This is a genomic window from Xylanivirga thermophila (genome assembly GCF_004138105.1).
GTDB lineage: Bacteria > Bacillota > Clostridia > Caldicoprobacterales > Xylanivirgaceae > Xylanivirga > Xylanivirga thermophila.
In genome coordinates this window covers 115344-220683 of sequence record NZ_RXHQ01000002.1, presented here as the reverse complement: position 1 = coordinate 220683, position 105340 = coordinate 115344, and the positions used below count along the sequence as shown (strand labels likewise).

The 105340-nt window shown below is 37.0% G+C and carries 116 protein-coding genes and 3 tRNA genes (1 of these 119 running past the window's edge); 105 read left to right on the top strand and 14 right to left on the bottom strand.

The window, feature by feature from the left end:
- The first annotated feature begins 273 nt into the window (after nucleotides 1-273).
- The 12 genes from EJN67_RS02240 (at nucleotide 274) to EJN67_RS02195 (ending at nucleotide 6814) form a co-directional block, all read left to right on the top strand.
- The gene (locus EJN67_RS02240; RefSeq protein ID WP_129721712.1) at nucleotides 274-474 is read left to right on the top strand and encodes a hypothetical protein; all 201 of its coding nucleotides are present in this window, start codon (nucleotides 274-276) and stop codon (nucleotides 472-474) included.
- Between the two features lie 483 nt (nucleotides 475-957).
- Entirely contained in the window at nucleotides 958-1227 is a 270-nt protein-coding gene (locus EJN67_RS02235) for a PF20097 family protein (RefSeq protein WP_129721710.1), read from the top strand.
- A 13-nt stretch (nucleotides 1228-1240) separates the two neighbouring features.
- Nucleotides 1241-1699 (top strand): 8-oxo-dGTP diphosphatase, encoded by a 459-nt coding sequence (locus EJN67_RS02230; protein ID WP_129721708.1) that lies wholly within the window; start codon nucleotides 1241-1243, stop codon nucleotides 1697-1699.
- 18 nt (nucleotides 1700-1717) lie between these two features.
- Nucleotides 1718-2023 (top strand): class I SAM-dependent methyltransferase, encoded by a 306-nt coding sequence (locus EJN67_RS02225; protein ID WP_129721706.1) that lies wholly within the window; start codon nucleotides 1718-1720, stop codon nucleotides 2021-2023.
- A gap of 12 nt (nucleotides 2024-2035) precedes the next feature.
- Nucleotides 2036-2140: a hypothetical protein gene (locus EJN67_RS14510; RefSeq protein ID WP_394347504.1), complete on the top strand. Its 105-nt coding sequence runs from the start codon at nucleotides 2036-2038 to the stop codon at nucleotides 2138-2140.
- Nucleotides 2141-2302: 162 nt separating this feature from the next.
- Nucleotides 2303-3076: an MBL fold metallo-hydrolase gene (locus tag EJN67_RS02220; RefSeq protein ID WP_129721704.1), complete on the top strand. Its 774-nt coding sequence runs from the start codon at nucleotides 2303-2305 to the stop codon at nucleotides 3074-3076.
- A 534-nt stretch (nucleotides 3077-3610) separates the two neighbouring features.
- A complete protein-coding gene (locus EJN67_RS02215) occupies nucleotides 3611-4234 on the top strand; it encodes a DUF3885 domain-containing protein (protein WP_129721702.1) in 624 nt (207 codons plus the stop codon).
- 100 nt (nucleotides 4235-4334) lie between these two features.
- A complete protein-coding gene (locus tag EJN67_RS02210) occupies nucleotides 4335-4679 on the top strand; it encodes a hypothetical protein (RefSeq protein ID WP_129721700.1) in 345 nt (114 codons plus the stop codon).
- A 142-nt stretch (nucleotides 4680-4821) separates the two neighbouring features.
- Nucleotides 4822-5406: a DUF6518 family protein gene (locus EJN67_RS02205; RefSeq protein ID WP_129721698.1), complete on the top strand. Its 585-nt coding sequence runs from the start codon at nucleotides 4822-4824 to the stop codon at nucleotides 5404-5406.
- Nucleotides 5407-5463: 57 nt separating this feature from the next.
- On the top strand, nucleotides 5464-5913 hold the full coding sequence (locus EJN67_RS02200; RefSeq protein WP_129721696.1) for a hypothetical protein: 450 nt from the start codon (nucleotides 5464-5466) through the stop codon (nucleotides 5911-5913).
- Complete coding sequence (locus EJN67_RS13975; protein ID WP_165000683.1) at nucleotides 5910-6056, top strand: hypothetical protein; 147 nt, start codon at nucleotides 5910-5912, stop codon at nucleotides 6054-6056. The genes EJN67_RS02200 and EJN67_RS13975 overlap by 4 nt, the downstream gene beginning before the upstream one ends.
- Nucleotides 6057-6586: 530 nt before the next feature.
- Nucleotides 6587-6814: a PF20097 family protein gene (locus tag EJN67_RS02195; RefSeq protein ID WP_129721694.1), complete on the top strand. Its 228-nt coding sequence runs from the start codon at nucleotides 6587-6589 to the stop codon at nucleotides 6812-6814.
- Between the two features lie 165 nt (nucleotides 6815-6979).
- Here the strand turns inward: EJN67_RS02195 and EJN67_RS02190 are convergent, their stop codons facing one another.
- From EJN67_RS02190 to EJN67_RS02180, 3 genes are all read right to left on the bottom strand, one after another.
- Nucleotides 6980-7483 (bottom strand): GNAT family N-acetyltransferase, encoded by a 504-nt coding sequence (locus EJN67_RS02190; protein ID WP_129721692.1) that lies wholly within the window; start codon nucleotides 7481-7483, stop codon nucleotides 6980-6982.
- Between the two features lie 59 nt (nucleotides 7484-7542).
- The gene (locus EJN67_RS02185; RefSeq protein WP_129721690.1) at nucleotides 7543-9732 is read right to left on the bottom strand and encodes an alpha-galactosidase; all 2190 of its coding nucleotides are present in this window, start codon (nucleotides 9730-9732) and stop codon (nucleotides 7543-7545) included.
- A gap of 191 nt (nucleotides 9733-9923) precedes the next feature.
- Complete coding sequence (locus EJN67_RS02180) at nucleotides 9924-10697, bottom strand: SDR family NAD(P)-dependent oxidoreductase (protein ID WP_129721688.1); 774 nt, start codon at nucleotides 10695-10697, stop codon at nucleotides 9924-9926.
- Between the two features lie 229 nt (nucleotides 10698-10926).
- Between EJN67_RS02180 and EJN67_RS02175 the strand changes: the two genes are divergently transcribed.
- From EJN67_RS02175 to EJN67_RS02090, 18 genes are all read left to right on the top strand, one after another.
- The gene (locus tag EJN67_RS02175; RefSeq protein WP_129721686.1) at nucleotides 10927-11337 is read left to right on the top strand and encodes an arsenate reductase ArsC; all 411 of its coding nucleotides are present in this window, start codon (nucleotides 10927-10929) and stop codon (nucleotides 11335-11337) included.
- A 100-nt stretch (nucleotides 11338-11437) separates the two neighbouring features.
- Nucleotides 11438-11779: an ArsR/SmtB family transcription factor gene (locus EJN67_RS02170; protein ID WP_129721684.1), complete on the top strand. Its 342-nt coding sequence runs from the start codon at nucleotides 11438-11440 to the stop codon at nucleotides 11777-11779.
- A 65-nt stretch (nucleotides 11780-11844) separates the two neighbouring features.
- Complete coding sequence (locus EJN67_RS02165; RefSeq protein WP_129721739.1) at nucleotides 11845-12810, top strand: permease; 966 nt, start codon at nucleotides 11845-11847, stop codon at nucleotides 12808-12810.
- A 17-nt stretch (nucleotides 12811-12827) separates the two neighbouring features.
- Nucleotides 12828-13058: a thioredoxin family protein gene (locus EJN67_RS02160; RefSeq protein ID WP_129721682.1), complete on the top strand. Its 231-nt coding sequence runs from the start codon at nucleotides 12828-12830 to the stop codon at nucleotides 13056-13058.
- Between the two features lie 260 nt (nucleotides 13059-13318).
- Nucleotides 13319-13702 carry a NifB/NifX family molybdenum-iron cluster-binding protein gene (locus tag EJN67_RS02155; protein WP_129721676.1) on the top strand — a complete coding sequence of 128 codons (384 nt, stop codon included), beginning with the start codon at nucleotides 13319-13321 and terminating at the stop codon, nucleotides 13700-13702.
- Between the two features lies 1 nt (nucleotide 13703).
- Nucleotides 13704-14534: an ATP-binding protein gene (locus EJN67_RS02150; protein ID WP_129721674.1), complete on the top strand. Its 831-nt coding sequence runs from the start codon at nucleotides 13704-13706 to the stop codon at nucleotides 14532-14534.
- Nucleotides 14525-15373 (top strand): ATP-binding protein, encoded by an 849-nt coding sequence (locus tag EJN67_RS02145; RefSeq protein WP_129721672.1) that lies wholly within the window; start codon nucleotides 14525-14527, stop codon nucleotides 15371-15373. Before EJN67_RS02150 ends, EJN67_RS02145 begins: the two co-directional genes overlap by 10 nt.
- 12 nt (nucleotides 15374-15385) lie before the next feature.
- Nucleotides 15386-15742, top strand: a complete 357-nt coding sequence (locus tag EJN67_RS02140) for a NifB/NifX family molybdenum-iron cluster-binding protein (protein WP_129721670.1) — start codon at nucleotides 15386-15388, stop codon at nucleotides 15740-15742.
- Nucleotides 15743-15876: 134 nt separating this feature from the next.
- Complete coding sequence (locus EJN67_RS02135; protein ID WP_129721668.1) at nucleotides 15877-16140, top strand: DUF5320 domain-containing protein; 264 nt, start codon at nucleotides 15877-15879, stop codon at nucleotides 16138-16140.
- A 145-nt stretch (nucleotides 16141-16285) separates the two neighbouring features.
- Nucleotides 16286-16648, top strand: coding sequence for a DUF134 domain-containing protein (locus tag EJN67_RS02130; protein WP_129721666.1), 363 nt, complete (start codon nucleotides 16286-16288; stop codon nucleotides 16646-16648).
- Nucleotides 16649-16666: 18 nt separating this feature from the next.
- Entirely contained in the window at nucleotides 16667-17533 is an 867-nt protein-coding gene (locus EJN67_RS02125) for a damage-control phosphatase ARMT1 family protein (RefSeq protein WP_129721664.1), read from the top strand.
- An 87-nt stretch (nucleotides 17534-17620) separates the two neighbouring features.
- On the top strand, nucleotides 17621-17911 hold the full coding sequence (locus EJN67_RS02120; RefSeq protein WP_129721662.1) for a YaaL family protein: 291 nt from the start codon (nucleotides 17621-17623) through the stop codon (nucleotides 17909-17911).
- Nucleotides 17912-18001: 90 nt separating this feature from the next.
- Nucleotides 18002-18277, top strand: coding sequence for a pro-sigmaK processing inhibitor BofA family protein (locus EJN67_RS02115; RefSeq protein WP_129721660.1), 276 nt, complete (start codon nucleotides 18002-18004; stop codon nucleotides 18275-18277).
- Between the two features lie 215 nt (nucleotides 18278-18492).
- Nucleotides 18493-22011 (top strand): pyruvate:ferredoxin (flavodoxin) oxidoreductase, encoded by a 3519-nt coding sequence (nifJ, locus tag EJN67_RS02110; RefSeq protein WP_129721658.1) that lies wholly within the window; start codon nucleotides 18493-18495, stop codon nucleotides 22009-22011.
- Between the two features lie 125 nt (nucleotides 22012-22136).
- On the top strand, nucleotides 22137-22706 hold the full coding sequence (locus tag EJN67_RS02105; RefSeq protein WP_129721656.1) for a 2-oxoacid:acceptor oxidoreductase family protein: 570 nt from the start codon (nucleotides 22137-22139) through the stop codon (nucleotides 22704-22706).
- Entirely contained in the window at nucleotides 22703-22984 is a 282-nt protein-coding gene (locus EJN67_RS02100; RefSeq protein WP_129721654.1) for a 4Fe-4S binding protein, read from the top strand. The genes EJN67_RS02105 and EJN67_RS02100 overlap by 4 nt, the downstream gene beginning before the upstream one ends.
- Nucleotides 22981-24213: a pyruvate ferredoxin oxidoreductase gene (porA, locus tag EJN67_RS02095; RefSeq protein WP_129721653.1), complete on the top strand. Its 1233-nt coding sequence runs from the start codon at nucleotides 22981-22983 to the stop codon at nucleotides 24211-24213. Before EJN67_RS02100 ends, porA begins: the two co-directional genes overlap by 4 nt.
- The gene (locus EJN67_RS02090; RefSeq protein WP_129721651.1) at nucleotides 24176-25111 is read left to right on the top strand and encodes a thiamine pyrophosphate-dependent enzyme; all 936 of its coding nucleotides are present in this window, start codon (nucleotides 24176-24178) and stop codon (nucleotides 25109-25111) included. The genes porA and EJN67_RS02090 overlap by 38 nt, the downstream gene beginning before the upstream one ends.
- Here EJN67_RS02090 and EJN67_RS02085 read toward each other — a convergent pair.
- Nucleotides 25108-25404, bottom strand: coding sequence for a DUF6951 family protein (locus EJN67_RS02085; protein WP_129721649.1), 297 nt, complete (start codon nucleotides 25402-25404; stop codon nucleotides 25108-25110). The genes EJN67_RS02090 and EJN67_RS02085 overlap by 4 nt on opposite strands.
- Nucleotides 25405-25691: 287 nt before the next feature.
- Here EJN67_RS02085 and EJN67_RS02080 point away from each other — a divergent pair, with 287 nt between their 5' ends.
- The 11 genes from EJN67_RS02080 (at nucleotide 25692) to EJN67_RS02030 (ending at nucleotide 34779) form a co-directional block, all read left to right on the top strand.
- Complete coding sequence (locus EJN67_RS02080; protein WP_129721647.1) at nucleotides 25692-26267, top strand: uracil-DNA glycosylase; 576 nt, start codon at nucleotides 25692-25694, stop codon at nucleotides 26265-26267.
- A gap of 11 nt (nucleotides 26268-26278) precedes the next feature.
- Complete coding sequence (locus EJN67_RS02075; RefSeq protein ID WP_243641203.1) at nucleotides 26279-26890, top strand: uracil-DNA glycosylase; 612 nt, start codon at nucleotides 26279-26281, stop codon at nucleotides 26888-26890.
- A 126-nt stretch (nucleotides 26891-27016) separates the two neighbouring features.
- The gene (gene trpS / locus EJN67_RS02070; protein ID WP_129721643.1) at nucleotides 27017-28015 is read left to right on the top strand and encodes a tryptophan--tRNA ligase; all 999 of its coding nucleotides are present in this window, start codon (nucleotides 27017-27019) and stop codon (nucleotides 28013-28015) included.
- A gap of 1 nt (nucleotide 28016) precedes the next feature.
- Nucleotides 28017-29120 (top strand): epoxyqueuosine reductase, encoded by a 1104-nt coding sequence (locus EJN67_RS02065; RefSeq protein ID WP_129721641.1) that lies wholly within the window; start codon nucleotides 28017-28019, stop codon nucleotides 29118-29120.
- An 85-nt stretch (nucleotides 29121-29205) separates the two neighbouring features.
- Nucleotides 29206-29370: a rubredoxin gene (gene rd / locus EJN67_RS02060; protein WP_129721639.1), complete on the top strand. Its 165-nt coding sequence runs from the start codon at nucleotides 29206-29208 to the stop codon at nucleotides 29368-29370.
- 116 nt (nucleotides 29371-29486) lie between these two features.
- A complete protein-coding gene (locus tag EJN67_RS02055; RefSeq protein WP_129721637.1) occupies nucleotides 29487-30701 on the top strand; it encodes an FprA family A-type flavoprotein in 1215 nt (404 codons plus the stop codon).
- A 60-nt stretch (nucleotides 30702-30761) separates the two neighbouring features.
- Nucleotides 30762-31325, top strand: a complete 564-nt coding sequence (locus EJN67_RS02050) for a peptidoglycan amidohydrolase family protein (RefSeq protein WP_129721635.1) — start codon at nucleotides 30762-30764, stop codon at nucleotides 31323-31325.
- A gap of 141 nt (nucleotides 31326-31466) precedes the next feature.
- Nucleotides 31467-31967 carry a ferritin family protein gene (locus EJN67_RS02045; RefSeq protein WP_129721633.1) on the top strand — a complete coding sequence of 167 codons (501 nt, stop codon included), beginning with the start codon at nucleotides 31467-31469 and terminating at the stop codon, nucleotides 31965-31967.
- Between the two features lie 292 nt (nucleotides 31968-32259).
- The gene (locus EJN67_RS02040; RefSeq protein WP_129721631.1) at nucleotides 32260-32643 is read left to right on the top strand and encodes a hypothetical protein; all 384 of its coding nucleotides are present in this window, start codon (nucleotides 32260-32262) and stop codon (nucleotides 32641-32643) included.
- Between the two features lie 223 nt (nucleotides 32644-32866).
- On the top strand, nucleotides 32867-33124 hold the full coding sequence (locus tag EJN67_RS02035) for a Veg family protein (protein WP_129721629.1): 258 nt from the start codon (nucleotides 32867-32869) through the stop codon (nucleotides 33122-33124).
- Nucleotides 33125-33201: 77 nt separating this feature from the next.
- Complete coding sequence (locus tag EJN67_RS02030; protein ID WP_129721627.1) at nucleotides 33202-34779, top strand: DUF3794 and LysM peptidoglycan-binding domain-containing protein; 1578 nt, start codon at nucleotides 33202-33204, stop codon at nucleotides 34777-34779.
- A gap of 39 nt (nucleotides 34780-34818) precedes the next feature.
- On the opposite strand, the gene EJN67_RS13970 is transcribed toward EJN67_RS02030, so the two are convergent.
- The 4 genes from EJN67_RS13970 to EJN67_RS02015 are packed head-to-tail and all read right to left on the bottom strand — an operon-like array spanning nucleotide 34819 to nucleotide 37725.
- A complete protein-coding gene (locus EJN67_RS13970) occupies nucleotides 34819-34968 on the bottom strand; it encodes a hypothetical protein (protein WP_165000682.1) in 150 nt (49 codons plus the stop codon).
- Nucleotides 34969-35001: 33 nt separating this feature from the next.
- A complete protein-coding gene (feoB, locus tag EJN67_RS02025) occupies nucleotides 35002-37017 on the bottom strand; it encodes a ferrous iron transport protein B (protein ID WP_129721625.1) in 2016 nt (671 codons plus the stop codon).
- A 22-nt stretch (nucleotides 37018-37039) separates the two neighbouring features.
- On the bottom strand, nucleotides 37040-37300 hold the full coding sequence (locus EJN67_RS02020) for a FeoA family protein (protein ID WP_129721623.1): 261 nt from the start codon (nucleotides 37298-37300) through the stop codon (nucleotides 37040-37042).
- A 35-nt stretch (nucleotides 37301-37335) separates the two neighbouring features.
- The gene (locus EJN67_RS02015; protein WP_129721621.1) at nucleotides 37336-37725 is read right to left on the bottom strand and encodes a metal-dependent transcriptional regulator; all 390 of its coding nucleotides are present in this window, start codon (nucleotides 37723-37725) and stop codon (nucleotides 37336-37338) included.
- Nucleotides 37726-37880: 155 nt separating this feature from the next.
- Between EJN67_RS02015 and ispE the strand changes: the two genes are divergently transcribed.
- The 5 genes from ispE (at nucleotide 37881) to EJN67_RS01990 (ending at nucleotide 41978) form a co-directional block, all read left to right on the top strand.
- Nucleotides 37881-38783, top strand: coding sequence for a 4-(cytidine 5'-diphospho)-2-C-methyl-D-erythritol kinase (gene ispE, locus EJN67_RS02010; protein WP_243641202.1), 903 nt, complete (start codon nucleotides 37881-37883; stop codon nucleotides 38781-38783).
- A gap of 110 nt (nucleotides 38784-38893) precedes the next feature.
- Nucleotides 38894-39565, top strand: a complete 672-nt coding sequence (spoIIR, locus tag EJN67_RS02005; RefSeq protein WP_129721619.1) for a stage II sporulation protein R — start codon at nucleotides 38894-38896, stop codon at nucleotides 39563-39565.
- 57 nt (nucleotides 39566-39622) lie between these two features.
- Nucleotides 39623-40336, top strand: a complete 714-nt coding sequence (sleB, locus tag EJN67_RS02000; protein ID WP_129721617.1) for a spore cortex-lytic enzyme — start codon at nucleotides 39623-39625, stop codon at nucleotides 40334-40336.
- 17 nt (nucleotides 40337-40353) lie between these two features.
- Nucleotides 40354-41694, top strand: a complete 1341-nt coding sequence (gene ypeB, locus EJN67_RS01995) for a germination protein YpeB (protein WP_129721616.1) — start codon at nucleotides 40354-40356, stop codon at nucleotides 41692-41694.
- Between the two features lie 101 nt (nucleotides 41695-41795).
- Nucleotides 41796-41978, top strand: a complete 183-nt coding sequence (locus tag EJN67_RS01990) for a small, acid-soluble spore protein, alpha/beta type (protein ID WP_129721615.1) — start codon at nucleotides 41796-41798, stop codon at nucleotides 41976-41978.
- 83 nt (nucleotides 41979-42061) lie between these two features.
- Here EJN67_RS01990 and EJN67_RS01985 read toward each other — a convergent pair whose 3' ends face one another.
- From EJN67_RS01985 to EJN67_RS01970, 4 genes are all read right to left on the bottom strand, one after another.
- Nucleotides 42062-43675 carry a CTP synthase gene (locus tag EJN67_RS01985; RefSeq protein ID WP_129721614.1) on the bottom strand — a complete coding sequence of 538 codons (1614 nt, stop codon included), beginning with the start codon at nucleotides 43673-43675 and terminating at the stop codon, nucleotides 42062-42064.
- A gap of 202 nt (nucleotides 43676-43877) precedes the next feature.
- Nucleotides 43878-44303 (bottom strand): DUF1934 domain-containing protein, encoded by a 426-nt coding sequence (locus EJN67_RS01980; RefSeq protein ID WP_129721613.1) that lies wholly within the window; start codon nucleotides 44301-44303, stop codon nucleotides 43878-43880.
- Nucleotides 44304-44325: 22 nt separating this feature from the next.
- Nucleotides 44326-45135, bottom strand: coding sequence for a glutamate racemase (murI, locus tag EJN67_RS01975; protein ID WP_129721612.1), 810 nt, complete (start codon nucleotides 45133-45135; stop codon nucleotides 44326-44328).
- A gap of 32 nt (nucleotides 45136-45167) precedes the next feature.
- Nucleotides 45168-46253, bottom strand: a complete 1086-nt coding sequence (locus EJN67_RS01970) for a D-alanine--D-alanine ligase family protein (RefSeq protein ID WP_129721611.1) — start codon at nucleotides 46251-46253, stop codon at nucleotides 45168-45170.
- 512 nt (nucleotides 46254-46765) lie between these two features.
- Here EJN67_RS01970 and rho point away from each other — a divergent pair.
- From rho to fabZ, 28 genes are all read left to right on the top strand, one after another.
- Nucleotides 46766-48553 carry a transcription termination factor Rho gene (gene rho / locus EJN67_RS01965; protein ID WP_394347502.1) on the top strand — a complete coding sequence of 596 codons (1788 nt, stop codon included), beginning with the start codon at nucleotides 46766-46768 and terminating at the stop codon, nucleotides 48551-48553.
- Nucleotides 48554-48580: 27 nt separating this feature from the next.
- Complete coding sequence (gene ytvI, locus EJN67_RS01960) at nucleotides 48581-49636, top strand: sporulation integral membrane protein YtvI (protein WP_129721610.1); 1056 nt, start codon at nucleotides 48581-48583, stop codon at nucleotides 49634-49636.
- A 98-nt stretch (nucleotides 49637-49734) separates the two neighbouring features.
- The gene (gene rpmE / locus EJN67_RS01955; RefSeq protein WP_129721609.1) at nucleotides 49735-49953 is read left to right on the top strand and encodes a 50S ribosomal protein L31; all 219 of its coding nucleotides are present in this window, start codon (nucleotides 49735-49737) and stop codon (nucleotides 49951-49953) included.
- A gap of 75 nt (nucleotides 49954-50028) precedes the next feature.
- A complete protein-coding gene (locus EJN67_RS01950; RefSeq protein ID WP_129721608.1) occupies nucleotides 50029-51003 on the top strand; it encodes a DUF1385 domain-containing protein in 975 nt (324 codons plus the stop codon).
- A 10-nt stretch (nucleotides 51004-51013) separates the two neighbouring features.
- On the top strand, nucleotides 51014-51820 hold the full coding sequence (gene prmC / locus EJN67_RS01945) for a peptide chain release factor N(5)-glutamine methyltransferase (protein ID WP_243641205.1): 807 nt from the start codon (nucleotides 51014-51016) through the stop codon (nucleotides 51818-51820).
- A gap of 18 nt (nucleotides 51821-51838) precedes the next feature.
- Nucleotides 51839-52915, top strand: coding sequence for a peptide chain release factor 1 (gene prfA / locus EJN67_RS01940; protein WP_129721606.1), 1077 nt, complete (start codon nucleotides 51839-51841; stop codon nucleotides 52913-52915).
- 66 nt (nucleotides 52916-52981) lie between these two features.
- Nucleotides 52982-53713, top strand: coding sequence for a ZIP family metal transporter (locus EJN67_RS01935; protein WP_207207944.1), 732 nt, complete (start codon nucleotides 52982-52984; stop codon nucleotides 53711-53713).
- 8 nt (nucleotides 53714-53721) lie between these two features.
- Nucleotides 53722-54786, top strand: a complete 1065-nt coding sequence (locus EJN67_RS01930) for an L-threonylcarbamoyladenylate synthase (RefSeq protein WP_129721605.1) — start codon at nucleotides 53722-53724, stop codon at nucleotides 54784-54786.
- 24 nt (nucleotides 54787-54810) lie between these two features.
- On the top strand, nucleotides 54811-55269 hold the full coding sequence (locus EJN67_RS01925) for a low molecular weight protein arginine phosphatase (RefSeq protein WP_129721604.1): 459 nt from the start codon (nucleotides 54811-54813) through the stop codon (nucleotides 55267-55269).
- Between the two features lie 98 nt (nucleotides 55270-55367).
- Entirely contained in the window at nucleotides 55368-55997 is a 630-nt protein-coding gene (upp, locus tag EJN67_RS01920; RefSeq protein WP_129721603.1) for a uracil phosphoribosyltransferase, read from the top strand.
- A complete protein-coding gene (locus EJN67_RS01915) occupies nucleotides 55984-56343 on the top strand; it encodes a hypothetical protein (RefSeq protein WP_165000681.1) in 360 nt (119 codons plus the stop codon). The genes upp and EJN67_RS01915 overlap by 14 nt, the downstream gene beginning before the upstream one ends.
- Complete coding sequence (locus EJN67_RS01910; protein WP_129721601.1) at nucleotides 56330-58288, top strand: V-type ATP synthase subunit I; 1959 nt, start codon at nucleotides 56330-56332, stop codon at nucleotides 58286-58288. Before EJN67_RS01915 ends, EJN67_RS01910 begins: the two co-directional genes overlap by 14 nt.
- Nucleotides 58289-58290: 2 nt before the next feature.
- On the top strand, nucleotides 58291-58761 hold the full coding sequence (locus tag EJN67_RS01905; RefSeq protein WP_129721600.1) for a V-type ATP synthase subunit K: 471 nt from the start codon (nucleotides 58291-58293) through the stop codon (nucleotides 58759-58761).
- Between the two features lie 13 nt (nucleotides 58762-58774).
- Complete coding sequence (locus EJN67_RS01900) at nucleotides 58775-59383, top strand: V-type ATP synthase subunit E (RefSeq protein ID WP_129721599.1); 609 nt, start codon at nucleotides 58775-58777, stop codon at nucleotides 59381-59383.
- 6 nt (nucleotides 59384-59389) lie between these two features.
- Nucleotides 59390-60391: a V-type ATP synthase subunit C gene (locus EJN67_RS01895; RefSeq protein ID WP_129721598.1), complete on the top strand. Its 1002-nt coding sequence runs from the start codon at nucleotides 59390-59392 to the stop codon at nucleotides 60389-60391.
- Entirely contained in the window at nucleotides 60384-60713 is a 330-nt protein-coding gene (locus tag EJN67_RS01890) for a V-type ATP synthase subunit F (protein WP_129721597.1), read from the top strand. The genes EJN67_RS01895 and EJN67_RS01890 overlap by 8 nt, the downstream gene beginning before the upstream one ends.
- Before the next feature lie 3 nt (nucleotides 60714-60716).
- Nucleotides 60717-62489, top strand: a complete 1773-nt coding sequence (locus EJN67_RS01885; protein WP_129721596.1) for a V-type ATP synthase subunit A — start codon at nucleotides 60717-60719, stop codon at nucleotides 62487-62489.
- Nucleotides 62482-63864 (top strand): V-type ATP synthase subunit B, encoded by a 1383-nt coding sequence (locus EJN67_RS01880; protein ID WP_129721595.1) that lies wholly within the window; start codon nucleotides 62482-62484, stop codon nucleotides 63862-63864. The genes EJN67_RS01885 and EJN67_RS01880 overlap by 8 nt, the downstream gene beginning before the upstream one ends.
- A gap of 3 nt (nucleotides 63865-63867) precedes the next feature.
- Nucleotides 63868-64509 (top strand): V-type ATP synthase subunit D, encoded by a 642-nt coding sequence (locus EJN67_RS01875; RefSeq protein ID WP_129721594.1) that lies wholly within the window; start codon nucleotides 63868-63870, stop codon nucleotides 64507-64509.
- An 83-nt stretch (nucleotides 64510-64592) separates the two neighbouring features.
- A complete protein-coding gene (locus EJN67_RS01870) occupies nucleotides 64593-65363 on the top strand; it encodes a YwmB family TATA-box binding protein (protein WP_129721593.1) in 771 nt (256 codons plus the stop codon).
- A gap of 50 nt (nucleotides 65364-65413) precedes the next feature.
- Nucleotides 65414-66664, top strand: coding sequence for a UDP-N-acetylglucosamine 1-carboxyvinyltransferase (gene murA, locus EJN67_RS01865; RefSeq protein WP_129721592.1), 1251 nt, complete (start codon nucleotides 65414-65416; stop codon nucleotides 66662-66664).
- A gap of 85 nt (nucleotides 66665-66749) precedes the next feature.
- Nucleotides 66750-67772 carry a stage II sporulation protein D gene (spoIID, locus tag EJN67_RS01860; RefSeq protein ID WP_129721591.1) on the top strand — a complete coding sequence of 341 codons (1023 nt, stop codon included), beginning with the start codon at nucleotides 66750-66752 and terminating at the stop codon, nucleotides 67770-67772.
- Between the two features lie 79 nt (nucleotides 67773-67851).
- A complete protein-coding gene (locus tag EJN67_RS01855; RefSeq protein WP_129721590.1) occupies nucleotides 67852-68754 on the top strand; it encodes a M23 family metallopeptidase in 903 nt (300 codons plus the stop codon).
- A gap of 263 nt (nucleotides 68755-69017) precedes the next feature.
- Nucleotides 69018-69269: a sporulation transcriptional regulator SpoIIID gene (spoIIID, locus tag EJN67_RS01850; RefSeq protein WP_129721589.1), complete on the top strand. Its 252-nt coding sequence runs from the start codon at nucleotides 69018-69020 to the stop codon at nucleotides 69267-69269.
- A 180-nt stretch (nucleotides 69270-69449) separates the two neighbouring features.
- On the top strand, nucleotides 69450-70490 hold the full coding sequence (gene mreB, locus EJN67_RS01845; RefSeq protein WP_129721732.1) for a rod shape-determining protein MreB: 1041 nt from the start codon (nucleotides 69450-69452) through the stop codon (nucleotides 70488-70490).
- A 25-nt stretch (nucleotides 70491-70515) separates the two neighbouring features.
- The gene (flgF, locus tag EJN67_RS01840) at nucleotides 70516-71265 is read left to right on the top strand and encodes a flagellar basal-body rod protein FlgF (protein ID WP_129721588.1); all 750 of its coding nucleotides are present in this window, start codon (nucleotides 70516-70518) and stop codon (nucleotides 71263-71265) included.
- Between the two features lie 13 nt (nucleotides 71266-71278).
- The gene (locus tag EJN67_RS01835; protein ID WP_129721587.1) at nucleotides 71279-72085 is read left to right on the top strand and encodes a flagellar hook-basal body protein; all 807 of its coding nucleotides are present in this window, start codon (nucleotides 71279-71281) and stop codon (nucleotides 72083-72085) included.
- A 45-nt stretch (nucleotides 72086-72130) separates the two neighbouring features.
- Nucleotides 72131-72571 carry a 3-hydroxyacyl-ACP dehydratase FabZ gene (fabZ, locus tag EJN67_RS01830; RefSeq protein ID WP_207207943.1) on the top strand — a complete coding sequence of 147 codons (441 nt, stop codon included), beginning with the start codon at nucleotides 72131-72133 and terminating at the stop codon, nucleotides 72569-72571.
- A gap of 8 nt (nucleotides 72572-72579) precedes the next feature.
- Here the strand turns inward: fabZ and EJN67_RS01825 are convergent, their stop codons facing one another.
- Nucleotides 72580-73296: an ATP-binding protein gene (locus EJN67_RS01825; protein ID WP_129721586.1), complete on the bottom strand. Its 717-nt coding sequence runs from the start codon at nucleotides 73294-73296 to the stop codon at nucleotides 72580-72582.
- Nucleotides 73297-73433: 137 nt separating this feature from the next.
- Between EJN67_RS01825 and purR the strand changes: the two genes are divergently transcribed.
- The 9 genes from purR (at nucleotide 73434) to EJN67_RS01780 (ending at nucleotide 84879) form a co-directional block, all read left to right on the top strand.
- Complete coding sequence (gene purR / locus EJN67_RS01820) at nucleotides 73434-74249, top strand: pur operon repressor (protein WP_129721585.1); 816 nt, start codon at nucleotides 73434-73436, stop codon at nucleotides 74247-74249.
- Between the two features lie 119 nt (nucleotides 74250-74368).
- Entirely contained in the window at nucleotides 74369-74632 is a 264-nt protein-coding gene (gene spoVG / locus EJN67_RS01815) for a septation regulator SpoVG (protein ID WP_129721584.1), read from the top strand.
- 112 nt (nucleotides 74633-74744) lie between these two features.
- Nucleotides 74745-76118, top strand: coding sequence for a bifunctional UDP-N-acetylglucosamine diphosphorylase/glucosamine-1-phosphate N-acetyltransferase GlmU (gene glmU, locus EJN67_RS01810; RefSeq protein ID WP_129721583.1), 1374 nt, complete (start codon nucleotides 74745-74747; stop codon nucleotides 76116-76118).
- On the top strand, nucleotides 76115-77068 hold the full coding sequence (locus tag EJN67_RS01805) for a ribose-phosphate diphosphokinase (RefSeq protein WP_129721582.1): 954 nt from the start codon (nucleotides 76115-76117) through the stop codon (nucleotides 77066-77068). Before glmU ends, EJN67_RS01805 begins: the two co-directional genes overlap by 4 nt.
- A 29-nt stretch (nucleotides 77069-77097) precedes the next feature.
- Nucleotides 77098-77658 carry an aminoacyl-tRNA hydrolase gene (gene pth, locus EJN67_RS01800; RefSeq protein WP_129721581.1) on the top strand — a complete coding sequence of 187 codons (561 nt, stop codon included), beginning with the start codon at nucleotides 77098-77100 and terminating at the stop codon, nucleotides 77656-77658.
- A gap of 11 nt (nucleotides 77659-77669) precedes the next feature.
- Complete coding sequence (gene mfd, locus EJN67_RS01795) at nucleotides 77670-81128, top strand: transcription-repair coupling factor (protein WP_207207942.1); 3459 nt, start codon at nucleotides 77670-77672, stop codon at nucleotides 81126-81128.
- A gap of 52 nt (nucleotides 81129-81180) precedes the next feature.
- Nucleotides 81181-82356: a peptidylprolyl isomerase gene (locus EJN67_RS01790; RefSeq protein WP_165000680.1), complete on the top strand. Its 1176-nt coding sequence runs from the start codon at nucleotides 81181-81183 to the stop codon at nucleotides 82354-82356.
- Nucleotides 82357-82472: 116 nt separating this feature from the next.
- Nucleotides 82473-83030 carry a stage V sporulation protein T gene (gene spoVT / locus EJN67_RS01785; protein ID WP_129721579.1) on the top strand — a complete coding sequence of 186 codons (558 nt, stop codon included), beginning with the start codon at nucleotides 82473-82475 and terminating at the stop codon, nucleotides 83028-83030.
- A 229-nt stretch (nucleotides 83031-83259) separates the two neighbouring features.
- Nucleotides 83260-84879, top strand: a complete 1620-nt coding sequence (locus EJN67_RS01780) for a putative polysaccharide biosynthesis protein (RefSeq protein ID WP_129721578.1) — start codon at nucleotides 83260-83262, stop codon at nucleotides 84877-84879.
- Nucleotides 84880-84946: 67 nt separating this feature from the next.
- Here EJN67_RS01780 and EJN67_RS01775 read toward each other — a convergent pair whose 3' ends face one another.
- On the bottom strand, nucleotides 84947-85894 hold the full coding sequence (locus tag EJN67_RS01775; protein WP_129721577.1) for a LacI family DNA-binding transcriptional regulator: 948 nt from the start codon (nucleotides 85892-85894) through the stop codon (nucleotides 84947-84949).
- 40 nt (nucleotides 85895-85934) lie between these two features.
- Here EJN67_RS01775 and EJN67_RS01770 point away from each other — a divergent pair, with 40 nt between their 5' ends.
- The 22 genes from EJN67_RS01770 to EJN67_RS01665 form a co-directional block, all read left to right on the top strand.
- Nucleotides 85935-87320, top strand: a complete 1386-nt coding sequence (locus EJN67_RS01770; RefSeq protein WP_129721576.1) for an ABC transporter substrate-binding protein — start codon at nucleotides 85935-85937, stop codon at nucleotides 87318-87320.
- An 87-nt stretch (nucleotides 87321-87407) separates the two neighbouring features.
- Nucleotides 87408-88289 carry a carbohydrate ABC transporter permease gene (locus EJN67_RS01765; RefSeq protein WP_129721575.1) on the top strand — a complete coding sequence of 294 codons (882 nt, stop codon included), beginning with the start codon at nucleotides 87408-87410 and terminating at the stop codon, nucleotides 88287-88289.
- A 14-nt stretch (nucleotides 88290-88303) separates the two neighbouring features.
- A complete protein-coding gene (locus EJN67_RS01760; protein WP_129721574.1) occupies nucleotides 88304-89125 on the top strand; it encodes a carbohydrate ABC transporter permease in 822 nt (273 codons plus the stop codon).
- A gap of 86 nt (nucleotides 89126-89211) precedes the next feature.
- Nucleotides 89212-91491, top strand: coding sequence for a glycoside hydrolase family 31 protein (locus EJN67_RS01755; RefSeq protein WP_129721573.1), 2280 nt, complete (start codon nucleotides 89212-89214; stop codon nucleotides 91489-91491).
- Nucleotides 91492-91769: 278 nt separating this feature from the next.
- Complete coding sequence (locus EJN67_RS01750) at nucleotides 91770-93239, top strand: bifunctional methyltransferase/pyrophosphohydrolase YabN (RefSeq protein WP_165000679.1); 1470 nt, start codon at nucleotides 91770-91772, stop codon at nucleotides 93237-93239.
- 224 nt (nucleotides 93240-93463) lie between these two features.
- Complete coding sequence (locus tag EJN67_RS01745) at nucleotides 93464-93736, top strand: HU family DNA-binding protein (protein WP_129721571.1); 273 nt, start codon at nucleotides 93464-93466, stop codon at nucleotides 93734-93736.
- A gap of 60 nt (nucleotides 93737-93796) precedes the next feature.
- Complete coding sequence (locus tag EJN67_RS01740) at nucleotides 93797-94036, top strand: RNA-binding S4 domain-containing protein (protein WP_129721570.1); 240 nt, start codon at nucleotides 93797-93799, stop codon at nucleotides 94034-94036.
- A gap of 106 nt (nucleotides 94037-94142) precedes the next feature.
- Nucleotides 94143-95141 carry a SpoIID/LytB domain-containing protein gene (locus EJN67_RS01735; RefSeq protein ID WP_129721569.1) on the top strand — a complete coding sequence of 333 codons (999 nt, stop codon included), beginning with the start codon at nucleotides 94143-94145 and terminating at the stop codon, nucleotides 95139-95141.
- A gap of 109 nt (nucleotides 95142-95250) precedes the next feature.
- Complete coding sequence (gene yabP, locus EJN67_RS01730; protein ID WP_129721568.1) at nucleotides 95251-95556, top strand: sporulation protein YabP; 306 nt, start codon at nucleotides 95251-95253, stop codon at nucleotides 95554-95556.
- Between the two features lie 18 nt (nucleotides 95557-95574).
- Nucleotides 95575-95958, top strand: coding sequence for a spore cortex biosynthesis protein YabQ (gene yabQ / locus EJN67_RS01725; RefSeq protein WP_207207941.1), 384 nt, complete (start codon nucleotides 95575-95577; stop codon nucleotides 95956-95958).
- A gap of 82 nt (nucleotides 95959-96040) precedes the next feature.
- Nucleotides 96041-96328: an FtsB family cell division protein gene (locus EJN67_RS01720; protein ID WP_129721566.1), complete on the top strand. Its 288-nt coding sequence runs from the start codon at nucleotides 96041-96043 to the stop codon at nucleotides 96326-96328.
- A gap of 21 nt (nucleotides 96329-96349) precedes the next feature.
- A complete protein-coding gene (locus tag EJN67_RS01715; RefSeq protein ID WP_129721565.1) occupies nucleotides 96350-96700 on the top strand; it encodes a S1 RNA-binding domain-containing protein in 351 nt (116 codons plus the stop codon).
- Nucleotides 96701-96769: 69 nt separating this feature from the next.
- Nucleotides 96770-97669, top strand: coding sequence for a Ppx/GppA phosphatase family protein (locus tag EJN67_RS01710; protein WP_129721564.1), 900 nt, complete (start codon nucleotides 96770-96772; stop codon nucleotides 97667-97669).
- Between the two features lie 70 nt (nucleotides 97670-97739).
- A tRNA-Met gene (locus tag EJN67_RS01705) sits at nucleotides 97740-97816 on the top strand.
- Between the two features lie 3 nt (nucleotides 97817-97819).
- Nucleotides 97820-97896: transfer RNA gene (locus tag EJN67_RS01700), tRNA-Met, on the top strand.
- A gap of 11 nt (nucleotides 97897-97907) precedes the next feature.
- Nucleotides 97908-97983: transfer RNA gene (locus tag EJN67_RS01695), tRNA-Val, on the top strand.
- Nucleotides 97984-98124: 141 nt separating this feature from the next.
- A complete protein-coding gene (locus EJN67_RS01690; protein ID WP_129721563.1) occupies nucleotides 98125-98298 on the top strand; it encodes an aspartyl-phosphate phosphatase Spo0E family protein in 174 nt (57 codons plus the stop codon).
- Between the two features lie 157 nt (nucleotides 98299-98455).
- Entirely contained in the window at nucleotides 98456-100849 is a 2394-nt protein-coding gene (gene spoIIE, locus EJN67_RS01685; protein ID WP_129721562.1) for a stage II sporulation protein E, read from the top strand.
- A 91-nt stretch (nucleotides 100850-100940) separates the two neighbouring features.
- On the top strand, nucleotides 100941-102350 hold the full coding sequence (gene tilS / locus EJN67_RS01680) for a tRNA lysidine(34) synthetase TilS (RefSeq protein WP_129721561.1): 1410 nt from the start codon (nucleotides 100941-100943) through the stop codon (nucleotides 102348-102350).
- 19 nt (nucleotides 102351-102369) lie between these two features.
- Entirely contained in the window at nucleotides 102370-102906 is a 537-nt protein-coding gene (gene hpt / locus EJN67_RS01675; RefSeq protein ID WP_394347500.1) for a hypoxanthine phosphoribosyltransferase, read from the top strand.
- 78 nt (nucleotides 102907-102984) lie between these two features.
- The gene (gene ftsH / locus EJN67_RS01670) at nucleotides 102985-104865 is read left to right on the top strand and encodes an ATP-dependent zinc metalloprotease FtsH (RefSeq protein WP_207207940.1); all 1881 of its coding nucleotides are present in this window, start codon (nucleotides 102985-102987) and stop codon (nucleotides 104863-104865) included.
- 55 nt (nucleotides 104866-104920) lie between these two features.
- On the top strand, nucleotides 104921-105340 hold the 5' portion of the coding sequence (locus tag EJN67_RS01665; RefSeq protein ID WP_129721559.1) for an LURP-one-related/scramblase family protein. 78 nt of this gene lie beyond the right edge of the window; 420 of the gene's 498 nt are visible here — the first part of the coding sequence; its start codon is at nucleotides 104921-104923; its stop codon lies beyond the right edge, outside the window.

Sequence of the window (105340 nt, the reverse complement as noted above, 5' to 3'; positions counted from 1 at the left end):
CGTTGTCAAGGTTGGGTAGTATTTTCTCGTATACACTCGAAAATCTCCACCCTCCCCTTGACAAGAGGAAGTAAATGGATAAGTATGATTTTCTCAAAAAGTGTTGCATTTAATATTGCAATTTAGAAATGAAAAATATCACAGAAATTTAGTTTATGTCCTTGACAAATCTCCCAAAAGCAATGGTAATAGGATACATATTTAAGGTCGCTTTTGTAGTATGTTGTGCAGTAAAGATTATATATAAAATAGAAAGATGAGGAAATTGAAATCATGGATGAAAAGGATAAGGAAAATAAAAATATAGAGATTGAGGATGAAAACAACGGCAATTCTGAAGAGAACGAAGAAGGTAATTATTTGGCAGTAGGAATGTGCCTAGGTATATGTTTTGGAATGATAGTAAGTTGTTTGTTTTTTAAAAACATAGGTATGGGTATGTTTTTTAGGATCGGCGATTGGTTCAAGCCTTAAAAAGGAAAGTATTGAGGGATGGAAATATTGTCTAAAATCAAATTACAGAATTTGATAAAGGTTTTAGATGCAGATTTAGTAAAGTATAATTTCCGTATTGAAATGAATTTTTTGCATTGATAATGATATAGTGTATGATGATTGCTGGCTGGGGAAAATGCCAGATAGAGATAACTCTAGAAAAGCAGTATATTGGTATGGGCTGGTTCTAGATGGTTCATAAGCATATAAATATACTGAAATAGAAGATTTTATAGATGCGAAGGTCTTTAATGTTAAAAGTATGCGTGATATTATTGAAAAAGTAACATGGTATTCCCTAGATAGTTGTAGTATAGAGGAAAGGTTACCTGATTATCTTAATGGGTATACAAAAGCTCCAAAGAGGTCTACACCTATAAATATTAATAAGTAATGATGTAATTAAATGCAACATGTCATATTTAATTACAAAGAAACTCGAATGGAGATGAAATCTATGAAATGTCCTATTGTAATGGTGAAATGGAAGTAGGCATTTTAGAAGGAGGAAGGTATCTTTTATGGGTGAAACAACCATATAAAGTATCTTACCATCCTAAAGCAGGTGAGGTATTGCTAGGAGAAAAAGCGGTAATGTTTGTCGTAGTGAATTCTTATATTTGTAAGCAGTGTAAAAAGATTATCATAGATTATGCTAATCTTAATGGTGTAAAAGAAGAGATAGTGTGCATTGGTAAATCATTGTTTACTTTAGAATTTAATTTACTTTAATAAGGAGATAAAAATGAGTAAATGTGAAAAAGCGATAGTGACAGTTTTATGTATGGTTTATGATGATAATAAAATATTACTTCAAGACAGAGTTAAAAAAGATTGGCGTGGACTTACTTTTCCAGGAGGACATGTAGAAAAAGAAGAATCATTTGTTCAAGCAGTTATTCGTGAGATATATGAAGAAACAGGATTAATTATAAGAGAGCCTAAATTATGTGGAGTAAAGCAATTTCAAACGGATGAAGATGAACGATATATTGTATTATTGTTTAAGACAGATAAATTTGAAGGTACTCTAATTTCTTCTGATGAAGGAGAAATGAAATGGATTGATAGGAATTCATTAAATGATTGTACGTTAGTGAATGATTTTATGGATTTATTAAAGGTTTTTGATTCAGATTGTTATAGCGAATTTATGTATGAACGCAACAAATCAGGGGATGATTGGTTAATTAGATTGTATTAATTTATAGGAGACGATTATTTGGCTAAGCATGATTTTGGAATAATAGATTTCTTTGAAGAAAATAAGTGGTATAGTGATTATGAACCTCAAAAATATAATTGTATTTCAGTTGATGATAACTTATTGGGGGAGATGATTATAAAATATAATGAAGAACTAAATTTACTTGAGCTTAAAGAAGGAATGAAGGTGGTTGACGTAGGTTTTGGATCAGGGGCTATTACCAGAAAACTATCAAAATGGCTTGGCCCAAAATTACAAATTATTGTGATAGATAGAGATCCAAATTTCATAAATTATGCAAAAGAAAAGGCTGCAATTTAAGGTTTAAATAATATATGTTATTATGAGGGCGATGCACTCAAACTACCGCTAGAAGATAATTCAGTAGATTCTTGTATTTCTCATACCGTAATTGTTATCATGAAAAAATTGCAATAGTTGAAGCAAAAAGACGGCAAATGTTTGGAGGCATTAAAAGGGGTTTAAGATTAAACAGTAATGGACTGACAGAATAAAAAGTTAGTCGAGTTACTCCATATAATTTATATATTACGTATTGGCAGTATATTGCATAATACTGACTATAAAGGGGGATTGGGAATGAGCGATTGGTTTACAATTGAAAAAATTGATAATAATACGTATGCCATTAGTGAATATGGACACTGGGAAAAAATGCACTCTTACCTTTTGATAGGTAAAACTTATGCACTTTTAATAGATACAGGTTTAGGAATAAGCAATATCAAGAAAGAGGTAGATTTATTAACTGACTTGCCCGTAAAAGTTGTAACTACACACGTGCATTGGGACCATATTGGGGGACATAGTTTATTCAGTGATATTTCTGTACATATAGATGATGCTGAATGGCTAAAAAGTGGTATTCCTATATCAATTAATATGATAAAAAATAATGTAATTAAAGAGCCATTTGGTAAAATACCACCTAAAGAATTTGATATTAATAAATATAATGTTTATACTGGCAATCCGACAAAATTATTAGTTGACAATGACATTATAGATATAGGTTCAAGAAAAATAAAGGTGTTGCATACTCCAGGACACTCACCAGGACATATATGTCTTTTAGATGAGGATAGAGGCTATCTATATACAGGAGATTTAATCTATTTTGGAACGCTCTATGCATTTTATCCAAGCACTAATCCTTTACAATTTAAGCAATCTGTAGATAGGATTAGCCATTTAAGTAATATTCAAAAGATATTGCCAGCACATAATGATTTAAATATTCCAATCAATACTATAGAAAAAGTAAAAGATGCTTTTGAATATATAGACAAAAATAACTTGCTATTTCATGGTGGTGGAATTTTTGAATTTGAAAATTTCAATATACAGATATAAAGCCTTTTGTTAAACATTATGTAATGTTTCCGTGATGTTGGCTGAATTACGTAGGTCAATGATGTTACTTGTGTTAGTAAGAAAAAAATAGCAATATCAACTTGCTATAATATAAGCAATGAACTGGTAATTTAGGAATCTTTAGAGTCTTTAGACCGCAGAAGAAGTGTGTTTAAGGATTCTAAATATCTTTAAGTTATCAATTTTTTTGTTCTTCGAAAACCGAATAATAGCAGGTTGACAGTGATAAAGAGTGGCATGGTGTCAAGCCTCAAAAAGAATTGAAACTAATTAATAAAAGACTTTAGAATTGGTTAAAAAGTAGCAAGGAATAAAGAAGCAGGTGCTTTTTTAGGCTATATGTTGTAAAATAAAGACATGCAGTATCTATTGGTAATATAAGGCACAATGAAGATTATCCATATTATATGGGAAGATATATATTATATTTGGTGCATTGTAACGACAAAGAAAAGGTTTTAGTAGAATGTAGCCAACTTAAAATAGACTATTATTCTTTGGGAGGCATAAGATTTGCTTAAAGAACAAATTCAGAAAGAATTAAAAATATTTGGGTTAAACGGTTTTGAACACCCTATATTCTACCACTGTCATACAGGTATTCGTTTTGAAATTGGAGTGGGTGATGTATATGACAATGATGGTGTTCCATTAAAGGAGTATGTTGATAATGCACTGAATCGTGCCATGAAGATATATAATAATGGGATAAAGTGCCCTAGTATATTGGTGTGGGGAGTATATCCACAAAATGATGAAGAAAAGCATAATTTTCAAATTGTATTTCAAGAAAAAATAGCATCAATCCCGCCACAAGAAGAATATTCACGAGATATAAAGGTTGATGATAATAAAACTAAGACAACTGAATTTTATTGGGATTTACAAAAGTCAAAAATACCAATGGAAAAAATATTTCAGGAAATTATACTTGGTGATTTAGGTGGAGTTCAGGAATTTGTTTCATCGGTATACCTATTTGATATTGAAAATCATGTTATGTTGCACCTGTATGATGATAGGGGGCTTGATATTGTCGCCTATGATAAGAATACATTAATGCCACTCTATCAAAAATTTAATATATGGATACTTGATTATGACCGTGAACGAATTAATAAAATATTTCTTGATTAGATTATCGAATAAGTATTTTTTTACTTATATTTGTGTTGTAATCTTTATATAATACAGAATAAACTACCATTTAAATAGGGAAATGTTAGGGGTGGAAATGTTGATTAAAATCAAATTACAGGATTTAATAAAGGTTTTAAGTGCAGATGTAGCAAAGAATAATTCCTGTATTGAAATGAATTTTTGCATTGATAATGATATAGTTTATTATGATTGCTGGCTGGGGAAAATGCCAGATAGAGATAATCCTAGAAAAGCAGTATACTGGTACGGGTTGGTTCCAGATGGTTCACAAGCATATGATTATACTAGATTAGAAGATTTTATAGATGCGAAGGTATTTAGTGGTAAAAGTATGCGTGATATTATTGAAAAAGTAATATGGTATTCACTAGATGGTTGCAGTATAGAGGAAAGGTTATCTGATTATCTAGATGGGTATTAAGAAAGTCCAAAGAGGTCTGTACCTATAGATATTAAGTAGAATAAGAGGTTATGTTACTTCTTATATTTCATATTAGTAGTTTTATATGAAGTGAGAAAAATTAAATTTTATAAAAATTGGAGGGGGGAGAATCGAATAAAAAATGTTTCTATTATTTTTTGTTTTAGGAATCCTTTCTGGATTTCTTGCAAAATATATTGATACTATATCTTCTAATGGTATAATTGGCAGTTTAATTAACATAATTAGCAACATAAGTTCCAGAATAGGAATGTGGGTCTTTATTGCTACTATTATTGCTGCATGGAGCAGAACACCCAAAGCAGGGGCAATTAATGTTTTTACTTTTTTCTTAGGAATGCTACTGGCTTACTATATATATTCTATGAAATTATTTAACTTCTTTCCTACATATTATTTCATTCGCTGGGGATTAATTGCCTTATTATCTCCGCTGGTTGCCTATATTGTATGGTTTAGCAGAGGGAATGGATGGATTGCAGCATTATGTGCTGCCCTTCCTATTGGGCTACTGGTTTCAGAAGGGTATAACTTTTTTTATACGTTTTCTCCAGTTTCAGGATTTGATTTGATTGCTGCTATTATACTTTTTTGCATTTTGCCGAAAAACAAATATCAATATTTTAAAGTATTGATATTCACAGCATTAACATCGGTATTTCTCAGTAAATTTGATTTGTTGTCCTATATAATTGGTGGGCTATAGAAGTATGGGATGTAGAGAATTAGTAAGGCTAAAGAAGTCTGAAAGGAATAAAATGTTATGATGAAGACCATTTGTTTACAAGATTGGGTACTTAAAATAGATGTTGAAAAAACGAAAGAATATTATGATAGCATAACAGTTGGAGAAGGTTGTAATTGCGCTTATTGCAGGAATTATATAAAGAATTGCAGAACATTCTCAAAAGAAGTATTGGACTTTTATACAATGCTAGGGATTGATCCTCAAAAAGAAGGGGAGTTTATGGAGTTTGAGACTGATACAAACAAACATCTATATATGGGGTTTTATCATTTAGTAGGTGAAATCGTTAAAAGACCTAGTGCTAGAATTAGGAAGTGGGATGACTTGAATATTATAGGAATTGGCAATGTGAAGTTTATATTTACTGATGAGTTAGACCTTGTACCAGAGATTTTTCCAAAACCAGTACTTCAATTGGAATTTGAAGTTACGCTGCCGTGGCTATTGGAAGAAAAGCCCTTATGAAAGTAAATATAGCAGTAAAATCGGAGGATAATGAGATGGAATGCTTATTTATAATAATGCTAAATTTATGGGTGGAGAATGTTCACTCGATTGGTGGAGATGTATGGGTTAATATGGATAACCTGTCACAATGTGAACTATAGTAATTCACGAAAAACTAGAACAAATTTCTGTTGAATTAGAAATAGTAGGGCAAGAATATTGTGCACAATGGAGTGAAACTTATAATTATTATACACCAATACTAATTGATAGTTTATCTGGTTGGAAAAAGTTTTTCAAATTTCATCTTGAACGGTGGAAAAACGAAGATATATTGCAAAAGGACTATGATGAAGTTTTTTCAAGGATAATGTAATTTATGCCTATGTTAAGAATGAAGGAAGTGGGTCAACAAGGCTTAAGGTAAAAGGAGCCGAATTCAACGGAGATAAGTTAAGACTTTTTATGGAACGCATATACTCGGGGGAAGGCACGTATGATATGGCAACCCGGATATGCCTATTTGAAATTAAGAGAGATAATATTAAAAATACAAAAGCGATTGAAGCAATAATAATAGATAAGTAAAAGATGATAATCATGATAAGAAAAACCAGAGAAATGAACAGGGAATTTGGGCTAGAAATTACGGCCAGAAGAGAGAAACATGGTGTAAATGGAGGTATAACAAATGCAATGTCCCTATTGTAATGGTGAAATGGAAATAGGCATATTAGAAGGGGGAAGGTATCTTTTATGGGCAAAACAGCCACATAAAGTATCCTATCATCCTAAAAGAGGCGAAGTCTTACTAGGAGAAAAAGCGGTTAGTTCTGTGAGGATAGATTCTTATATTTGCAAACAATGTAAAAAGATTATCATAGATTATGCTAATCTTGGTTATATAAAAGAGGAATAGATAGTATATATTGGCGCTAATATGCGAAGCCAGGATTATTTATTGATGAGGTGATGCTATGACAGACTTTTTAATGCAGTAGGTGGAATATTTTCCGTCATTATGTTTTTTTTATGCCATCAATTACACAAAATTATTTACAGGTTCAACTGTGGAGATGCCTTGCTACAGAATTTTTTCAAAAGCTATTCTTTTGCTCCCGCCTTCTAAATAAATTATCCCGCAATACTCGAATTTATTCTTATTCAATAGTTTCTGCATAGCTAGATTTTCTTCATGGGTATCTATTCTAATACTATGTATATCCCTATTTAAGCAAATCTCTTCTGTTTTTTTCATAATTATAGTTGCTAGCCCACGTCTTTTAAATTCTTGGTCAACTGCTAGTCTGTGGACAACAGCATAATTACCGTTGGTAATCCATTTGCCATTATAAATATGTCTATAGGTTTTTTCTCCATCAAAAGAAACGGATACAGTGCCTATTATGGTATCATCATCTAACAAAACATATCCATTTTTGTTTTTAATATCATTAAGTATAGTTTCTAAATTAGGATAATTGTTCTGCCACTGATCAATTCCCTGTTTTTTAAAATAATCTTGGGCTTGTTTAATAATGTTCATTATACTACTAATATCTGGCTCAACTGCTTTTCGAAAATTCAATCTTATAACCCCCTTGCTTTTACAGGGCATAATTACTTAAATATGCCCTGTAATTAAGTTTATTTTGCCTTTATTCTCCATACTACGCTCTTAAAATCTCCATTTAACTGTGGTATGGCTATTCCAATATACATCAACTCATCTCCGCCATACACACCACTTTTTCCATCAATTACATAATACCTATTAGGATCTAATCCTTTTAATTTTAACCTTCTTATAGGTGCATTAGGCTGATCTAAAACTCTAAAATATGCTGCAAATGCTTCTTCCTTATTCTCTGATACATAAATCCAGGCAGTTTCATTTCCTCCAAATGGGCTTAATATCCTATACATATCCCCAAACTGAATAATTTTTCTTAAACTTTTGTATTGGGAAATTTGTTTTTTCACGTCTTCCTTTTCATTTTCAGTAAGTTTTGTAAGGTCTAGTTCGTAACCAAAATTTCCGGACATGGCTACATCACCTCTCATTTTAAGGGAGGTATTCCTATGAACTTGATGATTCGGTATAGCAGAAACATGTGCCCCCATTGTACTGGCTGGATAAACGATACTTGTACCATATTGTATTTTTAATCTTTCAACAGCATCTGTATCATCACTAGTCCAGATTTGTGGCATATAATATAACATACCGGGGTCAAAACGCCCGCCACCACCTGAACAACCTTCGAACAATATATTCGGGAAAGAGTTTGTTATGGTATCCATAACCTTATAAAGTCCAAGCATGTATCTATGTGCTGTTTCTCTTTGTCTTGTTGCTGGCAATAATGCTGAGCCTATTTCTGTCATGTTTCTATTCATATCCCATTTTACGTAATCTACTTTAACTGTTCTTAAAATATCTGATACTGCATCTATAATGTATTCACAAACATCTTCCCTCGATAGATCTAGCACTAATTGTGTCCTAGCCGTTGAACGGGATCTATTGGGTACATGTAGGCACCAATCGGGATGGGCTCTATACAAATCACTATCTGGTGATACCATTTCTGGCTCAAACCATAAACCAAACTGTAATCCTAAATCATGGATCCGATTTGCTAAATTATCTAATCCATCGGGTAATTTATTTTTATCGGCAATCCAGTCTCCTAATGAGGATGTATCATCATTTCTATGTCCAAACCAGCCATCGTCGAGGACAAAGAGTTCTATGCCAAGTTCTTTTGCTACTTTAGCTATATTTTCTATCTTATCAGCATTAAAATCGAAATAAGTTGCTTCCCAATTATTAACAAGAATAGGTCTTATACTATCCCTGAATTTGCCTCTGCAGAGTCTTGTACGATAGAGCTTGTGATATGTCCTTGACATTTTGCCTATACCCCTATCAGAGTATACCATTACCACCTCAGGAGTTTGAAAGGTTTCGCCTGGTTCAAGCAACCACGAAAAATCAAAAGGGTTTATTCCCATAGATATTCTGGTAGTTTTGTACATATTAACTTCTGCTTGAGCTAAGAAATTCCCGCTATAGACCAGACTAAATCCATAAGCTTCTCCATTTTCCTCAGTGCAATCCCGGCTTAAAAGGGCAATAAAAGGATTATGTTCATGACTGCTTGCACCTCTTTTACTATCTATGTATTGAATTCCAGGTCTTAAGGTTTCCCTTACAATATGTCTTTCCCTTGCCCAGGAACCAAATAGATGCATAAAATCAAAATCGTTCCGTATAAAATCCACACTCATACTTAAACCACGGAGCAATTTTAAATTTTGTTTTCCATCATTAATAAAGCGTACATTTCTCGTTATGGCATTAAAATTTTTAAATACTGTATATGAAAGGACTGCTTTAAGTCCAATTAACTCATCAACTAATGCTATTTCCAAAGTTTCTGCTTCATCATCGTTCTCTACATAGGTAGCTGGCAATCCTTGAAGTTTTGCCTTACCTTTAAAAATTTTGTGGGACTCATATCTTAAATCCGTTATAGTTGCCCCATTTTCTAGTTGAATTTGATATGCAGGGCTACGAAAATCTGTATTTCCATAAGCAGGATATTCTTGTGGAAGTGTATCTAATGAAAATGTCTTATCATTTATATCCGGATTTGCCGAAAATGATGGCCGTTCTCTTTTTATAATAAGCTCTTCTGGATTAATTTTGTTTACCTTTTTACCCCAGTATAGGTGTGCAAGATATCCATCCTTGTAGATCTGCATAGCATAGCTTGTATCTCCCGCCTGTAAATGAAAAACCCTGTCAGCTTCATTGTACGTTATTCCCATAACTAATCATTCCCTTCCTAAGATATGGATGAGTATATATTAACAAACATTCATGTAAATATGCAATCTATATCTAAAAGAATAAATGGAGAATAGCTATATGTTATAAAAATATCAATGTTGTGATAAAAAAATGCAAGCCAGTTTTCTAGAATAGAAAACTGGCTTGCATTTAAAACTATAAAGAAAAATTAAACTCGTGTCATGCCACCATCAACAGTAATGAACTGTCCTGTAGTATAGCTTGATGCATCTGAGGATAGGAATAATATTGGACCATTAAGCTCACCTTTATTTCCAGGTCTTGAAGCGGGGCAAAGTGCATTATACATCTTAAGGAAGCTCTCTTCCTTGAATAAGGTATCTTCAGTCATTTCAGATTTAAAAAGACCTGGACCTACAGCATTTACGGTAATACCATACTGCGCTAAGGAAGTGGCCATTCCGATGGTCAAGCCAACTACTGCACTTTTTGATGCATTATATGCGTGACGAACAAGTGGTTCAGGCTTGTCTGCTATAATAGCATTTACAGAAGCAACGTTTACAATTTTGCCATATTTATGTTCTTTCATATGTGGAACTATATATTTAGACATCAAGAATACGCCTTTTACGTTAACGTTCATTGCAGTATCCCATTGCTCCACTGTCATGTTTTCAACGGAACCTGCAAATGCAACACCTGCGTTGTTTAGCAAAATATCAATTTTGCCATAGTGGGATAGTACTTTTTCAACTGCCTGTTTCACATTTTCTTCGTTTGAAACATCACATTGTACTGCAATGGCCTTTCTTCCTGTGGATTCAATTTCCTTTACGATATTGTCGAGTTTTTCTTTTCTCCTTGCTAAAAGTGCTACATCGGCTCCTTGTGCAGCGTATGCTCTAGCTGCATCAGCTCCTAAACCGCTGGATGCTCCAGTAATAACGGCGACTTTCCCTGTTAAATCAAATAGATCCATGCTATTACTCTCCTTTTCCATTATAATTAATATTTCGGCATAATAATTGATACTAAAACCATAATAACATTTTAATGAACGATTGTCAATTTTCTAACGATAATAGTAGAATTTTGTTTATATATTGAAAAATTATAGGAATTATATATAATGGTTTTGTTTATATTGGTAGAAAAATATCTATCACCATGAAAAGTAGTTGATATATTAAAAAATCAAGGAGGATAAGATGAAACCTAAAGTAGCATTTATTTGTGTACACAATTCATGCCGATCTCAAATGGCAGAGGCAATAGGGAAATTATTCGCTTTGGATGTTTTTGATTCTTATTCGGCAGGTACAGAGATAAAGCCACAGATAAATCAGGATGCTGTGAAGATTATAAAAGAAATATATGGCGTAGACATGAATAAAAAACAATATTCTAAACTTATCACAGATATACCAGAAGTGGATATAGTAATAAAGATGGGATGCAATGTTAATTGTCCTTATTTGCCTTGTAAGTATGAAGAAGATTGGGGTTTGGAAGATCCCATTGGTAAGGGGGATGAGGAGTTTAGGAAAATAGCTCTTAAAATTGAACAAAAAGTCAAAGACTTAGCAGAACGTATTAAAAACAATAGAATGTTGATATAAAAGAATTGACAAATGAGAGTTGTAGGCATAATATGTATATATGCGCATATAGACATATGAGAAAAATAGTTTAACTGTTTTTTAAGGGAGGCAAACATAGATGGATGAGCTAACACAGTTTTTTAAAATGATTTCAGATGAAACACGGCTGAGGATAATGGTTTTACTTTATCATCAAAGGCTGTGTGTTTGTGAAATATGTGGTATTACTGGTATATCCCAACCTAATGTGTCAAAACATCTTGCAAAGCTTAGGGATAAGGGATTTGTAAAGGATGAGAGGCAAGAACAATTTATATTTTATTCTTTGAATGTGGAGGAATTGGTTTTTAAAGATGTACTAAAAACTGTAATTAATAATATTGAAAATTATCCAATTTTGAAAGAAGACATGCAAAGACTTAAGAATGCAGACAAATTTCTTGAAGCATGCAAATGTTAGGATAGGTGAGTTATGTGGGAGCAACAAAATTAGTTTTTAATTGGTTAAATGATCAATTATTAAAAATGAAATGGTTTTGGGAGCTGGTACGAATATTGGTTGAAAAAGGATTTGGATTGTCAATAGAAGGGCAATTAGGCGGGAGCATACATTTTTTTATATATGATACTATTAAAATTTTTATATTATTGTCCATGCTTATTTTTATTATATCCTATATCCAAAGCTATTTTCCCCCAGAGAGGACCAAAAAGGTTTTAGGTGGGATTAAGGGTGTAAAAGGGAATATATTAGGGGCATTGCTAGGGACTATAACACCTTTTTGTAGTTGCTCAAGCATACCTATTTTTATAGGTTTTACATCAGCAGGGCTTCCGTTAGGGGTTACATTCTCGTTTTTAATATCTTCACCTATGGTAGATATGGCATCATTTCTGCTATTAATTTCATTCTTTGGTGTAAAGATTGCGTCAGCCTATGTATTTGTAGGCTTAGTTTTAGCTATTATAGGAGGAACCATTATTGATAAGTTGAAAATGGAAGAATATATAGAAGATTATGTATGGGGAACAAAAGCCATAGATGTTGAAGTAGAGGAGATGACTTACAAAGAACGCATATCCTTTGCAAAATGCCAGGTAACAGATATTGTTCATAGAGTATGGCTGTATATATTAATTGGAGTGGGTATAGGAGCTGCTATACACAATTGGATCCCCCAATCAATTATTGAAAAAGTGATAGGAGATAATAATCCATTTTCAGTTCTATTGGCTACAGTTATTGGAATACCGATCTATGCTGATATATTTGGTACTATACCAATTGCAGAGGCTCTAGTTGCAAAAGGAGTAGGTATAGGAACCGTATTGTCTTTTATGATGGGAGTAACTACTTTGTCACTTCCTTCAATGGTTATGTTAAGTAAAGTAATAAAGCCAAAGTTATTGTCCATATTTATATCAATTGTAACAATTGGTATAATAATAGTTGGATATGTGTTTAATGCATTTTCGTATATTTTTATATAGGTTAGGAGGATTCTTTGATGGTTATTAAGATTTTAGGATCAGGTTGTATGAATTGTAAAAAACTAGAGGCTAATGTGAGAAAAGCTATAGAGGAAATGGGAATTGATGCTCGTGTAGAGAAAGTGACGGATTTTAAGGATATAGCTTCATATGGAGTAATGAGAACTCCCGCTTTAGTAGTAGATGAACAGATTAAATTGATGGGAAAAGTCCCTTCGATAGGGGAATTAAAAAAATACTTAATATAAATGTTATATAAAGTTTAAAAGATTTGTGAATGCAGGGTAAAATCCCTGCTTTTCTTATAAAAGATAAATATATTGAATTAAAAACATGTAAAAATAGAACATATATTAATATAGCATAAGGAAGTAGGCTATAGGATGAATAGAAGCACCTCAATTGGTGCTTTTTGTTATTGGCAATTGACAAGAACTAAAAACAGGTGTAATATTTAATTAGCAAATGCCAATAATAAAATGAGTATAAAATCAGAGGAGGCAAACATATGAAGATTGCTATTTCGTCAAAGGGTAAAACAAAGGATAGTCTACTTGATGTTAGGTTTGGACGATGTGAGTATTTTCAAATCTATGATACTGAAAACGAGAAAATTAATGTTGTGAAAAATAATGGTCAGGTAGCTGAAGGTGGTGCAGGTATAGCTGCGGCGCAGCAGTTGATCGATAGAAAGGTGGATGTAATAATTACAGGCAACTTAGGGCCTAATGCATTCGGATTAATAGACAAGGCGAATATAAAGGCATATAAATGTAAAAGTGTTTCAATAGATGAAGCTCTAGCTCAATATAATAATGGAGGACTCTTGGAGTTAAAGGAGGCAGGCCCTGCCCATCATGGTGCAGATAATGGCTTTGGAGGAGGCAGATAATTTGAATATAGCGGTATTGAGTGGAAAAGGTGGAACGGGTAAGACTACGATTTCTACAAATCTAGCATTAGCTTTAAATGCAAACTATATAGACTGTGATGTAGAAGAGCCAAATGGATTCCTGTTTTTAAATCCACAGATAACCGATAGGGAGCAGGTTATGGTAGATTATCCAGTTATAGACATGGATAAATGTACATACTGCGGTAGGTGTGCCGATATATGTCAATTTAATGCCCTTGCAAAGGTAAATAATGATATAATGCTGTTCCAAAAAATATGCCATGGTTGCGGAGCCTGTGAAATAGTCTGTGAAGCAGGAGCACTTAAATATAATAAAAGGGAAATAGGCATTATTGAGGTGGGATATGCTTATGACATAAAGTGCATCAGAGGAATATTGAATATAGGTGAGCCGATGGCTGTACCTGTGATAAGGCAGATTATAAAGACTCTTCCAGATGGACTAAATATAATAGACTGTCCTCCTGGGACATCATGCAATGTAGTGAGTTCTATAAAGGAAGTACAGGGGGCAATATTGGTAACAGAACCTACAGAGTTTGGATTTCATGATCTCAAAATGGCGTTGGAACTGGTTAAAAAGTTTAATATACCATTTGGGATAGTGATAAATAGAGATGATGGGCAGGACAACATGGTGAAACAATATTGTAATAGGAATAAGATTGATATAATAGGGACCGTCCCATATAGTAAGGATATAGCAAGGCTCTATTCTAAAGGTGATGTCCTTTATTATAATCCAAAATATAGGCAAATATTTGACGCTCTATCAGAACAGGCAAGGGGGGTATTAAAGTGGAATTAGTAGTTGTAAGCGGAAAGGGTGGAACGGGTAAGACTACTATTGCTGCTGCACTATCCGAACTTGCGTCAGAGGTTGTAAGGGTAGATTGTGATGTGGATGCATCAAACTTTCATATGTTTTACAGGGGACGGGATATAAAAAAGGATAATTTTTATGGCGGTAAAAAGGCATATATAGATCAAGAAAAATGTATAGAATGTGGTGCATGTGAAAGGGTTTGCAGATTTGGGGCCATAGATCACTTTAAAATAGATGATTTTTCTTGTGAGGGATGCGGGACATGTCTCCTTGTATGTCCCAAAGATGCTATAGAATTGGAAGATGATAAGGCAGCGGAAGCTTTTATTACACAGCTAGATGATAGTATAATTTCAAGGGCAGAGATGGAGATCGGAAGTGACGGCTCAGGGAAACTTATAACTTTACTTAGAAATAACGCAGAAAAGTTTGTAAAAGATGGGCAAATTCAAATAATAGATGGATCTCCAGGTATAGGTTGTCCTGTAATTTCATCTATTACTGGTACGGATGGGGTATTGATTGTAACAGAACCTACTAGATCAGGATTAAAGGATCTTGAGAGAATAATAGAATTATGTGATCATTTTGGTCTGCTAAGTATGGTATGTATAAATAAGTACGATATAAATGAAGAGATGGGCAAAGAAATAGAAGAATTTATAGGCCAAAAACAGATAGAATTGGTAGGAAAAATACCCTATGATGATATTGTTATGAAATCCATAAATGAATTAAAACCAGTAATATATTATGAAGGAAGTACAGCAGGTAAAGCCATTGAAGATATGTGGCAAAACATAAAAAAAATAATGTTTTAGGAGGAATAAAGAATGAAAATAGCAGTTGCAAGTGAAGGAAAATATGTAAGTGGGCATTTTGGACATTGTGAGGGATTTACAATATATGAAGTAGAAGAAGACAAGATAAAAAACAAGGAATTTGTAGAAAATCCAGGTCATAGACCAGGTTTTCTTCCTGTATTTTTAAAAGAACAGGGGGCGAATGTAATAATTGCCGGTGGCATGGGGGCAACGGCGCAGCAATTGTTTGCAGAGAGGGAGATAGAAGTTGTTGTAGGAGTACAAGGTTTTAGTGATGATGCGGCTAGTAAATATATAAAAGGTGAGCTTAAGTCTACTGGCAGTGTATGTACAGAACATGAACATGAAGGACATTGCAACGAATAATTTTAAAAAACATCTCCATAAGATATTTTTATTGGAGATGTTTTTTATTAGTAAAGTTATTGACATATGCCCAAAATGGGTATACTATAAAAATATCGGGTATATACCCATAATCTTTTAAGGAGGTAGATCATATGCCAGCTATGGATGGTACAGGACCAATGGGATTAGGCCCCATGTCTGGAAGAAGATTTGGATATGGTTGTGAAGCTTATAATCGCTTAAATCAACTAAAAAGGCCTAGTTTAGGATGTAGGAGAGTATGTGGAAATGGAGGCGGCAGATTTTTTAACACATATAATTTGGACAAAGAAAATAGGCAGGCATTGCTAGTTGAGCAAAAAAATATTCTTGAAGAGGAATTAAAAAATATCAAATCTCAACTTGAAGAACTGTAAGCATGGATATTGATCATCAAAACGGGATAAGGAGTTATATGCTCTTTATCCCATTTTGATGGTGAATGATTATAAAACAATTGAAAAGATTATTGGATTGCAATATCATATGGATAGTATATTGTAATAAAGGTGGAATGATCAAATGCCTAGGCCTAGGAAATGGAAAAGAGTTTGTAATATGCCTAAAGTAAATACCTTTGGTCCTTGTATAGAGGATAATGATATAACAGGCGCTATACAGATGACTGTAGAGGAATTCGAAACAATAAGACTAATCGACCATGAAGGTTTAAATCAGGAACAATGCAGTGAAATAATGGGAATTGGACGGTCTACTGTTCAAAGGCTATATGAGAAAGCAAGAAGAAAAATTGCAGATAGCATTGTAAATGGCAAGGTGCTTAAGATTGAGGGTGGAGATTATAGGGTTTGTAGTGATTTGGAGAGTGGAAATGCATGTGAGAAATGTATAAGGAATCGTTACAGAAGGGGTAGAAATATATAGAAGTAGGAAGGGGATTATATGGAGGCTTCTGCAGAATGTATATATTGTATTGTAAATAAGGCGGATAAGCTCTTTTGTGAATTTATAGATGATGAAAAGGGGCGTATTGAATTTGCAAAGGAGATATTAAAAGAAGTAAGTTCATATGATAATGCAACAGCCCCATTTTTAAATGCTAGGGTTATGCAAATATTAAAAAAATGGACTAATATAGAAGACTTATATCTGGAGGAAAAGCAGTTATATAATAAAAGGATGATACTTTTACAACAGGATATAATGGATAATATCAATAATTCTGATGACAAATTACTTTCGGCCCTTAGATATGCTATTGCAGGTAATTTTATAGACTTTGGTGCTATGGATGAAGTGGATGATGACTTGTTAGATGAAATTATAGAGGCTGCCTCAACTCAGGAAATAGATACTAATTTATATGCAAAATTTAAAGAAGAGATACTAAATGCTAAACAGCTATGCTATTTGGTTGATAATGCAGGAGAAATTGTATTTGATAAATTATTTGTAAAGTCTATCAAGGAAATGAATAAAAACGTAGAGATAAATATAGTAGTTAGGGGTAAGCCAGTATTAAATGATGTGACTAAAAAAGATGCCCAGGAGGTAGGAATAGATATTTATGGCGATATAGTAGAAAATGGGACTGATATACCTGGTACAGACTTAAGCAAAATAAATGACAAAACCAAGGGCATTATAGATAGTAGTGATCTAATAATTGCAAAGGGGCAGGGAAATTTTGAAACTCTATGGGGTTGTGGGGAGAACGTCTACTATTTATTCCTATGTAAATGTAGTACTTTCACCAAGAAATTTTCCATACCAAAATATAAAGGCGTATTTGTGCATGAAGTTCATTGAATAAATAGAATATTTTTACTCCAATACGGGTTTATCCATTAGATATATGGGAATAATATGGATAAATCTATGTTTGGAGGTAATAACATGCAAAAAAGCATTGCATCGATTTTAAACAATATAAAGGATGGTTTTAAGCTAGATATTAAAGATGCAGGTCGGGAAGAATATGATGATGAAACATTGGATTTTTTAGATGAGATTAAACAGGCCAGGGAGGAATGGATAGCAGCTCAGAATTTTTTTGAAAATGCTACTGATCCTGATCTTATAGATTATGCAATATATAGAATAGAGGCTACTAGACGGAGATATATGTATCTTATTAAGCAAGCCAAAAAGGCCGATTTGGAGGATAAATTCATATTAATACAATAAAAATTAAGTGGTTGTCATAAAAAGATGAGCTTGCCCATATTTTAAATATAGGGATATATATTCCGTAATATGGTATGGGATGTGATGGGGATGGGGCTTAATATACCGGTTAATGTCATTGTAGCTTATGGATTGGGCTTGCTTCTTCTTTATGTAATAGGATGGCTGCTACTTGTTCCTTTTAAAGTGATTTGGAAATTTATATTTAATGGGATACTAGGCGGTATAGTATTATGGATTTTGAACATGGTAGGTAAGCATATAGGTGTTGTTATAGCTATAAATCCTGTTACAGCTATTATTGTAGGCTTTTTGGGTATACCTGGCATTATACTCATATTACTTTTACAATTCATTTTAATATAATAGGAAGCTGAAAATCAGTCTTCCTATTATTTATGCAGTAAATTGGTGAAAAACCTGCATTTTTGCATTTACTTGACAGTAAAAATAGCGTTTGTTATAATATTTACGATAGTAATAATATATACTAGCCTTTTAAACTGGCTTATATATAAAGCAATATATGGGACCAATTAAAATTAAACTATAAATTATTTAGTAAAGAGGGGTATGAGGTTATGGCAAAGCACATGAAGACTATGGATGGTAACACTGCCGCAGCCCACGTTGCCTATGCGTTTACAGAGGTTGCTGCAATTTACCCTATTACGCCATCTTCTCCCATGGCCGAGAGCACAGATGAATGGAGTGCTCATGGGAGAAAAAATATTTTTGGTCAGACGGTAAAGGTTACAGAGATGCAGTCAGAAGCTGGTGCATCTGGTGCGGTTCACGGTTCCTTGGCAGCTGGCGCTCTTACAACTACGTTTACTGCATCCCAAGGTTTACTTCTTATGATTCCTAATATGTACAAGATAGCAGGTGAACTGCTTCCGGGAGTTTTCCATGTAACAGCTCGTGCATTGGCAGGGCATGCATTGTCAATATTTGGAGATCATTCTGATGTTATGGCTTGCAGACAAACAGGTTTTGCAATGTTAGCTTCCGGCAGTGTTCAGGAAGTAATGGATTTAGGTAGTATAGCTCATCTGGCTGCTATTAAGTCCAGAGTACCTTTTATGCATTTCTTTGATGGCTTTAGAACATCTCATGAAATACAAAAGGTTGAAGTATTAGAATATGAAGATTTGGCTAAATTGGTAGATTATGATGCAGTAAAGGAATTTAGAGATAGAGCTTTAAATCCAGAGCATCCTGTTACGAGAGGTACAGCACAAAATCCGGATGTATTCTTCCAGGCAAAAGAAGCAAGCAATAAATTTTATGAGGCAGTACCTGATATCGTTGCAGATTATATGAAGGATATAAGCAAATTAACTGGTCGCGAATATCGTCCATTTAACTACTATGGTGCAGAAGATGCAGAGAATATAATAGTTGCAATGGGTTCTGTAACAGATACCATTGAAGAGGTAGTGGATTACCTAAATGCTAAGGGTGAGAAGGTAGGTGTTATTAAAGTACATCTATATAGACCATTTTCGCCTAAATATTTCTTTGATGTATTGCCAGCTACTGTAAAAAGAATAGCAGTACTTGATAGAACTAAAGAGCCTGGTGCTTTAGGTGAGCCTTTGTATCAGGATGTATGTGCATTGTTCTATGGTAAGGCTGATGCTCCTGCTATTGTAGGTGGACGCTATGGTTTGGGTTCTAAGGATACAACACCTTCACAGATCAAGGCAGTATTTGATAATTTGAAGATGAACGAGCCTAAAAATCATTTTACTATTGGAATAGTAGATGATGTTACTTTTACATCACTGCCCATTAGTGAAAATATATCAACCGTACCTGAGGGTACAATAAGCTGTAAATTCTGGGGCCTTGGCTCTGATGGTACAGTAGGTGCAAATAAAAATGCTATTAAGATAATTGGTGATAACACCGATATGTATGCACAAGGGTATTTTGCATATGACTCTAAGAAGTCCGGTGGTGTTACCATGTCTCACTTAAGATTTGGTAAAAAGCCGATTACTTCCACTTATCTTATAGATAAGGCAGACTTTATAGCTTGTCATAATCAGGCTTATGTACATCAATATGATGTATTGGAAGGGCTTAAAGATGGAGGTACTTTCTTACTCAACTGCATATGGACTACAGAAGAGTTAGATGAAAAATTACCTGCTCATATAAAGAAATATATAAAGGAGCACAATATCAATTTCTATACAATAAATGCAATTAAAATTGCTCAGGAAATTGGTTTGGGCGGAAGAATTAACATGATTATGCAGGCTGCATTCTTCAAACTTGCAAATGTTATTCCGATAGATGATGCAGTTAAATATATAAAAGAGGCCATTAAGAAAACCTATGGCAGAAAAGGCGATAAAGTAGTAAATATGAACTACGAAGCAGTAGACAAAGGTCTTGAGGCCTTAGTCAAGGTTGATGTACCTGATGCTTGGGCAAATGCCGTAGATCAGGAAGAAAATGAAGAAAATGTTCCTGATTTCGTGAAGAACATTCAAAGACCTATGAATAGCCAAAAAGGTGATAATCTGCCGGTAAGTGCATTCGTAGGAGCGGAGGATGGTACCTTCCCAGCAGGTACTACACAATATGAGAAACGTGGTATAGCTATAAACGTACCAGAATGGCAGATAGAAAATTGTATACAATGTAATCAGTGTGCATTTGTATGTCCCCATGCAGCAATAAGGCCATTCTTGCTAAATGAGGAAGAAAAGAAGAATGCACCTGAAACATTTGAGACTAAAAAGGCTATGGGTAAAGGTCTTGAGGGACTCACATATCGTATGCAGGTGTCCACATTGGATTGTACAGGATGCGGTAACTGCGCAGATATATGTCCTTCCAAGAATAAGGCTTTGGTTATGAAGCCCCTTGAGAGTCAGATGGATGCACAGATACCTAATTGGGATTTTGCAATGACTGTATCTGTAAAAGATAATTTGATGACCAAGAAAACTATAAAGGGTAGTCAGTTTGCACAGCCGCTACTTGAGTTCTCAGGTGCATGCGCTGGTTGTGGTGAGACTCCTTATGCAAAACTTATAACACAATTATTTGGAGATCGCATGATGGTTGCTAATGCTACTGGTTGTTCATCCATTTGGGGTGGCAGTGCTCCATCTATACCTTATACAACTAATGCAGAAGGCAAAGGACCTGCATGGGCTAACTCATTGTTTGAAGACAATGCTGAGTATGGCTTAGGTATGTATATGGGTGTTAAGCAATTGAGAGAAAAACTAGAGAATAATATGAAAGCAGCAATGGAAAAGGATATTCCTGTAGAGCTTAAAGAGGCATTTGAGGAATGGATTGCTGGTAAGGAAGATGCTGAGGCTTCAAAGGCTGCAGCTGCAAAGATAATCCCATTGTTAAATGGTGATGTATTGAACATTGCTGAAGTAAAAGAAATAGCTGACCGTAGCGATTATCTCATAAAGAGATCCCAGTGGATACTAGGTGGCGATGGTTGGGCTTATGATATAGGATATGGTGGCTTGGATCATGTATTGGCATCTGGTGAGGATGTTAACGTATTGGTTTTTGATACCGAGGTTTATTCAAACACCGGTGGTCAATCATCAAAGGCTACTCCCGCCGCTGCAGTTGCTAAATTTGCTGCTTCTGGTAAGAAAGTACGTAAAAAGGATCTTGGTATGATGGCTATGAGCTATGGATATGTGTATGTAGCTCAGGTGGCTATGGGTGCAGACAAGAATCAGCTCATGAAGGCTATGATTGAAGCTGAATCCTATAAGGGACCTTCCCTCATAATAGCTTATGCTCCTTGTATCAACCATGGTATAAAGGGTGGCATGGGAAGATCTCAGAACCAGGAGAAGCGTGCAGTTGAGTCAGGCTACTGGCATCTATATAGATACAACCCAGAGCTTAAAGATGAGGGTAAGAATCCATTTACCCTGGACTCAAAAGAGCCAACAGCATCATTTAGGGATTTTATAGGCAGTGAGGTTAGATATACATCATTGCTGAAGACATTCCCTGAGCATGCAGAAGAGTTGTTTGCAAAAGCGGAAGCAGATGCAAAAGAGAGATATGAGAGATATAAGAAACTTGCAGAAGGTTGCTAAGTGTTAACGTTGTATTTCATAAAAAGGACATCATCTTGAAAGAGATGATGTCCTTTTGCATTTATATATCCTTCCTAGGGAATACTGTCGTATATACATTGTTTCTAGGAAGGTGGGAATGAAGAATGGTTGAGATAAGATGGCATGGCAGGGGCGGTCAAGGTGCTAAAACAGCCTCCCTTCTTTTGGCTGAATCAGCCTTTGAAACGGGTAAGTTTATACAAGGCTTTCCCGAGTATGGGCCTGAACGCATGGGGGCACCTATTACTGCCTATAACAGGATAAGCGATGAGAGGATACTAGTCCATTCTAATATCTATTATCCAGATTATGTGGTAGTAGTAGACGAAACGCTGCTAAGCGATATAGATGTTACCAAAGGGCTTAAGGAGGGAGGGGCTATAGTTATAAATACTGCTAATATGTCCCAAGATATTAGAAAATATTTAAAGTCATATAAAGGTAGTATATATATTGTGGATGCACGTAACATCTCCATGGATGAATTGGGACGATATTTTCCTAATGTACCTATGTTGGGTGCACTGGTTGTAGCTTCCCATATAATGGACGATAAGTTATTTATAGATGCCATGGAAAAATCATTCAGGCATAAGTTTGCTTCAAAACCCCAGGTTATAGAAGGCAATATGCGGGCACTTAAGAGGGGTATGCAGGAGGTGAGGGCCATATGAAGAGGATGACTAAAGGGGCAGCGATAATATCTCCCGCCAATTCTCGGGAATTTCCCACTGGAGATTGGCGTACCATGAAGCCCATATGGATAGAAAAGAAGTGCACCCAGTGCATGTTATGTTGGCCAGTATGCCCTGATATGGCTATACCAGTAAAGAATGGTAAGAGGCTTGATTACGACTATGATTTCTGCAAAGGTTGTGGCATATGTGTAAAGGTATGTCCATTTGATGCCATAGATTTTGTAGAGCAGGTTATAGAGGAGGAAGATTCATGAATATTCGTGATAAATTGAGTGGTAATGAAGCAGCGGCAGTAGCCATGAAGCAGATAAATCCCGATGTGGTGGCAGCGTTTCCAATTACCCCTTCAACGGAGGTACCTCAATATTTTTCACAATTTATAGCCAATGGCGATGTGGATACTAGGTTTGTAGCTGTAGAATCGGAGCATAGTGCAATGAGTGCCTGTATAGGTGCACAGGCGGCCGGGGTTAGGGCAATGACAGCCACATCTGCAAATGGGATGGCATTTATGTGGGAGATGCTTTATATTGCAGCATCCTTTAGATTGCCCATAGTTATGCCCCTGGTAAATAGAGCTCTATCGGCACCTATAAATATACATAATGACCACAGCGATAGCATGGGGGCAAGGGATAGTGGTTGGATACAGCTATATTGTGAGAACAACCAGGAAGTCTATGACAACCTTATTCAAGCCATAAGAATAGGTGAGCATAAGGATGTATTATTGCCCGTTATGGTTTGCTATGATGGCTTTATAACCAGTCATGCCATAGAAAATATAGAACTCTTGGATGATGGGAGTGTTAAAAGTTTTATAGGCACGTACAAACCGGAATATGCCCTCTTGGATAGAGCACATCCGGTATCACTAGGACCATTGGATTTGCCCAACCACTATTTTGAGCATAAGGTAGAGCAAGGTAATGGCATGAGAAATGCAAAGGGGGTAATACTACAAATTGCCGATGAGTTTTATAGGTTATCAGGAAGGCAATATGGATTGCTTGAAGAATACCGCATGGATGATGCGGAAATAGGTATAGTAGTATTAAATTCTACGGCTGGGACAGCCAAAGCTGCAGTGAATAGGTTAAGGCGGGAGGGTATAAGAGCAGGGCTCATAAAGCTTAGGGTATTTAGACCATTTCCATTTGAAGAGATTGGAAAGGCACTATCCCATCTAAAGGCAGTGGCGGTATTGGATAAGGCAGAGGCCTTTTCAGCGGCCGGGGGCCCGATATTTACAGAGGTAAGGAGTGCTATGCTATCATATGCCCCAAATGTTCCGGTAACGGGATATATATACGGATTAGGCGGACGTGATGTAAAGCAGGAGGATATAGAAAATGTGTATAAGGAGCTTTTAGAGATCGGGAAAACGGGCAAGGTAGAAAAGATGTTTAACTATCTAGGTGCGAAAAATGGAGGAGGTATAGATTATGGCATACAGTCTGAAGACATTATCCCAGAGGCCTGACAGGCTGGCAGGTGGGCATAGGATGTGCGCTGGCTGTGGTGCACCTATAGTAGTGCGCACAGTATTAAGGGCAGTAAAGCCGGCAGATCATGCAGTAATAGCTTCAGCTACAGGATGTCTAGAGGTATCCACATGCTTGTATCCATATACATCATGGAAAGATTCATTTATACATACGGCATTTGAAAATGCTGCTGCTACCCTATCTGGAGTAGAAGCGGCCTACAATGCCCTTATGGATAAAGGTGAGATAGAAGGTACTACGAAGTTTATAGCATTCGGCGGAGATGGAGGCACATATGATATAGGCTTGCAATCCCTATCCGGTGCAATGGAACGGGGTCATGACATGGTATATGTATGCTATGACAATGAGGCATATATGAATACAGGCATACAAAGATCCTCCTCCACACCGAGATATGCAAATACAACTACATCTCCGGCAGGTAGTAAGAGCAGCGGCAAGGTGCAGTTCAAGAAGGATATTACTATGATAATGGCAGCCCATAACTTGCCGTATGTGGCTCAGACTGCCCCATTTAAAAACATGAAGGATCTATATGAAAAGGCTGGAAAGGCCATATATACAAAGGGATCTACTTTTTTAAATGTGTTTTCTCCATGTCCCAGGGGTTGGAGATATGACACCCCAAGACTTATGGAACTGATAGAATTAGCTATTGAATCATGTGTGTGGCCTCTATATGAGGTATATGAAGGAAAATTTAAACTCAATTATAAACCAAAGAATAGGATACCTGTAAGGGAATATTTAAAATTGCAGGGACGATTTAGTCATTTGTTTGCTCCGCAAAATGAACACCTGCTGGATGAGGTCCAGCAAGAGGTAGATAGGCGCTGGGAAAAACTGCTTACGCTATGCGAAATGGCTTAGGCTATTTCGCAGTAGCGCCCCAGTTCTTGCCCTAATGCATCGACTATACTGGAATATATAGCACATCCTTCTTGAGTAGCATGACTTTGTACTAAGGTATTGTATAATACGGAAGATTGTTTTGTTGATATCATTTCTAGAATTGGATCTATTTCTAATGTTTTTGTAATTGATCTCGATAGATACGGACAGGTTGATGAGATTTCAACGATTGAATTATTTATATTACTTTGTTGCAATTTTATTTCTATATTACAATGGCATCTAGGACATGGGTAATTATATCTGCACATTTCGGATATCTCCTTATCACCTTTAACATCAATCAATATATTATATTCACAAAATACTATTATATTGAGAAAAACAAGATATTTTAGTATAAAAAGTGTGACGATTTTTAAATAAATGAATTATATCAATATAATTATTGCATAAATCCTCAGATTTATGGTCAGTAATTTAGCTGGAGGAGCAATAAATCTGTATTGGTATTTCTTTGCAAGCGGTTGTAGCATTGATTTTATGTGCGTAAAAGTATTATAATAATGCATAAATAGGGAAAGTGTGGCGAAGAATTATGGACAGGGAAGCTTTATGGAATCAGCTCGAGGAAGCAGTTGTCCATTGCAATAGATGCAATTTAGCAAGGAGTAGGACTAATACAGTATTAGGCGAAGGGAACAGGCAGGCAAGGCTCATGTTTATAGGTGAAGGACCGGGGCGTAATGAGGATCTTATGGGACGCCCCTTTGTGGGAGCGGCAGGAAAGCTATTAGATAAGATGTTAGAGGCTATAGATGTTAGGCGGGAGGATGTATATATTGCCAATATTATAAAATGCCGGCCACCGAACAACCGTGTACCTAAAGAGGATGAGGCAAAAATATGCCTTCCCTATTTAAGACGGCAGGTATATCTCATAAAACCTAAAATAATAGTATGTCTAGGTGCTACAGCACTCCATTATGTGATAGATAAGGATGCTAGGATAACGGCTGTTAGAGGCAACTGGGTAGAGAGAAAGGGATATTATATGATGGCTACTTATCACCCTGCTGCACTTTTGAGGGATCCAGCAAAAAAATATGAAGCATGGGAAGATTTTAAAAATATAAGGGATAAACTAATAGATATTAAAAGTGCAAAGGAATAGGAGTTGATATTTTGAGTGATAAGCCAGACAAGGAACAAAGGCTTTTAGAGCTGAGAAAAGCATGTATAGAGTTTTTTAATGGTATTTATAAAGATAAGCAAAAAATACTGGTCTTTGGAGAAGGCAATGTAGATGCTAGAATGGTGCTAGTAGGTGAGGCACCTGGTGAGCAGGAGACTATAAAACAGCGTCCGTTTGTTGGGCAGGCGGGGAAAAATCTTGACGAATTTCTTGATATAGTAGGTATTAATCGGGAGGATATATATATCACCAACACGGTAAGGTTCAGGCCTTTCAAAGTAAACCCAAAGACAGGGCGTACATCCAATCGTCCTCCTAGGAAAGAGGAGATAGAGCTGTGTCGTCCTTGGCTTTATAAAGAATTGGGGATAATAATGCCGGAACTAGTTGTAAGTCTAGGGAATACCCCCCTTAGGGTGTTGGCGGATGATAAAAATATATCAATAGGGGATGTTCATGGAAAACCAATGGATATAAAAACAGGGCAGGATATATCCTTTAAATTGTTTCCATTGTATCATCCGGCCAGTATAATATATAAAAGGGCCCTTAAGGATGTGTATATTGAAGATTTAAATAGACTTAAAGATTATTTGAAATAAAATTTTTGATATAAAATGCACGAGTATTTGGGAGATATATTCAAAACAAAGGGCATTTGACTTGAATTTATAAGACCTTTGATGTTAAAATGTAATGAAGATTAAGTTGCAAAGGGTGTATATTTGATGGATAAAAAACAAAGGATTTTCAGTGGAAGTCAACCTTCAGGATTTTTAACATTGGGAAATTACGTAGGTGCCATAAAAAATTGGACAGAACTTCAAGATAAATATGATTGCATATACTGTATAGTGGATCTCCATTCTTTAACGGTTAGGCAGGATCCTGTAGAACTTAGAAAACGTAGTCTGTCATTTTTGGCCCAATATATTGCATGCGGATTGGATCCGGAAAAGAGTATAATATTTATACAATCCCATGTAAGTGCCCATGCAGAGCTATCATGGATATTAAATTGCTATACATATATGGGGGAACTTGGAAGAATGACCCAATTCAAGGATAAATCAAAGAAACATCCTGACAATATAAATGCAGGATTGTTTACATATCCAGTGCTCATGGCTGCTGATATACTGCTCTACCATACCGATTTGGTACCTGTAGGTGAAGATCAAAAGCAGCATCTTGAAATAACTAGAGATATAGCAGAACGATTCAACAATATATATGGAAATGTATTTACCATACCGGAACCCTATATACCAAAGGTTGGATCTAGAATAATGAGCCTTCAAGATCCTGACAAGAAGATGTCAAAATCGGATGAAAATCCAAACAGCTATATTGCTTTACTTGATGAACCTAATGTCATAATTAAGAAATTCAAGAGAGCTATTACTGACTCTGAGGCTATAGTGCGTTATGATGTTGAGAATAAACCTGGCATAAGCAATCTCATGAGCATATATTCAAGCGTTACAGGACAAACCTTTGAAGAGATAGAGCGGGAATTTGATGGTAAAGGTTATGGTGATTTCAAGGCTAGAGTAGGGGAAGCGGTGGCAGAAACCCTATCTCCTATACAGAAGCGTTACAGTGAGCTTATGAATGATAGGGGATATTTAGAACAGGTAATGAAGACAGGAGCGGAGAAAGCGGGATATATAGCAAACAGGACACTATCAAAGGTATACAAGAAGGTAGGATTTATTCTTAAATAATATGGATGAATTAGATTTAAAAAATGAGCTAATAGAATACGGTAAGGCTTTGGGCTTTGGGATAATAAAGGTGACTGATGTAAAGCCTTTTGATTTGTGGAAGAATAGTATTGAAAATATAAAATCACTAGATCCTTCTACAAGTGATAGCTGGGATAAAAGGGGTATGGTGCATGATGTAAAAGAGATATTGCCTTCGGCTAACTCTATAATAGTAGCCGTTTTTCCATATGTACCATATGAGGTGAAATTTCCGAATGGCTATGGCAGTTATTCAGCCCATTACAAATATTATCCAATAGGACATGAGTCCATGAAAAAGCTAGGGGAATTTTTAATACAGAAGGGGTATCGAGCTATAATTGATGCCCCTTTTTCTTTAAAGTCAGCTGCCAATAGGGCGGGGATTGGATATTTTGGGAAAAATGGGGTAATACATACAAAGGCATATGGTTCCTTTATAACACTCCATTCCATATTAACCGATGCCAAACTTCCAGCAGATGGGTCTATGGATGACATATCAGACTGCGGGCAATGCAGCATTTGTGTAAATAGTTGTCCTACTGGTGCAATAGGTCCAAATGGGGCAATAATACAAAGCAGATGTGTAAGATATAATATGCATTCATCTGACTTTATACCAGTGAATATAAGGGAAAAGATCGGCCAGAGATTGTTAGGATGCGATATATGTCAGATGGTTTGTCCTAGGAATAAAATGTATAAAGATAAATATGTGCTCCCGCCCTGGGACGAAGTATCTCCATTTGACATAAAAAGCCTTATGGCAAACTGGGATAGGGGATTGAAGGGGCAATTATCCGATATGGGTGATATAATAGGCAAAAATTTTGCCAGGGCACAGCGTATATTATCAACTGCGGTCATAATTGCAGGGAACTCTAAAGATGAATCATATATACCCTATCTTGAGCATACGCTAGTGCATCCCCATCCCCCCATACGGGGCCATAGCGCATGGGCTATTGGTAGGATAGGCGGGAGTAGGGGGCTTAAAATCTTAAAAGAGGCCCTTAAGTGTGAAAAGCATCCCAAAGTTTTAGAAGAAATAAGGGATGGAATAGACAATATAGTTATATGATATTTTGATAAATTTTTGTTTTATTGTTCTAATACAGGGTATTATAGATAATGAACATCAATTTGAATAAGGGGGACATATTACTATGAAAAAATATGAATGTACGGTATGTGGTTATATTTATGATCCGGAGATAGGAGATCCAGATAGCGACATAGCACCTGGTACGGCATTTGAAGATCTACCAGAGGATTGGGTATGTCCGGAATGTGGCGTAGGCAAAGATATGTTTGAACCTGTAGAAGAATAGGAATTGCGCCAGAGTAGTCGGGCCGGGAGAATAGTCTTCCGGCCAAAGTTTCAGTTTATACAGCGTTTGCTTGAATATATATTATACATATTTGGTTATGGGGAAGGAGTGTTTGTATGAATAGTCGCGAAATTATAAAAGGTGTTAGTTGGGTAGGTGTCATGGATCCGGGACTTAAAGTTTTTGATGTTATAATGAATACAGAATGGGGTACTACTTATAACTCCTATGTTGTAAAGGGAAAGGATAAAGTAGCAGTTATAGAGATGGTTAAGGGTGGGTTTGATGACGATCAGCTCGAAACCATAAAGGAAATTGTAGATCCAAAGGATATTGATTATATAATACTAAATCATACTGAACCTGATCATTCAGGATCTCTAGCAGAGTTCTTAGACCAGGCAAAAAATGCTACGGTAGTATCTTCAAGACCGGCATATATCTATCTAAAGGATATAGTAAATGGGGATTTTCCCCATATAATAGCAAAGGATGGAGATACCATAGATCTTGGAGGTAGGACATTAAGGTTCATATCAGCTCCATTTCTACATTGGCCAGATTCAATGTTTACCTATTTGGTAGAGGAAAATATTTTGTTTTCAGGTGATGTATTTGGCTGTCATTATTGCCCAAAGGATGCAGGACATATGTTTAATGATGAAGTGGATATGGATATAGTGCCTGCACAGAGATACTATTTTGATGTTATAATGAGCCCATTTAAGGCGCATATGCTTGATGCTATAAATAAGATAAGGGATATGTCCATTGATATTGTATGTCCTTCCCATGGTCCAATACTGCGGGATAATCCATGGGACACCATAAATATGGTAGAGGGCTGGAGCAAGGATATTTTAGATAAAAACGATCCAAAAAAGATATTCATAGGATATGTATCAGCCTATGGCAATACAAAGCGTATAGGCGAGGCTATAGCTGAAGGTATTAAGGCTGAAGGTGATTTTGATATAGAGATGTTGGATATATCTCAAAATGATATATCTGAAATTATACCTAAGATAGACAGATCTGATGCTATATTATTGGGCTCTCCTACTATCAATCGGGATGCATTGGAGCCTGTATGGCGATTGATGTCATATATAAATGCTTTTAAAAATAAAGGCAAACTATCAGCTGCATTTGGTTCGTATGGCTGGAGTGGCGAAGCAGTTGGTATGATAGAAGGAAGACTTAAATCATTAGGGCTTAAGGTAATATCTCCAGGCTATAGGGTAAAACTTGTACCAAATGCAGAAGAATTAAATGGGGCTAAAGATTTTGGACGCAATTTTGCCCATATGTACATGGCTGCGAATGCTTGATATATACAAAAATATACTGTATAATGGCCTATAGGATAAATGTTAGGGATGGAAAAGTATATGAAGAAATTAAGGCGAGTATTGAGAAATATAATATTCATAGTTATAGCGTTATTATTAGTGAATAGGCTGATTTTAAAACCAAATGCTGAAAGGCATTCAATAGATCAGATGTACTCGTACTTGATGGAAGCAGGCAACAGGGACGGAATATTTACTGTGGCTGTAGCTTTAAATGGAGGAAAGACAATTAATACTTGTGTATATTTCGTAGCAGAAGCACTAAGGCAAAATGGTATTCCTATTTCAGAGGGGGTTTGCAACACATCCCAACTTATGTCGGCGTTGAAAGAAAGAGGCTGGAAGGAGAATACTAATTATAAGGATTTAAAATCTGGAGATATTGTATTCACTACAGATGCGGCGGGCAATAAGGACGGGACTCCCACACATGCCTACATATTTATGCAATGGGTTGAAAAGGGTAACTATGGTTATGCCTATATTTGTGATAATCAGGCTAATGACTATGGTGGAAATCTATATCATATACGCAATATTAAAAACCCAGATAATGTTAATGGTGCAGTTAAAGAAGCATTTAGTTTTTTTATGAGACCGTAGAATAGGTATAAGATGCCATCGATTTCCGATATCACAAAGTTTCCGGAGGTTGACGGCATATTATTTTAGACTGGAATAGAGATTGAAACGATAGGCAAAGTATAATCTAAATAAATATATTTAGGAGGGGAGAGAAGTAGAATGGCTCAGAGTACATTTAATGATTTAGAAGCCCTTAGGATTTCTATAAATATTGAAAAACGTGGAGAGAGATTTTACAAGGCTGCTGCTCAAAAACTGGATGACCCCGATGTGAAAGATATGTTAAATGAGTTAGCTGTGCAGGAAAGCGAGCATGCAGAGACTTTTAGGATGCTATATGATCAGGCATTGGAGAATAAAGAATACTTTGATGATTCCTATCTCTTCGATCCTGATGTCTCAGCATATTTTTATGCTATGGTAGAAAGCACTATTTTCCCAAATGAAAAGGAACAGGATGAGGTAATAGATAGGATCCAGAATGTTAAAGATGTATTGAAGATAGGGATTCAGGCGGAAAAGGAATCCATACTCTTTTATACAGAGATGGTTATATACTCTAAATACGTAGAAGCGAAGGATGCCTTCAGAAAGCTTTTACAGGAAGAAAAGAGTCATCTTATAAATTTACAGGGTTTACTTGCAAAATATAAAGATTAGTATTAAAAAAGTCGGTTTGGCAATTATAGATGCTAAGCCGACTTTTTATCTATATATGCAACAATTAATTTTATATCCAAAAGACAATAAAATATTTAAAATCATTGCTTATTGGGCTTGAACAAACTGCTTTTCAAGTGGTATAATCGCAACATATAAAAAGTGTATTTCTCTAAATGGCAGGATTTTTTTATAGTATGTCGAATACGTCTTTTTGAATATAACAACATATTTTATAAATACTAAAGCTGTAATACTAGTAAAACATGCAAGATTGGAGGGAGGATAGGCCATGGCTTACAAAAAATGTCCTCGTTGTAATTTAAACTATATAAAGGATACCGATGTTTTGTGCAAGGTATGCCTTAAGGAAGTAAGTAAAGCACTACGGAATAATGATGAGGATGAAGAAGAGTATGATATTTGTCCGGAGTGCGGAGAAAATATTATAAAATCCGGTGAGGAGATGTGCAATCAGTGTATGATTGAACACATGCAGGATGAGACTACTCACAAGGAGGACAAAGACGATGGCTGGGACGATCTTTTAGATGATGAGGTCCGAGATGATGATGTAGAGGAAGAAAGTTTGGAAGAACTTGAAGAGTTAGAAATAGACCTAGATGAGGATTTTGATGAAACATCGGATGATGAATATGATGACGATGATTTCTAGCTTATAGAATGCATATTTTATCCTGCTAAGGAGATAATAATGACGTATACAAAAACGTCCTTGCAAAGAGATTGTTGCTCTATTAAAAGGATGTCCACGCATTAAGCAGTTGGGCATCCTTTTTTTGGAATGATTTTTTATGTGATTTTATGAATAAATCCTACAGGATAAAAATACTCCATAATGGGAACACTATTACAAAATAACTATGAAGGGTGATACAATGATAGATAGCCAAGCTCTACTAAAGGTCAAGGAAGTAGTGAAATCCAACAGGGGTGAAAAAGTGCATTTAAAGGCCAACAGTGGCCGACGTAAGATATATGTAAAGGAAGGTGTGATATATGATACATATCCCAATATCTTTACGGTGCAGGTGGATATAGATGAACGGAATGTGCAAATGTTGTCCTATACGTATTTTGATATACTGACTTCTAATGTAGAACTCATCGTATGTAAAAATAACCAAAAAATTTAACATATTTTTCGATGGTCGTTTATATTAATATAATAAGATAATATTTTGGTGCAAAATAGGCCGGGAGGAGGAATAAAATGGCCATCGAATTTACAAGGGACCTGATTAAGATAGATGAAGTAGTCGGGGAACAACTATCCCAGGCTTTGGTAGAGGCTGATATTATAGTACCTGAAGCTAAGCCGGATATTGCAAAAATTTTGGATGTATTGGGCAGGGTGGTGATAAACAGTAAGGAAGCTATCCAGGATAAGGTAATGGTTGAAGGCACAATAAAGTATAATATCCTTTATGTGGCCGATGGAGACAACCAATATTTAGATAGCATGGATGTAGAGACTAGTTTTACCCATTATATTGATATGCCCGATATAAAGCCTAAGATGGTACCATATGTGAATATCTATGTGGAACATTTGGATTATGATATTATAAACAGCAGGAAGATAAGCATAAAGGCAGTACTTGATGTAAATGCAAAAGTAAATCAAGAGCTCCAATTGGAGGCTATAAAAGACTTTAAGGATGAGGAAAAGGTACAGGCGCTTAAGGATGATATAATGATAAGCACTAGCCAGGGTCAAGGGGTTTCTCAGGCTGTAATAAGGGAAGATGTGGTCTTAGACGATGATATGCCATCTATACACAGGATACTAAGGGAAAAGGTACAAACTACAATAGATGATAAGCGCACAGCGGATAATAAGATAGTGGTAAATGGTACTATAGATGTTGGAATATTATATTTATGTGAAGAGGATAGCAGGCCAATAAACTATTTTGATTGTCAAATAGAATTTGGGCATTTTGTAGACATACCAGGTGCCTACCAGGGGATGGACTGTGATGCAAATGTTACTGTAGAAGATGTATATGTGGAGGCTCGGGAGGATATAAATGGTGAGCTTAGGATTATAGGAATAGAAGTGCTCTTAAGTGTAGAAGGAGAAGTATTTGAAATAGAGAACAAGCGCATAGTAACGGATGCATATAGTCCTCAAACAAGATTGCAACTTAAAAAGCGCAGTGTAAAGCTAGTTGAGAGCATGGGTGAAGGACAATCACAGACTGTAGTAAAGGAGAGTATATCATTTCCCCAAGGTATGCCGGAGGCTGATGAGGTAATGCATGTAAGTGTTCAACCTATAATCAGTGATGAAGAGATAAGGGAAGGGCAGGTCATTATAGAAGGCATACTGGCATCTAATATCATATATCGTTCAGGTGAGATGGGCGGTGTAGTAGGAAACTTCCAGGAGGATATTCCATTTAGGCAGGCTGTAGAGATAAATGGTATAAACGAAGATATGTATTCAAAAAGTTCACTGCAGGTGGAGGATGTAAAATTTGTTCTTTTATCTCCTGATGAAATGGAGTTAAAGGTAAATATAGCTGCAAGGTCGGAGGTATGGACCATATCTGAAAAGGAGATATTACTAGGTTTTGAAGAGGTAGAGGATAAGGAGCCAAACGAGGGAGGCATATTTATCTATTTCGTGAAGCCTAGGGATAATATGTGGAATATTGCCAAGAGATATAATACGACGATTGAAAATATCCTTAAATATAATGATATAGAAGATGAGGATCATCTTGAAGTAGGTAGTAGAATAATTATATATAAAAAATTTGACTATCAGGTATCTGCCCAATAAAATAAAAACCCGCTTTGTAGGATACAAAGCGGGTTTTCCCTATTGCTTATCCTTTGGACTATTACATTTTGATGCAAGGGGACAATCGCTGCAGGAAGTGCATGTAGGAGCCTTTATTGTCTTTTTATACAGTATTATGGCTGCAATTATGCAAATAGACAATATTAAAATCGTTTCAATGGCCTTCATATTATAAATACACCTTCTTTCATATAAGATGTACTAGCTTATTATAAGGCTGCCTATCTGGTATATTAAAACGGATGTAATCCATGCCACCGCAAAGCTATATATAAGGGATATAGCCGTCCATTTCCGAGATTTGGTTTCGCTTCTTATAACACTTATGGTGGATATACAAGGTGCATATAAAAGGGACATTACCATATATGAGTAGGCTGACAATGGAGTAAAGTGCAGAGTTAATGCTGCATTTAAACCCTGTATGCCTGTTTTATATACTACCCCAAGGGTGCCTATTACTATCTCTTTAGCTAATATACCAAAGATAAGGGCAATAGTAGCCTGCCATGTACCGAAGCCAGCAGGTTTGAATATGGGTGCTATAAACGAACTTATGCGTCCTACCACACTTTTATCGCTGGCATATTCTACACCAACTGGTAGTGTAGAGAGAGCCCATATAACTATAATTGCCGATAATATGATGGTGCTTGCCCTCTTTAGAAAATCCTTTATTTTTTCCCACATGAGTAGCATGGAGCCTTTTATAGTGGGCATATGATATTGTGGAAGCTCTATAATAAAAGACGAATCTTCATCCTTAAATACCAGTCCTCCAAAAATTTTGACTGTTACAATAGAAATTAGGACGCCTAAAGCATATAATGACATTATAATCAATGTTTGATGCTTTGGAAAAAAAGCGGCGGTAAATGCCGTATATATGGGAAGGCGGGCGCCGCAGGATATGAAGGGATTTGATAGTATGGTTATCATTCTATCACGATCATTATCTAGCGTTCTAGTGGACATTATGGCTGGCACATTGCAGCCAAATCCTAGTATAAAAGGTATAAAGGCCTTTCCATGGAGCCCTATTTTTTTCATTGGCTTATCCATTATATATGCTACCCTAGCCATATAACCGCTGTCTTCTAATACAGCTATTGCTAGAAACAGGAGGGCTAGTACGGGAAGTATGGCTAATACCGCTCCTATTCCAGCTATAATGCCGTCTACTATAAAAGATATAAATAATTCCGGAGCATTAATCCCTGCTAAATAGGTTTGAGCCCATATGCCCAAAGATTTAAATCCATTTTCTATCAAGTCTACAATGGGTTTACTAAGTTTAAATGTAAACTCAAATACCAGTATCATTATGGCTAAAAATATAGGTAGCCCGAATAGTCTATGGGTAAGTATGCTATCAATTTTATCTGTAATAGTTTCGGTTTTAGTTCTTGTGGTATCTACACATTCTTCTATCAAGATATTTATATATTGATAGCGCTTTTCTATAATTGCTGAATCCAAAGGAGCATTTAACTCCTTTTCTATCTTGGATATTGCGGTATTGGCGACATTTAAGAGTTCTGTGCCTCCAGATAGCTTTCTTATATCATCTGTTACAGCTTCGTCTCCTTCTAATAGTTTTATAGCTAACCATCTGGCAGGATATTTTTTTGAAATAATGTCGTTTGTTTGTATATATTCTTTAAGTGCTGCCAGCTTAGGTTCTATGATGCTGCCATAGTCTATATGCCAAGTATGGGAGACATTTTTCTGATCCTTTATAACCGTATCTAATATATCATCCATGCCTTTTTGTTTTGCTGCTATAGTTGGAACTATGGGTACACCTAGCATATGGGATAATTTCTTTGTATTGATTTCAATCCCATATTTTTTGGCCTGATCTATCATATTAAGGGCTATTATCACATTGGTTTGAGCTTCTAAAATCTGTACTGTTAAATATAGATTTCTTTGAAGGTTTGTCGCATCTACCACGTTAACTATTGCGTCGGGGGATTCTGATATTATATAATCCCTGGCAACTATCTCATCGCCTGAAAATGCACCTAGACTATAGGTCCCTGGCAGATCTACAATCCTTATATCATATCCTTTATGATTTATCATTCCTTCTTTCTTTTCTACTGTAACTCCTGGCCAGTTGCCAACATGTTGTTTAGCCCCTGTTAAATTGTTAAAAATACATGTTTTACCGGTATTAGGATTGCCGGCCAGTGCAATGGTACAATTCCCCATATAAAAACCTCCCTTATGTTTGTTAGTTTGAACTAACTTTTTGCCCAGAATACGCCTCATCTATCAATAATTTTTGAGCCATACCTTGACCTAGAGCAAATCGACTATTGCCTGCCATTATAATAAGGGGGCCTCCACTATTACTAAGGACATCTATTTCTGCGCCTTCTATAATGCCAAGTTCCATTAGACGGTTGCGAAGTTTTTTACCTCCGTTTATCCTCTTTATCACCACTGTGGTATTAGACTTTGCACATGATAACGGTATTATATTGGTAGTCATATATACACCTCCTGATAAAAAGTAATAATATATTTTTAATTTTCTTGGATATAATGTTCAAGAAAATTAATAAGCTTTTCTACAGTTACAGGACTGATAGAGTGCTCTATGAGGCAAGCATCTTTTTGGGCGGTATTATAGTCTACATCCAGTACCTCCGTAAAAAACTTTACTAGTAAATGGTGTTTTTCCAATACTTTCTTAGCTATGTTTTCTCCCTCTTTGGTAAGTATTAGAGGACCATAAGGTTCCTGTTCTACCAATCCAGTTTTTTTAAGTTGAGTCACTGCTTGATGCACACTAGATTTTGCTACATTCATCTCTTGAGCTAGATCGGTAACTCGAACAGTTTCATATTCATTGCTCAAATTCAGTATAGTTTCTAGGTAATCTTGCAGCGAAGGGGAAATATCTATCTGATTCATATCTATCCCACCTTAAAGATTAGTTTAGACTAACTTTTCACCTAAGTACATTCTACCCCTTTGCCTTTTGCTTGTCAATAGTATAAAATCAGCCATTTTAAACTTTTATATTGTATATAAAAAACATATAATATAAGGTGTATTTAAATCAAAAAATGGATGAAAGGGCGAAAGATAAGGTGAATATGAAAAAGATAATAATAAAGGCTCCTGCCAAGATAAATTTAAGCCTTGATGTTACAGGCAAAAGACAGGATGGATATCATGAAGTGGAGATGATTATGCAATCTATAGAACTTTGCGATACGGTATACTTGACAAAAACTAGGGGCGGTATAGACGTATCTGCAGATTGTCTGGATGTACCTCTAGGTAATGATAATATCGCTTATAAGGCAGCTAAAGCGATGCAGGATGTATTTTGCGTAGGAGATGGAGTTGATATATACATAAAAAAAAGCATCCCAATGGCAGCTGGTTTGGCGGGAGGCAGTGCAGATGCTGCAGCTGTCATATGGGGACTTAACAGAATATGGGATATAGATGCAAATAGGGATGAGCTTATGAAGGTGGCAGTTTCTATAGGAGCTGATGTGCCTTTTTGCATTATGGGAGGCACTGCGCTAGCCCAGGGGATAGGGGAACGTTTAACACCATTATCCGTTGATTTAAATTGTCATGTAGTAATAGTAAAACCCCCTATCTCTGTATCTACAGGGAAAGTATATAGTTCCCTTGATCTTATAAAGACATGTAAAAGGCCAAATACCACGGCTATTATAGATTTCTTAAAGGCGGGAGATATAGAAGGTATTGGAGGATACATGGAAAATGTTCTTGAGGATGTGACAGAAACTATTTATGGTGGAATATATGATATAAAAAGGGAAATTAATAGATTTAAACCATTGGGTGTTTTAATGAGCGGAAGTGGTCCTAGTGTATATGGGCTGTTTAATACTAGAGAAGAGGCATATAGGGCTTATCTAACACTTAAGGAGACATATGGGGATATATATATTACCAGGACATGTCCTTGTGGTGTATGTATTATTTAGCATAGATGTTAAATGGTAAAAATAATATGCTGTGGCGTATATTACCATGTTTAAAAAATGAAATAGTGTCAATACTTCTAATAAATAAGCATTGTTGGGGGTATTGACATATGAGAAAAAAATATTACATATTAACACTTGTATGTATTATGATAGTTTTGTGCTTTATATATAATATAAAAAATATACATAAAACCAATAATAATGAATATATAAGATTTCACGTTATAGCCAATAGCGATTCTCCTGAGGATCAACGGTTAAAGCTTAGAGTACGGGATAGGCTACTAGAGGAATTTGGACAAAGGTTTAAGGATTTAGATTCAAAAGATCAAGCAGCACGGGAGATAGAGAAGCATTTGCAGGATATGGAGCATTTAGCTCTAGAAGAGATAGAGAAAAGTGGTATGGATTATGGGGCGACAGCCCAATTAGGTTATTTTGATTTTCCTACTAAGGCGTATGGTAGTTTAGTGCTTCCAGCAGGTCGCTATCATGCATTAAGGGTGGTTTTAGGCGAAGGGGAAGGGGCAAATTGGTGGTGTGTTATGTTTCCTCCTTTGTGTTTTGTAGACATAACCCATGGAGTGGTAAGGGAGGGCCAAACTATTAAAGATAATGATATTGGCGAAGAAGATGATAATAATGTATTTCAAGATAAATCTACCGATAATCAATCGATAAAGGTGGAATATAGGTTTAAAACCCAGGAGTGGATTTCCAATTCCATGCCAAAGATGGCAAAGATGTTTTCATTTATACATACATGGCTGGATGAATAAATATATGAGGTTAACAAAAAATATAATGAAAGGATTAGGCTAGAAAGGAATGGTGTTATGAATAAAAAGCGCTTGTCCATCATTATAACTGTTTTGTTGACCTTTTTTATTTGTACGGGGATGATATTGGATACAAAATATAATTATGGAGATATATCAGTATTTATGCCACTGTATTGGGGTTCTAAGGGCAGCAAGGTATCTGAAGTGCAAAGGAAACTAAGGCAATGGGGCTATTATGATGGGCCTATAGACGGGAGATATGGTGGAGGAACATTTAAGGCAGTAAAAAAATTTCAAAAGAAAAATGGACTGCGTCAAGATGGAATAGTAGGTAAAAAAACTGCTGCAGCTTTGGGAATCCCATGGAAGCAGAAAAAGGCTACAACTTATCAATCATCTAGGGGTGGTGGCGGTGATAGGGGAGATGTATATCTTTTAGCTAGAGCAATACATGGAGAGGCTAGAGGTGAGCCATATGTAGGCAAGGTGGCAGTAGCTGCTGTTATACTTAACAGGACAAAACATCCCTCTTTTCCTAATACAATAGCGGGCGTTATATATCAACCTGGTGCATTTACTGCAGTATCAGATGGTCAGCTTTATCTGCAGCCAGATGCAGAATCCATAAGGGCAGCCAGAGATGCATTAAATGGTTGGGATCCTTCAGGCGGAGCACTATACTATTATAATCCTGCAAAGACAACCAGCTCGTGGATATGGTCAAGGACTGTGCATACTGTCATAGGCAGGCATAAGTTTGCAAAATGAATAGGAGGGAATAAGATATGGCAAGAAGGGTATGGATTATTGTTTTAGTAGCGGCGCTTATAGGAGTTGGTATATGGGGTTACAATAATTATGTGCAAAACATGCAATATAGCACCTATATGGATAATATATATCAAAAATCTTTCTATGAATTAGTTGGCCATGTGAGTAATATAGAATCGGCTTTGTCAAAATTAATGATAAGTGGTGATCAAAGTCAACATATGATCATATTATCCGATGTTTTAAGACAAGCCGATGCAGCTCAAAAAAATTTAGGGGAGCTGCCCCTATCCCATGTATCTTTAGATAAGACGGCTAAGATGCTCAATCAAATGGCTGATTATAGTTATTATCTAGTAAAAAAAGTAGGGGGAGGCAAGACTCTGTCTACAGAGGAATATGATAACTTGCAGGTGCTGCATAATAATTATGCAAAGTTAACCGATGATCTAAGGTTGATGCAGAATGATGTAAATAATAATGGCGTAAAATGGGGTGAAATAACTCGGGTAGGTAATAAAAAGGTTAAAAATGCGGGACAAGATTTAATTACCCAGCAGTTTACAAAGATTGAACATACGACAATAGATTATCCTCGCCTTATATATGATGGACCCTTTTCAGAGGCGGTGCAAGAGGGTAAGATAAAATTAGAGGGTAAGGATATAAATGAAAAGCAGGCCCAGGATATAGCCAGTCGCTTTATAGGCAAGGATAGGACAAAATTCATTAATGTAGGAAATGACACAAAGGGTAATATAGATTGTTGGAATATATACATAGACACAAAGGATTCAGACAAGCCTCTTTTGGTATCTATAAGTAAAAAAGGCGGGGAAGTTGTGGAGGTTGCAGGGGATCTGCCTGAGCAAGAGACAAAAATATCTATGGAAAAGGCAGTAGATATGGCTACCAATTTTTTGAAGGAAAAGGGATATGATAATATGGTACCAACATACAAACAGCATTATCAGGGACAATGTACCATAAATTTTGCATACAAGCAAGGGGATACTATAGTATATCCCGACCTTATAAAAATAAAAATTTCCCTTAAAGATGGCAAGGTGTTTGGATTTGAAGCAAAAAATTATATAGCAAATCATAAAGAACGAAAGATAGGCGAGCCTAAACTAACAGAAAAAGAGGCAAGGGAGCTGGTGAATTCAAGATTTAATATTACATCGGAGAGGCTGGCTATTATACCTACCATATCAAAAGGTGAAAGATTATGCTACGAATTTAAAGGTAAATATGGAGATGATAACTTTATTATATATATAGATGCAAATACTGGAGAAGAGGCAGATATATTAAAAATTATAGACACAAATAGTGGACAATTGGTGATATAACCAAAAACTTTATAACATACAGTGTAAAAAAGGGGACAAACTAAGACTAACAATTCGGCTAATATTATTTAAGCTGGATTGTTAGAAAAGGAGGTATTTAAATGGCTAGAAACGGTAGAAGTAGGATGTCAGATCAACTTAAAGAGGAAATAGCAAAGGAATTAGGTGTATATGACATCGTAAAGACACAGGGTTGGGGCAATGTCAGTTCAAGAGATTGTGGTAATATTGTAACAAAAGCTATAGAAATTGCTGAACGCAGTGTAAATGGTCAAACTAAATAGCCAGGAAAATACCAAAGGCCGGGAACGAGGTGAATATTCACCTCGTTCCCGGCCTTTCATAATCGAAATAAATAAGATTAATATTATTTATTTTTTTGATACTCAACTGCTGCACCTATAAAATCCCTAAATAGGGGATGGGGACGATTTGGCCTTGATTTAAACTCTGGATGAAATTGTACTCCAACAAACCATGGATGATCTTTTAATTCCACCATTTCAACCAATTTATTATCAGGAGACATACCTGATATTATCAAACCATTATTAGATAATACATCACTAAAATTGTTGTTAAACTCATACCTATGCCTGTGCCTTTCGTTTATGATGTCTTCATTATATGCAGCCTTGGCTAGAGTATTATCCTTTATATGGCAAGGATATGCCCCTAGTCGCATAGTACCTCCCTTTTCTTCCACATCCTTTTGAGATTGCATTATATCTATTACGGGATATTCTGTATCGGGGTCGAATTCGGTGCTGTTGGCATCCTTTAAACCTGCTACATTCCTTGCAAATTCTATGACAGCTGTTTGCATACCCAAGCAAATTCCGAAATATGGTATCTTGTTTTCCCTTGCATATCTTATGGCGCATATCTTTCCTTCTATTCCCCTGTCGCCAAAGCCACCAGGGACTAATATTCCGTCTACATCCTCTAATAGTGTTTTTACATTAGTATCTTCTACTTCCTCTGCATGTATCCATTTAATCTTGACATCTACATTATGTTCCAAACCACCATGGGATAAGGCTTCTACTATACTGATATATGCATCATGAAGTTCTATATATTTTCCCACAAGCGCTATGGTAACAGTACCATTTAACTTTTTCATCTTTTCCACCATTGCGCGCCAGGCCGTCATATCAGCAGCCTTGCCATCGCACAATTTTAGACGTCTTACTACCAAATCGTCTAAACCTTCTTTTTCCATAAGAAGTGGCACTTCATATAGATTATCCGCATCTACATTTTGTACCACATGTTCTGCATCTAGACTGCAGAACAGTCCAATTTTCTCTTTAAGTTCATCTGTAAGTGGCATCTCGGAACGACACACTATAACATCAGGTTGTATGCCTATACTGCGCAATTCTTTGACGCTATGCTGGGTAGGTTTGGTTTTAAGTTCTCCCGCCTTATGGAGATAGGGTACCAGTGTGACATGTATATACATACAGTTTTCTGCACCCATTTCACTTCTAATTTGACGAATGGCCTCCATAAAGGGTAAACTTTCAATATCGCCTACCGTACCACCTATTTCAGTAATAACCACATCAGGATTGGATTCTTCTGCCACCTTGTATATCTTGTGTTTTATCTCATTCGTTATATGGGGTATTACTTGAACCGTTCCACCTAGATAATCTCCCTGGCGCTCTTTATTTATTACCGACCAATAAATTCTGCCAGCTGTTACATTGCTACTTTTGCTTAAATTGGTGTCTATGAAGCGCTCATAATGCCCGAGATCTAGGTCTGTTTCTGCCCCATCTTCTGTGACAAATACCTCTCCATGTTGATATGGGCTCATGGTGCCAGGATCTACATTAATATAGGGGTCGAATTTTTGGATAGAAACCTTCAACCCCCTGTTCTTTAATAGCCGTCCTAATGATGCCGCAGTTATTCCCTTGCCAAGAGAGGAAACTACTCCTCCCGTTACAAAAATGTATTTAGTAGCCATATTTTCCTCCGAAACTTTTCAACAAAATTCTACATGACATTAATTTTATAATCTAATGAATGATATTGTCAAGTGCCATTTTTATCGATAATTTTCAACCAATAGTTTTATATGATGGTTTGAAACTCTTTTTATATTTGAAGCCAGTTTCTTTTACGATTTATACTATTTTCATTGTCCTGGTAAGTGTAACCATAAAGTTTCAATTGGCTTCATCATATGATATAAGAAGGCTGTTGAAACTTGCGTATTGCCATCCAAAGTCCAATTGATAATGTATGTCCAATTTTCCATGTTTGTCATCTATATCCCAATCTACTTTGGATGAGTATATGCCAAGCTCCATATATCCAAATGGAGTTTGATAGCAGTTTATTGATTTCCTGCCAGTTTGGAATACAAATTTGGTTTCATGGTTACCAGCCCGTTCTATAAGGATTTTATTATCCTCTACTATAAAACTGGTTTTAGTTCCTTCTATACCAGATATTTCACTTTCTTCATATTCTATATAATATTTATTTTCTTTTGTATACAATCTTCCTTCAGTTATAAGCTCTATGGAATTATTTTGCCCATCAAAGCTTGTCTGATTTCCCTTTATGGATAGTATTACCCTTTTATCCACAAAATTTCCCCCTTAAACCGGTCTAATACATTTCAATGTCTATTTTTTCAGCATATTCTATGTCATAGTTTAAAAAGCGGCTGCCGATTTGTTTGAATTTTTGCCCAAAGTCGCTTACATAGTATTTATACTCTGCATGTCCCACAAATTTATCCCTTAACATATCATTATTTGATAGTATCTCTTTTACCTGAGCTGCAGTACCTTCAGCCGGATTTACCAATATGGTATTTGGACCCATAACTTTTGTAATTGTATCTGTCAGCAGTGGATAGTGGGTACAACCTAATACCAATGTATCTATGTCTTCTTTCTTCATGATATCTAGATATCGTTTTGCTGTCAAGTAAGCCACATCGGTGTTGAACCAGCCTTCCTCGACTATAGGCACAAACAGGGAACAAGCCGTACTTATTACATTTATATCCTTATTCAATTTATTTATTTCCTTTTCATATGCCCCGCTGTTTATGGTACCACGGGTACCTATAACTCCTACCCTGCCATTTTTTGTAGTTTTAACTGCAGCTTTGGCTCCAGGTGATATTACCCCTATTATGGGAAGATCAAATAGATTTTGTAAAGTATCTAGGCAGCATGAACTTACCGTATTACAAGCAATAATAATCATTTTTATATTGTGCCTCATCAAAAAACGGATGCATTGGGCGGAGTATTTTGCCACCATCTGAGGTGAACGGGTGCCATATGGTATACGTGCAGTATCACCAAAATATACAATGCTCTCATTTGGGAGTTGTTTCATAAGTTCCTTTACTACTGTAAGCCCGCCCAATCCTGAATCAAAAACGCCGATAGCCCTGTTGTCCATTATATAAAAGCCCCTTTCAACAATATTATATATTATTCTATATTGTGCTTTTCTTTAAAACGATCTATTGCTAGGTCTATGAGATTATCTATTAGCTTTTCATAGGGTATACCGCTCTCTTGGAATAGCTTTGGATACATACTTATATTCGTAAAACCTGGCATGGTGTTTACTTCATTTAGATATACCTTGTTTGTTTCTTTGTGTACAAAAAAATCTATACGAGCTAAACCACTACAGTCTAGTGCTTTATAGGCTTTTATAGCTATATTGTGTATTTCATTTACAGTGTCTTTGTCTATATCGGCGGGGATTATAAGCCTTGATTTACCTTCGTCATTGTATTTTGCAGTATAGTCATAAAAATCATTAGAAGGTACTATTCTACCGGGTACCGATACCTGAGGATTATTGTTTCCAAGTACAGCACATTCTATCTCATGCCCATTTATGAATTCTTCTATTATTATTTTTCTATCATATTTTGAAGCTAGACATATAGCCTTTTTTAAGCTATCCCTATCATATGCCTTTGAAATACCTACGCTAGAACCCATATTTGCTGGCTTTACAAATACCGGATATGGGAACACCTTTTCTATTTCAGTCAATATATCGTTTTTATTATTTTCAAAATCCCTTTTAAGTATTATCATGTATTTGGCTTGGGGTAGATTTTTACTTTCAAATATATATTTTGATATAGCCTTATCCATGCCTGCAGCAGATGCTACCACATCACATCCTACATATGGTATGTTTGCTAGCTCTAAAAGGCCCTGAATAGTACCATCTTCTCCATGGGGACCATGCATTACTGGAAAAACAACATCTACATGATGGATTCTGTTAGGATTGCTTATTAAGAAAAATCCACCGAACGATGGATCTCCGGGGAAGACTATAGGCTGGGCTTCTTGTTCCCATTTGCCCGTTGCAATCTTATCTATATCACCTTCAAATAGGAGCCATTTGCCGTCTTTGGTTATTCCTATAAGATACATATCGTATTTTTGACAGTCAATATTCTTTATAATCGATGTGGCTGAGACTAAGGATACTTCATGTTCTCCAGATTGCCCACCGAAAAGTACAGCCAACTTTATTTTTTCGTTCATAAAAATCTCCTTTCATAGCTAAGACATTAAAACTATTAGTATTTTATCATATTTTATGTATGTTGAATATGTGAAAATGTTTTATTCCATATATTTATGTTTATAGTATTGCTAAAAGGGTTAAAATAATTATACTGGCTGAATGAATATTGAATATTTTTATAAAAAATGGCTTATATGCATGAGACATAGTAAAAAGGACTGAAAATCATTGAAATTTTTTGTGTATATTTTTGAGCATTTAATATTGACGATTTTGGGCATATAATATTATAATAAGGTGTGTACAGTATAATATTTTACCTTTATGTCTGCCACTATCTTTAATGGTATTCCAATTCTTTGTTGGATTTTCAAAGAACTGTATAGTTGTATACATTATATGTTTCTGGCAATACTATTGTTATGGTTTTTTATAGCATTGCCAATTCTATAGTAAATCATTAGATTAAATTTTAATATGCCTATATTTAGCAAATAATAAAATATTATATGGAAAGTGAGGAATGATGTTGGATCTAAGTCGTTTAGAGAATAACACCATATTAGACCTTAGGGAATTTGGTAAACAGATTGGTGTAAAAGCAGTTACTAGATACAAAAAAGCAGATCTTATTACGGCTATTGAAGAGCGATTAAGTGAGATGGCAAAAGATCAGATGCAGCCAGAAGGGGAAAAGACGGATATAGAAAGCAATACAAAAGAGGCAACGCTTACTGAAGAATCAAAGCAAAGTGAGGCTCAAAAATCTAGAAAGAGGGGACGGCCAAGGTTAGTGTCAAAGACCGATGAAGGTACAAATATTGAACAGCCATTGGAAGAAAAGCCACATACGAGGCGAGGTAGACCCCGGAAGAACAGAGAAGATTCAGCTATATCTGAAGAGCAAACTGTAATAGATATACAATCTGGTAAGCAACAGTTCGAGGAACAAGCAGATCAGAATAAACAAGAGGATAATGAAAAAGAAGAAATTAAACATGAAAATGGTTTTCAAAATAAGGGAAAAGAGGCTAGGGAAGCTGCCCATGCAAATGAACATGATGACTATGAAAAACAGGTTGAGTATGCGAGAAAATATTATAATACGTCCAATCCAGCTGTTCCTATTCTATTAAATACCGGTGAATGTGGAGATGCTGAAGGTGTTTTAGAAGTGTTGCCCGACGGATATGGATTTTTACGTTCAGATAATTATCTACCAGGAAATAGGGACGTGTATATATCCCAATCTCAGATTCGTCGTTTTAATCTTCAAACTGGTGATCTAGTGACAGGTAAGACTAGGCCGGCTAGAGAAGGTGAAAAGTTTCAGGCACTTTTATATGTTACGGCAATAAATGGAGAAGATCCTGAAAAGGCAAATAGGCGCAGATCGTTTGATGAGCTTACCCCCATATATCCACGTGAACGTATTACTCTGGAAAATATGAACAATCCAAAGGACCTTGCTGTACGGCTCATTGATTTAGTTTCCCCCATAGGCAAGGGACAAAGAGGTCTTATAGTTGCTCCTCCTAAAGCAGGTAAAACTACACTCCTTAAAAAGATTGCAAATAGCATAACCTTAAATTATCCTGAAATTTATCTTATAGTACTTCTTATAGATGAGCGCCCGGAAGAGGTAACGGATATGCAGCGTTCAATAAATGGTGATGTTGTATATTCTACTTTTGATGAGCTACCGGAACATCATATAAAGGTATCTGATATGGTACTAGAGAGGGCAGAGCGCTTGGTAGAGCATGGTAGAGATGTGGTTATATTGATGGACAGTCTTACGAGACTGGCAAGGGCTTATAACCTTGTAGTGCCACCAACAGGTCGTACGTTATCCGGTGGTCTTGACCCTGGTGCACTTCACAAACCAAAGAGATTTTTTGGTGCTGCACGGAATATTGAAGAAGGCGGGAGCCTTACTATTATTGCTACTGCATTGGTGGAGACTGGTAGTAGAATGGATGAAGTTATATTTGAGGAATTTAAAGGTACTGGCAATATGGAGATACACCTTGATAGAAAATTGTCTGAGAAGAGAATATTCCCAGCAATAGATTTGAACAAATCGGGTACAAGGCGGGAGGAATTGTTACTTTCTCAAAAGGAATTGGAAGGTGTATGGAGTATACGCAAACATCTAAGTGAAGGACGTCCTGATAGGGCTATGGAGATTATAATAAATGATGCCATGCGTACAAATTCCAATGATGAATTTATAGATCTTATGCTAGAGCACTTTAATATAGTGGATAAGGAAGGATATCAAATAGAGCGGGACACTTTTTCAAGCTACAGATGATTTGAATATTAGGAGGACAAATATTTAATGGCAGTATTGTCGGAAAAACATCTAAGGCTTATAAAAACAGGTATATGGGTAGCAGCAATTTTATTTCTGGTTGTTATATTTTTTACTAAATTATTTAAATATGTAGCACCATTTATAATTGCTCTACTTATAACATCTTTGATAGAAAAACCGGTACGCTTTTTGCAGAATAAATCGAAAATTTCAAGGGGACTAGCTGTAGGTGTAGTGCTTATCCTATTTATATTTCTGCTAGGTTGGATAATAGGCTTTGCTTTTTATCGTATGACTGTGGAGCTTGTAAAATTGACTGGCGAAATGCCGGATGTACATTATATGGGTGATTATATTCAATCAGCTTTAAATAATATATATTTAAATGTACCTCCGGAGATAATTAAGACCATTCAGGATAATTTGGGTACCATAGCAGGTACGATCAGCGGATGGTTGCAGACTCTGCTCAAATATATGCTCAATTTTGCCAAATCTTTGCCACAGATTTTTGTGTTTATAATAATAACCATAGTTGCTGCTTTTTTTATGAGCAGGGACAGGGAAAAAATATCTAAATTTCTATATAATCAATTTCCCGGTATATGGGCAGATAGAATGGGTACATTAAAATCCGATCTTACATCTGCGTTTGCAGGTTTTATAAAGGCACAGCTTACCCTTATATTTATTACGTTTATAGAACTATTAATAGGATATACCATATTAAATGTTAAATATGCATTTTCTTTTGCTGCTTTAACTGCTGTAATAGATGCTTTGCCGATTTTGGGCACTGGTACAGTACTTATTCCTGCAGGAATTATATATTTTTTAATGGGTAATGCCTTTCGAGGTGCGGGATTTTTAGTATTGTATTTGATTATTTCAGTAATAAGACAAAGCATAGAACCTAGAATAGTGGGAACAAATCTAGGTTTGCATCCACTGGTAACATTAATAGCAATGTATATAGGCATGCAGGCATTTGGCATAGTTGGGTTGTTCTTAGGACCTATAGTTCTTATTATCCTTAGGGCATTACAAAAGGCCCATATATTGCCCCAATGGAAATCATAATTTTTATTGACTTTTGATAAAAATAAAGTATAATAAAAGATTAGTAGTGATTAAGATAGGGTATATGCTGTTAGGCTTAATGAAAGAGGTGAACGTTTATGAGACCAGATATACATCCAAAATATTATAAGGATGCAGTGGTGAAATGTGCATGCGGTGAAACCTTTACTACAGGTTCTACTGAGAAAGAACTAAAGGTTGAAATATGCTCAAAATGCCATCCGTTTTTTACAGGTAAGCAGAAATTGGTGGATACTGGGGGCCGTGTAGAACGCTTCAATAGAAGGTATGGCTTAAATAAGAAAGCTGACAAGTAATTGCTGCAATAATAACAAAATACAGATTGGGGCATATTCCCGGTCTGTATTTTTCTATAAGGGAAGGGAAAAGCTATGAAAAAATGTAATATAGGGGGTCAGGCTGTAATAGAAGGTGTGATGATGAAGTCTCCAGATAAGATTGCTATAGCCGTTAGGCGTAGTGATGGGACCATCCAGATAGATGCTAAATCTTCCAAACCCCTTAAAGAAAAATATCCAATCCTTGGTTGGCCTATAGTGCGGGGGGCAGTAGCTTTTATTGAAAGTATGGTAACGGGTGTATCTTCTCTTATGACTTCAGCTGAGTTATACGGTGATGAAGCGGAAGAAGAGTATCAGCCGTCTAAATTCGAAAAATTTTTGGCTGACAAGTTTGGCAAAAATGTGGAAAATGTAATGATAACAACATCAGTAGTATTGGCTATACTTTTTGCAACTCTGCTGTTTATAGTGCTACCTACGTTTATAACCAATTTTTTAAAGGGGTGGATAAGTAGCAGCGTAGGTATGAATCTGGCTGAAGGACTTGTAAGATTATTAATATTTTTAATATATATAATATCCATAAGTCAGATAAAGGATATAAGAAGGGTCTTTGAGTATCATGGTGCTGAGCATAAAACCATCCATTGCTATGAGCATGGGGAAGAACTTGTGGTTGAAAATGCAAGAAAATATACTACTCTTCATCCTAGATGTGGTACGGCTTTTTTACTTATCGTAATGGTGGTTAGCATAATATTATTTTCATTTTTAGGCTGGGGTAACATGGCCATGCGGGTAGTAATTAGGATCCTTTTAATGCCCCTTGTTGCAGGTTTATCCTACGAAATAATCAGATGGGCAGGTAAAAGCCAGTCAAAATTAGTTAATATAGTGATGTTTCCTGGTCTTATGCTACAAAAACTTACTACCAAAGAGCCGGATGATGCACAGCTTGAAGTGGCAATACAGGCTTTTTTAGCTGCCATGGATCAGGAGGAGGATATAATAGATTGTGACTGTTGTAAATCTTTTGAACCAAGCACAGAAAATCCTCCAAGCTAATAACATAAAGATGCCTCGCTTGGAGGCGGAGATGTTACTTAGTTATATCCTAGGTTGGGAGCGTTATGAATTGTATATAAACAGACATTATGTACCATCTGATGAACAGAATGACAGATTTTTTGGCCTTATAAAACTCCGTTCTACAGGTAAACCTATTCAATATATAATGGGATATAAGGAATTTATGGGTCTAAGGTTTTATGTAGATAAGTCAGTACTTATTCCTAGATGTGATACAGAGGTACTCGTCGAACATATAATAAAACATTCACAATCAAGGAAAGATAGGATAAATATTTTGGAAATTGGCACAGGAAGCGGATGTATTGCAGTTAGCATAGCCTATTATGCTAAAAATGCATATATTACAGCTGTGGATATAAGCAAAGATGCCCTTAAAATAGCACGGCAAAACGCCCAAAGTTGTGGAGTAGGGGATAGAATAAATTTTATTCATAGCAATATCTTTGAAGAGCTGAACAGGGATAGGTACGGGGGATATTTTGATGTAATGGTATCCAATCCGCCATATATACCTACGGAAGATATAAAAATACTAGAAAAACAGGTAAGTGAATATGAGCCTCAATTGGCCCTTGATGGAGGAATAGATGGCCTAAATTTTTATCGTATGCTTGCAAAAGGAGCTCGTCCATTTCTTAAAGAGGGTGGTCTATGGGCTGTGGAAGTAGGGTATAACCAGAGTAGCAAGGTAAGGGAAATATTAAAAAATAATGGGTCCTATGATGGAATATCTTTTTTAAAGGACCTGTCCGGTATAGACAGGGTAGTTTTAGCGCTATTAGAGAAATAAGGGGGCAGATACAAGTATATGTTTGATAAATTAGACTTTATAGAAAAGCAATATGAACAATTAAGTATTGCCATATCCAATCCGGAGATTATCGGGCAGCAGGACAAATGGAGAAAATTGGTCAAGGAAAATGCAGAATTAGAGCCCATAGTAAATAAATACAGGGAATACAAAGACGTAACAGGGGAGATAGAAGAAACCCAGGGGCTCCTCCTAGAAGAATCAGATAAAGAGTTCAAAGATATGGTAGAACAAGAATTGTCTAAATTAAAAAAGAAACAGCAAGAATTAAAGGAAGAACTTGAAATATTGTTGCTACCTAAAGATCCAAATGATGAAAAGAATGTAGTGGTAGAGATACGCAGTGGTGCCGGTGGTGAAGAGGCAGCCCTTTTTGGTGCTGACCTTTTTAGGATGTATACCAGATATGCTGAGCGTCAAAGGTGGAAGGTAGAGATACTAAGCTCCAATTATACCGATATGGGTGGTGTAAAGGAGATTATCTTTGTTATAGAGGGTAAAGGAGCATATAGTAGACTAAAATATGAAAGCGGAGTTCATAGGGTGCAGCGTATTCCCACTACCGAATCTGGTGGGCGTATCCATACTTCTACTGCTACTGTAGCAGTACTACCTGAAGCGGAAGATGTGGATGTTGAAATAAATCCCAATGATCTAAGGGTAGATGTATACAGATCTTCAGGGCATGGTGGACAAAGTGTAAATACCACCGATTCTGCTGTTAGAATTACCCATATACCTACCGGAATGGTAGTTACATGTCAGGATGAAAAGTCCCAGCTTAAAAACAAGGAAAAGGCATTAAGGGTACTTAAAGCCAGGCTCCTTGATATGGCAGAGCAGGAACAAAACAGTCAGTATGCTGAAGCTAGGAAAAGTCAAATAGGTACTGGAGATCGTAGCGAAAGAATAAGAACTTATAATTTTCCCCAAGGCAGAGTGACTGATCATAGAATTGGCTTTACTATCTATCAGCTTGAATCTTTTCTAGATGGAGACCTCGAAGAGATGATAAATAGTCTTATTTCTGCAGATCAGGCTGAAAAGCTCAAGCTTATGGCAAGCCCCGTATAACAAGGCATACTCCTATGTCTTCCTGAATACAATATATAAGATTTTAGAATGGGGAGATGGTAGGGGTTGAATCCATTGCTTGTAAGTAGCATTATAGGTGCATCTGCAGGTATCATAGGGACAGGTTTGGGCGGAATGATAGCGTTTTTTCTTGATACCCCCAGCAAACGCCTTTTAAGTACCCTTCTCAGTTTTTCAAGTGGACTTATGATTGCGGTGGTGTGTTTTGATCTATTGCCTAAATCTTTTGAAATTGGTAGTTTCGCTTGCGGTATTATGGGTATTATATTAGGTGTAGCTGTTATAATTTTTTGTGAACATTTAATATATCGTGATATGGAATCAAAAGGGAAAAATGAACTTTTGAAAACGGGTATCCTATTAACCGTAGGTATTGCGCTACATAACTTACCTGAAGGTCTCGCTATAGGTTCTGGATTTACTGCCTATGAATCCTATGGTTTAGGTCTCAGTCTTGTGATTGCCCTTCATGATATACCAGAGGGAGTAGCTATGGCTACCCCGTTAAGGGCGGGAGGGATGGATAAATTAAAGGTTTTTATGCTTACACTCTTATCAGGGGTACCTACTGGCTTAGGTGCTTTTATAGGATATTTACTAGGTGGTATCTCTCCCATGTTTATAAGTATATGTCTTGCTTTTGCGGGAGGTGCCATGTTGTATATAACATGTGCAGAGCTTATACCGGAATCTGTAGAATTATATAAAGGACGGATATCGAGCCTAGGACTGTTATTTGGAGTCATACTAGGAATTGTAATTTCATCTATGATGTAAAAGGAGTAATGAATTTGCAAACTTTAATACAGAAGATTAATGAACTAGATAATGATTATGCCGTTATAAAAAAAGCGGCCCAATATATAAGACAAGGTGAGGTAGTAGCATTTCCGACGGAAACGGTATATGGACTTGGTGCAAATGCCCTTGATGGAGAGACGGTACGAAAGATCTTCTATGCAAAGGGAAGACCTTCTGACAACCCTCTTATTGTCCATATTGCTTCGATAAACGAAATATATCAATTGGTGAATGGGGTTCCACCAAAGGCCTTAAAATTAATGGAGGCTTTTTGGCCGGGGCCCATTACTATTATATTGGAAAAATCTAGTATAATACCCGATGAAGTAACTGCAGGGCTGGATACAGTGGGCATAAGGATGCCTAGAAATGAAGTAGCAAGGGCCTTTATCAAGGAATGCGGTGTGCCTATTGCAGCACCTAGCGCAAACCGTTCAGGACGTCCTAGTCCTACTACTGCTCAGCATGTTATGGAGGATATGCAGGGACGTATACCATTTATAATAGACGGCGGTGAATGTAGCGTAGGATTGGAATCTACCGTATTAGATTTGACGTCCAATATACCTACAATACTACGGCCAGGTGGAATAACGCAGGAAATGTTGGAAACGGTACTAGGAGAGGTACAGGTTGATAAAAGGGTGCTTACACCTCCCCTCAAAGGCGAACGGGTAAAATCTCCGGGCATGAAATACACCCATTATGCACCAAAGGCTCCTGTTACAATAGTGCAGGGAAATCCGGATGCCATAGCAAAACATATTAAAGCATTAGCTATGCAATATATATCACAGGGGAAAAAGGTGGGGATCCTAGCTACGGAGGAGACTTATACCCTATATGAAGATATTAAGGCTTCAGTGCTTATTATGGGAACACGTAGCCGGTTATCTACCATAGCATCCAAGCTTTTTGCAGATTTGCGGCAATTTGATGATTTAGGTGTAGATATTATACTGGCCGAAGGTGTAGGGACAAAAGACGAAGGGTTGGCCATAATGAATCGAATGCTCAGGGCTGCAGGTTTTCATGTAATAAATATATAGATATTATTTTTAGGAGGTAGCCTTTTGCGTAAAATACTTTTTGTATGTACAGGGAACACATGCAGGAGCAGTATGGCAGAGGTAATGTTTAAACAATATCTAAAAGAAGCTCAAATAAATGATATAATGGCAGGTTCTGCAGGTATATATGCTACAGAAGGAGATAGGGCCACTTTACAGGCGATAGAGGTGATGAATGAGTTGGACCTTGACCTTACAGGGCACAGGGCATGTAGATTGACTCCTGAGCTTGTTCAAAATGCCAACTTGATCCTTACCATGACAAATGATCAAAAGATGCTTATAAAGATTATGGAGCCATCTGCAATGGAAAAAGTGTATACCCTTAAAGAGTTTGCCGGATATGAAGATCCTGATATATTAGATCCATTTGGTCAAGACGTGGAAACATATAGAAGATGTGCATGGGATATTGGAGAAGCATTGAAAAAGGTAATTAAAAAGTTAAATTTGTCAAATTGATGGCGAACTTTGCTAGACAGCTGCTGCAAAATTATTGTATAATATATAGAAATGTATGTACGAATATTAATACCAATATGTTGAGGTGATTGTTTAAAATGTCAAAAGTTCATGTAATGGATCATCCGCTAATACAGCACAAATTAACACTTATACGGGATAAAAATACTGGTTCTAAAGAGTTTAGGGAACTGGTGGAAGAGGTAGCTCTATTAATGGGATATGAAGTTACCCGTGATATCCAGTTAAAAGAGGTAGAAATTGATACTCCAATGGGTAAGGCAAAGACCAAGGTAATATCAGGCAAAAAAGTAGGGCTTGTACCTATACTTCGAGCAGGTTTGGGTATGGTAGATGGTATGTTAAAGCTTATACCAGCAGCGAAGGTGGGGCATATAGGACTATATAGGGATCCTGAAACCCTAGAGCCAGTGGAATACTATTGCAAGCTACCTTCTGATGTTGAAGAAAGGGATTTTATAATTATAGATCCAATGCTAGCTACCGGTGGTTCTGCTAGCGCAGCTATTACATTCTTAAAACAGCGGGGAGCAAAGAGCATAAAATTTGTGTGTCTTATAGCTGCACCGGAAGGAGTTTCACGACTTCAAGAAGACCATCCGGATGTGGATATATTTGTTGCCGCTCTAGATGAAAAATTAAATGAAGATGGGTATATAGTTCCTGGTTTAGGAGATGCAGGTGATAGACTTTTTGGCACCAAGTAATAAAAAGGTGGTGAGTGCTTTGTCTATGGATGTTTTAAATATGATACATCAGGCAGAAGCCGATGCAGAGAAAATTCGACTTGACGCTTTACAAAAGGCAAAAGATATTATTAGGCAGGCAGAGGATGAGGGAGCAGAGGTTTTAAAACGCTCTCAAAAAGAAGCGGAAGACGAAAAAAATAGGTTAATTGATGCGGCTGAAAAAGGGGCAGAGGCAGAGATATCAAAGCTATCTTCCCAGACTGACAAGAAGTGTCAGGAGATAGAGAAGGCTGCACAGGAGCATATCGGGCAGGCTGTTGACTTCATTATGGGAAGGATTGTGAATTCCAATGGCAATAGTTAAGATGAAAAGGGTTTCATTATTGGGTCTTAATTCAGAACGGGATCAGATATTGAAAGTCATCCAACGGATGGGTAATTTAGAGATTACCGATTTGGATGGAGACCAGGATGAAAATGAAGTTAGAGTTTCCCCCCAGATAATAGAGGAGTTAGAAGGGGTGGAAGCACAATTAACTGAGCTACAGTTTGCCATAGATTTCTTAAACAGATATGGTTCCAATAAAGGGGGGCTATTTTCAGTCCCCAATGAGGTATCATTAGAAAAATTAACTGAAGATTTACCAGATAAACAGTATATATTTGATGTATGCAAAAAATGTCATGATTTGGATAGTCAGCTTAACAATTTAAAAACTGAACAAACACGTATAGTGAATGCTATACCCCAATTTGAAAGCTGGGATAATCTAAAGATACCCTTAGAACATATAAAGGATACCAAAAAGACAAAAATCCTTCTAGGTTCTGTAGATAAAGGGAATGTGCAGTCTTTTGAGACATATTTTAATGATAATATGGAATTGCTTTTTTTAGAGAGGGTAGGTAGCTCTAAAGACCAGATAAATTATCTCATGATATATCATGAATCAGCCTCTCTGGATGTGGAAGATGCATTAAAGCAATTCAGTTTCAGCAAGGCTACATTTGGTGGTATCACTGGTACGCCAAGTCAAAATGAACAAAGACTTAGGGAAGATCTAAAGCAGATAGAAAAAAAGAGGCAGTCTATAGATCATGATGCTAGAGAGTTTTTAACTGCATTAAATGATATAGAACTTATGTATGATGCAGTATCTATAGATGCGGATAGGCTAAGGGCAAATAATAATATTTCAACTACACATAGTACGTTTATGCTAAAGGGCTGGATACCGGAGTCTCAGACGGAACACCTTGTTAAAAAAATATCAAATATTACACCATATTATGATATAAAATTCGAGGATCCAGCTGAGGATGAAGTGTTCCCAGTTGCAGTAAATAACCCGCCAATAGTTCAACCATTTGAAGTTGTTACTAATCTCTATAGTACTCCAAATTCACATGAGCTGGATCCAAATGCATATATGGCGCCATTCTACTTTGTGTTCTTTGGCATGATGTTAGGGGATGCTGCCTATGGTTTGATTCTAGCTATTTTAGCATCTTATTTTACCAAAAAGTATAAATGGCAGGGTGATTCCAAAAGATTAGGACAGCTTATAGCTTTAGGTGGCATATCTACTTTTATATGGGGTGCATTATATGGTAGCTGGTTCGGAGATGCGGGAACCATGCTAGGCATTCCGCCATTGTGGTTTAATCCGCTAGATGAACCTGTACGCATGCTTATACTATGTTTTGCCATGGGTATTGTACAGATATTTGCAGGTATGGCTATAAAGGCATATATGAATGTAAGAGACGGCCATCCATGGGCTGCCGTATTCGATCAAGGATTTTGGTATGTCTTTCTTATAGGCCTTATAGTATTTGGACTTAATAAATCAAATACTGAGTCTACGGCTTATACGGTTGGAAAATATATGTCAATTGCAGGTGCAGTAGGACTTATATTAACCCAAGGAAGAGAAGAAAAAAATATATTCAAAAAGCTTGTAAAAGGTATATTGAGTCTATATGATATTACAGGTTTTTTAAGCGATGTATTGTCCTATTCAAGACTCTTTGCATTGGGTCTTGCGACAGGCGTTATAGGTATGGTTTTGAACAAGATGGCTGCTATTTTAGGCAGTTCCCCAATAGGGTGGATCTTAGCAGTATTTATTCTTGTAGTAGGACATCTGTTTAATATTGCAATAAATACTATTGGAGCATATGTACATGCCAGTAGATTGCAGTATATCGAATTTTTTGGTAGGTTTTTCGAGGGTGGAGGCCATGCCTTTAAACCCTTATCAATAAAAACAAAATATACTCAAATAAACAAAGAGGAGGCTGTTTAACTATGGAATTAGGACAAATATTAGCTATTTTGGCAGCATCATTATCAGTATTATTGCCAGGTATTGGCTCTGCTATAGCTGTTAGTATGGTGGGGCAGAGTGCTGCAGGAGTAGTATCAGAGGATCCTGATAAATTTGGTAAAGTACTTATATTGGAAGCTCTTCCAGGTACTCAGGGCATATATGGGTTGCTTGTTGGCTTTATAATAATGGGTAAAATAAATATATTCGGTGGCATGACCCAGGTAACTACCGGACAAGGATGGCAGTTTGTAGCAGCTTCACTTCCAATAGCCATTGTAGGTATTTTATCTGCCATTGCTCAGGGTAAAGCAGCAGTAGCAGGTGTTGGGCTTGTAGCAAAGAGACCTGAGGAATCAGGTAAAGCTATAACATTTGCAGTCATGGTTGAGACCTATGCAGTATTGGCACTGCTTGCTTCTTTCCTTATGGTAAATGGTATATCTCTATAAGGGGTTGTATTAAATGAATAATGGAATAGAAAAGATAACTGGTCGTATACTGGAAGATGCTAGGCAAGAAGCTCAAGGGATAATAGATGATGCCCAGATCAAGGCAGATGAGATAAAGAAGAACAAAGCAAAGGAAGGTCATGCATTAAAGGATAGATTGTTGGTTAAAGCAAGGGAAGCGGCAGACGAGCGTAAGAGACGTATGATTTCAGCAGCTACCCTTGAATTGAAACAAAAGGAGCTTGCTGTAAAACAACAGATGATAGATAAAAGTTTTGCTGCTGTTCTCGATAAAATATCCAATATGCCACAGGCAGAATATGAAAAGCTTATTTCTGAGCTATTGCTTAGCTATCCTTTGGAAGGCGATGAGGATATAGTGTCTCCCGCCAATGGCGGCAGGGTATTGAACCAGCAGTTTATAAACAGGTTAAATGAGCAGTTAAGGGCTGCAGGTAAAAAAGGCGAACTTAAGTTATCGTCTGACAGCGGTGAATTCAAGACGGGATTTATAATAAAATTTAATGGTATGGAAATAAACAACTCTTTTGAATCCATACTTCGCATGGTTAGGGATGAGATAGAACCTGAGGTGGCAGCACTTTTATTCAGTGAGGAGTGATAGGATATGGCAGCTACAACGTATAACTATGCCGTTGGACGTATAAGGGCATTAGAACCAAAATTGCTTGGCAAGGACAGGATAGACCGCATGGTAGACGCAAATAGCCCACAGGATGTGCTTAAAATATTATCTGAGACCGATTATGCCATAGCCGTATCCGAGCTTAAGACTCCATATGAGTATGAAGATATGCTATCTCGTGAATTAAAGGGCGTATATGACCTTATGCAGTCTATTTCTCCAAATCCTGATTTAACCCAATTGTTTTTTATAAATCAGGATATACACAACGTGAAGGTTATATTAAAGTCTAAATATTTAAAGATGGAAAATCCTGAGCCCTTAATGGGTGTATCTACTGTACCGATAGACAATATAAAAAAGGCAATAGATGATAATGATTATAGGGATTTGCCCGATTATATTGCTGGTGCGCTGGAAATATTAGAAAACATGCTAAGTACAAAGGTAGACCCGCAAAAGATAGATGTAGTATTGGACAAGGCCATGTATGAACATATTTTTTGCATCTGCCGCGATCAAAAAGATGAGTTTGTAAAAGGATATTTTGAAAAAAAAGTAGATCTGGTAAATATAAAGACATTGCTTAGGGTAAAGCGAATAGGTAATGGTGCAGAGTTTTTAAGACACCTGCTCCTGCCCGGAGGAATTCTAAATGAAGATTTTTTTGTTCAGGCCCTTGATCAACCTTCCGAATGGCTGATGAATGAGCTAAAGAATTCCGAGTATGAAAGGGTAATAATTCTAGGGGTGCAGCAGTTTGCAAAACAGGGTAGTTTGACGCTGTATGAAAGGCTCGCTGATGACTACCTTATGGATTATATAAAGGCAAAAAAGTGGGAATCGTTTGGTATAGCTCCTATTGTAGCGTATATATTAGCAAAGCAAAATGAGATAGATCTTATACGTATCATCATGGTAGGCAAGATAAATAATATTCCGGCAGACAAAATCTCGGAAAGGTTACGTGATACTTATGCATAAAATAGGTGTAGTTGGAGATAAGGACTCGGTATTGGCGTTTAAATCCCTTGGAATTGCAGTATTTCCCGTAACGCAGCCTAAAGAGGCTAGTCTCCTTATAAATAGGTTAGCAAAGGGTGATTATGCTGTAATCTTTGTTACTGAGTCTATTGCAAAGGACATAGAGGAAACCATAGATAGGTATAAGACTGTACCCTTTCCTGCTATAATACTCATTCCTGGTAATCAAGGAAGTTTGGGACTGGGTATTCAGGGTGTAAAGGACAGTGTAGAAAAGGCTATTGGTGCCGATATTCTGTTTCAAGAGAGAGAGGGTAGATAGTCGATGCAAGGTAGAATTGTAAAAGTTTCAGGACCACTTGTAATTGCAGAAGGTATGCAAGATGCAAAGATGTATGATGTTGTACGTGTCAGCGATAAAAAGCTGATAGGTGAGATAATAGAACTTAGAGGTGATAAGGCCTCTATACAGGTATATGAGGAGACTGCAGGTATAGGACCGGGAGAGCCGGTTGTAACTACAGGTTATCCCCTTAGCGTTGAGTTAGCACCAGGTCTTATAGAATCCATATTTGACGGGATTCAAAGGCCTCTTAATGTTATTCGTGACCAGGTAGGGGATAGGATTGCTAGGGGTATAGATGTTCCGGCCCTTGATCATGATAAGAAATGGGATTTTGTGCCTACTGTAAATGAGGGCGATTTTGTAACTACCGGCGATATAATAGGTACTGTGCAGGAAACTTCCATAATAGAACATAGGATAATGATTCCACAGGGTGTGGAGGGTACGATAGAATGGATACACAAAGGGGAGGCTACTATTGTAGATCCTATTGCCAAGGTGAAGAAAAAATCTGGTGAAGCGGTGGATGTATGTATGCTTCAACGTACCCCTGTTCGAATAGGACGTCGATATAAGGAGAAGCTCCCGCCAAATGTGCCTATGCTAACTGGACAAAGGGTAATAGATACATTTTTTCCAGTAGCCAAAGGCGGCGTGGCCGCTGTACCTGGACCATTTGGCAGTGGTAAAACCGTAGTGCAGCATCAGTTGGCTAAATGGGCTGATGCTGATTTGATAGTCTATGTAGGGTGTGGAGAACGTGGCAATGAGATGACGGATGTTCTTATGGAGTTCCCACAACTAAAGGATCCAAAGAGCGGTGAGCCTCTTATGAAGCGTACCGTTCTTATTGCGAACACTTCCGACATGCCTGTTGCAGCACGTGAAGCTTCCATATATACCGGTATAACTATAGCTGAATATTTTAGAGATATGGGATATAAGGTAGCCATTATGGCAGACTCTACATCCCGTTGGGCCGAGGCGCTTCGTGAGATGTCAGGTAGGCTTGAAGAGATGCCTGGTGAGGAAGGTTATCCTGCATATCTAAGTTCCCGTTTGGCTGAATTCTACGAGAGAGCTGGCAGAGTAATGTGCCTTGGGCAGGAGAACCGGGAAGGGGCCATAAGTGCAATAGGTGCAGTATCACCACCAGGTGGTGACTTATCAGAGCCAGTTACACAGGCAACCCTTCGTATTGTAAAGGTGTTCTGGGGTTTGGATGCTCAGCTAGCCTATAGAAGACATTTTCCTGCCATAAACTGGTTGGTAAGTTATTCCCTTTATGTAGATAGATTGGGTGAATGGATGGAAGAGCATGTAGCTGGAGATTGGGATGATATGCGCATTGAAGCCATGAGTATTTTACAGACCGAATCTGAATTGGAAGAGATAGTAAGGCTTGTTGGTGTAGATGCCCTTTCATTAAAAGATAGACTGACTTTGGAGACAGCTAGATCCATAAGGGAAGACTATCTCCATCAAAATGCATTCCATGATGTAGACACCTATACTTCCATGAAAAAACAGTATAAGATGCTAAAGCTTATACTGGAGTTTCATCATGCAGCAAACAGGACATTAGAGGCTGGTGCAGAGTTTAGCGAGATAATAAACCTGCCTGTACGGGAACGTATAGGTCGGGCAAAATATATACCTGAGGATAGAATAGCAGAAATAGATGCTATTATGGATGAAATGAATGAGCAAATGGAGGCATTGGTGCCAGAAGGGGGTATAAGGTATGCTTAAGGAATATAGGAATATAAGAGAAGTAGTAGGCCCCTTGATGCTGGTGGAAGGTGTATCCGGTGTAAAGTTTGATGAGCTAGTGGAGATAGAGCAGGCAAATGGAGAGATACGTCGAGGCAGGGTATTGGAGATAAATGGAGATAAGGCATTGGTGCAGCTGTTTGAGGGTTCCCAAGGTTTGCAGATATCCACAAGTAAGGCAAGATTTTTAGGCAAGGGCATAGAGCTTGCAGTTTCCAAAGATATGCTAGGTCGTGTATTCGATGGTATGGGTCAGCCCAGGGATGGAGGTCCAAAGATAATTGCTGAGAAGAAGATGGATATAAGCGGTCAGCCTATAAATCCATCTGCCAGAAATTATCCTTCAGAGTTTATACAGACAGGTATATCGGCAATAGATGGATTAAACACGCTGGTTAGAGGACAGAAACTACCTGTGTTCTCCGGTTCGGGCTTACCCCATGCGCAACTTGCAGCTCAGATAGCCCGTCAAGCAAAGGTTTTAGGATCCGGTGAGAATTTCGCTGTTGTGTTTGGAGCCATAGGTATTACCTTTGAGGAAGCCGACTTTTTTATTTCAGATTTTAAAAAGACGGGAGCTATAGAGAGGGCAGTATTATTTATGAATCTTGCAAATGATCCTGCCATAGAGCGTATTGCAACTCCTCGTATGGCCCTTACTGCAGCAGAATATCTGGCTTTTGATGAAGGCATGCATGTACTTGTTATATTGACAGATATTACAAACTATGCAGAAGCCCTTAGGGAGGTATCAGCAGCACGTAAGGAAGTACCTGGACGTAGGGGATACCCTGGATATTTGTATACTGATCTTGCTACTATGTACGAACGTGCAGGTAGGATAAGGGGCAAAAAGGGTTCAATAACCCAGATACCTATCCTTACGATGCCAGAGGATGATAAGACCCATCCTATACCTGATCTCACAGGTTATATAACAGAAGGGCAGATAATACTCAGCCGGGAGCTTTATAGAAAAGGTATTATGCCGCCGATTGATGTACTTCCATCACTGTCCCGTTTGAAGGATAAGGGTATAGGTGAAGGGAAGACAAGGGAAGATCATGCAGATACTATGAACCAGCTTTTTGCCGCTTATGCAAGGGGCAAGGAGGCAAAGGAGTTGGCTGTTATATTAGGTGAAGCTGCCCTTAGTGATGCAGATAAGCTATATGCAAAATTTGCAGATGAATTTGAAAAGAGGTATGTATCCCAAGGATTTACCACAAACAGGACTATAGAAGAGACATTAAACCTTGGATGGGAGCTATTGTCCATATTACCCAAGTCTGAGCTTAAGAGGATAAGGGATGAATATATAGACAAGTATCTTCCTCAAAAAGGGGATGAATAAAAAATGGCTATCATGAATGTAAATCCCACCCGTATGGAGCTTAGCAGACTCAAAAAAAGGCTGCAGGTGGCCGTTAGAGGTCATAAGCTTCTAAAGGATAAGCGGGATGAAATGATGAGGCAATTTATAGATCTTGTAAAGGAAAATAAGGAACTTAGAGAATCGGTTGAGCGTGATTTAATAGCTGCCCAAAAGAATTTTGTAATGGCACGTGCAATAATGTCCCCTGAGATGCTCGAAGAGGCTATAATGTATCCCACCAGGCAGGTGGAAATTAAGGCAGCCAAAAAAAATATAATGAGCGTAGATGTACCAAGTATAGAATATGAGGAAAAAAAGCAGGAGGATATATCCCCATATCCCTACAGTTTTGCAAGTACATCGGCGGAGTTGGATGATGCCATAGTAACCCTATCTGGTATACTGCCTCGTATGTTGGAGCTGGCAGAGAAGGAAAAGACGTGCCAGATGTTGGCTGATGAAATAGAGAAGACCAGGCGCAGGGTTAATGCACTGGAGTACGTAATGATACCACAGATGCAGGAAACTATCAGATATATTACTATGAAGCTGGATGAAAATGAACGTGGCAGCAGAACACGTCTTATGAAGGTTAAGGATATGGTTAATGAGAGGGATGCATAAAAAAAGTACAATATGATCGTGCGTATACAATCTTCCACATGTGGGAACAATGAATTTATAGCCAAAAATTAGGGGGAGATTGTATGCGCAGGATTTATATATGTATTACTGTATTTTTAGTCATACTGTTTCTTTTCAATATAAATGCACAGGGTAGTATTGGACAAGCATATATGATTGATAGAGATGAGATGTATTACAGGGCTTTTTTAGACAGTGGATGTATTCCAGCGGGGTGTAGCGTTTCAGGCTGGACTATTGTTGAAAACTGCAAACATATAACCATTCATGAAATGGAATCCATGGCTAGAGAAGCAGCGTATTTTTTTGGCATTTGTGATGACTTTAATTTTGGCATTGATAGGCAGCTTGATAGGATAGACATAAAGATAGATGGAAAAGATCATAAAGATGGCAATTTGAAGCTATTGTTTAGTGCACCGCTTTACAATGATGATATTATAAAAGACTCCATATACATAAATATACATATAGATTACCAGCATGGTATCACAGAGGCAAACAGTATAAAAGGGAATATAACCCAATATTTCTCATGTTTAAAGACAGCACCTCATGTATTTGTTACGTTAACAGGTAAATTCCCAGATAAGTTGAATTATTATAAAAAGCGGCGTATAATAAACCAAATATTTGATGTTATGGATGCCTATAGAGTAGAGGGCATGAGTGGGTATGGGATTATAAGTAAGTGTGGATATTCCCCATATATTGATGAAGGCTTGATTACAAAAAATGGACGTGTAAATTTAAACGTTGCCCTTCGATACAGTGAATATGATAATAGTACATATATATGGTTAGGTACTCCCATAATAGGAATAGAATATTGATTAACACAAAGGAAAAATAAAACATAGTATATAATGGAAGGAGGGGTACTATGGCTAAATATGTAATAAAAAAGAGTCTGCCCCTTGAAGGAAGGGTAAGGATAAGCGGAGCTAAAAATTCTGTTTTGCCCATAATTGCAGCATCTTTACTTACCGACGATGTATGTGTTATAGATGGAGTACCAAGCCTTGAAGATGTAAATATAATTTGTAGATTGTTGGAATTTTTAGGCTCTAAGATAGATGTTCATGGCGATTGTTTAAGGATAGATAATGGAAATATAAAAAACACCGTGGCACCCTATGAGCTGGTGAGAAAAATGAGGGCTTCTTTTTTAGCGGTGGGACCACTACTGGCTAAGAGTGGGGAAGTCAAAATCTCCATGCCAGGAGGGTGTGCCATAGGGACCCGCCCGATAAATCTACACCTCAAGGGATTAGCTGCAATGGGTGCTGAGATTTCATTGGGTCATGGTTTCATACATGCAAAGGCATCAAAATTAACAGGTAGTACTATATATTTGGATTTCCCTAGTGTAGGCGCTACTGAAAATATAATGATGGCAGGTACGTTGGCAGAAGGACAGACTGTCATAGAAAATGCTGCGGAAGAACCAGAGATAGTGGATCTTGCAAATTTCTTAAATGCCATGGGGGCAAATGTCAAAGGTGCAGGTACTGACACCATAAAAATAGACGGTGTAAACTTTTTAAAAGGTGCTAACCATAGCATAATACCCGACCGAATTGAAGCAGGTACTTTTATGGCTGCAGCGGCAATAACAGGTGGGGATATTTTTTTGGAAAATGTGCTTATAGATCACTTAAAACCGGTAGAAGCAAAACTAAAGGAAGCTGGTATGCTTGTTGAAGAAATAGGCGATGGGGTAAGGGTTAAATGTGTAAAGCCCCTTCAAGCTGTGGATATAAAAACACTTCCATACCCAGGATTTCCTACAGATATGCAGGCACAGATGATGGCTCTTATGTGTACCATATCAGGCAGTAGCATTATTACAGAAACGGTATTTGAAAATAGATTCATGCATGTTAGTGAATTAAAGAGATTAGGTGCAAATATCAAAATAGAAGGCCGTAGTGCTATTATAGAAGGCGTAGAAAAATTAACCGGCACCCAGGTTAAGGCTACAGATTTACGGGCAGGAGCTGCCCTTGTACTTGCAGGTTTATGTGCTGAAGGCACTACAGAGGTTGTGGATATATATCATATTGATAGGGGATATGAAAATTTTGCAGATAAATTAAGACAGCTAGGTGCTTTAATTTACAGGGAGGATTAATCCATCAAAGTTCTATTCCATTCGGATTTATCATAATATCTTTATATGTAATATTTACAGAATCTTAATGTAGAAGGAGAATGGAATGAGGACCTGGGTTAATGTAATCTTGTTTATAATAGTTATAGCCCTTATAATACCAACCCTCATAGTAAAGGGATGTTCTGTAAAGTCTATACATCTTCAAGGACCTGATAATCATGATGGTACAGAAGAACAAGATGAAATAAAATTAAAATGGAAATCCAATGAACCTAAAATAGCGTTATATGATCATCAAAAAAAAGAAGTTGTTGATATGGCTTTAGAAGAGTATATAGCTGGAGTGGTAGCTGCTGAAATGCCTGTATCATTTGAAATGGAGGCATTAAAAGCGCAGGCGGTGGCTGCCAGGACGTTTGCGGTAAAGAAGATGCATGTATTTGGCGGGAGTGGCTGTCAAAATCATTCTGAAGCGGATGTATGCAGTTTTTATGGACATTGTCAAGCATGGATAGGGGAAGATGATCAAAAAAGAAATTGGGGAAATGATTATGAAAAAAACCGGTCTAGAATAGTCCAGGCTGTAGAGGAGACTAGGGGAGATATAATAACCTATGCAGGTGAGCCAATAGAGGTATTTTTTTATTCCACCAGCAATGGAAAGACTGAGGATGTGAGTGAAGTTTTTTCTACTGCCCTTCCATATTATAAGGTGGTAGATAGTCCTGGTGAAGAGGATGCGCCAAAATATAAGGAGATATTTTCTTTTTCCAATAAACAATTTGTAGACATATTCAAAAAACAATATCCTAAATCGAATCTTAGACCTAATAATTTAGAGCGGCAGATAAAAATTTTGAGCCATACAGATGGAGATAGGGTAAAGGAAGTACAGGTAGGAAATATAAAGATAAAGGGAAAGGATTTTAGGAACGTCTATGGTATAAACTCTTCGGATTTTACGTTCGAATTTTTAAAGGATAGCGTGAAGATACATACAAGGGGATATGGCCATGGCGTGGGTATGAGCCAGGTTGGGGCCGATCGTATGGCAAAAGGCGGGAGTAGTTATATAGATATAATAAAGCATTATTATGTAGGTGTGGATATACAGAAGGCATATTAATATAAAAATAGAAAATACAGTTATGCACTGTATTTTTTTTTATTTTTTGGACAATATTAATAGGTAGGAGGTGTATATTATGAGTGAAGGAAAGGACAAGCTGAGGAAAATTTTTAATAAGGAGAGATTTGTAAGTTTTTTGGACAAGCAAGGCTTTTATATTGTATTGTTTGTATGTTTGTGTGTAATAGGTGTAACTGCCATATTCACTTCAAGTACGGGAAAAAATCCTGGCCTTGATCCAAATAGGGATAATGATATGGCATTGGAAGATCAGAATAATGGCACAGAAGTGGAAAATCAAGAGAAATTGCCTGAAAATGCGAAAAATACTAAGAAAACAGAGAATGTCAATGAAGATAAGAAGCAAGAAGATGATGGGAAGGTTGATATAAAGGTAAAAGATGTAATAGAAGATGAAAAAGCAGAGCCTAAGGAAAAGGGACAAGCAGATGCTCATAAGGAAACAAAAAAAGATGAGAATGTACAGAAAACCTCGACAAAGAAGTCAACTCCAACTAAAGCATATGCAGCAGAGAACTCAAAGCCTGTTTCTGCACAGAACAAAACCACCGCAGCTATTATGAAAATGCCAATAGAAGGGAATATAATAAAGGGATTTGCCATAGACGAATTGGTATATTCAAAGACACTCAAGGAATGGTCTACCCATGGAGGCATAGATATTGAAGCACCATTGGGTAGTGAAGTAAAGGCGGTTATGGCTGGAACGGTAGAATCTATAGAAGAAGATCCACTTATGGGGATTGTAATAACTCTAGATCATGGTAATGGGCTACAGAGTAGATATATGAATCTATCCACTAAAGATATGGTTAAGGTTGGGCAGAATGTGGATCAGGGCCAAACAATAAGTGGTATAGGCAGGACTGCAGCAGCTGAAATATCTGATGCCCCCCATTTGCATTTTGAAGTATTAAAAGATGGTAAAAATGTAGATCCAAATATGTATTTAAAATAAAGGACACATAGAAGAACCAGAGGAATAAAATCCTCTGGTTCTTCTATGTGTCCTTTATTTTGCTTATTTGAACTATTATATTTGCTTTCTCTAATAATCTTATATTTATAGGAAACTTCAGACTAGATGTAAAAAATAATTGTGTGGAAATATAACGTTTTTTTATCTAATCCCTTCTATATATTATTTTTTTTGCATATTTATCAATATAGCCTGATTATAATGGATCAGGTAGTTATAGTATTTTAAAGGGGGTTCTCAGTTTGAAGGACTATATTGAAGAGCGCACTTTAGAGATTGCCAATTATATAATAGAGACAAAGGCTACAGTAAGGGAAGCAGCCAAAGTGTTTAAAGTGAGTAAAAGCACTGTACATAAAGATGTATCAGAGCGCCTCCCTAAGCTTAATCCAATAATTTATGAAGAAGTAAGAAAGATTTTAGAGAAGAATAAGGCCGAGAGACACATACGAGGAGGCTTTGCAACTAAGATGAAATACAAGACAATGGATTAAGGTATGGAAATACCGTAAATAACTTGATATAATGTAAGAGAAAAAAAGGATTTTGATAAAAAACATAGAATAAAGAAATAGGATAATTTTGTATCATTTTCAAACTGAGATATTATCATATACCTAGCTGATTAAGAATAACACAATCAACAAAAGAAAAGAAAGGATAGGTGGGCTGTGCTGGGATATAAAGATATAGGGATAGATTTAGGTACATCTAGTATACTGGTGTATGTAAAAGGTAAAGGCATAGTACTTAGGGAGCCTTCTGTTATTGCCATAGACAAGGAGACAAATACCATGCTGGCTGCTGGTGAAGAGGCAAGGCGCATGCTTGGCAGGACTCCAGGTAACATAATTGCCATAAGGCCGCTTAAGGATGGAGTGATTTCCGATTACGATATTACGGAAAAGATGCTAAGATATTTTTTAGGCAAGGCAGTAGGGAGAAGTGTGTTTGGTCGTCCTAGGGTAGTAGTATGTGTACCTAGTGGCGTTACCGAGGTAGAAAAAAGGGCGGTGTTGGATGCTACATATGAGGCAGGTGCCCGGCACACCTATCTTATAGAAGAGCCCATAGCTGCTGCCATAGGAGCTGGCCTTGATATAAGTAGGGCCTATGGTAATATGGTGGTGGATATAGGGGGAGGCACTACCGATGTTGCGGTTATATCGCTAGGTGGTGCCGTTGTTACTGATTCTATAAAAATAGCAGGAGATATATTTGACGATTCCATATCCAGATATATGCGAAAAAAATATAATCTCCTAATAGGTGAACGGACAGCTGAAAATATGAAGATAAACATAGGTTCGGCATTTCCAAGGGATGAGCAGATAATTATGGAGGTCACGGGTAGAAATCTGATATCTGGTCTTCCTAAAACGGTAGAGGTATCGTCAGATGAAATGGTAGAGGCCCTTGAAGAACCGGTACAAGCTATTGCAGAGGCAGTCCATGCTGTTTTGGAGAGGACGCCTCCTGAATTGGCCGCTGATGTAAGTGAAAACGGTATTGTAATGACAGGCGGTGGTGCTCTTCTCTATGGTATGGACAAGATTATCCAAGAGCGTACTAGGATAAATGTCCATGTGGCAGAAGATGCTGTATCATGTGTTGCCATAGGTACGGGCAAGGCTTTGGAGGATATAGATATATACGCCGAGACTGCCATTTTTGAATATCGTCATGGAGCGGCATATCAGGGCGGAGGTAGATAGATTTTTAATGTGAGGTGTTTAATATATGGTCAGGGGACTTTATACAGCTGCTACTGGCATGATACACCAGCGGAATCGATTGGATACGGTGGCGAGTAATATTGCAAATGTTAATACTAGAGGGTTTAAAAGGGACATGGTAGTGGAGCGGGCATTTGAAGATGAGTTGCTTTTGCGCATGGACAAGGATGGTATACCTAATAGCCGGATAATAGGTACCATAACCCATGGAGTTTATGCAGATAAGGTAATGACTGAATTTAAACAAGGTAATATCCAGGAAACTGGCAAATCAACTGATATAGCCCTATTAGGTGATGGTTTTTTTACAGTCATGACCGATCAGGGAGAGCTCTATACTAGGGATGGCAGTTTTACCATAGATAGCTATGGTCGTTTGGTAACTGCTGAAGGCTGGCAGGTATTAGGACAAAATGGTCCTGTGTATGTCTATAATGACCAATTTACTGTAGATCCATATGGCAACATCATGCTAGGTGGTAATTATATAGATACATTAAGACTGGTTAACTTTGAGGATCCTGAAGTGCTCCAAAAGGCGGGAGATAATTATTTCATTAATACGGATCAGGGTGGTATGATTCCCTTTGCAGGCGAGGTAAGGCAAGGATTTGCAGAAGGTTCTAATGTGGATGTGATAAGGGAAATGGTAGATATGATGACGGCTACTAGGGCATATGAATCCAATCAGAAGATATTAAAGATGATAGATGGTACTCTAAATAAGACGGTAAATGAAGTAGGACGGGTATAGGAGGAGTATTTTAATGATTAGAGCGCTTTATACAGCTGCTTCGGGTATGGCAGCTCAACAGAATAATATAGATGTTATTTCAAATAATATATCGAATGTGGAAACTCCAGGATTTAAAAAGAGCAACACCCTTTTTAAAGATACTTTATATGATGCGATGGATATAAATAGACCGGAGCCTGTAAATCTACAGGTAGGAAATGGGGTAAAGGTGGGCTCACTGGATAAATCTTTTACTCAAGGTAATATACATGAAACGAATAATCCAATGGATATAGCTATACAGGGGGCAGGTTTTTTTAAACTCCAATCGGGAGATGGCATAATAAGATATACTAGGGATGGAAGTTTCAAAATAGCGCCGCAATTTACTCCAAATGGCATAGTCCAAAGATTGGTTACGGCAGAGGGATATTATGTAGTTGATAGATATACAGGACAGCCTTTGGAGTTTAATCTCCCATATCAGGCTAATCCAAATGATGTTGTCATATCCCAGGAAGGATTCGTATTTATTAACGATCCAAATGGCAATGCAATCCCCATAGGTGGAATTGATGTGGTGCAGTTTGCAAATCCCAATGCACTTGAGGATGTAGGTGGGAATATGTATGCATTACCACCTCAAGGTACAGAACTTACTGGGGAGGAAATGCAGAGTACATCTATATTAAAGCAGGGTTATTTAGAAGGATCAAATGTACAGTTGTTTGAAGAGATGACCAATCTTATAGCGGCCCAGAGGGCATACCAATTAAACTCTAGGGTATTGCAATCAGCCGATGAGATAGAGAGACTTGCCAATAATGTTAGAGATTAATGATAATATAGACCTTGGAAGTTTTATAGGGGGGAATTTCATTTAATGGAAAATCATATGGACATAGAGGGTATTATAGGCTGTATACCACATAGATATCCATTTCTGTTAGTAGATAAAATAATAGAGTTGGAGCCAGGTAAACGGGCTGTAGGGATAAAGAATGTTACAATAAATGAACCCTTTTTTCAAGGCCATTTTCCAGGGCATCCAGTTATGCCGGGTGTACTTATAGTAGAGGCTTTGGCGCAGGTAGGGGCAACTATAGTATTAAGTGCTGAAGAAAACAAGGGTAAATTGGCCTTTTTTGCAGGGATCGATAACTTTAGATTTAAACGGCAGGTAGAACCAGGGGATCAATTGAGACTTGAGACAACTATTACTAGAATGAGGACAAGCATGGGAAAAGGTGAAGCCATAGCATATGTAGGCGACGATGTGGTGGCCAAAGGTGAGATAATGTTTGCAATAGGAGAAAAGGCTTAATCTTATGGTTAAGCCTTTTCCCAAAGATTGATATTTTTTGAATTCAAAAGGGCAGATAATATTTGTTCACTGCTGTTTGGAATCTCTTGATTTAGGTAACGCATCATATCCTTCATATCCTGCCTTTTTGTAATGCCATTGGCAGGACAGGGGCTTTTTACTACAGGTAGGTTATGCTTTTGTGCTACCCTTTTTATATCAGCCTCTGAGGCATATACAAGGGGCCTTATGACTGTTAGATCCTTTCTACTCAAATATGTTACTGGGGCAAAGGTATTAAAACGTCCTTCATAAAAAAGACTCAACAAAAGTGTTTCTATAACATCTTCACGATGATGACCCAGTGCTACTTTATTGCATCCTAGTTCCAATGCTGCATTATGAAGTGCACCACGTCGCATTTTGGCGCATAGCGAACATGGGTTTTTCTCATGTCGTACATCAAATACTATTCTACCAATCTGAGTATGTTTTATTGTATATCGTATATCCAATTCATTGCAAAAGGTTTCTACCTCTGTTAGATCAAAATCATCAAAACCCATGGTAAGGGTTACGGCTTCAAGCTCATATGATACGGGGGAAAAATACTGATATAATCTTAAAGCCTTAAGAAGGGTAAGGCTGTCTTTACCTCCAGATATGCCTACTGCAATTCGGTCACCTTCATCTATCATATTAAAGTCTTGTACTGTCTTTCTCAAACAACCTAATACCTTTTTCATGCGTTTATTTCAATCCCTTTCTGTAAAATACCTGAATGAAACCAAAAAAATATATAAAAACATTCGGATTTCTATCATAACTGTGCTATAATAATCTATAATATATAAAAAAGTATATGTTTGCAAGGGGATATAAAATGGGAAAAATTAAAAGAAATGAACGGATAGGGGCTATGATAAAGATTTTAACCGATAGGCCAAATTATATCTATAATCTAAACTTTTTTAGCGAAATGTTTTGTGCATCGAAATCTACAATAAGTGAGGATGTGGATATAATAAGAGGTATATTCGAACGTTTTCAGCTGGGCGAAATTCGTACTGTAACTGGAGCGGCGGGAGGTATAAAATACATAGCATATCCTAGCATGGAGCAATCCATGATATTTGTTAAAGATTTATGTGAACGTCTTTCACAGCCTGATAGGATTTTGCCTGGTGGATTTATATATATGACGGATCTTATATATATGCCGGAGATTGCAAAAACTGTAGGAGAGATATTAGCATCTCAATTTGTACAAGATGACCCTGATTTTGTCATTACAGTAGAGACGAAGGGTATACCTATCGCCATGATGACGGCAAAAGCCCTCGATTGCCCCGTAGTTATTGCCAGGAGGGATAATAAGGTTACAGAGGGATCGGTGGTTACCATAAATTATGTATCGGCTTCATCAAACCAAATACAGACCATGTCCCTTCCAAAGCGAAGTGTTAAAAAGGGTCAAAAGGGTCTTATAATAGATGATTTTATGAAAGGTGGAGGTACGGTAAAGGGTATTGTAGATATCTTAAAAGAGTTTGAAGTGGAAGTTGTGGGAGTTGGTGTGGTTATAGCTACTCGCCAACCTGAAAAGAAGATGATCGATAAATATAAGCCCCTTATGATATTGGATGAAATAGACCAAATTAACAAAAAAGTAGTGGTTACCCCGGCAGCATGGATATAATATAGGGAAAATAGGGCAAAATTTTTATAGAATATTTCAAATTTTAGCAGGACTATATACCTTTTTGGCGAATTAATATATGACTAAGGTTTTATGGAACTGGAAGGTGGTGAACTGGCATGAATATTACTGATGTAAGGGTTAGAAAGATTAATAATGAGGGGAAGATGAAGGCAGTAGCTTCAGTTACTTTTGATGATGAATTTGTAGTTCATGATATAAAAGTAATTGAAGGTCAAAATGGCATGTTTATCGCTATGCCTAGTCGTAAGACTCCAAATGGGGAGTATCGAGATATAGCACATCCTATTAACTCGGATACTCGTTCACAACTTCAACAACTTATTCTAGATAAGTACGAAAGCATGGATGAGGAGGAATAAGCTTTAAGGGAGAGGCATCTCTCCTTTAAGGCTTATTTTTTTCCATGTTTTTTTCAATAATATATTGTATAATGATATTTGCAAAGTGCTTTTAGATATGGAGGCGCAAAAAATGAAAAAAAGAGTAACTACTGTAATAATGGCTGCTGGTGAAGGAGTCAGGATGAAATCAAAACTGCCAAAGATGCTTCACAGTGTATGTGGTCGTCCAATAATAGATTATGTTGTGGATGCTGCCCTTGATATATGTGATGATGCTCCTATATTGGTGGTTGGGCATGGTGCCGAGGCCATAAAAGAGCATTTAGGGGACAAGGTAAGGTATACATATCAGGAAGAACAGCTGGGGACTGGGCATGCAGTGATGATGGCCCAGAAATATCTTGAAGGTATGGATGGATATGTGGTAGTATTAGCAGGTGATACCCCGCTGATTACAGGTAAGCTTTTAGGCGATATGGTTAATCATGCTGTGGAGCACGATTATTCATGTGTAGCCCTTTCTGCCATTGTAGAAAACCCTACTGGTTATGGCAGAATAATTCGAGATGTGAATGGGGATTTTAGCTGCATAGTGGAGCATAAGGATGCTACATCTGAGCAAAGGCAGGTAAAGGAGATAAATGCTTCGATGTATTGCTTTAAGGTGCAGAATTTGCTTGAAAGTTTAAAAAAGCTGGATAATAATAATGCCCAGCATGAATATTATTTGACGGATGTATTAAAGATATTAACATCTGAAAATAAAAGGGTAGGCATATACTGTGCAGATGATGCCAGCTATATAATGGGTATAAACACTAGGGTACAGCTGTCCCAGGCTGACAAGCTAATGCGATTACGTATTAACAATTGCCATATGGATAATGGAGTCACAATAATAGATCCTGAAAATACCTATATAGGCCCTAATGTACATATTGGGCAGGATACTATAATATATCCGGGGAATGTTATAGAAGGAGATACATATATAGGAGAAGAATGTATTCTTTACCCTAATAGCCGGTTGCTAAATGCAAGGGTAGATGATAAGGTTATTATACAAAATTCTGTTGTGTTAAACAGCCAAATAGGAGAAGAAACTACAATTGGGCCTTTTGCATACATTCGTCCGGGTAGTATAATAGGAGGACATGTGCGCATTGGGGATTTTGTGGAGGTAAAGAATGCTGCTATAGGAGATGGTACCAAGGTGTCACATCTTACATATGTAGGCGATGCCAATGTGGGAAATGGTGTAAATGTAGGATGCGGGGTGGTATTTGTAAATTATGATGGTAAGGAAAAACATAGAACAGTAGTAGAAGATAATGCTTTTATAGGCTGTAATACCAATTTAGTTGCACCTGTAAAAGTAGAGCAGAATTCATATATAGCTGCCGGATCTACTATTACTAAAACAGTACCAAAGGGTGCTTTGGCTATAGCTAGAGCACGTCAAGAAAATAAAGAAGGTTGGGTAGAAGGGAGAAATAACAGATGATAACTCATGGAACAAGTATAAAGATATTTACAGCCAATTCTAATCCCAAGTTGGCTAAATCTATTTCCGATCATTTAGGGGTGCCATTGGGCAATGCATGCGTTACTACGTTTAGCGATGGTGAGATATCGGTAAACATACATGAGACGGTAAGGGGAGCAGATGTATTCGTAGTGCAGTCTACCTGCTCACCAGTAAATAACAATTTGATGGAGCTGCTTATAATGATAGACGCCTTTAAGAGGGCTTCAGCAGCACGTATTACAGCGGTTATACCCTATTATGGGTATGCAAGACAGGATCGTAAGGCAAAGGCAAGGGATCCGATTACAGCAAAGTTGGTGGCTGATCTATTAACAAGTGCAGGTGCTGACAGGGTACTTACAATGGATTTGCATGCTGCACAAATACAAGGATTTTTCAATATACCAGTGGATCATCTAAGGGGTGTACCTATACTTGCCCAAAATTTCCTTGAAAACGGATTTGAGGGTGATGATTTGGTTATAGTGTCACCTGATCTAGGGAGTGTTACTAGGGCAAGGGATTTTGCTCATAGACTAAGTGCACCTTTAGCGATTGTGGATAAGAGAAGGCCTAAGGCAAATGTAGCTGAAGTTATGAACATAATAGGTGAGGTAAAGGGTAAAAGGGCCATACTTATAGATGATATGATAGATACGGCAGGAACTATTACCCAAGGGGCAAAGGCACTAATAGAGATGGGGGCAAAGGAAGTGTATGCATGTTGTACCCATGGCGTCCTTTCGGGACCAGCTATTGAGCGTATACAGGATTCACCCATAAAGAAATTAGTTATAACCGATACCGTTCCTCTCCCGCCTGAAAAGCAGATAGACAAGATAGAGGTTCTATCTGTAGCTCCTATATTTGCAGAGGGCATAGATCGTATATACGAGGGTTTGCCGGTTAGCACCCTATTTGAATAATTTTTGTTTTAATAACAGGTGAGGGGATTATGTATATAATAATAGGACTTGGTAATCCAGGCATGGAATACAAGGATACTAGGCACAATATGGGATTTATGGTTTTGGATAGACTGGCCAAAAGGCATAGTATATCCATAGATAAGCTACGCCATAAGGCACTTATAGGGCAGGGTGTAATATCTGGCGAAAAGGTTGTCCTTGCAAAGCCACAGACATATATGAATATTAGCGGTCAGAGTGTTTCTTTGCTTAAAAATTGGTATAAGGTAGATAGCGAGCATATAATAGTGGTATATGATGATATAGATCTGGATGTTGGTATGATTAGAATAAGACCGTCTGGAAGTGCCGGTACCCATAACGGTATGCGTTCCATAATAGAGGACTTGGGAACGGATAAGTTTCCCCGTGTGCGGGTAGGTATAGGAAGGCCAACGGCCGGTAGAGATTTGGCGAATTTTGTACTATCAAAACCGGATCGGGATGACCTACCGATTTTGGATGAAGCGTTGGATAAGGCAGCAGAGGGTATAGAGATTATACTTTATGAAGGTATAAACCAGGCTATGAATAAATGCAATGGATGAGGAGTGATGCCGTGGAACCTGTATGGTTACAACCGATAAACAGATGGAGAGAGTTTAACAGTTTAAAATTCAATATCTATAAAGACAAGGGTATGACTGCAGTATACGGTTTATCCGAATCACAAAAATGTCATCTGTCGAGCGGCATACTATATCCTCTTGAAAAGACGTGTCTGTATATCACATATAATGATGCTCAGGCACAGCAGATGTATGAAGATTTTAAATTCTTTTACGGGGATAGGGTTGTAATTTTAACTTCTAGGGATATTTCATTTTATAATCTGGAAGCCCGCAGCAAGGAGTCGGCTGCAAAGCGGCTGTTAGTATTTGACAAGTTAATATCAAAGCAACCTGTTGTAATAGTAGCATCTATAGAGGCGGCACTGTTTTATTTGGTGCCGCCCCATATCTATGCCCAAAGTACCATATCCATTACAGTAGGGGATGAGTACCCACTTGACGAAATAATAGAGAAACTGGTAGTGATAGGATATGAACGGGTATCTACAGTCGAGGGCAAGGGGCAGTTCAGTGTAAGGGGAGGCATTTTGGATGTATACCCCTTAAGCCAATTAGATCCAGTTAGGCTAGAGTTTTTTGATGATGAGGTAGATTCCATACGGAAATTTGACGTAATGTCTCAGATATCCATTGAGAAATGCAGCCATATATCCATACCGCCGGCATGTGAACTAATACTTGATCCCCAGGTATTGGTGGAAGGGCGGGAGAGAATATATAAAAAACTTATTGAGTACAAGGCCAAAAGGACAAAAGAGGAGATAAGTCTGCACCTGGAAGAAAAAATAGGATTTATATGTGAAGAGTTGGAGGAGCAATCAAAGGATGATGGGCTGTTGCCCTTTTTTACGTTCTTTTATCCACAACCATCTAGTATATTCGATTATTTGGATGATGAATCTATAATTGTTTTAGATGATCCGCCACGTATAAAAGAGAGGTATGAAACGTGGGTTGGAGAATTTACAGAGGATTTTAAAAAACTCCTAGAAGAGGGAGAGGTGCTGCCGGATCAAGCCTTTGCCTTTTTGCAATATAATGAGTTTATAGAACGATGTGGGGATTTCAGAATAATTATACTTCAATCCCTTCCCAGGGATAACCCTGATTTTAAGCCAAACGTTACATACCAATTTATGTCAAGGACCATACCTGCATATCATGGTAAATTAGGTCTACTTATAGAAGATGTTTCATATTGGAAAAGCAAGGGCTACAGCATAATATTATTGACAGGCAATACTACAAGGGGTAAGGGATTGATGTCTTCCCTTATGGATAATGATATACCCGCTTTCATACTCGATACATATACAAAGCATGTGCAGCCTGGGCAGGTTGCTTTGATACCAGGAACACTCTCAAAGGGTTTTGAATATATAGATGCTAAGTTTGTTATAGTAAGTGATAAAGAGATATATGGTGTACAGAGAAAAAGACAATCTATGCCCAAAAAGTCTAGGAGAAAGCTTGATCCGTTTACAGATCTAAAGGTAGGGGATTACGTAGTCCATGAAAGTCATGGTATAGGCAAGTATTTAGGCATAGAGAAATTAGTAGTGGATGGACAGAAAAGGGATTACCTGCTTATACAATATGCTGGTACGGACAGGCTTTACATACCTACCGATCAGATGGATATGATACAGCCTTATATTGGAATGGGAGAGACAAGGCCAAAGATATCTAAGCTGGGAGGTGTCGAATGGCAAAAGGCCAAGGCTAAAGCTACTCAATCGGCTAAAAAGTTGGCTGCTGAGCTTATAAAATTATATGCAGCCAGACAGACGGCAAAGGGCTTTCAATTTTCTGCCGATACGGATTGGCAAAGACAGTTTGAAGAGATGTTTCTATATGAAGAGACTGAGGATCAGCTAAGATGTATACAGGATGTAAAAAATGATATGGAATCACCTAGGGTTATGGATAGACTGGTATGTGGTGATGTTGGCTATGGAAAAACGGAGGTGGCCATTCGTGCAGCATTTAAGGCAGTAATGGATGGTAAGCAGGTAGCCATTCTTGCACCTACTACTATATTGGCACAGCAACATTACAATACCCTTGTACGCAGATTCGAGGACTTTCCATTTAAGGTAGCTGCACTCAGTCGGTTTCGTAGTAAGAGTGAGCAAAGGGAAATATTAAGGGCATTAAAAGAAGGAAATGTGGATGTTATAGTAGGCACCCATAGGATATTAGGTAAGGATGTAAAATTTAAAGATTTAGGGCTCCTTATTATAGATGAGGAACAGCGCTTTGGTGTATCACATAAAGAAGCTATAAAACAGCTGAAAAAAAATATTGATGTACTTACCCTTACAGCTACACCTATCCCTAGAACCTTACATATGGCATTGGTGGGCATAAGGGATATAAGTATAATAGAGACTCCACCAGAGGATAGATATCCTGTCAATACCTATGTGGTAGAGTATAATCGTTCCATTGTAAGGGATGCTGTATTGCGGGAGATAAATAGGGGAGGACAGGTTTATTTTATATACAATAAAGTGCGTACTATGGATAAGATGCTTTTAGAATTAAAGCAATTGCTCCCTGAATTGGAAATCGGCATGGCTCATGGTCAGATGGGTGAAAATATGTTGGAGAAGGCTATGATGGATTTTTATGAGGGACAATATGATGTTTTGGTGTGTTCTACCATTGTAGAGAATGGACTGGATATACCCAATGTAAATACGATTATAGTATATGATGCAGATTACTTTGGTCTGTCTCAGCTTTATCAGTTAAGGGGCAGGGTAGGACGCTCAAACAGACGGGCATATGCCTATTTTATGTATAGAAGAGATAAAGTATTAAACGAGATAGCTGAAAAGCGTCTTAAAGCCATAAAGGAGTTTACTGAATTTGGCGCAGGATTTAGGATAGCTATGAGGGATCTGGAGATACGTGGATCTGGTAATATTCTAGGGCGGGAGCAGCATGGTCATATGGCAGCAGTTGGATATGATCTATATTGCAAATTGCTTGAACAAGCTGTATCTACTGCAAGTGGAGAGCAACAGGTAAAGGAAGTTGAGACATCTGTAGATATAAAGGTGGATGCATATATAGATTCATCATATATACCTCAGGAAGGTCAAAAGATAGAGTTATATAAAAGAATAGCAGCAATAACTAACATAGAGGATAAGAGAGATGTGGAGGATGAACTTATAGATAGATTTGGAGATATGCCTATAGCTACTCAAAATCTTATAGATATAGCATATATAAAGGCCCTTGCGAAGTCTTTAGGCATAGGTGAAGTTATTCAGGTAAATAATGAGATAAAGTTAAAGCCTGCAGATTATGATACACAACTTGATTCGGAGGTATTGCCTCCCATGTCCATAAGACTCAAAAAAACATCTTCGCAGGGTATATTAAAAGAAGTTGTGGATTTTTTGGAACAAATAAAGCATTTACAAAAGCATTAAAATCTGTTTATAATAGAAGGCATAGATGATTTTGGAAAGGGTGTATTATTACATGAATGGTATAAAGAGGTTTGGGTTATTATTTATGGCCATAATCATTGCACTTTCAACTGCTGCATGCGGTGCAGTAAATGTTAACCCGGAGAAGGATAAGAAACGGGTAGTGGCAGAGGTGAATGGCGATAAAATACTAAAAGAGGAATTTTTAGAGCTATATAATATTCAAAAATCCATGTTGGGTATAACAGACGAGGCGGAATCTGATGCTAGCCAAAAGGATAATATAAAGCAAGTTAAATCCATGGTACTAGACCAGGTTATTTTAAACAAAATAATGTATGATAAGGCTAAGGCAGCTGGTTTTGAAGTGGATGAGAATATAAAGAAAGAGACAAAAGAAGGTATACTAGACGAGATAGAGCAGAATATTAAATATCAGATGTATGGTGAAGATGATCAGCCTAAAGAAGAGGAATTATCAAAGCTTGTACAGCAGCAATATGACGCTAGTATAAAAGCCTATGGATTAACAGAAGATCGTTTTATAGAGCTTATAGCAAAACAGGATCAGATATCAAAATATAGGGATAAAGAGCTTGAGAATGTACAAATTACAGATGATGACATAAAGAAGTATTACGATGAACAACTGAAAAAACAGAAGGAAAATCCAGATGAGGCTGAAAATCAGGAAGTTATGTTGTACAGGCCTACAGGTTGGCTAAATGTAAAACATATTCTTATAAAACTCCCTGATGATGAAATTGTTGAGCATTCTAGTCTTGTGGCAAATGATAAGAAAGATGAGGCTAAAAAATATCTAGATGAAAAACTTAAAGCTATAAAGCCAAAGGCAGACGAGGTACTGGCAAAGGCTAAGGCGGGAGAAAATTTTGAAGATCTAATAAAAGAATATAGTGAAGATAAAGGAATGGATATTGAGCAAGGGTATATACTGAACAAAAATTCTTCGTTTGTGGAATCGTTTAAGGATGCTGCTTTTAAACTTAAAAAAGAAGGAGATATGACCGATTTGGTAGCTAGTGAGTATGGCTATCATATTATAAAATTGTATGAAAAAATGCCGGAGCATGTATTTACCATTGATGAGACAAGGGATGAAATAAAGGTTGTATTAGATTATCAGAAAAAGAATGAGAAATGGCAGTCCATGGTAGATGCATGGAAAAAAGAAGCTAAGATAAAAAAATATGAAAAAAGATTATAATATTTAAAAAAAATCACGTTACCTTTCCAATACCATGCATAAAAGGTAAACTGCAGTAAAATACTAATACTGCAAGGATGGTTTTGTAAATAAATACAAATGGAGGAGGGACGTGAATGAAAGCAACGGGTATAGTAAGGCGTATAGATGATTTGGGAAGGGTGGTTATTCCTAAAGAGATACGACGAACGATGCGTATTCGTGAAGGAGATCCCCTTGAAATATTTACTGACCGTGAAGGCGAAGTGATACTTAAAAAATATTCTCCCATAGAAGAGCTGAGCTATCTTGCAGAGGAATATGTTGAAGCAATGTACCAGATACTTGGTTTTACCGTATGCGTTAGTGACAAGGATGAGATAGTATCTGTAGGTGGTCCGACTAAAAAAGAATTTTTAGAGAAGGCAGTAAGCCAGGACCTAGAGGAATTAATGGAACAGAAAAAGACTGTAACAGCTAATCGCTCTGAAGGCAGCGAACTATATACAATTACTGTGAATGATGATGATACTTCGAAATATTCAGCTCAGGTAATTGTGCCAATTATGTCAATGGGTGATGTTATTGGTTCTGTTATAGTATTGTCTAAGGAACCTGGCGTTACTATGGGCGAATTGGAAGTGAAGATGGCGGAGACCGCTGCTAATTTCCTAGGTAGGCAGATGGAGCAATAATCCATGTACAAACTATGTAAAAAAAGGCATCGTATATTATCGGTGCCTTTTTTAGTGTCGATATTTATCTATCCTGCAATTTATAATATGGATTATAACATTTATATTGCATTATTTACTTTAAAATTACGAATTAAAGTGTTTATCAAATAGTGTTTGCGAATTAAAGCACTGATGATATAATATGATAATAATGTATGTCAACTAGTGCGCAAGGAGGTATTTTAGGTTGAGCAAGAAATCATTCGTCAAAGGGGCTACCATTCTAACGGTAGCAGGGATAGTAGCAAAGATTATAGGAGCACTATTCCGTATTCCTTTGGGAAATACAATAAAATCGGAGGGTATGGGGTTTTATCAGATGGCATATCCTGTATATGCATTTTTGCTTATAGTATCTACAGCCGGTTTGCCTACTGCCATATCAAAGATAGTATCTGAAAAGATAGCTGTGAATGATTATAGAGGTGCCCATAGGGTTTTTAAGGTATCATTTCGATTACTCACTGTAATAGGTATAACTACTACTATCATAATGCTTGTTGGAAGTCCACTTTTTGCTCGCATGGTGAGAAACAAGGAGTCCATATATTGTTTTATATCAATAGCTCCCGCCTTGTTTTTTGTTTCTCTGCTATCGGCATACAGGGGATATTTTCAAGGTATGCAGAATATGACTCCTACTGCAGTATCACAGATAGTAGAGCAGTTTGGTAAGCTTATTATGGGTTTATGGCTGGCTACTCTCTGGATACCAAATGGACCCCAGTATGGAGCTGCAGGCGCCATATTAGGTGTTACCCTAAGTGAGGTTGCCGCCCTTGTACTGGTAATGGGTATGTATAGGGGAGAAAAACAAAAAATATATTCGAATATAAGAAGATCGCCAAAGCATATGTATTATGAATCTACATCTAGTATAGTAAACAGGATTGCAAATATTGCCATACCCGTTACTATAGGTGCAGCGGTGATGCCATTTATAAGCTTTTTAGATTCTGTAATTGTACCTGGTCGTTTGCAATATGTTGGATTTTCAAAACGGGAGGCTACTAGTCTGTTTGGCATTTTAACAGGTATGGTAAATCCCATAATAAATCTGCCTACAGTCTTTACCATAGCATTAGGTATGAGCCTTGTGCCTGCCATAGCCGAATCATATGCGATGAAGGATAGAAAATCCATAGTACATAAGACCACAATCGGCATAAAGCTTACCATGCTCATAGGTGTACCTGCTTCCATAGGTATGGCGGTGTTGTCAACACCCATATGCAAACTATTATATGCTAGGATAGATGCGGATGAAGTATTACTGGCTGGTAATCTTTTAATGATATTATCAATAGCAGTTGCATTTTTGACCCTTATACAGACTTTAACAGCAATATTACAGGGGATTGGCAGGGTAAAAACACCAGTTAGGAATCTATTTATAGGTGCGATTTTAAAGGTTATACTGACAATAATACTTGTAGGGATGCCATCTATAAATATAAAGGGTGCTGCTGTTAGTACTTTGGTATGCTATGCCACAGCTGCTATATTAGACTTTATAGCTGTTATTAGATATACTAAAATACCATTTTCATTTAGTGATTTTTTGATAAAGCCATTGTTGGCTAGTATTATAATGGGTGGATGTGTATATTTTTCCTACGATAGGATATTTACCGCATTAAACAGCAATACCAAGGCTACTCTTCTATCAATAATTATAGGAATTCTGGTATATGCTATTATGCTTCTTTTAACTGGTACGATACGGGAACAAGATCTTGAGATGTTACCAAAGGGGAGGACTATAGCTAGAAAACTAAAGAAGATAGGACTTTTAAGAAAATCATAATTTAAAGTGTATTAAACAATAAAGAACCCTGAAGAGTATTTTAAAATACTCTTCAGGGTTCTTTATATCATATATGTACTACCGATTGTCGTTCGACAATGCGAACGGGGAGATTGATAGTACGATGGGAGACCTTGCCAGATTTAATTTGATCAAACAGCAGCTTAGCGGCAAGACGACCTTTTTTTGCAATATCCTGTTCAATGGTTGTGAGCTTAGGGGTGGTATAACGACAGATGGGGGTATTATCAAATCCCATAACAGATAATTGCCCTGGTACATCGATACCGTTTAATTTGGCACCTTCCATAATACCTATGGCCATTTCATCTGCCGTAGCAAATATTGCAGTGATTGGAAGATCGTTATCGGCAATTTGATTGGCTACGTCTAGGCCACCTTCATAATCAGTTAGTCCCAAAAATATATTTTCCTTTTTTAAAGGATATCCTGCATCCTTTAGTGCATCGGAAAATCCATTAAATCTGTTTTGCAATATATCATTATAATCTGGATGGTAGCTAGCATAGCCAATATTTTTATGCCCACAGTTTACAAGATAACGTCCAGCTAAATAGCCACCTCTATAATCATCGATTCCTACAATAGCTGCTTTTTTTTCGGTAGAATGACTATCAATAAAGACCTTGGGGAGGTTGGGGTATTTTAACATATATTTTACTTCCTCAGGAGTAGGAGCAAGCATGATAATCCCGGCCATAGGCCAGGCATGGAGATTTTTGTCCAAATCCTTCAAGGTAATAGAGGATGATATCATCAAAAAATAACCATGTTTACGAATATCGTTTTCAATGGCCCCTAGCATCGTAATATGATGGGGGTTTCGAAAAATATTTTCGTCATCTGCCTCAGGAAGAAAAACAGTAACAATATTTGAAGTATTCGAGGATAACATTCTAGCAGCTGAATTTGGAACATAGTTATATTTTTTAACTAGATATACAATATTTTCAATGGTTTTTTCAGATACTTTAGAATGTTTTCCGTAAATCAATTCTTATTTAAAAAATTTTAATTGCTTAGGAGGAAAGGGAATGTTTAAAAAAGTACTTTCGACCCTATTAGTAGCTGTAATGTTATTTACAATAACAGCATGTGGCACATCGGATAAGGGGAATGATAATTCTAGTGCAGATGCAGGCAAGGTAGAGACAAAGGCAGACAAAGGACTGGAAGTTATGGGACAGAATATGAAGTATGACCCCAATCACTTAGTAAACGGTGGTAAACCTGTTAAGGTGGATTTCTGGGCATGGTCATTTATTGACATGTTTCAAGATTTAGTAGATCAATATCAAAAAATACATCCAAATGTAACTATCAATATTATTGAGACACCTTGGTCAGATTATTGGACAAAGCTCCCACTTGCTTTAGGATCGAACAATGGTCCAGCGTTATTTGCAATACACAATAGCTATCATGACAATCTTATCAATTACATGGCTCCATATGATATTCCATTGAAGGAATTACAAGCTGACTTTTTGAACGTAGACTCACATTTAATTGACAATAAAATCTACTATATAGACTTTGCTATGATGACTTCAAATATTTATTACAACAAAGATTTATGGAAAGCAGCAGGATTGACAGATGCAGATCTTCCGACTACATGGGGTGAACTTGCTGAAGTTGCTAAAAAACTTACTATTAAAGACGGAGATACATTCAAACAAGCAGGTTTTAATTTTAACGGAACTTTTAACCAGATGATTTTAGGATTGAACTATCAATATGGACAGAATCTTTTTAATGAAGATGGAACGGCTAACATCAATAATGATGCAATGAACAAAATTATCAAAACATTTGTTGATATGTATGAGGTTGATGGTGTAGGCTCACCTGATTTTGGGACTGACTGCGGCGAGAGCTTTGGACAAGGTCAGAGTGCTATGGTAGCAATGTGGGGATGGTACCATGAAAATTTGAAGAATACCTATCCAGATATTAACTTTGGCGTTATTGAAACTCCTAAATTTGATGATGTTGATGATGTTTATGCATATAACCGTTATAATGGTGAATCTTCCTTTGGTATAAACAAGAATATATCAGATGAACAGATGGAGGTTGCACAGGATTTTGTTAAATTTTCTCTAGCCAATGATGACTTCTTAATGGATTATAGTGTGCAGGCAAGCTGCTTCCCGACTAAATTATCATTAGCTGATCGTGAAGAAGTTAAGAACCATCAGGTTTTGAGTGCACTTGCACCGAATATTGATAAATATATCTGGCCAGGTGCCATGCCATCTACTTTGGAAGATAATCTTAAAATAGCAGGCGAAAATATTTTCTACAATAATATGGGTATTTCGGATGCATTAAAGGAAGCTGAAGCAAGCATAAACGCTGATTTGAAGGAAGTTTCTTTTACTCCCGTTGAAGATATGTATAAATATGCAAAATAGATTTGATTAGTTACTGACAAAGGGGCGGGAAGTGAATACTTTCCGCTCATTTGTTAAGTGCATTATGGATTAGGAAGCGGTGAGATCATGTTTGCCAAGAAGAAGAGTTTACAGAGTAAAAGTGAAATAGCCCTACGAAACATCGTGGTTTTTGCTATAGTAGCATTTAATCTGATCTTTGTTATATTGCCAATTATTATAGCGTTTATTGGAAGCTTTCATCAATGGAATCCATTAAAGGGTAGTTTTAAGTTTTTAGGATGGGAAAACTATAAAAATGTTTTTACAAGTGAGCTATTTTGGAAGTCCATGCTAAATACATTGGTTTTTTCCGTTTTTACTGTATCCTTTCGTGTTATTTTGGGGTTGGGTCTTGCCTGTGCATTATATTCCAAATTGATCAAACATAAGATGTTATATCGTACGGTATTCTATATGCCTACGGTTACACCGCTAATTGCGGTTGCATTTGTTTGGAAATTTATGTTTAATCCCCAAATAGGAGTTATTAATCAGACATTTGGATTTGATATCAATTGGCTATTTGATGCCAGAACCGCATTGGGATGTGTTATTTTTATGACCATATGGAAGGACTTTGGATATGCAGTTGTGTTATTTTTATCGAGCCTGTATTCATTGCCAAAGGATTGTTTTGAAGCGGCTGCAATTGATGGTGCGTCCAGCTGGCAGGTATTTCGATTTATCACATTACCTTTACTAAAACCAACTACGCTATTTGTAGTGGTAACATCGATTATAACCTATCTTCAATCTTATGTACAAGTTATGGTTATGACCGAAGGTGGGCCAGGTACCAAAACATTTTTGGCAACTTATTTGATTTATGACCAGGCTTTTGTAAAATATAACTTTGGATATGCATCAGCTATTTCGTTTATTATGTTTATTGTAATTGCGTTTTTCAGTGCCCTTTCGTTTAAAATTACGAATGCAAATGAAGCTTAGAAGGAGGAACGGTCATGAAACAAAAAATAAATAAAGTAGCGCTTAATGCATTACTGATTGCTTTAGGCATTCTTACAATTTTTCCATTTGTATGGATGATCTTTTCCTCATTTAAAAGTAATGTTGAAATTAATGCTTTGACGCAGACGCTTATTCCTAAAAATTTTACCGTAGAAAATTATATATCCATGAATGAGAATTTTAATTTTATGAGATTCTTCGGTAATAGTTTATTTATATCCTTTGTTGTTACGATTATAATCTGTTATACGAGTACTATTAGTGGATTTGTATTGAGTAAATATCAATTCAGAGGTCGGGATCTTATTTTCAGTTTTATCATGGGGACTATGATGATTCCATGGGCAGTTACCATTATTCCTAAATATAGCATTATACGCAAGCTCGGCTGGATGGATAGTTATATTGCTTTGATAGTCCCAGCATTCTTCAGTGGATTTGGAACTTTTATGCTTAGACAGTATTGCATGACTATTCCAGATGATATTTTGGAAGCGGCTCGTATAGATGGAGCAAATGAGTTTTATATTTTTCATCGTATTGTTATGCCCATGTGTCGAAATGCAATTTCAAGCATTGCAATTTTCCAATTTTTATGGGCATGGGAGGATTATCTCTGGCCGTTTATTGTTATTACAGACGAAAAAAAACAGATGCTCTCTGTTGGATTAAAAATGTTCAATGGTCGATTTTCAACTGATTATGGTGGTTTGTTTGCTGCTACGACGGTATCGATTATTCCCGTTATTATTGTATATTTGTTTTTCCAGAACCGGTTTATTGATGGTATAACTGCATCTGCCATTAAAGGTTAGATTGAATTGGAAATAATATTATCATCATAAATAATAGATTTAACTTGAAAAGATATATAAAGTACAAGGTAATTGGAGGGGCTTAAATGAAGATAGAAAATTATGACTACTTGGGACAACAAATTGATATAAGTAAGCATTTTTACTCAATTGGCAATACCTATTATAATATTAGCGAGATGACCGATTTTAATTTAGATACTATGATGGGAAATATCAAGTTTACCCGTCATGAACGAAAGGGTAGAATGGCATTTAATATGTATACATGTCCATTTGAAGATTCACAATCCTGGGCATTTCCACCGGCATATAGCGACACGCCTTCCTACCCTATTCGAATTTCGTTTCCTGCAGAAAATATAGTTCGTATCTATACGTCCTATTCCAACCTTCCTTTAGATGATCATGACTCTTTGATGTTGGAAAATAACAATGAGATTAACAGTGTTAAAAAGGAAGCTATAGAAAATGGAGTACGCTTTACGACAAAGGCGTTGGAGGTTGAAATAAAATTTAGTCCATTTTCCATCATTATAAGGGATAAAGATGGAAAAATTCTTACAAAAACCCTCAACTCAGAGGACGGGAAATGCCTTTTAAATTGTAATCCACTACCATTTTCCTATGTGCGTACGGTTAGCGATTTAAAAAAATATGCAGCTGCTTCATTCTCAGTTTTCCCCAATGAGCATTTTTATGGATGTGGTGAGAGCTTTACCAAGCTGGATAAGACGGGGCAAAAAGTAGTGCTCTGGACAAAGGATGCCCATGGTGTTCAAAGTCAGGACATGTATAAGCCGATTCCGTTTTATATGAGTTCACGGGGGTATGGAATTTTTACACATACCAGTGCCCCGGTAACTTTCGATTTTGGATATAACTACCAGGAGGCACAAACAATTTTTATTGGTGAAGAAGATGTAGATCTGTTTGTGATTGCTGGTACTCCAAAAGAAATTTTGGAAAGTTACACTGAAATTACAGGTAAAAGTCAGGTCCCGCCATTATGGAGCTTTGGCTTGTGGATGAGTCGCATAACATATGAATCCGAATCTCAGGTCAGGGAAGTTGCTGCAAAACTTAAGGAATATGAGATTCCTTGTGATGTAATCCATTTGGATACTGGCTGGTTTGAGCATGATTGGCGTTGTGATTACCAATTTTCCCATTCCCGATTTGACGATCCAGAAAAAATGATTCAGGATTTAAAAGGGGATGGATACCATATTTGCCTATGGCAGTTGCCATATTTTACACCTAATAATGTACTCTATAAAGAGGTTGTAGAAAATGAATTTGCAGTTGTCAATTCCGATGGCAGACTCCCTACTGATGATGCTATTTTGGATTTCTCAAATCCCGAGGCGGTAAAATGGTATCAGAATAAACTTAAGCAGCTATTGGAGTTAGGTGTGTCTGCTATTAAGGTGGATTTTGGAGAGGCAGCACCTTTAAACGGTGTATTTCATTCTGGAAAGTCAGGTATGCTGGAACATAATCTATATCCCCTTCGTTATAACAAGGCAGCTTCAGATATTATTAAGGAGGTTACTGGGGAACCGGTTATCTGGGCTAGGAGTGCATGGGCAGGCAGCCAACGTTATCCACTTCACTGGGGAGGAGACGCTGAGAATACCAATATGGGAATGTTGGCATCCCTCCGTGGAGGACTTTCATTTGGTATGTCAGGATTTACTTATTGGAGTCATGATGTAGGTGGTTTTGTACAAAAAAGTCCTGAAGAAATCTATAAGAGATGGGGTTTTATGGGGATTTTTACATCCCATATGCGTTGTCATGGGGCACCGCCAAAGGAGCCATGGTGTTATTCTAAAGAGTTCTTAGAATTGTTCCGCAAGCAGCTAAACTTCCGGTATAGATTAATGCCCTATATTTATGCACAGAGTATTAAGTCTGCTGAAAAGGGCTATCCTATGATGAGAGCCATGTTCTTGGAATTTCCCGGTGATAAAAATTGCCTGGAACTAGAGGATCAGTATATGTTTGGAGATAATATACTAGTAGCTCCATTATTTGAAGATAACGCTAAAGGGCGTGATGTTTATTTGCCTAGTGGAAAATGGATGGATATTTTGAGTAAAAAGTGCTATGAGGGAGAACGGTGGCATACTATTCCAGCCGGAGAGTTGTGCGGAATTGCGCTGGTAAAGGAAGGTAGTGTGATACCTATGGTAGATCCTGCTCTTAGTACTTCTAAAATTGATTGGGATACTTTGACGTATCACTGGTTTACCGTTGAAAAAAATAAATTTTCTGGTATTGGTATTGAGTATCCAGATTTTAGGGCATTTAATTTGGATAAAAGTGCTATCTCAAAGTATAAAGTCATTGTAGAAAAATAATATTAAATAATTAAAAAATATAACTGGTATTACAATTAATATGGATATGGCATAATTATTGTGTATATAATAATTATGCCATATATTATTTTATGTTATTAGTTAATAAATCTTTAGTTTTATACTATTTATATCATGTTATTTTTAAAATTGTAAATTGAAATTAATAAATGCTTATAGTTGACAGTGCCTATATTAATGGTAGAATATTTATGTTGGAAACTGTTAAAAACAAGGCTGAATGGACGGAGTTGGATTTTGCATAGGAGAAAATGATATTGAGTAAAAATAGGAAAGAGGTTATCATGAGGTACAATATTACTATTATAGGTCTTGGATATGAAGTAAGCCATCTTACATTAGGCGCAGTTGATAAGTTGAGTCAGGCTAAATGCGTAGTTCTGCGTACTAAAAATCATAGTGCCGTACCATTTTTACGAAAAAAGGGTATAGATTTTTATACTTTAGACGATATATATGATAGATATGATAATTTCGATGAAGTATATGCTGCAATGGTAGAGTATATAAAAGATCTGGCCGTTAAAAATGAGGAGGTGGTGTTAGCAGTTCCGGGACATCCCCTTATAGGAGAGCGACTGGTGTTTGAACTGTTAAATGACAGGGAAGTAGATGTAGATATAGTTCCAGGTATAACAAATGCAGCTCAGTTAGTAGCTGCTATATCACAGCCTAGCCTCGATGGTTATAATGTTTTATCGGCCGATGATTTTGATGAACATTGTATAAACGTAAGACGGCCTAGTATTATATTCAATATTTGGAATAACCTTTTGGCTGGTGATATAAAGCTTTCACTATTAAAATTTTATCCGCCACATTTGATGGTATATATTACCTATCAGGATGGGGAAGGGAAGCTTAAAATATTGGAGAGAAAACTACACGAGTTGGATCTTTTCAAGGAATATGATCATACCTCTTGCATCTATATTCCCAAGGTGGGTCAAGAAGCAATAGAGAGATTTGACCTATGGCACCTGGTAGAAATAGTGGACAAGCTCAGATCTCCAGGAGGTTGTCCATGGGATAGGGAACAGACCCATGAAAGCCTTAAACAATGCTTTATAGAAGAGACCTACGAGGTTTTAGAGGCCATTGATAAGGCAGATGATGACAAACTAGTGGAGGAGTTGGGTGATGTCCTTCTACAAGTGATGTTTCATACACAGATAGCCAAGGAACAGGGAAGATTTGACATCATTGATGTTACTACAGGGGTATGCAAAAAGATGATTGGGCGTCACCCACATATATTTGGAGATGTATATGTAAAAGATGCTGATGAAGTAGTGACAAATTGGGAGGCCATAAAAAAACGGGAAAAGGAATTTACTACACATACGCAAGTACTTAGGGATATTCCTAATAATCTGCCTGCCCTCATGCGTAGCTATAAGGTACAGAAAAAGGCTGCTTTGGTGGGTTTTGATTGGGATGATATAAAAGATGCATTTGCGAAAATAGATGAGGAATTGGATGAACTTAAAGAAGCTTATAAACAGGGTCAACAGAATGATATAGAAGCTGAGCTAGGGGATATATTATTTGCTGTGGTTAATGTTGCTCGGTTTCTTAAGGTACAGCCTGAGATTGCCCTATCCTCTACCGTTGAGAAATTTATAAATCGTTTTGAATATATGGAGATGCATGCCAAAAGATCACTTGATGAAATGACCCTCGATGAAATGGATGAGTTATGGAATGAAGCAAAGTCCCTATTTTAGCTGATTTTGTGTATAATCTAAGAAAAATATGGTAATCATATAATTAGGATTCCTTCTTAATAAAAAAAACATGTAAAAAGTTAAAAAAATACTTGTTTGAAAGGAGGAATTTAGCGAAAAATAGCGAATATGCTATTAGAGTAAAGTTGTTTTTGGAGTATCTGTATTAAGATAGTCAAAAATTATCTAAAAATTATTAAATTATTTTAAAGGAGGCTAACCTCGTGAACAAAGCGGAATTAATTACTGCTGTTGCAGAAAAGAGTGAGTTAACAAAGAAAGATGCTGAAAAGGCAGTTAATGCCTTTGTTGAAGTAGTTACAGAAGCATTATCTAGCGAAGATAAAGTACAATTAGTTGGGTTTGGTACCTTTGAGGTACGCGAGAGAGCTGCAAGAAAGGGCAGAAATCCCCAAACTAAGGAAGAAATATTGATTCCTGCCTCAAAAGCTCCGGTGTTCAAGGCTGGTAAAGCTTTAAAAGATGCAGTAAAATAACCTATTTCTAAAGACCGGGGATTCCCCGGTCTTTATATTTTTGGACAAGGGGGATATGGCATGAGACTGGATAAATTCCTAAAGGTGTCTAGGATAATAAAGAGGAGGACGGTAGCCAATGAGGCCTGTGAGCAAGGGAGAGTATATGTAAATGGGAAAGTGGCAAAGCCGTCAACTGCCGTTCAAGAGGGAGATATAATAGAGATACAATTTGGTGATCAAAAAAGGAAATATGAAATATTAAGAGTAACTGAACATGCTTTAAAAGGTGAAGCGGGCGAAATGTATCGGGGACTTTAACATTCTTTTGTGATTCTTCATTTGGGAGGTTAACTCCTCTGAATGAAGAATTTTTTTATGTGCAAAATATGCTTGCAGGTTAAAATACTTATTGGGAGGAATATAGATGAAAAGACGAAGAAAAAGAGTTGTCATATGTTTAGTTATAGCGCTGCTTATTATATCATCATGTGCTTATAATAAAAAACCAGCCCCGCAAAAAAGAACTGAGCCTTCTAAACAGAATGTTAAAATTCCAAAACTCCCTCCAGGTATTAAGGGGAAAAATGGAGAAGAACCTAAGCTAAAGGTGTATATAAAGGAAGAAGGGCAGATAAGGGAAATGCCATTTGAACAATATATAGCGGGAGTGGTGGCAGGAGAAATAAAGAATGACTGGCCAGAAGAAACTATAAAGGCTCAGGCTATAATTGCCAGAACCTTTGTTTTGGATTTTATAAAAACTAAGGGACATTCAAAGTATAGCAAGGATGCCCATGTATCTACCGATATAGAGGAGGCACAGGCCTGGAATCAGGAAGGGGTAGATGATAAGATTCTTAAAGCAGTACAAGATACTAGGGGGCAGGTAATAGTATATAATGGTGATTTTGCAAAGACATGGTTTCATTCCAGCGCTGCAGGAATGACGGCTGATGCCAAGGAAGGTCTAGACTATAAATATAAAAATCCCCCCTATATAACAAATGTTAAATCGCCTGACACAGGTTCTGCAGTACCTGCTGATGAACGAAGCTGGACTGCCACATTTCCAAAGTCAAATGTTGTATCGGCCATAAAAAAAGCAGGAGGGACGGTAGGTGACTTTTCTAAGGTAGTTATAGGCAAGAAGGGCAAGTCAGGTCGTGCTATTACCCTATTATTTGATAATGAGGAGGTTGCTGCAGCTGAATTTAGGATAGCCATTGATAGTACAGTTATGAAATCTACTATGATAGACAGTATACAATTACAAGGTAATAATATAATAATAAAAGGTAGAGGTTATGGTCATGGGGTAGGTATGTCCCAATGGGGTGCATATTATATGGCAAAGGAGGGGAAAAAGGCAGCTGATATAATAAATTATTATTTTAAGGGTATTTCTATTGCACGCATATGGTAGTACATTAAAAGCCCCGTTTTTTATAAAAAACGGGGCTTTTAATGCATATTTTTATAATGTATATCATACTATCAAATAAGGCAGTGTGTCGAAAAGGGGGAATAAATAGATGGTTAAGGATTTGGATGATGGTAAAAAGATAATACGTGGCCGCAGTCACAGTGTATCTATAGAAAACAGGGAAAAGGTGACCATAACAGGGGTTATAGACGTAGATAGTTTTGATGAGGCCAGTGTGATTATGGTTACTGATCTGGGATTTATTACTCTTCATGGGGCAGATCTGCATATTAGCAAGCTCAATTTAGAAGAAGGGCAGTTAGTGGTTGAAGGCGAAATAATAGCACTGGAATATAGTGAACAAAATGCTATGGGAGGTAAGGGATCTGGACTATTTGGTAGGATCTTCCGTTAGAGGTGTATTAATATGCTCATGTCTACTGTAAATCAGGCTTACATATTTTTATCCGCTGTCTATGTTGGTATAATTATGGGAGTAATATATGATTTTTTTAGAGCCATACGCTATAGAGCTAAACCCAACCGCATAGTAACCGGTATAATGGATTTGATATTCTGGCTAATTGTAGCAGTATTAGCTTTCATGGTGTTTTATTATACAAATTATGGGCAAATTAGATTTTTTAATTTTATTGGAATGGCTCTAGGCTGGCTATTATATACCATAACCCTTAGCCCATGGATTTTGAAATTTATCATTTCAATATTTAAAGTAATAGGAAAAATATTTACTGTTATAATAAAAATTATAGCTTGGCCAGTACGTTTGCTGTCAAAAGAAGAAAAAAATAAATAATTTTATAAAAAAAGAGGAATTTCAGTTCATGCGTCGAATATAATAAAGTACATATTGATTAATAGTATAAGAGGGGGCGCAAATGAAAAGACGAAGGTATACTTTAAAACCAGGCACCAGGGTAATCATTGTGCTTGCCATATTAGTGTATTTTTCCTTTACATTTATAAAACAGGAGTTTATAATACAGGATCAGTATGCTAAGATGGACTCCCTTAACGCAGAAATTGCGCAGGTAGAAGGTCAAAATGATGATTTGAAGCGCCAAATATCATATAGTAAATCCCAAAAATATATAGAAAAGATGGCGCGTGAAAAATTAGGTTGGGTCAAAGAAGGCGAAATAGTCTTCATTGAGGATAAAAAATAAAAGAGGAGGAACCCTTATTCTATGCCAGTTACGGTTGGACAAATAGTAGAAGGTACAGTATCATCCATTACAAGTTTTGGAGCATTTTTGGAGCTTCCAGACGGACAAACGGGTATGGTTCACATATCTGAAGTGGCAGACACTTATGTAAAGGATATAAACGATTATTTAAATCCAAATGATAAGGTAAAGGTGAAGGTCATTTCTATTGATAATAGTGGTAAAATCAGCCTGTCTATCCGCAAGGCAAAACAGCAGCAGATGCAGTTTGAAGAGAATCTTGCAAAATTTATGCGAGATAGCGAGGAAAAGCTGGCTGATATAAAGCGAAGCCAGGATTCCAAACGGAAGAGAGGCTATTCTCGGGGATAAGTAATGGTATGAATAATATTGTGGAACGCATTCTTTTTTTAGAATGCGTTTTAACTTTTGGAGGAAACTATGAAGAGAAAGGCAGTAATAGATATAGGTACCAATTCTGTTAGATTGATAATTGCTGATGTAGACAGATATAATATATCTCCATGTTATAAGGATATAAAGACTACCCGCATAGGTCAAGGTCTATCGCATACGAAAAAACTTAGCGACGGTCCTATGCAAAGAACAATTTATGCATTGAAAGAATTTTTAGATATAGTAGATGAAAATAATGTTTCTGATATACGTCTAATAGCTACTAGTGCAGTAAGGGATGCATTAAATAGGGACGTATTCCTTAATAGGGTAAAAGATGAACTGGGTTTTGATATAGAGGTTTTAAGTGGAAAACAAGAGGCATACTTAGAGTTTGCCGGTGGTACGCTGGATTGGAAGACTTTTGAGGGTACTATTGTGCTTATTGATGTAGGAGGCGGGAGTACGGAGGTTATGTCAGGATATAAGGGTGAACTTTTAAATGTGCATAGCACCGATTTGGGTGCTGTACGACTTATGGAGATGTTCCCGTTAGATCATCCTATAAATGAATATCAATGGTTTAAGATGGGCAGTTTTATACGTGATACCCTGAAAAATATCGTGAACATTAAAAAGGGGGATCTTCTTATAGGAACAGGAGGAACTATAACTACATTGGCGGCAATACACCAGGGGTTGGAAGAATATGCTTCTGCAAGGGTACATGGTCATGAAATGACTCTAGCTGATATTAAAAGCATATTATCTGATTTATATAATCTATCTCCTAGCCAAAGACGCCATGTAAAGGGTTTGCAACCTTCCCGTTCAGATATAATACTAGCTGGCATCAATATAGTTATATGTGTGATGGAAAGGCTAAAAATAGATAGGTTAAGGGTAAGCGACAGGGATATTTTGGAGGGTGCTTTGATTATCTAAAAAAATTCAAAAAAGCTATTGACTTATTTGCGTACTTGTTATACAATAGACTTCGTCGTCGGGTTGATGTCGCGGGGTAGAGCAGCCAGGTAGCTCGTCGGGCTCATAACCCGGAGGTCGGAGGTTCAAATCCTTCCCCCGCAACCATATGGCGGCGTAGCTCAGTTGGCTAGAGCATTCGGTTCATACCCGAAGTGTCAGCGGTTCAAATCCGTTCGCCGCCACCATAAAAAAATATGGGCGCATAGCTCAGCTGGGAGAGCACCTGCCTTACAAGCAGGGGGTCATAGGTTCGAGCCCTATTGTGCCCACCAAAAAAATAAAAACCGTAGGATTTTGAAATCCTGCGGTTTTTATTTTTTAAAATTTTAAATATCTTTTTACATATTTCGACCCCATATTTTAAAAAATAGTGTTAACATACCGGAAAGGATAACTTAAAGAGGTGTAGTAATATGTCAAGTCAAATGGAAGAGGTGATAAGGGAGATAGAATACCTAAGGAGGTGTTTGTACGATTCTATAGAAAAAAGTGATAATTTGAGTTATGATGTTATAGATATTAGCCAAAAACTTGATAAACTTTTGATAAAATACTATGAATTGCTTAAAAATCAGCAAAAGGAATAATAATAACTGAATTTATAATCCATATGTCCATTTTTTTGTCGCACGGTTTTTCTATGCTACTAACCTATATTGACAAATAATGCATTACCCGTTTGCTATAATAGCACTACCTCTCTGTAAAGGTTAATAATATGTAAACTGGTAGGTGGTGTTAGACTTGATAGAACGGGAAACGTATGATCATAATATGACTTCAAAGGAAAGGTATTTCAAAAATGTCCAGAAGGAGCTGCAAAAACTGGGGGCAGTGAGATATTTCTTAATGCTGATTTTTAGCTTTTTTATTGGAAGAGTAGTGATATTAAATGCCATTTCCCCCTTTGGCATTGCTTTAGCTGCGGCTTTTATGCCCTATTTCGGTGGAATATCGGTGTTTGTTGCTACGACCCTTGGAATTATAAGTCAAGGATTTAACAAGGTTATAATTAAATATATGTTTGCAATGGGCTTTTTATTACTGTACGGGAAATTAATTCGAAACAAGGTAAAAATGAATAGATTAAGGTGTGCTACAGGTGCGTTTATAAGTCTCCTAAGCGCAAGTTATGCATATCATATTTTATTTGGTATTATGCTAACATATGATGTCATAGTTGCGGTAATGGAGGGTACAATAGCATTTATAATGGTATATGTATTTAGTTATGTAGCAAACTTTATATTAGGTCCTAGTAGAAGACAGATACTATCGGGAGAAGAAGTAATATCCTTAAGTATATTCATATCCTTGCTTATAATGGGACTTTGGGATATGCATATCTTTGGCATATCTATAAAAGGTACATTATCCATACTCCTTGTGTTGATCTTCGCATATGTTGGGGGAGCGGGTATTGGCTCTGCCATCGGTATTATAGTAGGTTTGGTTTTATGTATGACAGCTGGGTATGATACCCTTTTACTAGGCTGTATGGGCATATGTGGCCTTATAGCAGGCACCTTTAATGAATTGGGAAGGCTCGGAAGCAGCGGAGCATTCGTAATTACAAATGCCCTTATTACGTTCTATGTAAATAAATCTACCCATACCCTTATCCCATTTGTAGAGATAGGAATAGCCTGTTTTATAATGATTATAATTCCTAAATCATTTATGGATTATTTGAAACAATTTTTGGATGCGAACTTTTTTAGAACTATGGAACAGAATTATTATATAAAGCGCATGCAGCAGATTACAGTGTCTAGGTTAAATAAATTTTCTAGGGTATTTGATCAAATGGGCAAAGCCTTTAGTAAAATCGTGGATACTAAATTGATGATAGGAAAGCAGGATGTCTCTGCTTTGTTTGATGTGTTAGCTCAAGATGTCTGTAGCAGATGCCAATTTTATGGGGAGTGTTGGAATAAAAATTTTTATTCTACATATAGTAGTATGTTTGAGTTATTGACACTGGCAGAACAAAAGAATGGGGACATAGTTATAGATGATATACCTAAAAATTTAGCAGATATATGCATATATAAAAGGCGGTTAGTAGAGGAGATAGGGAAAATATATGCAGCCTATAGCTCAAATTTAAGATGGCAGAATAAGATATCAGAATGCAGACAACTAGTAGCCCAACAGCTTTCAGGAGTTTCCCATGTAATTTCGGAGTTGGCAGCTGATATGGATATAGATATACGATTTAAAAAAGAGCTGGAGGATGTGTTGTATGTTGAATTGGATAGGAATGGTATACGAGCTTATGATATACTTGTAATAGAAAAGTCAGATGGTAAGATGCAGGTGAATATAACGAAGCAAGCTTGCAATGGAAGGCGGGAGTGTTTAAGACAGGTGGAGAAGATTGTATCCCGCGTGATGGGGCGATCCATGAGCAATAAATCAAGGGAATGTGTATATGGTGGGAATGGACAATGTACATTAGAATTGCTAGAAACCCAACAATTTAAAATAACTACAGGTGTAGCTAGGCGTACAAAGGATTTTAAGGATGCATGTGGTGATAGTTATTCATTTATAGATATAGATAATGGCAAATATCTATTGGCACTTAGTGATGGTATGGGGTCAGGCCAGCGGGCAGCCCTGGAGAGCAGTGCAGTAATATCACTTTTGGAGAATTTTTTAGAAGTGGGTTTTGATCTAGATTTAACGATTCAGACCATAAACTCCATTTTATTACTAAGATCACAGGATGAAATGTTTGCAACTGCAGATATGTGTATAATCGATCTTGTAGAAGGAAATGCTGATTTTATAAAAATTGGTGGCGTTGCTTCCTTTATAAAACAAAATGGTGAAGTTGAAACCATACAAGCACCAAATTTACCAATAGGTATACTAGATCAAATAGAAGTAAGTACTCAAAAAAGGACACTAGAAGATGAAGATATGATAATATTGATGACAGATGGTGTTATGGATGCTATAAATAATTGTGGCTATAGCGAAGAATGGATAAAGAATATTATCTGTACCCTTGATACCAAAAACCCCCAAGAGATGGCGGACTATATAATGGATATAGCTCTAGGACAAAATGGTGGGCAGGCATTGGATGATATGACGGTTATGGTTAGCAGGGTATGGAAGCCGGTATAATTTCAACAAAATAGACTATTTTACGTAAATCTATTGAAAAAAATCGTCAAAAAGGCTAAAATAATGGTATTCGGGTTATTGAGGTGGTGTCGTGCTAGAAAAGGTTTTGGATACTATAAAGAAATATAATATGCTATGCTCAGGAGATAATGTAGTTGTCGGTGTATCAGGTGGGGCAGACTCTATGGCTTTATTACATATACTTAAAAGGTTTGAGCAATATCTTGATATCAAGGTATGTGCAGCGCATATACATCATGGTATACGTGGGCAGGATGCTGATAAGGATGCTGAGTTTGTGCATCAGATATCTAAAGAATGGGGCATCCCTTTTTTTTTGAAAAAGGCGGATATACCAGCTTTATCAGAGAAATGGCATATGTCTGAAGAAGAGACAGGGAGATGGGTACGTTATAGTTTTTTTGAAGAGGTTTGCCATGATACAGGTGCAAATAGGATAGCTTTGGCCCATCATAAGGATGATAATGCAGAGACAATATTGCACAATATCATAAGGGGGAGTGGGCTTAACGGATTAGCTGGTATTAGAGCAGTTCGTGATGAACATGTTATAAGGCCCCTTATAGAGATAGGCAGGGCGGAAATAGAGGAATATTGTAAAGAATATGATATATGTTTTAGACATGATTATACCAATGATGATATAAAATATACACGCAACCGCATTCGACATCAGCTTATTCCATATATACAAGAGAATTTTAATCCTAATTTTACAGACACTTTGATTCGAATGGGGCACATTGCAGCTGATGACGATGACTTTTTAATGGATTATGCACGTGGGGAGCTTGTTAAGCAGGCTATTGTAGAGGACAATGATATACGTTTGCCTTTGGATATTCTTTTGCAAATGCCAACTGCAATTCAGAGGCGAATGATTAGGCTGGCTGCCATGCATCTAATGGGTAGGGATTATGTTTTGGAATTGAGACATATTGATTCAATAATAGACTTGGTTAGATGTTCACAGGTAGGGGCTGTTATACATTTGCCTTTAGAATTAAGGGCCATTAAGGAGTATAATTTTTTTGTCTTACGAAAAGGTGTAAGTGATGGGAAGGTCTGTATACCACCTTTTATATATGAACTCAATATTCCTGGCGAGATATTTGTAAAGGAAATTGGCATGATGCTATCGGCACAGCGGGTACCTGAAATGAATAAAGGATTATGTAGCCCTTGGCATGTGTATATAGATGCTGATAGTATTTCACCTCCTTTAATAATACGTAATAGGCTTAAAGGAGATAAATTCAACCCTTTGGGGATGAAGGGCAGTAAAAAACTTAAAGATTATTTTATAGACAGAAAGATACCTAGGGAACAAAGATCAAAAGTGCCTTTGGTGGTAAGTGGTCAGCATATATTGTGGGTTGTTGGCTATCAGATAAGCAATAGTGCTAGAATACAAAAAGGTACCCAAAATATTGTTGCATTGGAAGCAAAAATGGTTAATAATCATAATATGAATGTTTAAAGAGTCGGAGGTATTAAAAGTGGAAAAAATAGGGCAAGTACTAATAGACGAACCTACTTTGAAAAAGAGAATAAGTGAGTTAGGTGCACAGATTACAGAGGATTACCGTGATAAGGATCTAATAGTGGTAGGTATTTTAAAAGGGGCGGTTATATTCTTATCCGACCTTGTAAAGGAGATAGATTTACCACTTAGTATGGATTTCATGGCGGTTTCAAGTTATGGATTATCTACCCATTCGTCAGGTGTAGTTAGAATATTAAAGGATTTGGACCAGGAGATAGAAGGCAAGGATGTGCTCATAGTTGAAGATATAGTAGATACTGGCCTTACGCTTCATTATTTGGTGGAAAATCTCAAATCTCGAAAACCAAATAGTCTAAAGATATGCTGTTGCCTTGATAAACCTTCTAGACGTGAAGTGCCGGTAAATGTAGACTATGTAGGTTTTGATATACCAGATGAGTTTGTGGTAGGATATGGTCTGGATTATGGAGAGAAATATCGCAATATACCACATATATGCGTACTTGATCCAGCAATTTATAAAAAGTAAATATTATTGCTTTTTACATGAAAATATGATAAAATTACAAACTACGGTAGTATATTTAAAAATGAAGGAGGGCTAAGATTGCGCAAATTTTTTAAGGGCCCAGGATTTTATCTTATCCTTTTGATTACAATTATCATTGTAGTTACAATGTTTGATATAGGCACTCAACAGGAAAAACTAAGCTATAAGGGACTGCTTGAAGAGATTAGAAATGACAATATAGCCAAGGTTCGTACCATTGACCGTACTGTCATAGGATTAAGGAAGAATTCCCGTATACCTGAGAGCAGTTTTCCGGATAAATATGATTTTCAATCATATCTTCCACCAGGTGATACGTTCGTTAATGATGTGAAGGCTATAGAGGCGGAGAAACCTCGTAACAAGGAAAAGGGTAAAACTCCAGAGACGATTGTTACTGCTGATTTTAGCTTTGATTGGGATATACAGCCACCACAGGAAGCACCTTGGTGGATTAGCATACTTCCATTTGCAGTACTTATAATACTTTTTGTTATATTCTGGGCTGTATTTATGCAGCAAGCTCAAGGTGGAGGTAATAAGGTAATGTCCTTTGGTAAGAGCCGTGCCCGAATGAGTACGCCTGATAAGCGAAAGGTAACATTTGATGATGTGGCAGGGGCAGATGAAGAAAAGGAAGAGCTTCAGGAGATAGTAGACTTTTTAAAAACGCCACGTAAATATCTCGAGTTGGGTGCACGTATACCTAAGGGTGTTTTATTAGTAGGACCTCCTGGAACCGGTAAGACATTATTGGCAAAAGCAGTAGCTGGAGAGGCGGGAGTGCCGTTCTTTACAATAAGCGGTTCTGATTTTGTAGAGATGTTTGTAGGTGTTGGTGCATCAAGGGTTAGGGATTTATTTGACCAAGCAAAAAAGAATTCTCCGTGTATAATTTTTATAGATGAGATAGATGCAGTTGGTAGACATCGTGGTGCTGGTTTGGGTGGCGGCCATGATGAACGAGAACAAACCTTAAATCAGTTGCTTGTTGAGATGGATGGATTTTCTACCAATGAGGGCATAATAATACTAGCAGCTACTAACAGACCAGATATATTGGATCCTGCGCTTTTAAGGCCTGGTAGATTTGATAGACAGGTAGTAGTAGGTGTTCCCGATGTAAAGGGAAGAGAAGCTATCCTTAAGGTACATTCAAAAGGCAAGCCCCTATCACCGGATGTTGATCTTAAGGTATTAGCCCAGAGGACACCTGGATTTACAGGTGCAGATCTTGAAAATATTATGAATGAGGCAGCTCTTTTGGCTGCAAGGAAGTCATTGCAAACTATAAATATGCCTGAGATTGAAGAGGCTATAAATAGGGTAATTGCCGGTCCTGAGAAAAAGAGCCGTATAATTACTGATAGGGATAAAAAATTAGTGGCATATCATGAGGCTGGGCATGCGGTGGTAGCAAAACTTTTGCCTACTGCAGATCCAGTTCATGAGATATCCATAGTACCCCGTGGTATGGCAGGAGGTTATACCTTGACTTTGCCTGAACATGATAAGTATTTTATATCAAAAACTGAGATGTTAGAGACTATTACTCAGCTATTAGGCGGTCGGGTAGCGGAAGGTCTAGTGTTAAATGATATAAGTTCAGGTGCTTCAAATGATATTGAGAGGGCTACTAAAATAGCCCGGCAGATGGTTACTGAGTATGGTATGAGTGATACATTAGGCCCCATATCATATGGTAATAAGCATGAAGAAGTATTTTTAGGCAGGGACTTTGGTACACAGCGTAATTACAGTGAAGATGTTGCTGCTGTTATTGATAAGGAAGTAAAAAATATTGTACAGCAAGGCTATGAGAAGGCTGAGAAGCTGTTACGGGAAAATATAGATAAACTACACAAAGTGGCGCAAACTCTTATTGAAAAAGAAAAACTTACTAGAGAAGAGTTTGAAGAGATATTCGCAACTGCTTAGATAAAAAACGATGCCAAAAGGCATCGTTTTTTTACCAATAGAAATGGGGGAGTGTATGAGATTTATAGTACGGCAAAAGATATTTGCTTTGGGAGATGATTTTACCATAAAAGATGATCATGGGAATGATTGTTTTTTAGTAAGGGGACAGGTGTTTAGCTTTGGTAATAAGCTGCGTATGTATGATATGTCCGGGCGGGAGCTCATATATATTGAGCAGGAATTATTTCATCTTCTACCCCAATATAATATATATTATATTGGCAATCCCATGGCTAAAGTAAAAAAAGAGTTTACTTTTTTTAGACCTAGTTTCAGTATATTTAGTGATGTGGGGAATTACAGCATAGAGGGTGATTTCTTTTGCATGGATTTTTCTGTGCTTAAGGATGGTAGGCAAGTAGCAAAAGTGTCTAAAAAGTGGCTTTCATGGAGCGATACCTATGGAGTAGCTATCATGGATAAAGAAAATTAT

Coding starts and splice junctions, on each gene's coding strand:
- EJN67_RS02240 (WP_129721712.1), top strand. CDS start 274: ATGGATGAAAAGGATAAGGAAAATAAAAATATAGAGATTGAGGATGAA.
- EJN67_RS02235 (WP_129721710.1), top strand. CDS start 958: ATGTCCTATTGTAATGGTGAAATGGAAGTAGGCATTTTAGAAGGAGGA.
- EJN67_RS02230 (WP_129721708.1), top strand. CDS start 1,241: ATGAGTAAATGTGAAAAAGCGATAGTGACAGTTTTATGTATGGTTTAT.
- EJN67_RS02220 (WP_129721704.1), top strand. CDS start 2,303: ATGAGCGATTGGTTTACAATTGAAAAAATTGATAATAATACGTATGCC.
- EJN67_RS02205 (WP_129721698.1), top strand. CDS start 4,822: ATGTTTCTATTATTTTTTGTTTTAGGAATCCTTTCTGGATTTCTTGCA.
- EJN67_RS02200 (WP_129721696.1), top strand. CDS start 5,464: ATGATGAAGACCATTTGTTTACAAGATTGGGTACTTAAAATAGATGTT.
- EJN67_RS13975 (WP_165000683.1), top strand. CDS start 5,910: ATGAAAGTAAATATAGCAGTAAAATCGGAGGATAATGAGATGGAATGC.
- EJN67_RS02195 (WP_129721694.1), top strand. CDS start 6,587: ATGCAATGTCCCTATTGTAATGGTGAAATGGAAATAGGCATATTAGAA.
- EJN67_RS02185 (WP_129721690.1), bottom strand. CDS start 9,732: ATGGGAATAACGTACAATGAAGCTGACAGGGTTTTTCATTTACAGGCG.
- EJN67_RS02180 (WP_129721688.1), bottom strand. CDS start 10,697: ATGGATCTATTTGATTTAACAGGGAAAGTCGCCGTTATTACTGGAGCA.
- EJN67_RS02175 (WP_129721686.1), top strand. CDS start 10,927: ATGAAACCTAAAGTAGCATTTATTTGTGTACACAATTCATGCCGATCT.
- EJN67_RS02170 (WP_129721684.1), top strand. CDS start 11,438: ATGGATGAGCTAACACAGTTTTTTAAAATGATTTCAGATGAAACACGG.
- EJN67_RS02165 (WP_129721739.1), top strand. CDS start 11,845: ATGAAATGGTTTTGGGAGCTGGTACGAATATTGGTTGAAAAAGGATTT.
- EJN67_RS02160 (WP_129721682.1), top strand. CDS start 12,828: ATGGTTATTAAGATTTTAGGATCAGGTTGTATGAATTGTAAAAAACTA.
- EJN67_RS02155 (WP_129721676.1), top strand. CDS start 13,319: ATGAAGATTGCTATTTCGTCAAAGGGTAAAACAAAGGATAGTCTACTT.
- EJN67_RS02140 (WP_129721670.1), top strand. CDS start 15,386: ATGAAAATAGCAGTTGCAAGTGAAGGAAAATATGTAAGTGGGCATTTT.
- EJN67_RS02135 (WP_129721668.1), top strand. CDS start 15,877: ATGCCAGCTATGGATGGTACAGGACCAATGGGATTAGGCCCCATGTCT.
- EJN67_RS02130 (WP_129721666.1), top strand. CDS start 16,286: ATGCCTAGGCCTAGGAAATGGAAAAGAGTTTGTAATATGCCTAAAGTA.
- EJN67_RS02125 (WP_129721664.1), top strand. CDS start 16,667: ATGGAGGCTTCTGCAGAATGTATATATTGTATTGTAAATAAGGCGGAT.
- EJN67_RS02120 (WP_129721662.1), top strand. CDS start 17,621: ATGCAAAAAAGCATTGCATCGATTTTAAACAATATAAAGGATGGTTTT.
- EJN67_RS02115 (WP_129721660.1), top strand. CDS start 18,002: ATGGGGCTTAATATACCGGTTAATGTCATTGTAGCTTATGGATTGGGC.
- nifJ (WP_129721658.1), top strand. CDS start 18,493: ATGGCAAAGCACATGAAGACTATGGATGGTAACACTGCCGCAGCCCAC.
- EJN67_RS02105 (WP_129721656.1), top strand. CDS start 22,137: ATGGTTGAGATAAGATGGCATGGCAGGGGCGGTCAAGGTGCTAAAACA.
- EJN67_RS02100 (WP_129721654.1), top strand. CDS start 22,703: ATGAAGAGGATGACTAAAGGGGCAGCGATAATATCTCCCGCCAATTCT.
- porA (WP_129721653.1), top strand. CDS start 22,981: ATGAATATTCGTGATAAATTGAGTGGTAATGAAGCAGCGGCAGTAGCC.
- EJN67_RS02090 (WP_129721651.1), top strand. CDS start 24,176: ATGGCATACAGTCTGAAGACATTATCCCAGAGGCCTGACAGGCTGGCA.
- EJN67_RS02085 (WP_129721649.1), bottom strand. CDS start 25,404: ATGTGCAGATATAATTACCCATGTCCTAGATGCCATTGTAATATAGAA.
- EJN67_RS02080 (WP_129721647.1), top strand. CDS start 25,692: ATGGACAGGGAAGCTTTATGGAATCAGCTCGAGGAAGCAGTTGTCCAT.
- trpS (WP_129721643.1), top strand. CDS start 27,017: ATGGATAAAAAACAAAGGATTTTCAGTGGAAGTCAACCTTCAGGATTT.
- EJN67_RS02065 (WP_129721641.1), top strand. CDS start 28,017: ATGGATGAATTAGATTTAAAAAATGAGCTAATAGAATACGGTAAGGCT.
- rd (WP_129721639.1), top strand. CDS start 29,206: ATGAAAAAATATGAATGTACGGTATGTGGTTATATTTATGATCCGGAG.
- EJN67_RS02055 (WP_129721637.1), top strand. CDS start 29,487: ATGAATAGTCGCGAAATTATAAAAGGTGTTAGTTGGGTAGGTGTCATG.
- EJN67_RS02050 (WP_129721635.1), top strand. CDS start 30,762: ATGAAGAAATTAAGGCGAGTATTGAGAAATATAATATTCATAGTTATA.
- EJN67_RS02045 (WP_129721633.1), top strand. CDS start 31,467: ATGGCTCAGAGTACATTTAATGATTTAGAAGCCCTTAGGATTTCTATA.
- EJN67_RS02040 (WP_129721631.1), top strand. CDS start 32,260: ATGGCTTACAAAAAATGTCCTCGTTGTAATTTAAACTATATAAAGGAT.
- EJN67_RS02035 (WP_129721629.1), top strand. CDS start 32,867: ATGATAGATAGCCAAGCTCTACTAAAGGTCAAGGAAGTAGTGAAATCC.
- EJN67_RS02030 (WP_129721627.1), top strand. CDS start 33,202: ATGGCCATCGAATTTACAAGGGACCTGATTAAGATAGATGAAGTAGTC.
- EJN67_RS13970 (WP_165000682.1), bottom strand. CDS start 34,968: ATGAAGGCCATTGAAACGATTTTAATATTGTCTATTTGCATAATTGCA.
- feoB (WP_129721625.1), bottom strand. CDS start 37,017: ATGGGGAATTGTACCATTGCACTGGCCGGCAATCCTAATACCGGTAAA.
- EJN67_RS02020 (WP_129721623.1), bottom strand. CDS start 37,300: ATGACTACCAATATAATACCGTTATCATGTGCAAAGTCTAATACCACA.
- EJN67_RS02015 (WP_129721621.1), bottom strand. CDS start 37,725: ATGAATCAGATAGATATTTCCCCTTCGCTGCAAGATTACCTAGAAACT.
- ispE (WP_243641202.1), top strand. CDS start 37,881: ATGGATGAAAGGGCGAAAGATAAGGTGAATATGAAAAAGATAATAATA.
- spoIIR (WP_129721619.1), top strand. CDS start 38,894: ATGAGAAAAAAATATTACATATTAACACTTGTATGTATTATGATAGTT.
- sleB (WP_129721617.1), top strand. CDS start 39,623: ATGAATAAAAAGCGCTTGTCCATCATTATAACTGTTTTGTTGACCTTT.
- ypeB (WP_129721616.1), top strand. CDS start 40,354: ATGGCAAGAAGGGTATGGATTATTGTTTTAGTAGCGGCGCTTATAGGA.
- EJN67_RS01990 (WP_129721615.1), top strand. CDS start 41,796: ATGGCTAGAAACGGTAGAAGTAGGATGTCAGATCAACTTAAAGAGGAA.
- EJN67_RS01985 (WP_129721614.1), bottom strand. CDS start 43,675: ATGGCTACTAAATACATTTTTGTAACGGGAGGAGTAGTTTCCTCTCTT.
- murI (WP_129721612.1), bottom strand. CDS start 45,135: ATGGACAACAGGGCTATCGGCGTTTTTGATTCAGGATTGGGCGGGCTT.
- EJN67_RS01970 (WP_129721611.1), bottom strand. CDS start 46,253: ATGAACGAAAAAATAAAGTTGGCTGTACTTTTCGGTGGGCAATCTGGA.
- ytvI (WP_129721610.1), top strand. CDS start 48,581: ATGGCAGTATTGTCGGAAAAACATCTAAGGCTTATAAAAACAGGTATA.
- rpmE (WP_129721609.1), top strand. CDS start 49,735: ATGAGACCAGATATACATCCAAAATATTATAAGGATGCAGTGGTGAAA.
- EJN67_RS01950 (WP_129721608.1), top strand. CDS start 50,029: ATGAAAAAATGTAATATAGGGGGTCAGGCTGTAATAGAAGGTGTGATG.
- prmC (WP_243641205.1), top strand. CDS start 51,014: ATGCCTCGCTTGGAGGCGGAGATGTTACTTAGTTATATCCTAGGTTGG.
- prfA (WP_129721606.1), top strand. CDS start 51,839: ATGTTTGATAAATTAGACTTTATAGAAAAGCAATATGAACAATTAAGT.
- EJN67_RS01930 (WP_129721605.1), top strand. CDS start 53,722: ATGAATTTGCAAACTTTAATACAGAAGATTAATGAACTAGATAATGAT.
- upp (WP_129721603.1), top strand. CDS start 55,368: ATGTCAAAAGTTCATGTAATGGATCATCCGCTAATACAGCACAAATTA.
- EJN67_RS01910 (WP_129721601.1), top strand. CDS start 56,330: ATGGCAATAGTTAAGATGAAAAGGGTTTCATTATTGGGTCTTAATTCA.
- EJN67_RS01905 (WP_129721600.1), top strand. CDS start 58,291: ATGGAATTAGGACAAATATTAGCTATTTTGGCAGCATCATTATCAGTA.
- EJN67_RS01900 (WP_129721599.1), top strand. CDS start 58,775: ATGAATAATGGAATAGAAAAGATAACTGGTCGTATACTGGAAGATGCT.
- EJN67_RS01895 (WP_129721598.1), top strand. CDS start 59,390: ATGGCAGCTACAACGTATAACTATGCCGTTGGACGTATAAGGGCATTA.
- EJN67_RS01890 (WP_129721597.1), top strand. CDS start 60,384: ATGCATAAAATAGGTGTAGTTGGAGATAAGGACTCGGTATTGGCGTTT.
- EJN67_RS01885 (WP_129721596.1), top strand. CDS start 60,717: ATGCAAGGTAGAATTGTAAAAGTTTCAGGACCACTTGTAATTGCAGAA.
- EJN67_RS01880 (WP_129721595.1), top strand. CDS start 62,482: ATGCTTAAGGAATATAGGAATATAAGAGAAGTAGTAGGCCCCTTGATG.
- EJN67_RS01875 (WP_129721594.1), top strand. CDS start 63,868: ATGGCTATCATGAATGTAAATCCCACCCGTATGGAGCTTAGCAGACTC.
- EJN67_RS01870 (WP_129721593.1), top strand. CDS start 64,593: ATGCGCAGGATTTATATATGTATTACTGTATTTTTAGTCATACTGTTT.
- murA (WP_129721592.1), top strand. CDS start 65,414: ATGGCTAAATATGTAATAAAAAAGAGTCTGCCCCTTGAAGGAAGGGTA.
- spoIID (WP_129721591.1), top strand. CDS start 66,750: ATGAGGACCTGGGTTAATGTAATCTTGTTTATAATAGTTATAGCCCTT.
- EJN67_RS01855 (WP_129721590.1), top strand. CDS start 67,852: ATGAGTGAAGGAAAGGACAAGCTGAGGAAAATTTTTAATAAGGAGAGA.
- flgF (WP_129721588.1), top strand. CDS start 70,516: ATGGTCAGGGGACTTTATACAGCTGCTACTGGCATGATACACCAGCGG.
- EJN67_RS01835 (WP_129721587.1), top strand. CDS start 71,279: ATGATTAGAGCGCTTTATACAGCTGCTTCGGGTATGGCAGCTCAACAG.
- fabZ (WP_207207943.1), top strand. CDS start 72,131: ATGGAAAATCATATGGACATAGAGGGTATTATAGGCTGTATACCACAT.
- EJN67_RS01825 (WP_129721586.1), bottom strand. CDS start 73,296: ATGAAAAAGGTATTAGGTTGTTTGAGAAAGACAGTACAAGACTTTAAT.
- purR (WP_129721585.1), top strand. CDS start 73,434: ATGGGAAAAATTAAAAGAAATGAACGGATAGGGGCTATGATAAAGATT.
- spoVG (WP_129721584.1), top strand. CDS start 74,369: ATGAATATTACTGATGTAAGGGTTAGAAAGATTAATAATGAGGGGAAG.
- glmU (WP_129721583.1), top strand. CDS start 74,745: ATGAAAAAAAGAGTAACTACTGTAATAATGGCTGCTGGTGAAGGAGTC.
- EJN67_RS01805 (WP_129721582.1), top strand. CDS start 76,115: ATGATAACTCATGGAACAAGTATAAAGATATTTACAGCCAATTCTAAT.
- pth (WP_129721581.1), top strand. CDS start 77,098: ATGTATATAATAATAGGACTTGGTAATCCAGGCATGGAATACAAGGAT.
- EJN67_RS01790 (WP_165000680.1), top strand. CDS start 81,181: ATGAATGGTATAAAGAGGTTTGGGTTATTATTTATGGCCATAATCATT.
- spoVT (WP_129721579.1), top strand. CDS start 82,473: ATGAAAGCAACGGGTATAGTAAGGCGTATAGATGATTTGGGAAGGGTG.
- EJN67_RS01770 (WP_129721576.1), top strand. CDS start 85,935: ATGTTTAAAAAAGTACTTTCGACCCTATTAGTAGCTGTAATGTTATTT.
- EJN67_RS01765 (WP_129721575.1), top strand. CDS start 87,408: ATGTTTGCCAAGAAGAAGAGTTTACAGAGTAAAAGTGAAATAGCCCTA.
- EJN67_RS01760 (WP_129721574.1), top strand. CDS start 88,304: ATGAAACAAAAAATAAATAAAGTAGCGCTTAATGCATTACTGATTGCT.
- EJN67_RS01755 (WP_129721573.1), top strand. CDS start 89,212: ATGAAGATAGAAAATTATGACTACTTGGGACAACAAATTGATATAAGT.
- EJN67_RS01740 (WP_129721570.1), top strand. CDS start 93,797: ATGAGACTGGATAAATTCCTAAAGGTGTCTAGGATAATAAAGAGGAGG.
- EJN67_RS01735 (WP_129721569.1), top strand. CDS start 94,143: ATGAAAAGACGAAGAAAAAGAGTTGTCATATGTTTAGTTATAGCGCTG.
- yabP (WP_129721568.1), top strand. CDS start 95,251: ATGGTTAAGGATTTGGATGATGGTAAAAAGATAATACGTGGCCGCAGT.
- yabQ (WP_207207941.1), top strand. CDS start 95,575: ATGTCTACTGTAAATCAGGCTTACATATTTTTATCCGCTGTCTATGTT.
- EJN67_RS01720 (WP_129721566.1), top strand. CDS start 96,041: ATGAAAAGACGAAGGTATACTTTAAAACCAGGCACCAGGGTAATCATT.
- EJN67_RS01715 (WP_129721565.1), top strand. CDS start 96,350: ATGCCAGTTACGGTTGGACAAATAGTAGAAGGTACAGTATCATCCATT.
- EJN67_RS01710 (WP_129721564.1), top strand. CDS start 96,770: ATGAAGAGAAAGGCAGTAATAGATATAGGTACCAATTCTGTTAGATTG.
- EJN67_RS01690 (WP_129721563.1), top strand. CDS start 98,125: ATGTCAAGTCAAATGGAAGAGGTGATAAGGGAGATAGAATACCTAAGG.